Raw genomic sequence first — 115,343 nt, 5'->3', positions numbered from 1 at the left:
TCCTATTTCATCATGTTCTTTGACTCGTGTGGCTTGCAATCTTTGCTTTTCTGTGGTAATATTTGCTTGCTTTTGGGTAAATAAATCCCAACGGCGATCGTCAATTAAACCAATTTCCCGTCCCAAGGGTGTCAAGCGTTGGTCGGCATTGTCAGAACGCAATATCAATCGGTACTCAGACCTACTGGTGAGCATCCGGTAAGGTTCGCGCAGGTCTTTTGTACACAAGTCATCAACTAGCGTCCCAATGTAACTTTGCTCGCGGGCAAAGACAATCATTTCCTGAGAGCGAACAAATCGGGCGGCGTTAATTCCCGCCACTAGCCCTTGAGCTGCGGCTTCTTCATAACCTGTGGTGCCGTTAATCTGCCCAGCACAAAACAATCCAGCAATCTTCTTAGTCATCAGTGTGGGGTAACACTGAGTTGCTGGTAAATAGTCATATTCCACAGCATAGGCCGGACGCAGCATCACACATTTTTCCAAACCTGGGAGAGTCCGTAACATTTGCAGTTGCAAATTTTCTGGCAACCCTGTAGAAAACCCTTGGATATAAAGTTCAGGTATATCCCTTCCTTCTGGTTCAATAAATATTTGGTGGCTTTCCTTATCGGCAAAGCGGACAATTTTATCTTCAATACTGGGACAATAACGCGGCCCTTTTGCTTCCACCCAACCGCCATAAACTGGCGACAGGTGCAAATTTTCTTGAATTAGGCGATGGGTTTCGGCAGTTGTGCGGGTAATGTAGCAAGGCATTTGTTCCCGTTTTACCCATGCCTCTGGGTCAAAGCTAAACCAGCGTATATCTTCATCCCCTGGCTGGATGAGCATTTTACTATAATCTACCGATCGCTTGTCTACCCGGGCTGGAGTTCCTGTTTTAAGTCTTCCAGTTTCAAATCCCAGGCGATTTAGGGTTTGTGTCAATCCTTCAGCCGCAAATTCCCCAGCGCGTCCGGCTGGCATTGATTTGTTACCAACCCAAATTTTACCTCCCAAGAAAGTGCCAGTTGTCAAAATGACTGCTTTACACTGGAACCCGACACCAAAATAAGTTTCAACGCCAATAACTTCACCGTTAGCGCCCAGCACTAAGTCTGTTGTCATACTTTCGCGGATTGTCAAGTTTTCTTGGTTCTCGACAATATTCTTCATCACTGCTGCATATTCGCGCTTGTCTGTCTGAGCGCGTAATGCCCAAACAGCAGGCCCCCGTGAAGAGTTGAGGATACGTTTTTGTAGGTAGGTGCGGTCTGCTACTTTACCAATTTCTCCGCCGAGTGCATCTACCTCATGAGTCAACTGAGATTTCGCCGGGCCACCCACTGCTGGATTACAAGGTTGCCAAGCGATTCTATCCAAGTTGAGCGTCAATAGCAGGGTACGACAACCGAGGCGTGCAGAGGCGAGAGCTGCTTCGCAACCGGAGTGACCTGCACCGACGACTATGACATCAAAAGCGTCTTGGAATTCAACGGAATTGTGCATGGTCATACTTACAGGATCAGCAAGCTGAGAGTTCTTTTCAATTTTAACTGTTCCAGTGGTTTCAGGGATGTAACTTTCTGATAAAAAAGTTATCAAATTTACTAGTACTAAATTAAAGACAAGTTTCTTTTTTTTACTTGAGCAAGAAGTCAAAAATATAATGTTTTTAAAATTTGTGACAACTTTCCGGATTGTTTATCACAAGTATTGTTCACATATTTAACCATTAGCACTTATGTCATTTATTGCTGGTAAATATTAGATATGTGAACCTATAGTTTCATTTCAATAAAGAATTTTTGTTTTTATTTTATTAGTAATAAATGTTTTACAGAAGTTTATTAATTGTATTTTTAAATCAATTTAGCAACTAGTTACAAATGAAGCTCACCATTACGAAGAGAAAAAATATTACTAGAGATATCAAAAAGGCAACTTTCATCAGTATAGTTATTTTGATGATTTTTGTAATAGTAGCTAGTAATGAGATTACCCATCACAAAGTTGCTATAACCGCTCAACCATCAAACGGATGCTTGAGTACTGATTCGTTACCTTGTACAGATATCTTTAAAAAGACGACATCAGAACCGTTTGTTCCCGATCCAAAATTAAATGCTCAACAGCGTTTCTTATCTGCGATCGCTAGAAAATTACTCACAGTTCCCCAGCCTGGTACTTATGAATATATTTTGCTGCGAGCTTATGGCGCAGTCTTTGTAAATCAAAATGTCGAAATTAAACTACCGCAAAAAAATATTTTTGCTAATGAGCAAGAAACCCAAGAGTTTCAAGGTACTTTAATAATGGCTCATGTTAATGGCACTAGGGATTGCTATTTACAAAAATCGGCGGCTGATGCTTTAAATAAAGCGCGAATCCAGCAACAGATACCACTAAAATCTGGTTATGGTTCTGGTGATTGTACTCGCACTTTTAATACGAATTTAAGATTTTGGCACAAATATGCTAATAATCAAATTTTGGCAAAAGTTCAACAGGGCAAAGAAACAAAAGTTCTCGGTTTAGTTGCACCTCCTGGAACTTCACAGCATCTTTGGGGATTAGCAATTGATTTACGCGTAAGTAGTAAAGAACAAAGAAAAGCTCTTAATCAAAATGGTTGGTTTCAAACTGTACAAAATGATGTTCCACATTGGACTTATGTAGGTTTAACTGAAGATAATTTACCTCTGTTTGGTTTTAAGAAACAAGTTGTCCAGGGCATTACTTATTGGATTACGCCACTTTAATTGTTAGATAGCATGAAAACTTGGGAATACTAAACTTAAATGTATATTGTCAGGGATTTAGCTATGCCAAACGAAGCTGCTAACCAAGAGCAAGACTTCCTGATCGAATTATTAAAAGCAACTTATCAAAATCAGGAAGTATATCCAATTCTGCAACAGAACTTAAATAAACTCAATGGTGATTTAGCTTTAAAGTTGCGAAAAAGGGTGAGCGATCGCTTTGCTAAAGAACCTGCCATTGCTATTAATTTAGCTAGAGTCATTATCAAACTGAGTACCATTATTCAAGAGTTTGAACAAGGGAACCTTGCAAGTAATTTGGAAATTGCAATCGCAGGTTATGAAACAGTTTTGCAAGTGTGTACCCGTGAAGCTTCCCCAAAAGAATGGGATGTCGTCCAGCAAGCTTTGATAACAGCCTATCAGCAACGTCAGCTAATTGTCTCCAGAACCATTGGAGAACTTCGGGAGCAGACTATTCAAACCCAGACTCAAATCAATACATTAACTGAGCAATTACAAGAAGAATTGCAACAAGCAAAGCTGCAAGTTAATGACTTAAAAACAACAATTACACAGTTAAAACAGGAAGAAGGAAATTCTGAATCAAAAATAAATCTAACATCTTTAATAGCTGAGTTTAAAGAGTTAAAGCAACGTCAGAGTCGTGTAGAGCAGTTTACTACAATTAACATTTCGCCTAAAACTGAGCAGTTTAACACAGCTATTTTTTATGATATTGAAAACTTAACAATGGGTAGAAACAACCCTAACTTAAATTTTTCTCTAAAAGAAATTCAAACAAATTTGGAAAACACTACCCTAGTTAATAAAATAGCTATCCAATGCGCTTATGCTGACTGGAGTGATTCTCGATTAAAGCCACTCAAGAATGAGATTCAAGAACTTGGCATCGAAGCAATTCAAATTTTTGATTATAGTCACAAACGGAATGCAGCAGATATGCAACTAGCCATTGATATCATGGAATTAGCCCAAAGTCGTCCTACGCTGCAAGTTTTCGTTATTGTATCAGGTGATGGTGCATTTGCCGCTTTAGCTAAAAAGCTTCATGAATATGGAAAGACTGTAATTGGATGTGCTTATGAAGTACAAATTAATCGTATTTTCAAGTCTGTTTGTGATTGCTTTATAACTATACCTGCTCCCCAACCAAAAAGAAAGGAGATTCCAATTAATGAAGTAATTAGCGAGAGTCCATTAAATGATGATATTTTAGTAGTAACTAATAAAGTTTTGCAGGATTTAAAGAATAATTTTGAGCAATTAAGTCAGCTTAAAGAAGGTGGTATTATTCTGCCTAAAATTCACACAATCTTGAAAGATAATATCCCAAATTTTGAACAAGAAAGAGAAAAACATGGTTATAGGTTGTTGAAAAATTTGTTAAAGAAAGTCATTGAAGGAACAGATATTTGTCTATCGAGTGACAACAATAAATTAATTTTGAGAGAAACCTTAACTTTAGGCTCTAATGGCTCATCAAATAGAACTTTAAATGGTAGTAGCCCTTATTTAAGGTCTAGAGTGCTTACTACAAACTCCGTTAACCTATCATAATCGCGTTTAGCTCCGTTCTTCAACTCTTATAAAAGTAGGTTTACAAGAGTTGAAGAAAGATTATCCTAACGACTGTTATTCATTCACAATTGCAAAGCCTTCATACTGAACGGGTTGTGATGCCAAAGCATTTGGTAAAGTAACGTTACCAATTAAGGTGGCAGTTGCAAAGCCAGCGCCATTAGTACCTGTGGCACTACCTAAACCTAGACCTGATGCAGTAAGTTCATCTTGATAGCCTGTGATCTCATAGACAGCACCAGTTTCCAGCCAACCGATCAATCTTTGAGATCCACTGTTAGTAAATGACAAATCAGAATCTGCGTTGACATTCAAAGGTTGCCCTGAAGAATTTCTCAGAGCAATCGGCGCAGATAGCTCACCAGTGAGCAGATCGACTTTGTAAAGATTGTTTCCATTTCCATCACTGGTACGGAAATCACTAGCAAAAGCACGAGTATTACCAGGATTGAGATTGTCGATAGCTAATCCATCGGCAAATTTTCCAGGGTTGGTAGGTTGAGTTCCTTGTATTTGTGCAGCAGTAGTAGGTGCGCCAAAAGCGTCTACAAGGCTAATAGTTCCAGGATTAGCTGTAGTAATTTTATAAAGTGAGCTTCCTACTTGTTCTCCACCAAGATTAGCAGTTTTATTTCCTGAAATGTTGTACAGAGCATTTTGTTGACCACTAAAGCCAGCACCTGACTCAAATCCAAAACGCACTAGGTTAGATGGTGTACGAGTTGGTGAAACCTGGGCTGGAGCAAAAGGCTGATCTACATTATTAACGACAATAACAGGACCTGGATCATTTGGAAGATCAGTAGCCCGTGCTTCGTTAACCGCACTTACCCTATTGGTAGCGGGGTTAGTTGCCAAACCTTCTAGATCTGCGTTAGTAACAGTACCTGCAATATTGACTGTACCTACTAGTGTGGGAGTAATAGGTGAAGTTGTAGGTGCGGAAGGGATCAAAAAGCGGTAAACGTCAAGTTGCTTGCCATTATTAGGGTTTTGATCGCGATCTTCTCCAATGGTATAGCCGTAAAGAGCCATGAGAATTTTCTCCTTATTGAAACCTGTTAAATTTTTAGGAACATTCCAAATATGCAGCATTCCAAATGTGCAAATTGCTATCTGACTAAAAGTCTTTAACGACATCAGCAAAGCTAATCTTTGCAGACTAGAGTTTAAAGCTAATCCACGTTGTTTTACCTTGCTTATATAGCCTATAAGCTTGCAAAATTGAAATACTACTAAACCTTTGACTATAAACAGGCTAGGACAACTTAACTCAATACTGTTATAGTTAATATTTACTCAATCAATAAAGAGAAAAGAGCCTTTAATTTGCCGATTAAAAGTCAAAATTTAAGGTTAAAAACTGTATTTGGAATTATCTTAATAAGACTATATTTGAGGAATGTTAAGATTTCATAATATTTCGGTTAAATTTAATAGTTACTAATTTATTTTATTTACTGATGCAAGCATAACTAGACTGTTTTAATAGCTATTAAACGATTTAATTTTCGCAGGCGATCGCTATTGGTATTAAGACTTATACATTGGCAGTAACTACCAAAGATAGATGTTTTAAAAACACATCTGTCTTAGGGCTAACTTATTAATTATCCCTACAGCGTGGGTGTATTTATCATGAATAAATGACTAATAAAAGCCTGAAAAAACCTATTTTGATAAATGGTTACCATGATTAATTTCTACAGTGCGTAAGTCTTAGCCCTATTCACTTGAAAGTACGTTTAACAAAAAGAATAAAAAAGTTAAAAGGCAAAGATAAAAAGAAAATCTCATCTCTTTACCTTTGCCCTTTAACCAATTCTGCAAGAACTCTGGCGTAGTTATTGAGGAGCTAAGTAAGTTGGCATAATAAAACCAAACTGTGTAAAGAAAAGTAAACAAGGCTCAAACTCTCTTTCTCTCTGCCCCCTGCCCCTGCCTTATCCCAACGATAATTATTTACCCCGACCTACTTAACAGAAATTAATGCTTAACATTTTACTGGCGATGCCCACGGCGGCAAGCTACGCAATCTGATTTACTTTTATAATGTTTTATTTATAAAAAACCTTTGCGCCTTGATACTTCTGATCCTAATCTATGGGAGATAGTCGAACAAAGCTACCTTGAAGCAGCTCTGGATGAGTCTAACGGCAGTAGCTATTTTACCCTGAGCGTTAGCCCCTGGCTTATTTTCCAGACTGCACAGTTATTTTTGGCCTGCTGCATTAGTATGTCAAAATAAAAATACCCGATACATCAAGGTGAGCGATCGCTCCAAAAGCTAGATTAAAGGATTGACCTGAGCAATGGCAGACCCAACCAATCACAATCAAGCGGGAGAAGTAGCTCCCAGCACAGTTGACCAGCAAGCTCCCAGTGTGGCCCAAGAACACGCTCCTAGTACAGACTCACCCGAAGCAACAGACCTTCCTACTGCTAACACGCCAGATCCTAAAGCTGCAAACCCCGAAGATAACCCTAATGCTGCTAAACCAGCTGCTGCATCACCCAAGCGAGAAAAACCCGCCGCCGCCGCAGCAACCGGAGAGAAACCCGCAGCCGCAGCTAAAGCCGCCAAAAAGGAAAAAGCCCCATCTGTTGAAGATAAGCCATTTGTAGAGTTTATCGAGCAAGACTACTTGCCTGCTTTACAAAAAGCGATCGCTCAACAAGGCGTGAAAGATTTACAGGTGTCTTTTGCCAAGCAAAAAGTGCCAATCACTGGCTTTGAATCTGCCGAAGAATGCTGGCAAATTACCGGTAGTTGGAAAGAAACAGGTTTGCGTCAGTTTAATCTGTATTTCCCAGAAGAAGATATTCAAGGCAAAAAGGGATTTTCTTGTAATGAAGGCAAAAAACCTAGTACTCTTGAGTCATTCTTAATCGATGAGCGCAAAATTACCCTCGATTTGTTGGTATATGGCTTAGTTCAGCGCTTGGGTGGTCAAAAGTGGTTAGGTATAAATTAGTCATTGGTCATTAGTCATTAGTCATTGTTTTTTTTAACAAAGGACAAATGACAATTTAAAGTTCGTGGAAATGGTAGATAACGGCTCCAGTATTAGGGTCGTTATCTATTTTTACATAACCTGATTTGTACATCTCATTGAGAGTAGCTTCCACTTCAGCAAAGCTAGCTCCAGTGAACTTTACGCCTTGAGTGACAGTTAAAATACCATCTTTGCTCTCCGCTGCTTCGATCAGTTTAACCATCAGTTGGTTACCTGTTGGGTGGTGGACTTGAGAAGCAACCACTGCTTGATTCAACGGCACACCGAAGGGAGATACGCCTGCTTTTAGTCTTAACTTGTGTTCGTAGTTGTTAACCATATCGGTGATAAAGAACAAATCCACGATCTGCCCTATACCAAACACACCACCAGTCAACAGCCACAACAAACCAGTCCCGATCTTGCCATTGTAGAAACGGTGCAATCCTCCCACCCCGATAAATCCGACTGCACACAAGATGTAAGAGACAAGAAGTCGGTCTTTATGCTGATTGTTTTCAAGATTCATCTTGCTTTTCAACCCTTTGGATTTGCTCTTGTTGTCTAAGATGGGTTTTCCATATTGTAGTAAAAACTACAGAAAATTACTGAGATAGCAATGCTTTAAGATTACAATAGGTGCGTGCTATTCCACTTACTTGAAACAGTGCTAATCACTGAACTACGTTTATTTGACTACTAATCCGCGATTCTTGGTTCCGTAAACATTGAATGATTGTTGCAACTCTTAATCTTTTGCTTGCAAATTTCTAACCCGCACCTTGGTAGACTGAACTTTATACAATTGGATTATTCTGGGCTGTCAGGCCTTGCCAGAGCTTTAACCTTGGCTTTCTGGTCTACTTAAGATAATAAAGACGAAAGAGCAATCAAGACATGGTAGATTCCCTCAAAAAACCAGGCTTTGAAGAAATCCGGCCAGGGATTAAAGTCCCGGCAAAAGAAACCCTGTTAACACCTCGGTTTTATACTACCGATTTTGATGAAATGGCGCGGATGGATATTTCCGTCAATGAAGACGAGTTACAAGCCATTCTCGAAGAGTTCCGCACCGACTACAACCGCCATCACTTTGTTCGGGATGCCGAGTTTGACCAATCCTGGGATCATATTGACGGGGAAACTCGCCGATTGTTCGTTGAGTTTCTAGAACGTTCTTGTACGGCAGAGTTTTCCGGCTTTTTGCTGTATAAAGAACTGGGTCGTCGCTTGAAAGACAAAAGCCCCGTCTTGGCAGAATGTTTTAACCTGATGTCACGGGATGAAGCACGTCACGCTGGCTTTTTGAACAAAGCTTTGTCGGACTTTAATCTGTCCCTAGATTTAGGGTTTTTGACTAAGAGCCGCAGTTATACCTTCTTTAAACCGAAATTCATCTTCTACGCTACTTATCTTTCTGAAAAGATTGGTTATTGGCGCTATATCACCATTTATCGCCATTTAGAAGCACATCCCGAAGACCGGGTTTATCCAATCTTCCGGTTCTTTGAGAACTGGTGTCAGGATGAAAACCGTCACGGCGATTTCTTTGATGCGATTATGAAATCCCAACCGCAAATATTGAATGATTGGAAAGCCAGGCTGTGGAGTCGGTTCTTCCTGTTGTCGGTGTTTGCGACAATGTATCTCAATGACATCCAACGCAAGGACTTTTATGCCACCCTTGGATTGGATGCGCGAGAATACGACATCCATGTAATTAAGAAGACTAACGAAAACGCAGGTCGAGTGTTCCCCCTGATGCTAGATGTAGAAAATCCAGAGTTTTATCAACGGTTGGATACTTGTATAAGCAATAACGAGAAGTTGGGTGCGATCGCTAACTCCAGCACTCCTAAATTCTTGCAATTCTTCCAAAAACTGCCGCTTTACATCTCTAATGGCTGGCAGTTATTACGCTTGTACCTAATGAAACCGATTGATACTGTTTCTGCTCAAGGGGCAGTTCGTTAAGTTAGAACAGGTTTGCAAAAGCTTTAGTGGTTCTGCTGATTGCAGAGCCACTTTTTTTGTTCTAAATATTATAGGTAAACACTGATATCAATACTACTCGGTTAAGAAGATTTGTAGGTTGGGTTGAACTTTAGTGAAACCCAACAAAACCCTGGAAATGTTGGGTTACCCTGCGGGATCTTGCTACGTTCCTCAACCCAATCTACACATTTTTATTTTTTAGCCAAAACCTACGCAGTATTGACACTGATATTTATCTGTATTCATTTGTGATTGTCTAGTTTCAACGAAAAGGCAGGAGAAAGAGATCAGCCCCAACTCTTGGAGACACACTCGCGTTCGGGGAAGTTAATTCCCCCTGCCCCCTGCGCCATGCCCCCTGCCTCTTTTTCAACACCTGTAGGACTTACGCACACTCTACGAATTCTCGGCGCTCTTGGCGTCTTGGCGGTTCGAGAAATTAAGCTTTTTAGCAATTTTTGCGTAAGTCCTAACCTGGAAATTAAACGATTAAGCTTGTTGTATCTCTGGACGGCCATCTTCAACCACAAATGAAGCGCGTTTACTAATTGTGCCAAATGGGGTTGTGACATTTGACATAACTAAATAATCTGACTTCCAGGTTGTAGGAGTCAGCGCACAGCGAACATATCCCCGTTGACCGTTGAAAAACTTAATGTGTGGGTTATCTGGTAAGTAAGCTTCAACGGTGGGATTAGTATCTGCTCCATCGCCACCGGAGGTAATTGAAGAACAGACGAATTCACTACCAACGGTGGCGGATTCTGGCTTATCAAAGTTAGCCTTCAAGTTCATCGCCCAGTGGGAATGCACATCACCTGCCAAGGATACTGGATTAGAAGGGCGGCGCTGTCCAAGGAAAGCCATGAGGCGATCGCGCGAAGCCACATAACCATCCCATTTATCCATGCTGTAAGTTCCGCCTGCTCCTGGTGTCATGTCTCTTTGAGCGATCGGAACCTGCTGTGCCAAAATATTCCACTTGGACTGTGAATTATTTAAACCATCATATAGCCAATTCTCCTGCACCTTACCGGTAATCGTTGCATTCGGATCTAAGTTTTCTGGGCAACGTTCTTTAGTACCATCACCACAGGGCTGATCGGTGCGATATTGGCGGGTATCTAGGACATGGAAGGTAGCTAAGTTACCAAAGGAGAGCCGACGGAAAAGTTGCATATCGGGGCCAAAAGGACGCGAGAAGGGGCGCAGTGGCATGTGTTCGTAGTAAGCTTGATAAGCAACAGCCCGACGTTGGAGGAAAATTGCTCGATTCTGATCTGGTTCAGTATCAATTTCTGAGATGTCGTTGGCGTAATTGTTTTCTACTTCGTGATCATCCCAGGTAACAATCCAAGGAAACGCTGCATGAGCTGCTTGGAGATTGGTATCGGTTTTATAGAGGGCGTGACGGTTGCGGTAATCTTCTAAGGTGAAAATTTCTGAACTATTGTGTTGTCTGGGGCCATTGTTTGAGATTCCCCCTTCATAGATGTAATCACCAACATGCACTACTAAATCGAGGTCGTCCTGTGCTAGATATTTGTAGGCGGTATAAAATCCCTGCTGATAATTTTGGCAGGAGACTAGAGCAAAGTTAAATTTACTCAAATAGCTATTTGCTAGAGGCGCTGTCCGAGTACGACCAATAGGACTAGCGTCTTGTCCAACAAGAAAACGATACCAGTACCAAGTATCAGATTGGAGTCCTTCTACCACAACTCTAACTGAATGAGCTAGTTCTGGAGTTGCAAGTACCGTACCTCTGGAGACAATGCGCCTCATGTCGGGATCAGTTGCTACTTCCCAGCGAATTGGCACATTAACAAGTGGCATTCCACCTCCGTTTAAGGGTTCAGGAGCCAGACGAGTCCACAGCACTACACTGCTAGGATAGGGTTCACCCGACGCTACACCCAAAGTGAAAGGATAATTAGAAAATCTGCTTCTAGCGTAGACGCGTAGCGGCTTGTCGGCAGACATCGCTCTTTGAGAAGAAAATTGGTTAGCGATCGCTAAACCAGACAATGCTCCTGCTCCGATAATTAAGTTCCGTCGTTTCATTCGACTGTGCAGGAACTGCTCAAAATTCCGGTAATCTACCATTGTTTACTCCTGGCTAACAGGTAACTTAAAACACAGCAACAGCTAACACAAAGAAGACAGGGAATCGTAGACAAACTTCGTAAACAATTCTCTTACCATCAGGTTTTAATTCTCAATTTTTATCTTGCTATCATTGTGTTAGATGTTCTTTTGCCACATAAAAGCCTACTAATAAGAGATTAATCCTTGGCAAAGAAAGTGTTAATATCAACTTAATCAAGGTTAGACTTTAACCTTTTTCTTCATCATCCAGCCAAGGCTAAAAGCAAAAAGAGCGCCAATTAAAGGTGTAGATTCAGGCACTTGTGTATACGAAACTTTACCTGATATGAGTTCAGCATCTGGAGAAGTTCTAGAGAAAGCTGTAAAATCCTCACCGATGATTTCGTAACTAATAGAACTGGAAGGATTAGATTTATCATTGAATAAATAATCTAATCCGAAATACGTTTGTCCTGTTGAAGATGTGGTTGGAAATACAACAGGAAACTCTGGATATTTGGTATCATCTTGTTCAGTGTAAACAGTATCACCGTCAAATTGGAAAGAGAGTGATTTAATGGCTGCTACTGGATTAGCTTCATTACTAAAAGTTGAGTCATCAAAGCTAAAAAAGCCATTTCCCTTATTTACCGGACTATCAACTGTGAAAGCGTAATTAATAATTGCAGCAGATACAGATTTTCCATCTACAGTCCCAAGGGCTAAAGTAACACTAGTAGCAGCAAGCACTAATTGGGGAACCAATTTCATCTCAGTTTTCCTCACTATAAACTTCTGTAACCAATGCACACTGCAAAGTATAGAAATAGTTAGTTTCTAACTTCCTTCTTTCCCAAACTAGTATTTATCACAGATTAGAATAGCGATCTAAATCAATGATTTTTGCCTTTTCAAGAAAAAGAAATAAGTCTTCAATTGCTTGAAGACATCACATTTTAAAATCAGGAGTTTAAGCAAACTTTAATTAGAGGTAAAAATAAAATCAATTGTCGAGATTGTAGAGTATCAAAATTTGCGATCGCCTATGACAGGCGGGTAGGCGATCGCATTCTATTCTATGAATTTTTTCGCGTTAAACCAGAATCATGTCCCGCAAGGAACAAAGTTATTTCTTAATAAATAAATATAGCCAAAAATCTTTAGTCTACTTCAGTAGACTTTAACTATTAGCCAAAGAACTTTAGTTCCAGGCGGGTGAGGAAGCCAACGTAATGAAAAACAATCTTTTATTGATATACAAAATTTTGACCAATTATTCCTTGATGGTACAAGCCCCTAAATTTATTTATGGATAGATAAATTTTAAACTTTGCTTGGTTCAAGCCCCCGGATTTATCCGTGGGCTTTAATTGCGAATTGCGAATTGCGAATTGCGAATTGTGCTGACTGTTGACTTCCGCCTTTCGGCACTAATTTTTTATTGTTCTAACATTTGGAAGAATCGGGTAAAGTAATCTGGAAAAGTTTTCGCTGTACAGCCAGGATCTTTAATTACAATCCCTGGAACCTTCAAGCCAGTGACAGCAAAAGCCATCGCCATTCGATGATCGTGATAAGTTTCAATTGCCGCCGGGGTAACGGGGCCAGGCTCAATTTTCAGTTGATCTGGAAATTCTTCAACCTGGACTCCTAGCCGACGCAACTCTGTTACCACAGCTTTAATCCGATCGGTTTCCTTGTATCGAATATGTTCCACATTCCGAATGGTAATCGTTGAACTGGCAAAAGGCGCGATCGCTCCTAATGTTTGCACCAAATCTGATATATCATTCATATCAATATCGATGCCTTGCAATTGCTTCGGCCCCGTCACTTCGGTATAATCATCCGAATCTTTAATTTGACAACCCATCTGTTCTAAAACATTTAGCCAGAGAATATCACCCTGACAGGATTGTTTGGTCAAATGTTTAACGCGCACCCGTCCACCCGTGACGGCGGCGGCGGCAAAAAAGTAAGAAGCATTTGACGCATCGGGTTCTACTGTGTAATGTCGAGCTTGGTAACGTTGACCTGCTTTAATCTGAAATTGATTATCGCCGATTTGAATTACCTCCACGCCAAAATCTGCCATCAGACGACAGGTCATTTTGACGTAAGATTGAGAAACTAATGTCCCCTCAACCTCAATGTTCGTATCTTGTTGAGCATAAGGGGCAATCATCAGCAATGCCGAAAGTTGCTGACTTGTTTGGTTGGCTTTCAACCGAAAATTTCCGCCAGTGAATCCTTGGCTATAGACGGTGTAGGGCATAAACCCAGAGTTTCCCTCAAAGTTAACGGTTGCTCCACCCGTTTGCAGCACCGTCAACAAGTCGCCCATCGGTCGTTCTCGCATCCTGGGAACGCCATCTAGGCGATATTCGCCGTTCCCCAGAGCTACCAGCGCCGAGATAAATCGTGCTGCTGTACCTGCCAAACCCACAAATAAATCTGCCTGTTTCGCTGGAATGTCGCCTCCTCTCCCCGCCACTCGGATTTGTGCCAGATCAGGATTTAGCGTAATCGGAATGCCCAATTGTTCTACGCATTTGGCAAAATACTCGCTATCTTCACTAAATAAAGCATTTTCTAAAAGGGAGTCACCTTGTGCCAAAGCTGCGACAAGCAACGCCCGATTAGTAAGACTTTTAGAACCAGGAATTTCTACCGTGGCATCCACTGGCCGATTTAGAGCAGGAATTGCAATGGTATCCACGTTAAACCTCTACGTAGGCGGTTAGCTACAACTTTATATATTGATATATTGCCATATTCTGAGCAAAAGGGGCAGGGAAAGACATTCTATACTCCCAATTACCAGGTAATTTGTTATGAATTCAAGTCTGATTTTATTTTAGGTATCGATGATTTACAGACACAGGCATTGATAAATCGATACGTATTAAGTGTATATACAGAGAATTAAAAGTATAAACCTGTAGAACTATCAGACCTCTTCTGAAAAAATTTGGACGAGTATGTATTGTCTCTGATGCCAAATTGATTGCACATTAAATAACTTTAATAAAGTTAATTTTATACGCTACTTTTCGGTCTTCCTAGAAGTAAGCGTTTCTTCTTCCATCTTAATGCCAGGAGTTTATACACGTAAAATTACTGAACAACAAGTCAATTCAACACCAAATATATTTTAATGATAAAAATTGAACTATGTCTATTAAACGCATAATTGAAGGTCTAAATGAGTTTCATGACAACTACTTTGTTACACATCGAGAGTTGTTTGAACAACTCTCCCAAGCTCAAAACCCAGAAGTATTATTTATAACTTGCTCTGACTCGCGTATCGATCCGTGTTTAATTACTCAAAGTCAACCAGGAGAATTATTTGTTATCCGTAATATTGGTAATATAATTCCTGCTTATGGAATGCTGAATAACAGTGAAGGAGCAGGTATAGAATATGCTGTCCAAGCTTTAGATATTAAAGTTATTGTCATCTGTGGTCATTCCAATTGTGGAGCAATGAGAGGGCTATTACAAATAGGTAGTCTTGCTCAACAAATGCCTTTAGTTTATGACTGGTTAAAGCATTACGGTGAAGCTACTCGCCGCCTTGTCTTAGACAACTATAAGGATTGCCCCAGTGATAAACTGTTAAAAATTGCAATTGAGCAAAATGTATTAACTCAAATAGAAAACCTAGAAACATACCCAATAATTCGCTCTAAAATACATAGTAATCAGCTTACCCTTCATGCCTGGATTTATGAAATAGAAAGTGGTGAAGTCTTTGCTTATGATGCAAGCGTTAGTAAGTTTAAAATTTTACAAAATCGTCCCTTTCCTGTACCTAATCTCCTGACCCGATTACCATCAGAATGATGAATCTAGGCTGGGTGAGATTAAGACTCAATATTGAAATGGTAACAAAGAGAGGTGTATATAACTACAGTCAACCGAAAAAGTAGGTAGTCGAGATTTTTTAAAAAAGTAACAATTGTTGCTGATAGAAGCAGGCGATCGCGGTAATATTTTGAACTTAAGCCTGAACCAACTCCTATAACTCCTTAATAATTTGTAATTCGTAATTTATGGCATTAAGCAACTAAATTGAGTTATGAAGATAAAAATATGATTCTTTCTAAAACTGAAATTCAATTACATCCCAAGGACAAATGACGAACATAGATAGATTTCAAAGACTAGTAGAACTTGCAAACGATCATGGAATTATTTGTCAGCCAACACCAGAAGAATGCTTAATTGCATCCTTGCCTGGAGACGATGATTTCTTATTAGCTTTTACTTGGTCTGGTACAATTGAGGGAGAGCCACCAGAGCATGAATTAATTGCAATTAGTGTACAAGATATAGTCAAAGAAGTTACCGTTGCAGCTTGGCAGATTCCTTTTTATTTATTCGGAAACGTTTTAAGGCAAGCTCAGATGCTTGTCGCTGCCCACAAAGATTTTGTTAAGCTAAACCACATCTAGTTTGCATATCTAAAATTTATATAACTCTTGTGGGGTGGGCATCTTGCCCGCCGTAATTATGCAATTTAAATGTGGAACAGCTTAGTTAGCAGACAAGCCCCGGCTAAAAACTACTATCCCTGTCAACTTTGGCAGGGATTTTTATTTGAACTACTACTGTTTCTAAGATACAAGGTTGGGTTGAAGGTAGTGAAACCCAACAAAGAGAAAGAAAATGTTGGGTTACTCTGCGGGATTTTGCTAGGTTCCTCAAACGCCACTTGCTACCCTGCGGGAACGCCAAAGGCGTAGCTTGCTTCCCCGTAGGGGCAATACGGTTCGGTTAAAGGGCAAAGGGAAAAGGGGAAAGGTTTTCAATACATCCTTTACCCTTTACCCCTTACCCTTTCCCCAGACCACAAGGAAAGTGAAAAATGCTTATCCGAACCGTATTGCCCGTAGGGGTACAAGTCGGCAAGAGCCGCCCAACGCAGTGGCTCCCCAACCTACCCCGGAGTGCTTTTTTGGGCAAAACCTACGCAGTATTGAGATAAAACTAACTTGGGCATCGAAAATGATAAAAAATACTTTCAATAATTTACCTGAACTTCATATTTTGACTAAATTCAATAAGCAAAATCTGCAATTGCTTTCTCAAAAGCTGCTTTTTGTTTCTCAAAAGCTGCTTTTAATGTCACATTTCAGTATATTCTGCAAACAAAAGCTGCTTTTACTGTCTCAAAAGCAGCTTTTAATGTCACATTTCAGTATATTCTGCAAGCAAAAGCTGCTTTTAATGTCACATTTGGGCATATTCTGCAAGCAAAAGCTGCTTTTAATGTCTCATTTGGGTATATTTAGCAAATAAAAGCAGCTTTTACCGTCTCATTTGGCTATATTCAGCAAGCAAAAGCAACTTTTACTCTCTCATTTTGGCATATTCAGTAAGTAGAAGGATTTTTAACTGTCTGCTACTCATTTCATAATCAAAACGATAGCCTAAGAGAATCCAGCAACTTACACATTGCATCATGCTACCTAAACCCAAAAAGCACTGGACACCTTCAAATTGGGCAAGTTGGAAGCCATTTGGTATTGGCGAACAGTATCCTAATAATTACTGGGAGGTATTTCGGGCAATCTGGCTATCTCGTGACAAACTACCTTATACGTGGAATATCCTAAATAAAGGTGTCTGCGATGGTTGCGCTCTTGGAACAACCGGAATGAAGGATTGGACTTTAGATGGCATCCATCTTTGCAATGTCCGGTTGCGGTTGTTGCGGATGAATACTATGCCAGCTTTTGACCCTGTGCTATTGGAAGATGTTTCGCAGTTACAAAAGCAAAAAAGTGCCCAATTACGCGACTTGGGAAGACTCCCGTACCCGATGATTCGTCAACTAGGAGAAAAAGGCTTTCGCCGTGTGAGTTGGGATGAAGCTTTAGGAGTAATTAGCGATCGCATCCGTTCCACTACACCAGACCGTCTAAGTTTCTATGTTACCAGTCGCGGTACTGTCAACGAAACTTATTATGCTACCCAAAAAGCTGTGCGAGCAATGGGAAGCAATAATATTGATAATGCTGCCCGCATTTGCCATTCTCCCAGTACAGCAGGACTGAAAGCTGCTTTGGGTGCAGGGGCTACTACTTGTTCTTATAAAGACTGGATTGGTACTGATTTATTAGTCTTCATTGGCTCTAACGTTGCCAATAATCAGCCTGTTACCGTCAAGTATCTCCATTATGCTAAAAAAGCTGGCACAAAGATTGTAGTTATTAATACTTACCGCGAACCAGGAATGGAACGCTACTGGGTTCCCTCAATTGTAGAAAGTGCCGTTTTCGGTACAAAGTTTGCCGAAGATTTCTTCTTAATCAACATGGGCGGGGATATAGCATTTTTAAATGGCACTATTAAACATATAATTGCTAACAATTGGGTAGACCAGTCATTTATAAATTTATATACAGATGGCTTTGCCCAACTCAAAGCATCGTTAGAAAATCAATCTTGGGAAGAATTAGAGCGGCTTTCTGGAACATCCCGCGATGAAATGTACGCCTTTGCCAAAATGGTCAAAGAAGCGAATAAAGCCGTATTTGTTTGGAGTATGGGCATTACTCAACATGAATGCGGCGAAGATAATGTGCGAAGTATCATTAACTTAGCTCTCACTAAAGGTTTTGTCGGTCGGGAAGGCTGCGGTTTAATGCCAATTCGCGGTCACTCTGGGGTACAGGGTGGTGCAGAGATGGGATGTTACGCGACAGTATTTCCTGGTGGTAAACCTATCACCCCAGAAAATGCTGCCCAATTGAGTCAGCATTGGGGCTTTGATGTGCCAGTAAGTAAAGGTTTAATTGCTCCAGAAATGATTAATGCCGCACATCAGGGGCAATTAGATGTGTTGGTTTCTGTAGGCGGGAATTTTTTAGAAGTGCTACCAGAACCGGATTATGTGGAAGCGGCGCTGAAGAAAATATCGTTGCGGGTACATATAGATATTGTTCTCTCCAGCCAGATGTTGGTAGAACCTGCTGATACTGTGGTGCTTTTACCTGCGACAACTCGCTACGAAATACCAGGGGGAGTCACAGAAACTAACACCGAACGCCGGGTAATTTTCAGTCCAGAGATTCCGGGGCCGCGCATTGGAGAAGCGCGTCCTGAGTGGGAAGTGTTTTTAGAGTTGGCAAAGCGGGTAAAACCAGATTTGGCAGATAAGCTGGCTTTTGCTGACACAGCTGCTATCCGTCAAGAAATTGCTCAAGTTGTGCCCCAATATGCTGGTATTCAACACTTACAGCAAGCTGGCGATCAGTTTCAATATGGTGGCTCACATTTATGCTTTGGCTGGAATTTCCCTACAGCAGATGGTAAAGCACATTTTGGCGTATTATTGCCACGCCAAAGAGAATTACCAGAGGGTTATTTTTTAGTAGCAACGCGCCGAGGCAAACAATTTAATAGTATGGTGCAGGAACGCAAGGATGCAATTACTGGGGCAATGCGAGAGGCGGTGCTAATGAATGCTGCTGATGCGGCACTGTTGGGTTTAAAAGATAGCGATCGCGTCCTTCTTAAGAATGATTTAGGCGAGTTGTTCTGTCAAGTCTACATTGCGCCAATTCAGTCAGGAAACTTACAAGTACATTGGCCAGAAGGGAATGTGCTACTAGATAAAAGTAAGCGATCGCTTGAAGGTGTACCTGATTATAATGCGATCGTGCGGTTGGAAAAAATCTGAATCAAGTTTAATTTTCCCAACTTCGCAAAATTTACATCAAGACTACCGCAAAGATACTCATCTTTGCGGTAGTTCTAACTTAAAGACTATTAAAGTAGAGCAAAACAGCCAGATTTAGTTTAATTTGCTACTTTCAGTTATCCCCAATTCTAGAAAGTATTGAGAGTTGTTAGACTTAACTAACCGAATGCTTGCACCACACTCAACATAAAATTAACGCGTTGCTCAAACTCTAGCTTTTTGATCAATGCCACAAATTCATCCGTTTCATCAGGAAGTTGATAGTCGGATGGTACTTGGATGACGCTTCCATTGTCCATTCCTTGTGCCAGCAGCAACCAAACGTCTAATTTAGCATTAGGACTTAGACTATTATAGGTTTGGTTTGTACCATTGATAATGTCGCGTTGTGCTTGCAGTTGCTCTTCTTTAGACAACTCTTGGATTTGGTCGAACAGTGCTTTAGCTATAGCTTGAACGCTTTCAGGAGGTGCTGGATTTAGCTGCTCTTTAAGATCCAAGTAACCGAACCAAAGTAGGGCTAGCTGAGTATCTACATCAAATTGACACTCCCCATGCCTGAAGGCAGGGGATTCCAGCGTCACTGACGCTCCTTGCTTTTACTGGACTTGCGTCCAACAGAAGTAGAGGGAACATCTCGACTGGCGTTACTTCCCGGATGCCCTCCGGTAGCGTTTGCACGACCTAAAATTACTTTGGCAGCATTCACATCACGTTGTTCAACGTGACCACAATGCAAGCAAGAATGAGTTCTAGTACTAAGTGATTTCTGAACTCTAGCACCACAGTTACTACATTCTTGACTGGTGAAATGAGGGGGGACAGCAATTATTTCCCGACCTAATTTCTCTCCAAAGTATTCAAGCCACTGGCGGAAGTTGTACCAAGACGCATCAGAAATACTCTTGGCAAGTTTGTGGTTTCTCACCAACCCACTAACATTTAAATCTTCCAAGACAACCTTAGCGTTAGCTAGGCATAAGTTACGCGCCAATTTTTTGGCGTGTTCATTCCTTCGTCGAGTTACTTTCAAATGTTTACGAGCATAAACACCACGAGCTTTCCTTCTACCAGATGACCCCTTTTTCTTTTTATAAATTTTACGCTGAACCCGTTTGATATCTTTCTCAGCTTTACGCAAGTATCGCGGGTTTTCTTCATGCTTGCCGAAAGAATCAGAGTAGAAGTATTCCAATCCCACATCAATACCAATAACAGAATTAGTTAATGGTGCTTCCTGCTTGTTATCAACTTTTACGCAAAACTGCACATAATACCCATCTGCACGACGAACGATCCTAACTCTTTTGATTAGCTCAACAGGATAAGTATGGATATCCCACTTGCCCAATAATTTGAGTTCACCAATACCTTTCTTGTCAGTGAATGTTATTCGTCGTTTTGTTGGGTGTAATTTCCAAGACTGTTGTTTGTATTCAACAGAGCGACTATGTTTTTTAAATCTTGGATAGCCCTTCAATCCTTGCTTTTTAGTTTTGCAGTTGTCGTAGAAACGCTTGATAGCACGTTCTACATTCTCAACAGATGCTTGGCAAGCATGACTGCTCAAATCTCTCACGAATTCATATTCTGCTCTTAATTGAGTGTTGTATTGGTACAATTCTTTCTTGCCAATACCACGATTATCTATCCAATATCTAAGCACTTTATTTCTGACAAACTGACTTGTGCGAATAGCTTCATCTATAGCTTTTGCTTGTGGTTTTTTGACAACTGCTTTGTACTCCATTACTAACACTCTTAAATCACCTCCTTGATATACAGCATTACCTGAAATACTATATAGTTACAGGCTATATAATGTCAACAAGGTTCCATGCAAAAGTTTAAATCAAACAACAATGTTGTTTATTCGTGTAAATATCATGTTATTTTTTGCCCTAAATACAGAAGGCCAGTGCTTGTGAATGCAATCGCCTCTCGACTGAAAGAGTTGCTTGCTCAAATAGCAATTGACATTAAAGTTGAAATTATAGAGATGGAAATAATGCCAGATCATGTACATTTACTAGTAGAAGTTGACCCGCAATTTGGAATACACCGTGTTGTGAAGAGATTCAAAGGTGCGACTTCTAGGTATTTGCGATTAGAATTTCCAGAGTTGAAAAGTAGATTACCTACTTTGTGGACTAATTCTTATTTTGTTTCGACAGTGGGAGGCGCACCACTGGAAGCGGTGAAAATGTACATCCAAAACCAAAAAGAAACTTGACGGCGATAGCGTAGCGGTAGCGAGTCATCGAGCGTCTTGAAATCGCCAACGGCTAACCCCCATAAATGAATTTAGGGGCTAGCCCGCCGTTGCTACTTTGGTCTTGAAAAGTTTTTAAAGCTGGTTTTGTTGCTTCATCGGCTGTGTAAGTCATAAAAAACTCCAACTAAGTTAAGGTTATTTTGATTTCCTCAGTTATTTACTGAGAAACTTTGCTTTCAGTACTTCATATAACTTAACGAACAAATGTAGATAGATAACCCCACTTAGGGTAGGTATAACACTCATTACATAAGACAGATATAGATAACCCAAGTTGCTAGTTACAAAAATGTCTGCTTCGATGTATGGAAAGCAAAGATAAATGTTAAAACTTGAAGTAGCGTCTGTGACAGTAAGCGATCGCTTGAAGGGGTTCCTGATTATAATGCATATAGTACGCTTAGAAAAGCAAACCTAATATTAAGGCTTTCCGACTGCTACGCTCAACTTAACATCACTCCAAAACTTGCAGCCATGTCTGTCGCCAAAGATTTTGAAACCCCAGAAGATGTTATATTTCCACCAGGGGATTTAGAAAGTAACGAACCACCATTGGAAACATACCTACATTTGCAGCAAATGCTGCTATTAATAAAATGTATTGATTGGTGGTGGCGAGACCACAATGGCTTTAATGACTACTTTGCTGCGGGGAATATTAGCATTCATTACAGTCCACGCCAGCGTAAATCCGAAGACTTTCGGGGGCCAGATTTCTTTGTTGTTTTAAATACTGAACGCAAACCCCGTGATAGTTGGGTTGTTTGGGAAGAAGACGGCAAATATCCGAATTTGATTATAGAACTGCTTTCAAAATCAACCGCAGCGATTGACAAGGGCTTAAAAAAACAAATTTATCAAGATATCTTTCGCACTCCTGAATATTTCTGGTTTGACCCCAAGAATCTAGAATTTGCTGGGTTTATTTTGGTGGGAGGTACGTATCAACCTATAGAACCCAACCCACAAGGATTGTTGTGGAGTCAGCAGCTAAGTTTGTACTTGGGCGTTCATGAAAATCAATTACGCTATTTCAATGCGGAAGGACAGGTAATACCTACACCTGAAGAAATTGCCCAGTGGGAAGCGGAACACGCCCAACAAGAAAGACAACGTGCTGAACGTCTAGCAGCAAAACTGCGAGAATTGGGTGTTGACCCAGATACGATTTAAGTTTTGCTGGATTGCATTAGGGTTGCATTTTGCGGTAACAGTTAAATTAAGCTGAAACCTACAAGCATAATTACAAATAATTACTATCATTTATTTTCAACAACCTCTAGACCTGTTCTAGCGATTGATTTAATATCAACATTCTGATTATTTAACAGCACTACTATAGTGGTATTTTGATTTGGGAGATATGCAAGTAATGTTGCGAAGCCATAAGCTATACCAGTATGCCCAATTGCTTTTGCCAAAGGAGATGAAAACCTTTCTACACCCAACCCATAGCTATAGCCTTCGCCATTATCTTTAAATTTCAACATTTCTTTCATCATCTTCGGGGAGAGTAAGGTTTTTTTGACAAATAACGCTTTAGAGAACTTTGCTAAATCCTCTGCTGTTGAAACCAATCCACCATCTCCTAAACCATTGCCATCATTGACTTGGGCATAGCTATCTAGCTTACCATCCTTATTGCGATCGCCATAACCTGTAGCTACTTCTCCAATTGTCGGTTCGCGTAATTCCGTAAAGGTATGTTTTAATCCTAATGGTTTTAAAATCTGACTGCGAATTGCTTGTGCAAGAGTTCCTCTAGTGATATTTTCAACAATCAGTTCCAAAAGAATGTAGTTGCAATCAGTATAAATAAATTTTTCTCCAGGATTTGCCTTCGGTTGCTCTTGGTACATATACTTAATAGCTTCTCTAGCTGTCCAAGGCTGTGAGCGACTTCTTTTAGCTGTAGCTTGAATAAACTCTTTTGTATCTAAGTATTCAGCAACACCACTGGTATGGTTGAGTAGTTGACGAACTGTAATTTTGTCGCTGTTGACAATATGAGGACTGATATCTCTTGGTAAGTAGGTTGCGATCGCCTGGTCTAATTCTATCTTCCCTTGCTCCACTAACTTCAGCACAACCACCGCCATAAAAGTTTTGCTCATACTGGCAATAGAAAAGCCATCTGTGGGTTTCATCCGGGTTTTAGTTGACAAGCTATTCACACCAGATGCTCCCAACCAAGAGCCTTTAGGTGTATTAATATACATGACTGCACCAGGTATTTTCTGTTCTACAACTATCTCATTTAAAAGTTTCTGTAGTTGAGAACTTTTTCCTACGGTAGAGGTAGATATGACTTGTTTAGCAAGAGATTTTCCAATTATTCTCTGACTAATGTTATTAGCCACTAAGTATCCTGTAAAACCAAGGGAAATCACAAAGACTATTGCAAATAAAATTTTTCTGAAAGCCAAAAATCTTAGGTTCATTTTACTTAACTAAACAGAAACCGCACAAAGTGGTTGGTGAGCATCAACCTGACACCTGATATACAAATAGCATTACTTTGTTCCCAGATTAGTATCAAAATTTCAATTCACCAACTCTCGTAACTATGAAAATGCCAACGAAAAGCAAGACTAAAGCCACTGTTTGGGTAGTAGAAAATGGTAAAATGCGATCGCGTTTAGACCAACTCACCACCGAAGAACCTTTAGAAATTCGCCTTGCCCCTTTCCAGAAGACGGTAGCTGTAACCATGCGGACACCAGGAGCAGATTTTGAACTAGCTGCTGGTTTCCTCTACAGTGAAGGAGTCGTTAGCCACAGAGAAGATATTCGGCGTATCAGTTACTGTGTGGATGAATTGGTAGATGGTGAACAACACCATAACATTGTAAATGTAGAACTACGAGATGGTTTGATTCCAGACTTACAGCCTTTGGAGCGTCATTTCTACACTAGTAGCGCCTGTGGAGTGTGTGGTAAAGCTAGCCTTGAAGCTTTGCGTCTGCGGGGATGTCCAGTGATTCCTTCTGGCCCAACAGTAACACCTGAGATCATTTACAGTCTACCTGATAAGCTCCGGGCTGCTCAAGGTATCTTTACAGCTACAGGAGGTTTGCACGCTGCGGCTACCTTCAATGCTCAAGGACAACTGTTAAACCTGCGCGAAGATGTTGGACGACACAATGCTTTGGATAAATTGATTGGTACAGCTTTGCTCAGTGACGAGTTGCCTTTAAATAATTGTATTGTTTTAGTAAGCGGACGCTCTAGTTTTGAGATTTTGCAAAAATCTACAACTGCTGGAGTTCCCATTGTCTGTTCTGTTTCCGCTCCCAGTAGTTTGGCGGTGTCTGTCGCCAAAGAATTCGGAATTACCTTGATTGGATTCCTGCGCGGAGAAAGGTTTAATATTTACACTGGTTTGCAAAGAATAAAAGCTACTTAAGAAAACGGTTTTAACAAAGTTTAAGGATTTAATTCCCCTGCCTAACGACGGCTGCACATTTTGATGCCTAATTAAAATTATCGTTACAAAACGTAATTACGAATTGCGTTAGCAAGGAACGAGCGTCATTGCGAATTGCGAATTGTTTAATTACCTTCTAGCAAAGTCCAGAAGTAGCCATCTGGCGCAACAAATGAAAAACTCATCTCGCCAAACTCATTACTAATGATATCTGTAACTTTTTGTACAGTACTTGCTTTGATGCGATCGCAATACTCTTGTATTCCCTTTACCCGATAGGTATATAAAGACATACCCAAGCTACCTGGTTGGGCAGCCTCAAAGCGCGATTCTAGATTTATCTCTTCTGGGAATCGAATGATATAAAGTCTACCACTGCGTGCGGCCATCAGGTCAGACTTAGAAGAACGGGGATCATCAAAGGCCGTAACAATAAACTTTTCACCAGGATTAAGGTCAAAAATATCTTTACCTGCTGGTGAAGATTCATAGCTAGTTTCGACATCATCACGTACACGCAGCAAACCCAAAACTTCTTCATAAAACTTCAGCGTTTCTTTGCTGTCATCTTGAACTATGATTCCCAGGTGGGTAAACTGACTAGTCTTGAGAGCAGCATTAAGGTTAACTTGTCCGTAATGCGGTAGTGTATAGCCAAACCGTTGAAATAAAACCTGTCGAGCTAAGGGTTGGAGTAGCAGCATTTCTCGTACACCAACTGCTGGCTCAATAAAAGGACGGCTTTTCCTCTCTTTGTTGTAGATGACTTCCCAATAAGGGATAGAGTATCTAATAGGCAAACCTGCCGCTTTAGCATTTTCTATATGATTTAAAATATTTAAAACATCTGCCGTTAAGCTTGTCGCCCAGCGATTTCCCTTAATTTTCATCGACGCTGTTCCCAAGCCTTCATGGGTAGGATTTTGCCAAATCATCAGCCGAATCAAACCATGATCTGAATTTTGGTGGTAGAGGCGGATTGAGCGTAAAGATGAATTCACTCCATATAATTGATTGGCTACATCTGCGGTTAATTCACCGATTTCACCAATGCGATAGCCAAATTGCTCCCAATACTGAATTGCAGAAATTGCTTCTGGAACGCCAATACAGACTTCATAGATACCTGCAATTGCGGTTTGTTGTTCTTGAGTCATAGCAATTTTGTATTTTAGATTTTAGATTGGTTCAAAATAAATAAAGCTTGTCGCTGGCTTATAGCAGAAAGTCGATTCCTGTTAGAGAGGATTCGTCTTTGGAGGAAAACTTTTCGATTTACTAAAATTATGTAGAAATTGGAGTTCAGATGTGCTTAAATCGCGCCATTGACCCAATTGTAGGTCATCTAATTGTAGGTGGGCTATGCTAACCCTAACCAGTCGCAAAGTCGGAAACCCTACAGCCGCAGTCATACGCCGTACTTGGCGGTTTTTTCCCTCTGTCAAAGTCATTTCCAGCCAAGCTGTCGGTACATTTTTGCGAAATCTAATCGGCGGATTGCGTTCAGGTAGCTGTGGTTCTTGTGGTAACAGCCTAACTTCTGCTGGTTGAGTGCGGTAATCTTGAATTTCCACACCTGTTTGCAACCTTTTTATCGCATCTGCATCTGGAATTCGCTCTACCTGTACCCAGTAAGTACGTTTATGGCCAAAACGCGGATGGGCGAGACGATGTTGCAATTGTCCATCATTCGTTAATAGGAGCAACCCTTCACTATCCCAGTCTAAACGTCCCACAGGATACACATCAGGTACATCAATATAATCTTTCAGGGTGCTATGTGTGGGAGCATCTTTTGTAAACTGGCACAGAACGCCATAGGGTTTGTAAAAAATAATATATCGGTAATGATTTGTCATTTGTCATTTGTCATTTGTCATTGGGCATTAATCAATAATTCTTCTTCCCCTGCCCCCTGCCCCCTGCCCCCTCTCAATATTTCTGGGTTAAGCCCAAAATCAGGTAGATTAACAGTTATTCGATAATACCTTTTTAGGACTTACGCACACTCTACGAATTCTCGGCGCTCTTGGCGTCTTGGCGGTTCGAGAAATTAAGCTTTTTAGCAATTTTTGCGTAAGTCCTACTTTTATGCGGAACATTACGCGTAGCTTGCTTCCCTTGAACCAAGGATTAAATGTCTAATGAACTCTTAACTAATAAAATTCTGTTTTCTCCATATCTCATGCTCTATGACCAACTACTTTCGCTCTAATGTAGATGCAATGGCTAGCTACATTCCCGGTGAGCAGCCTCAACGCGGTACAAAGATAATTAAACTCAACAGTAACGAGAACCCCTATCCTCCTTCGCCTGCGGCGTTAGCTGTGCTGCAAAATATTGATGGCGAGTGGTTGCGGCGGTATCCAGAACCTTTCGGGGACGAGTTCCGGCAAGCTGCAAGTAAAGTTTTGGGTGTTCCTAGCGATTGGATAATTGTGGGAAATGGCAGTGATGAATTGTTGAGTGTGGTGATTCGAGCCTGTGCAGAACCTGGAAAGAAAGTAGTTTATCCGATGCCAACTTATGTGCTATATCGCACATTAACAGAAATGCAAGCTGCGGAAATTATTGAGATTCCTTACAGCCAGGATTACAGTTTACCTTTAGAAGAATTGGTTGCGGCCAATGGATCTGTAACATTCATTGCGTCGCCTAATAGTCCATCGGGGCATGTGGTAGCAACAAATGATCTGCGAAAATTAGCCAGCCAGTTATCGGGAGTTTTAGTGATTGACGAAGCATACATAGATTTTACCGAAGAGAATGCATTGGCTTTGGTAAAGGACTACGAAAACGTCATTGTAATTCGCACACTTTCTAAAGGCTACTCGTTGGCTGGATTACGGCTGGGATTTGGGGTGGCAAATCCCAAGCTGTTGCAGGGATTGTTTAAGGTGAAAGATAGCTATAACATAGATGCGATCGCTTGTGCAATTGGCACGGCTGCGATTACCGATCAAGCTTATAAAAATGCTTGTGTGGCAAAGATTAAAGCATCGCGGAATCAGTTAGCAACAGACTTAAAGCAATTAGGTTTTCACCTTTGGGATTCGCAAGCTAACTTTTTGCTGGTACAGCCCAGAGAAGGAAATGCAGAATATCTGTATCAAAAACTGAAGGAACGGGGAATTTTAATCCGCTACTTCAAGCAGCCTGGATTAGATGATAAATTACGCATTACTGTTGGCACAGATGAACAAAATCAGGCTTTAGTGGAAGCATTAATTTATTTGTTAGAGGCAGGGGGCAGGGGGCAGGAGGCAGGGGAGTAGGGGAAAAATTGTAGCGATTGTCAAGTGCGATCGCATTTGTTATATCGGCGATCGCATTTGTTATATCAGCGAACTCATTTGTTATATCAGCGAACTCATTTGTTATATCAGCGAACTCATTTGTTATATCAGCGAACTCATTTGTTATATCGGCGAACTCATTTGTTATATCAGCGAACTCATTTGTTATATCGGCGATCGCATTTGTTATATCGGCGATCGCATTTGTTATATCGGCGATCGCATTTGTTATATCAGCGAACTCATTTGTTATATCAGCGAACTCATTTGTTATATCGGCGAACTCATTTGTTATATCGGCGAACTCATTTGTTATTTCGGCGTACCCATTTGTTATATCGGCGAACCCATTTGTTATTTCGGCGAACCCATTTGTTATTTCGGCGAACCCATTTGTTATTTCGGCGAACCCATTTGTTATTTCGGCGTACCCATTTGTTATTTCGGTGTACCCATTTGTTATTTCGGCGTGTCCATAACGCACCCTACGAAACTACTAGAAGAGTTGAAACCTATTCTGTGGTCAAATACAGTTCAGTTAAGCTTTTTTCTCTCCCCCTGCTCCCCCTGCCTGCCTTAACAGATAAATAAAAATTAGAACCTACACAACTCCCCCTGCGTTGCCTTAAGGGGGATAGAGATCATAAATTCAGCCCCTCGTCCTGAAACGGATACACACTCCAACTGTCCTCGATGCTTATTAGTCACAATCTGGTAACTAATAGATAGCCCTAAACCAGTGCCTTTACCAACAGGTTTGGTGGTAAAAAAGGGTGTGAAGAGTTTTTGCCGTACATTTTCGCTGATACCAGAACCGTTATCAGCAATGCGAATGACGGCAAAATCGCCTTCAACAGTAGTACGAATTGTAATGATACTTGGCTGACGTGCAATATCGGCATAAGTCCGATGTTTGTTAAATTCTTCCAAAGAGTCAATTGAATTAGCGATCAGATTCATAAATACCTGATTCAGTTGGCCAGGGTAGCACTCTACGGGTGGCAGGTTGCCGTACTCCTGTATTACCTGAATTCCCAGAGAGTCTGGTTCGGGTTTCAGCCGATTTTGCAAAATCATTAAGGTGCTATCAATGCCCTCATGAATATCAACGGCTTTAACTTCAGCTTCGTCTAAACGGGAAAAGTTTCGTAAAGATAACACAATTTGGCGAATGCGATCGGTTCCCCCTTTCATGGAAGCCAACAGCTTAGGTAAGTCTTCCATCAAAAAATCTAAGTCAACCGCATCTATCTCGTTCTGAACTTTAGGCGGTAAATTCTGGTTTTGCTGCTGATAAAGTTCTACTACACTCATCAAGTCTTTGACATAATTATTAACGTAAGTAAGGTTGCCGTAGATAAAGCTGACTGGGTTATTGATTTCGTGAGCAACCCCTGCTACCAACTGCCCCAAGCTAGACATTTTTTCGCTTTGCACCATCTGAGACTGGGTGAGCTTCAATTCATCGAGGGTGTGTTCTAGCTGTTTTGCTTTCTCACGCGCTTGTGTTTCTGAAATCTCTAACTCCTGGGAGTATATGTGCAAATTTGTGTAGAGCCGAGCATTTTCTATGGAGATGGAAACTTGCGAGGTTAACAAGTTCAGTACCTCTAATCGCTCTGCGGTAAAGACTCCGGTGGTGAGGTTATTTTCCAGGTAAAGAACTCCAGTTAGCTTACCCTGATGAGAGAAAGGCAAACACATAATTGATTTGGGTTGATTGGCAACAATATAGTTGTCACTCACAAAACGCTCTGTATGGCTAGCATCGTCTAAAACCAAATTTTCTTTTGTTCTTTCAACATAGTTAATCAGCAAAACTGGTAGTTTATGCTTTACTTGAAACAGACTCGACGATCGCACTGTCAGTTGATCTCGATCAATGCTTCCTTCGGCTTCAATTATCCACTGGTTCTCTCGTTTTACAAGTAGATAACCCATTTGGGCCCCAGCATTCTCGATTGCGATCGTCATCATCTTCTCCAGCAGAGGATTTAACTCCATCTCGCTTGAGAGTGCTTGGGATGCTTTAATCGCTGTACTGATATCTAGAGTTTGGGTTTTAGCTTCAGAAATATCCTGAATCTGCTTTGTAGCCCTACGCCGCTCAACTGTATCTCTAAAAATTTGCGAATATTGTTCGTCCAGTTGCCGAACTTTACCCGTAGCTTGCCACTTTAAATAGCCATAGCGGGCTTCTTTTAAATAAATTTTGGCAAAGTTTTTCCTATCCTTGGCTAAGTAAAATCGAAATGCCAGTTCGTTTGCTAAGGCTTCATTTTGTAAATAACCGTTTTCGGCAGCAGAAGCGATCGCCTTATCATACAGTTCCATTGCCTGATAATCTTGTTGATGAATCCGAGCCACTTCTGCTTGAATCAGCAGGAACTTGTGTTGATAATTGGTTGGACAGTGCATTGCCCATTGCTGGAATTTTTCTAAGTTGACGTTTAGTTTATCAAGATAAATGGCTTGAGTTTCGGTATCTGCCTCTGCATAAGCTCCTGCTAAGGCAATACTTTGGTGAAAATAGAAAACAGGATTAATAAAAATTCCTCGCGCTCCCCCTACATATTTTTCTGCATTGTCTGCATACTCAACAGCTTTGATAAATTCTCCATACCAGTTACAGAGTGCAAGTTTATAGATATAAACTACAAATGCACTCAACATATCCGAAGATGCCTGTGCAAACTCTAGCACTTGCTCTTCATCTGCCCAAGTTCCAACAAGTTCATCAATCTTTTCTGCTGGCTTAATTAGGTTAGCGATCGCTTCCATAGCCAGCAGATGGTAGTTCAACATATTTTTGTCAATCTTGCGGAGGCTAGGAATAAAATCTTCGGCTATTTCTGCGGTTTTTTCTAAAGATTCATTTCCAAATAATGATTGCCATAAAAAATTAACTGAACAATAACCAGACCATTGATAAGAACCTGTTTCTAAACCACTATTAAATCCTTTCAATAAATAAGGTTTACTCTCGCTAATATGGTCTTTGTAGTGACAAACTAAACCGCCCCACATATTCAAAATATTTGCTTCTAATTCCTTAGTTCTTAAAACTTCATGCAATCGTAAAGATAGCTTACCAAACTCATAACCTGAATCAACTTCACCATATTGAAACACCAGATTAAAAGCATAAAGCATATAGCCAAATACCGAAATTGGTGAGTTGCCATACTGAACTGAAAGTTGAGTTATATTCATCGATGTGATATGCAACGCTTTAGATCCTAAAAAGTAGGCAATAGGCCAGACTTCTTTTAAAATGCGTTGAGCCATTAACTTCTCTTCATCTTGCATTGGCGGTAGTTCTGCGAGACTAAAAGTTGAGCGATCGCCAATAACTTTTTTGGTTTGATTAAGTTTTTCCAATAGATATGCATCATCAGGATAAGCTGTAAACTCTAAGTCTAAAAGCTCTAAAGTATTTAACCCAATTTTATATGCGGAGTTTAAATCATTCTCCATCCGATAACACATAATTCGATATTCATTCACCCGACACATATCAAGAGTAGTTTTAACCTGGCTGAAAGTCTGCTCAAAAATCAGCAAGGCTTCCTCATATTTTCCATTTAAAAATTCCGCTTCTCCAGATTGTAAATATAAATTTAGGGTAAGTAAATAATTATCTTGCCAGCTATTTTCAGGTAGATAACTCATCCCTGTTTCTAGCAACTTGAGTGCAGTTACAAACGCCGAAGATGATTTTGCCCGTTGACCTGCTTTCAGGTTTAATTCTGCTAGTTCATATCTTTCTGCTGGTTCCACAATCAATGAACCGCCAGCATTGAAATGGTTGACAATATCAAAAAGATGTTCTTCTAATTGGGATTTTTCAGTATTATGTAATAGTAATTTACCTACCTTTAGGTGTACTTGTTTTTGCTGATCGATTGGTATTAAAGAATAAGCAGCTTGCTGAACGCGATCGTGTAAAAACTTATAATCAACTTGTACAGCAGTATTGCAGTATGTTGCCAATTCTGATTGATTCAACAATTGAGGAATTTTGTAAGTATCACTCAAAGGAAGAATTAATCCTGCCCGCAAAGCTTCCCATAAATCAACTGCTGTTGCCGATGTAGATTTTTCGTTTACTACAGCTAGGGTTTCTAAATTAAAACGGTTCCCAACACAAGCAGCTAATTGTAAAACTTGCTGCGTTTGTTCTGAGAACCTTTGAATTTTATTCACCATTAAATCGACAACATTATCGGTAATGGCTTGTTCCTGAATTTTGTTGAGATCCCACTGCCATAAACCTGAACGATAATCAAATATCAAAAGATTATCTTGATGTAGTACTTTTAGTAACTGAGTCAAGAAAAAAGGATTACCTTGGGTTTTTTGAAACAGTAAATCGGCTAAAGGTTCTGCCTGAGATGATTCGCAATTGAACGTGTCAGTAACTAGTTGAGTAATATGAGGTGTTGCTAATGGCTTCAAAAACAACTCTTCAACAGTAGCCCCAGATGCTTGAATTGCCTCTAGCATTAACATCAGTGGATGGGTGGGATTAACTTCGTTATCTCGGTAAGCCCCAATCAGTAAGAAATACTGACTTTCTGGGTCAGTCATCAGATTCTCGACTAGGTTGACAGAGGCAGCATCTGCCCATTGGAGGTCATCTAAAAACAGTACTAAGGGATGTTCCGCAGCAGTAAAGGCATGGATAAATTGCTTAAACACCCGATTAAAACGGTTTTGAGATTCAGCAACGCCCAACTGCGGTACAGGCGCTTGCTGCCCAATAATCAGTTCTACTTCCGGGATGACATCAATAATAACTTGACCGTTAGCTCCCAATGCTTGTAGTAATTTATTTTTCCAAACCTCAACTCTGGCTTGGCTTTCAGCTAACAGTTGTCGCATCAATTCTCGAAATGCTTGAATCAAAGAAGCATAAGGAATATCTCGTTTGAGTTGATCAAATTTGCCACCAATAAAGTAACCTCTTTGCCGGACAATCGGTTTGTGAACTTCGTTAACTAATGAGGATTTGCCGATACCAGAATATCCTCCTACCAACACAACTTCGCTAGAACCAAGGCTAACTTTTTCAAAGGCAGCCATTAAAGCCGCCACTTCTACTTCCCGACCGTAAAGTTTTTGAGCTATTTGGAATTGATGCGAAAAATCTTGCTGACCTAAAGTAAAAAGGTCAATGCTGCCTTTTGTTTGCAGTTGTATTGCTGCTTGTTCTAGGTCAGCCTTTAACCCGTAAGCACTCTGGTAGCGGTCTTCAGCAGTTTTGCTCAGAAGTTTCATAGCGATCGCAGAGATTACCAGTGGTACATTAGGATTAATCTCATGCGGAGCTACTGGAATTTTCGCAATGTGACAATGCACCAATTCCATTGGGTCTTGAGCATTCTGAAAGGGGAGCCGACCCGTGAGCATTTCGTAGAAAATGACACCTAATGAGTAAAAATCTGTGCGATAATCTAAGGTTCGGTTGATGCGTCCGGTTTGCTCTGGCGACATATAAGCCAGCGTTCCTTCTAGGAGGTTGAGGCTACTGATTTCTGGGCTTTCTTTTGACAGCAGCGAAGCGATGCTGAAGTCAATCAATTTTATTTTTTCGGTATTGGGGTTATAAAGAATGTTTTCCGGCTGAAGATCCTTATGAATAATGTGGTGGGTATGTAACTCTCCTAAAGTTTCAGTAATTTGACCGGCAATGTTGAGAAATTTTCTAAGTTCAAAGCCTGTATTAGATATCTGAACTTTTAAAGATTCTCCACCAAAATCTTCTAAAACCATTGCTAGACCATTACTGTAACCGTTGTCGTAACTGATTAATTCATAAGCTCTAATTACACCTGTAATGTTCAAGTTTTGGATAATTTCGTATTCGTGCTTAATCTGAGCAATCTCTTTGACAGTAGGATATTCTGCCTTGAGCAGTTTGATCACAACTGAATGCCCCTTAGCCTTGGAGTATGCTCGATAAATTACTGTGGCAGTAGTTTCATAAATTAAACTTGCAATACTATAATCCGGGATACGAGCAATTAATTTAAGCATTATTACTTGACTGAATGTTGTTTTATAATAGATTTTGATTGTTACTATAATAATTCCCGAAATTCAGGTTAAATTAACTCTTCAAATACTATTTCGCTAATTCTGCTCTAAGCCAGCCCTAGCGATTGGAAATCGCGGCTACACAGACAAAACCTGCCTTCGCAGGTTTGAAATACCTAATTTTGTGTTAGTCCGCGCAGGCGGACTTAGCCTGTATAGTAGCGAATTATATTCGCCCAAAACTTTTTAAACATCCTCTAAGACTTGCGCCTGTTTATCGTTTTTCAATTGCCACCAGATTCTGATTAACCAAAACACTTCTGTGCTTTCTTTTGCCAGTCGTCACAGCAAAAGGTTGGGAACAGTCAGTGGGTCGCCAATGGGGTCATCTTCACTTTAATAATGATACAAATACGTTGGTGGGGGCATGGCAATGCCACTAGGAGAAATGTGTATCAGGATTTTTGTGAATTGGTATTAGTAATAACCACCACTACCAAAATCTAAAAAGTTCCCTTATCAACGGATATATGGACAAGGATACTTGAACCAGGTAAAATGTATGGAGATGTTTTCAGGCATCGACTTTGAAATAGAAATATCTTCGCCAATTTTAAGGGCTTTAGCTAGTATATCTGAAGCTTTCTGCTGTTGTCCCAGTTGTGCATAATGATTAGCAACTTCAGCCAATACTCCAACTCGTTCAGGTTGATCTAGGATAGTAAACTGAGCAACGCTTAAGGCTTTGTCTAACAATTGTGAGGCTTTATCTTTTGTTTCTGTTCTAGTAGCCTTGTTAACAAGTTTTATTAAGGGTTTAGCGATACAATCTCCGCAAAAATCATCATCTATAGACTCAATACTTTTAAATGCTTGTTCATATTGCCCTGCTGACGCAGCTTTCATGGCAATTTGAGATAGTCCATTCATTTTGTCGGGGCGAACTTCATGAGGGTAATCGTTTCCAATAGATTTGATGTTCTTAATAGCTAGGTCATATTGAGATTGCTCTGCATCTTCAACCGCTACTGCAACTAATGCCCGAACTCTTTCAGGCGCCCCCAGCATTTTAGCAGCTTCCAAAGCTTGTTGATGAAGTCCCATCTCCTCGTATTTAACAGCAATTTGAGTGAATTGATCAGTTTTCCAAAAATTTTTATTAATTTTATTCTGTTGAAAGGCTTTATTTAATATTTGTAAGGCTTTATCTTTTTGACCTATTTTTGCGTAACCAATGGCGAGTTCGGGCAATATTGGTTTTGGTATATTATTAATCTGAATAAGCTGAACAGCCCCAAAAGTTCTGTCTAATATCTGTACAGCTTTATCTTGTTGTCCTATGTTTGCATAGCTAACAGCAATCTTGACTATGTTTTCAATTTGGTTGGGGATATACTTATCAGATTGGGTAAGCTGAAGAGATTGGTTTAATATTTGTTCAGATTTAGCTTTCTGTCCTAATTCTGTGTACTGACTAGCTACCTTAGCTAAAGCACTAACATTCTTAATTCTATTGGCAAGTTCAAAGGTTTGATCTAATAACGGCAAGGCTTGACTTCTAAGTTTTGTAGAAGTCGCCAACTCAGCAATCTTAGTTAATGCCTCTCCTGTCTTATCGGTATTCTCCTCAATCGAGCTAAGAAGTTGAAAAGCTTGGTCGTATAGCCCAGCTTGGGCAGTTTCAACAGCGACTTCAGCTATAGCACTGTCTCTGTTTTCAAAATATCCAATTGCTTTATTATCGAGCAACTGGGTAAGCTGAAGGGCTTGGTTGAAGCGACCTGCTTCGGCAGCCTTGACTGCTGCCTCATTTAGCTCCTGAGCAGCCCCACTTCCATGTTCAACACCTTCTTTGGCTATCTTAATAACTTGAAGAGCTTGAGCGGGTTGCCCAACTTCTGCATACTTGGCAGCTACTTTAAGCAGTGCAGAACTTCTTCGAGAAGAATAGGTATTGATCTCCTTAATCTCCTGGGCGTTCTTTAATGCTTGAGCTAATATTTTTGAGGATTTATCCTTTTGTCCCATCTGGGCATACGGAACAGCAACTATAGCCAATGTTCTGGCTTTAATTGACTTACCTTCATTTGGGTTATATAGTACATCGGGATACAAACAGATTTCGCCTAAGATATGATATACCGCTGCATATATTAAACCGATGGTCAAGAGTGATGCAATAATCGGTAAAAACTTTCGTTTCATGGCCAGTTGTATTGAGTCCTGAGACAGAAAAGTTACAGACTAACCATATAATAACTGTATATAGTAGCTGTTCTCTGTTAGGTGCAATACAGGGCTATTTCATTCTAGCGCTCTCCTAAGAAACCGCTCCAGACGCACAGGCAGCAGAGGGAGAGGAAAGAAGGATAATTCCCAATACGGTTCGGATAAGATCCCCCGTCTGCGGCGACCCCCTTTTTAAGGGGGTAATTAGAAGAAAAAGCCCCCCAATTTATCGGGGGGTTGGGGGGATCTTTGAGAGACAAACATGTTAACCAAACCGTATTGTCACGATCGCTATATATCGCTATATATTATGTGAAACTCAAAACACGATAATCGCCCACATACTAACTCCCAAAGCGATCGCTGCTAGGTGTTGCGCCATGAGCGATCGCACTGGTTGCTTGGCAATCTTTTGCGTTAATAGTATAGTCATTAACACGGAAAAAATTATTGTTGCACCTTGCAAAAAGGCAATGACAGCCGGATGAGCAACCAATATTGGTAATTGTTCACCACTCAGTCCAAGGGTAGCAAAGGTTACGGGTAAAATCCGTCCGCCTTCGCCTAAGCCTAAACGCAGATAGTGAGCTAAGTTTCCCCCTAACACTAATGGTAGGTAACCATAGGCAAGTTCTACAAATGATCGAGGCTTGCGGTTAAAGTTGAACACTTGCAACAAGCTATAAGCCCCAAAGGTAAATATTGCTGGGATGATTAACACTAGCAGCGATAATCCCAAGTGCTGCCAAAACTGAGTTAAATCCAGTTGTAACCTCAACCAAGATTGCAACTCTGGCAAGCGATGCAGATATATTCCACCCAACAACAAAAACAATAATGCTACTTCATAGGTGCGGGGTACATGAGTTGTCCACAGTTCAATACCAGGGGGACGCAAGTTGAACTCAACAGAACGATGAGGACAGGCTTTCAGGCACGTCATGCACAGTACGCAATCTCTGTTATCTTCTAATTGCGCTGGGTGGGAATATAAGGGACATCCATTAGTTTCCATCCCTTCGCCTTTTTGCGGCCCACCTTTATAGCACTGGTACGTAGTGCAACTGGCAGAACAAATACCTTGCTGTGCGCGAAGTTCCGTCATTGAGAGTTTGGCAAATAAACCATTCATCCCGCCGATGGGACAGAGATAACGACACCAAAATCGCCGCTCAAAAATCGCAGAGAAAATCATTGCCCCAGCCGTAATTAACAGCAGCAAACAAGCGCTAAGGTAGGCAGTATTTTCTAAATGCCAGAGTTCTTCCCATAAGAAAATTAGGGTAAATAGCCCAAAGAGAAACCATCCGCCCCATTTCTCAGCTTCCTCTCTAGGCCAGCGCTTGAGTTTTCGAGGCCACAGCCAGAGAGATAACTTTTGGGTAATTTCTCCGTAAATCATGAAGGGACAAACAGAACACCAAATACGTCCCAAAAAGGGAAAGAGAAATAAGAAGAAAGGCCACCACCAAGCCCAAAATAGATTTAATACGAAATTGCGATCGCGGGTTTGTGGCCCAATAAATAAGACTGCAACGATAATCGCAAAAGCCGTTGCAGTAAAACCATAGTTAATGCGATCGGGCCACCAAGGACTACGCAAAAATCGCCGCAAACGAGGATAGACATTTAACAGATTCACTCGAAATCGTTTTTTCTTCGTTTCGGCTGGCCAGAAAATTTCTTCTGTTAATTCATTAGCACCCTCCGCTTGCACGATCGCTCTTTCTACCAGATTTTTTAATTCCTTGAGATTGCCAGGAAAATCATAAGACTGGAGGCGACGTAAAGCTTCTGGGGTAATGTGCGGTTTCGGAACGCCTCTAGCCCGAATGTAGAGACTAGTATAATATTCAACCTGTGCCTGAACATCAGCTTTCCGCACCCGTAGCGGTGGTACTTTAATAATCTGACCAATACAGCGTTCAATTATGGGCTGAGTTTTTTCGGAAACAATCAGAATTCTGGCTTTACTAGGACGAGGTTCAGGTGTTGCTTCTTCTGAACGACTGACGGGGGTATATGTGCCAGTTTTGAGCAACTGCGTCACCGCAGGTAATAATTCTTCGGGCAATTCTTGGATGTTGTTGAGAACTAAAGTACCTTCTCCCAACCATTCCAACAGTCCTGGTTTACCGCCAGCGCGACCGAATAAATCTGCACCGCTTGTTTGCAGAATACCGCAATTTACTTTAATAATTGGTTCTCGCCGTTTTGGAGAACCAAAGTGGATGAGGGCTGCTATATTGTCTTTTTCTAACCCTGGTTCTCCGAAAATAACCACAGATTTACGGTCAGCCGCCGATAAACGAATTTGCTCGCGCAGTTTTACTGCATAGCGACTTGTACCGACAATTCCGCGTTGGGCTTTGGTAACTAAATATGGTCGCAAAGCAACAGATCGTTCTTGTTCATACCCAAGTGCAGATGTAGCCTGAGCTAATTCTTGAGCCAATTGACGCGAAAAAGCCTGAGCAATTTCGGGGTATTGGGTGGCTAATTCACGAAATTTGTCACCAGGTACAACCCATAAATGACAATCTGTCACCGTAGTAATTGTGAATGGAGTTAATTCATCCAAGAGCAATTCTTTGAGTTCAATCACTGCTCCGGGGAGGAATCCACAAGCTAAGGCTGGGTTGGTTTGATTGGTGCTATTGCTTTCGAGTTGACCTTCTACAAGAATATAAAGGGCTTCTGGAGGAGTGCCTTCGCTAACTAAGTCAGTTTCGGCTGGTATAACTTGTTCTTCAATTACTTGTGCGATCGCATTTAACACCTCAGATGAGAGAATTCCTAAACTCGTCCGTTCTTGTAGCCATGTAACCGTTTCTGGAGATGTCATCTTAAGTTCTCCGTGTAGGCTGCTGTATAAGAAGATTATCACTTGAAAGCCACATCGAAATATCTCCGTGTGGCGATGCATGACATCCACTAATAGAACCAAAAGTATAGGCAGCAGTCAACAAACTTAAGCCAAAAGCGATCGCCACTCCAGTAACTCCAACCCAAGGTACTGCACCAGAGATAACCGCAGTACCCACGCCCTCGCTCCAAAATTTGTAGTGATAGTATGCTTGCCTTTATAATTATTCTCGTTCCTTTACAATGAATATTTCTTTTTCTGAAAGTCCTACAGGGCTTATACTCTGATGCATTCTACTTTTAACTAGACTCGTTAATATTTAGATGCGTTTGCCCTGCTACGGATAGAGATCCCTGCTGCTGTTTTTGATTCCTTCTGATAGCCGCAGCAACTGACCCCGTTCTTAATTGGAGTATGTGCTGAGTCAGCTCGGATTGAGTCAGCAAATGCAATATGGCTGGAGTACAACAAGGACAAAACAATTGTTCAAGAGGAAGCATAACTATTACTGTCTCAGATTTGTATAGGACTCATATTTGATTTTTGAACAAAACTCAGTACACCTTTATTCCTTCTTCCCAGTCCGCTCGCACTCGATAACCATCATCCTAATATTGTGCGACGTTTCAACATTATTTCTTGATACCTAATAGTTCACCAAGTTTATTGGGTAAAATAAGGCGAAAAGGTACAGGATATACTTAAACTTTTCGCTTTACCTAACCTAATAACTTTCAAATTTAACCAAGTACAAATTACTACATCTAGCAATTAACAATCAATTTTAATCTTATTTGCTGTTTAACACTAGAGTTTTAGATATTGAAAAAATTTATGGAAATAATAAAAATAGTATTAAATTTATAATGAAAAACTGTGTTGTAACTAATGGATAGCAAGCTTGGATTGACGAGCGCTCGTTGAAGAAGCTCCTCTTTAAATCAAGTCGTGGCTTGCCACCATCTCAAAGACGAACACAAGGAAGGCATAACCCCCAGCGATAATTCCTTCTTAAGATAAATACTGGTTTCTTGATTATTGAGTATAAAACGTAACAATATACTGTTGGTTGCCTGATTGAAAAACTTGATCATAAATTAAATTTATCCAATTAAAAACTGCTGTAACTTGTCACAACTCATGTGCGGCTATTGTACATTAATATCGGGGAATTGATCGGGAGAAATTATGGCAATTTATCTAGACTCAGCGATCGCATCGGAAGCTGAAGTTGTTAAGCTTTGGGGATGGGTGAAAGGCATTACAACAAATCCCACGCTGTTGTCTCAAAGCGATACGCCACCAGAAACCACGCTCAAAAAATTGGTTGCCTTGACGGATGGCCCTTTATACTATCAACTTGTGGCATCTGATAAAGCTCTTATGCTAGCTGAAGGTAGAAAAGCTTTCGAGATTATTGGTTCACAAACAATTTTGAAGATTCCTGCAACACCGTTAGGTTTTGAAGTGGTGGCAAGTTTATCACCAGAAATTACCTGTTCAGTGACAGCAATTTACAGTGCAGCACAGGCAGCAGTAGCACGGGAAGCAGGAGCTAAAATTGCCATAGCTTATGTAAATCGAGCTACGCGGTTGTTAGGTGACGGTATTGCTTTGGTGCAGGATATGGCTAGTGTACTCAAAGGCAGTGATACGGAAATTTTAGCAGCTAGTATCAAATCTCCAGAAGAAGCAGCCGCTTCATTGCAAGCCGGAGCGGATCATTTGACTTTACCATTGGCAATGTTGCAAGCGATCGCAACTCACGAATTCTCACAGAAAACTGTTGAAGAATTCGCTAAAGGCGGTATTGGCTTAAGATAATTCTTAATTGGTAATTAAATATGAGTTTGTCAGATATTCCCAATCTTTGGGTTCCCTTAGCACTTTTAGGTTTGATTATTGTCGCTGCTGTATTTTTTAGCCGCAGCAGTTGATATTTAACTATAGGAATCCGGTTTGATTTATGAAAATATCCGTAGGATGTGTTAGCACAGAGAGTACGGCATCAAACCCTTGATAATAGTGCGTTACGAACTCCGTTCTAACACACTCTACAACACTCTACAATACTTAATTTCGTTCAAAAATCAAATAGTAATCCTATAGAACATTATATTTAGCAATTCCTGTCGATACATTTATTTGAGTCGTTTTTTCAGGAGCGATTCACTCAGGAAGCTGTCAAGCTCTATCAAGTGAAGTTGGTGAGTTATGATCCACTTCAGGAGGTGATTGTCGAATGCAAAGAGTAGAACAGTATCGCCAAAGCATCCGCCAAATATTAACGTCTCACACTACTTTTGATAGTGGCAATTCAGACATTGAGTCTCAGCTTGTGTTTGATACAGAACATAACCACTACCAGCTTTTAGAAGTTGGCTGGGAAAGATTTAAGCGAGTTTACAACTGTATCATCCATTTGGATATTAAAGATGGAAAGATTTGGATTCAGCGCAATATGACTGATGTAGACATTGCGCGAGAATTAGTAGAAATTGGCGTGTCGAAGGAGGATATTGTTCTGGGTTTACATCCGCCGTATAAGCGTCCGTATACAGGGTATGGAGTAGGTTAAGGGAAAGCAACCACAGCATATCAAGGATCACCCGCAGACAATCTTCATCAACGGTGGCTACTTGGTACGATAAAGTGCAGAGTGTCACAGCTTACTTTCAAGTAAATAAAAAAGGAATGCGTAAATGGGAAAAGGCAGATTAGAAGCATTCAGCGATGGGGTGATTGCCATTATCATCACCATTATGGTGCTGGAAATCAAAGTGCCGCATGGGTTCGATTTAGCTGCGCTGCGTCCCCTGATTCCAATATTTCTCAGCTATGTGCTAAGTTTTATCTTTCTTGGCATCTACTGGAACAATCACCATCATCTCTTACAAGCAGTTCGACACGTTAATGGGCGTATCCTTTGGGCGAATCTGCATTTGCTGTTTTGGTTGTCGCTAATCCCCTTCGTCACTGGCTGGATGGGTGAGAATAACTTTGCTGCTATGCCAGTTGCCCTTTATGGTACGGTATTGTTGCTGTCTGCATTGGCTTACTTTATCCTTACCCGCACCCTAATTTCTCATCATGGCAGCGATTCGACATTAGCGATCGCAGTGGGTCGAGATTTCAAAGGAAAAATATCGGTGGTATTGTATGCAGTGGCAATTCCACTTGCCTTTATAAACTCATGGCTTGCCTGTATACTATATGTTGTGGTTGCAGTTATGTGGCTCATCCCCGACCGCCGCATTGAAAATACTCTCACTTCCTAAATGTATTTGTCCAATATGCCATTGCATCGACTGGTAATGCCATTGCATCGACTGGTAATGCCATTGCATCGACTGGTAATGCTATTGCATCGACTGGTAATGCCATTGCATCGACTGGTAATGCCATTGCATCGACTGGTAATGCCATTGCATCGACTGGTAATGCCATTGCATCGACTGGTAATGCCATTGCATCGGCTAGCAAAAACAAACCTACCCTTTCTTTTCCTTTACCTGATCTAAAAACCCCACCCAATCAAACAGAGATATTTAATAGGATGGGATAAAGTTTTTTGTATTTTATGCAAATGAGAATTACCATAATCCCATGAGCGAATTTTAGGAGGAAAGCGTTAGACTTCTTTCACACAAGTGCAATACCTAAATACAAAAAATATCAGAATTGCAAAACCAGTTGCAGCATAAAATACGCTATTAATTCCGCCGAAACCAAAGGCATAGCCCATTAACAACGGCCCTAATGTTTGTCCTAATCCATAGAATGTCCCGTTTACCGATATGATCGTCGCTAAATATTCTTTTGGTGCTAAATCTGCTAAAAGAAGCAGCACCAATTCCCAATACGGTTCGGATAAGCATTTTTCACTTTCCTTGTGGTCTGGGGAAAGGGTAAGGGGTAAAGGGTAAAGGATGTATTGAAAACCAATACCTTTTCCCTTTGCCCTTTAACCGAACCGTATTGACTGCCGATGGACAGATGTTTGAGGTGGGAGAATGTCAGCAATTATTTACAATTCAGTCCATTTCAAAGGCATTTGTGTTTGGCTTGGCATTAGAGGATCATGGACGCGAGTATGTAAATAGCAAAGTCAGTGTTGAACCTACAGGGGAAGCATTTAACTCGATTGTGTTAGACGAGGCTACTAACCGTCCCTATAACCCGATGGTGAATGCAGGGGCGATCGCCACTGCGGATCTGATCAAAGGCAAAAACAGCACGGAACGCTTGAAACGACTACTGGAAACGATTCCACCGTTTACACGAATATTTTGCCCAGTGATCCATCTAGCTTCGTCGCTAGCCAGAAATGCTACTACGTCGGCGATTTCTTGCACATCTCCCAGTTTGCCAAACGCAGCCATTTGGGCTAAACGATCTATCTGTTCTTGTGTTTTGCCTTCTCGAAACAATTCTGTATCGGTGGGGCCAGGAGAAATAACATTAACTGCGATCGCTTTTGCACCCGCGTAATCACTATTGACAAAACTAGTTATATCTTAAACTATCATAGACGCATAGCGGCTACTCTAAGAGTTCTCCAACAGAGTACCTACAGGGTAAGAGCGATCGCTATAGTTAACGCTTTTGGGTGGGCATTGCAAAAAGACAAAATTGAAGACTTCTCCCTCATTCCCACTCCCCTTAATTAAGTTTCTGGAACGATCGCAACACCATCCCTGAGATTGAGCAACCCTGAAATAATAACTTTATCTTCTGGCTGCAAACCTTCAATAACTTGGTAATTATTATCTTTGATTTCGCCTAGCTTCACTCGCTTTTGCCGAGCTACTTGTTGAGATACACCTTGGGGAGATGTTTCTGTTTCAACTACATAAACAAAAGTGTCACCACCTATACGAGTCATTGCTGTTGTGGGGATTAAAATTCCGGGGCGCTGATTCCAGAATACTCTAGCCCTTACCAATTGATCTGCATGTAACTGACCATTAGGGTTGTCAAAAAGTGCTTTGATCAATATTCCTTGGGTTTCATTGCTAGCAGTAGGTGCAATGAAAAATACCCTACTTCTACCAAGCTTTTGACCTTGTGTGTTCATAACCTCCACTGGCATTCCCTTACGCAATTGAGGCCCTTGCTGTAATGGCACAGAGATATTGACTTCTAAAGGTCGATTTTGCGCGATATTAACTAATTGTGTAGAAGTATTAACTTTTGCACCTACTTTCACAGCGATTTTGCCAACTGTGCCACTAAAGGGAGCGGTAATTTTATCGGACTGGAGATTCCCTTGTTGATTGGGAATATTTATATTAGCTTGCTGCAAAGTTTTTTCAGCCTGCAATATGTTGGCTCGTTGTGCTTGAATTCTAGAATCAATTACATCAAGATTAGCCTTAGCATTGGCGAGGCGATCGCCAAACTGATTGCGAGTCTGTCGAGATACGGCTCCTTCCTGGGCTAGGGTGACAAACTTCTCGTAATTCTGCTGGTAAAATTGTACATTCGCAACGTAGGATGGTCGTTGTGCCTCCAGAGATTTGAGTGTAGCGCGGGCATTTTCCAGTTGCACTAAAAATCCTTGAGGCACAGCATTGCTTCCATTGGCACTTGCTTGTGACGTAGGATCTACTTGGAGAATTGCCGCTCCTTGTACGACTGGATCTCCGGGTTTAACAAATATCTGAGTAACTTGGCCCTGAATCCTCGGCTGGAGCGTGACTGAGCGCTGGGATTTTAGGCTAGCAATAAAATCTGAGCTTTCCTCAATAATGCCACTTTGTACTGTCGATATTTTGACTCTTACCCCTTGAGGTTGAGCATTAGTAGTTGAAGGTGCAGTTGAAGGTGCTGAATTTTGCGGACGCCAAAGTAGAGCTGCTCCGCCCCCTAACAATAGTAGTGCAGCTAAAACCCAAAGCCACCGCCGTTTTCCAGAAGGTGGCTCAAATGAGGTTTGTGGAGCTTTTTCTTCAAAATCGGTTTGAGGCTCAGGGGATGTCATGGCTTATGAGGAACTTAAGGAACAAATTAACTAGAATTAAATCAATATTTCATCTGTTGATATGGAAATTACTGATTTGGCATGAGGTTTTGTGGCAAATTATGTGTTCCCCCATCCAAATATACAGTTTTAATCATTCCGTCTAAATCTACCCAAAGGTGAATCCCTAATTTTCAATCCAGTTCTCATGGACAACGTTTGGTGATGGTGGCATACCCATGATTGCAGTGTAAAAAGTCGGCGATCTACCTGAGTCAATATATAAATTAATCATACAGTTAGTTGACCGTTGCTACGACCTGGAAATAAAAGCAAGCCTGTGTCAAAATTCTGAATTTCAAGACAACGAATAGGATAAAAATGTCTAGTAATAGTTACTATCTATTACTATAATTCGATTATTGAGGGATACAGGGGCATAGAAGAATTATTCAAGTAATGAAGCCAGAGGCAGGAAGAGTTGCATTTTATCAAAAGCAAATGCGGCATCTTCTTCTATCAAATAAGTTTCGCTAAATTGATTTTTTGAGCGTTGCGCTCTTAAATTATACCGTTGCTGGAATTAATATTTGCAACACTCCCATAAAAGACAATTCCCCACAGCGATGGCTGTGGGGAATTTTCACAAAGGGATGTGCGATTTTTGGCGCACTGTGGGGATAATTGGCTACTCTTCATGCTCAGAAGTATTTATCAATTACCGTAAACGCCGTATGTTGTCGGCGCTTGAGCGTTAATAGCGTGGGTTCACTAGCACTGTTTTCTATAGCAATCCTAAATGATTTGTGAGAAATCAAAAAGCTGAAAAGCTTATAAATAGGTACTTTTCATCACCGTATTTTCTTACAGTTCAATTCGGAATGCTATATGTTATTTTAGTTTCGTCAAAAATTCCCACTGATAACAGCGCTGTTAATCGATGTATTTATATTGAAAGCAGCTTCAGTGCTTTGGAGAGTGAAATTGGCGAATATCTCGTCGTTTCCGTTATCTTCATCCAGCGTTCCACGGCTCACGAATGCTTCAAAGGTGTAAGTCCCTTCTTTGATATTAAATTTAGTTGGATAGAAGAACAAGTCATCATTTCCTCCGTTGAATAAAGTCCCATCTTCTCCAACTAGTTTAGCTGAGAGTTGTACATTAAGCCCAAAAAAATCAACAATCCTGCTTTCAAAATCAGTGTAGTCAACACCGACTGTTGCAGTGACCTTAGGATCTGAGCCAGTAAGAAGATCGATACTCAGTGTGGGATTGTTTAACAGTGAACAGTGAACAGTAAACAGTTATCAGTGATCTATTTATCCCTGGGTTTAAGTCCCCCACCTCCAGGTGGAATGCGTTGGTGGCGGGTCTAAATCCCCCACCATACGCCTGATAACTGATAACTGATAACTGATAACTGATTTAAGCTTGCCATGTTTATTTCTTGAGTATTTACCTTTCTTTATTTAAGCGCGTGGGTGAGAAAAATTTTACTATGTTGCGAAAACTTAATTAGCGCTCTTTTATTACTCTCGTTAGATAATATTCAAAGCTTTGTTTCAGTTGAAAAAACAACACTTTGAACAACAATTCAAGGCCAGCATTTGTTTTCTCTCCCCAGAGTCATAAAAGCTTTTTAGAACGATTAGAGTTAAATTTCCCTACAAGGGAAGGGGCTGGGGGTTAGGTCTGTATTGCACTCAACAGAGAAGCGCTATATTTACAAAAGCTCATGGCTTTAACCTCTCACCGATGGTTATTTCAACTCACTGTAATAACTGTTCCTAAACTCTCATTCGCCAATCTATCCACTGCACACACGGCATAAGTTCCCGCTAGTTGAACGGTAGCGAAGGTTGTGCCAGCAGACAAAATTCGTTGAATTGTCCAAGTATCACCAGTTTGTCGATAAAGTGTCCAAGAACGAACTGGCTGATTATCACCAGGTTCCCAACTCAGTTTGCGGTTATTGACTTGTAGTTGAATAGGCGGAGGCGGCGGTGTTGTATCCTGCCAAGACAAAGTTGGCGGTAGTGCAGGTTTGTTATAAAGCAAACTTTGGAATTTATCAGCAATGCCCTGACTATTTTCAGTCAAAACACCGACATTAAAGAAGATATTCCCCAGCGACAAATTTCCAGCTTGGCTACGACTAATTTTCACCTGCTTTTCAATCTCATCACTCTCCCGACTCTTGTTGCTTGGTTCTGTCAAATTGTTACCAGCGTAAACGTGTCTTTGTTTTGTGTTTACCTCTGTCCACCACTTTAGCAACGCCGAATAACTTTGTTGTGGTTGGTCTGTGCGCCAGTAAAGTTGAGGCGCAATATAATCAATCCAGCCTTCTGCTAGCCATTTCTTCGAGTCAGCATACAGCACGTTGTAAGCATCCAACCCAGTAATACCAGTGGGTTGTCCGGGACGATAAATGCCAAAGGGACTAATACCAAATTTAACGTCAGGTTTAGTTGCTTTAATTCCCTGGTAGAGACGCTGTACCATTCTGTTAACATTGTCTCGTCGCCAGTCGCCAAGGCTGAGTGTCCCACCAGCTACTTTATATGCAGCGTAGGTTTTATTATCGGGGAAAGGTTGCCCCTCGATGGGATATGGATAAAAATAATCATCTAAGTGAATGCCATCAACATCGTAGCGTTTTACTACGTCGAGAATTACGTTGTAAGCTCTATCCTGAACTATTTTCAGTCCTGGGTCCATCCAACGTTGAGTTTTCCACAAATAAACGCTTTCTGGATTGGTAGCTGCTATGTGGGGACGGACTGTTTTAGCTGGGTCGGTGGAAGTACTAGCGCGGTAGGGGTTGAACCAAGCATGGAGTTCAATATTGCGCTTATGACATTCTGCGATCGCAAACGCTAAAGGATCATAAAATGGTTCTGGTGCTTGACCCTGAGTTCCTGTAATCCAAGCACTCCAAGGCTCTAATTTAGATTCATATAAAGCGTCTCCCTCCGGCCGCACCTGAAAGATGAGGGCATTAAAGTTTAGCGCTTGTAATTTACTAATAATCTCGCTGAGTTCAGCTTTTTGTTGGGCAACAGAAAGCCCTGCCTTGGAAGGCCAATTACTATTCCACACTGATGCTACCCACGCTCCCCGGAATTCCCGGCTATGACTTACCCTAACGCTACCGATAGGTGCAGGTGTTGGTGTGGGTATTGGTGTAGGTATTGGTGTGGGTGTTGGTGTGGGTATTGGCGTTGGTGCTGGCGGCTGCACTAGGTAACTAGAGGCAATTTTTTCTGCTTGACCTAAATACACTAAAGCTTGATAAATAATCACTGCCACATCTGCACGGGTGGCTGCAAGATTGGGATTGAGTAATTTGATATTTGGGAAACTAACCACTAATCCTGCGCTGGTGGCAATAGCTACCTGATTTCTACCATACTCAGGAATCTGAACAGAATCTTGATAAATTTGTGGAAGTTGCGAAAGGAGGTCAGCTTTTACTTTGGTAGCAATTTCTAAACCTCCTACCAAAGCAACTAAAACTTCTACTCTAGTAATTCGGTTAGTCCAACGGAAAGTTTTATCAGGAAACCCGCTAAGAAATGCTTTTTCGTAAGCTGCTTGAATGGCTGCTGCTGCCCAATAATTAGTGGGTACATCAACAAAGGGGACATACTGCCGCTTCTTGGAAACTGTCCCAAATGCGTTAGCGATAATGGCAGCAAATTCAGCGCGGGTAACAGAGTTATCGGGGCGATAAGTACCGTTAGGCAACCCATTGACAATACGACGTTGGGCTAAGGCTGTAATAAATAAACGTGCCCAATGGTTTTGAATATCCGAGAAGGGAGTAGCAATAGATACCATTGTTGAAAAGCAGCTAGCTGGTTTGGATTTTGATTTCCTTAGCTAATTTAGCAATATCAGAGCGATCGCTGCTGCAATGTCTTAGTAAACTGTCACTACTCATGATTGGTTAAACAGTGCTGGGTGCTGAGTTAGGAGTTATTCTTTCCCTGCTCCTCATTCCCTACTCCCCATTCCCCATCTCCTAAGTAGGATTCAAGCTAGAACGCCCATTCAATGACAGCATTACGCGGGAAACGCCAGTGAAAATAATGCTAACACCAACTAGTGTGCCAAGAAGCCAGGTCGCATTAAAGGGCCACTGGAACCAAATCATTGCGCCTAAGACTAGCGTAATAATGCCATCACCTAGTATCCACGTCCAATTCTCTTGGGGACGTAACTTAAATGCCAGAATTAACTCGAATGTACCTTCAGCTAGTAAAAAGCTGCCAAGCAACAGAGTTAGTGTGAGAATGCCTGTAGAAGGATAAACAAACAGCATTATACCGGTTGCAATATAAAGTCCGCTCAATAGAAGTTTCCAAATAAAACCTCCTTCGTGGCGGGTTTGAGTGGCATAAACTAGTTTTGTAAATCCGGCGAAAATCAAAATCACCGCAATCCAAGTTTCAGCAAATAAGGTCGAGAGACTAGGCGCTGCGATCGCAATAACCCCTAAAATACTTAGGATAACACCACTTATGAGTGACCCATTAACATCCTTCTTAATATCTCTAGAAACATCGCTTGTCATACAAATCTTTTCCCTCTTCTTAGACTAAACTCTACATTTAGGTTAGGGAATTTTTAGGTAACAGGGTATGAACCCTAAGATAGACTCATCAGTATTAACTTGATTGCGATCGTGACTAAAATTTATCACTATTGAGACACTAAACCAATCATCTGATGACGTAATCCTTATAAAAGTTCTGCAAGATTACTTAAGCGTTCATAAACAGCAATCAGACGATCACCTTCAAGTTCAACAGAAGTATTTGGATAATTCTGAATAGCTCCAAGCAGTGTAACTTCACCTTTTTGTTGAATAGATGTACTTAAAGCACTTCGCAACGCCTCCTGATTTAGTTGTCCTCCGGGAGGGTGAACTACTTCACCAATTTGATTAACCAGAACAGGCCCTGCCCAGCTAGACAATAAGTTATTTAAAAATGCAGCATCGGCTTTGATTGGGGCTTTAAGTGCCTTACGAGCTACTGCGGGGTCTTGTTGAGCCGCTTGTAAATAAGCTCTTAATGTCGGGGTAGTCTTGCCAGTTTCTGTAAACTGAGTTAATTCTTGAACAGATATTTGCCCCTGAAAAGCACCATACTTTAAAACAACTTGCTCGGCAGCATTAGCGTTAGTACTTGAGAGGAGAACAATAGCACTTACGCCTAAAGCTACTGTTTGAGTAAGTAAATTACCAAATTTATTATTGTTTAATCGATTGAAAAGTTGATAAATCTGCATTTTGTCTAACTTTCTAATGGTGAGAAGTGTACATAGGCATAAAATGCCCAAGCGTTAGATTATTTCACAAAATTCCTGCTACAGATAGATGTTAGGGACGTATAGCTATACGTCCCTATGGGCAATTTCTTCGTTGCCAAGATTTTTGGAAATGGTGTTATTAAGCCTTTTCGTTATGCGAAGCTAATGAGGTAGTATTGGCTTATCTTCGTCTAGGGTTGGTGCTGGTATACCCAAATGTTTTCTTGCAGATTCTTCAGCTAGCTTTCGGTCTTGCTCGTTATCGAACTGACTCTCATCTAACAAATGAGGGTTTTTTGCCGCTTCATCTCGGCTTGGTCGATAGCCATTTTTCCACTTGTACTTCAAGTCCATAATTTGAAAAGCAGATATACTGCAATTTGATTACCTTGTTGTTCATAGTAGGGGCTTAATCGAAGATGATACTCCTGCTATAGGTTGAAGAGACTCATTCAGAGGGTACAAATTTAACAGAATTTTTGAGTAAAAATACTCCAATGGATAGGGCTTGATAGATTAGCACACTGAAACAAGACATAAGTGGTTTGCAAGTATGATAAGTTTTAATTGTCAGGTATATTTGCTGATTACTTTATCAAAAAGCCTAATTGCTTTATCAAAATGCCTGTTTACTTTCTCAAAACACTTAAATGCTTTCTCAAGAGAAGCTTTTGCTTTATCAAAATGCCATTTGACTTATTCATTTTGGTATTTTCCGCAAGTAAAAGAAGCTTTTGCTTTCTCCAAATGCCATTTGACTTACTCATTTTGGTGTTTTCCGCAAGTAAAAGAAGCTTTTGCTTTCTCAAAATGCCATTTGACTTACTCATTTTAGTGTTTTCCGCAAGTAAAAGAAGCTTTTGCTTTCTCAAACCCCAGTTTGCTTACTCATTTTAGTGTTTTCCGCAAGTAAAAGAAGCTTTTGACTTTCTCCAAATGCTTTTTCAATAAATAAGTCGGCGAAAATAAATCAAACTACAAGATTGAACAAGACAGACAGGAGGAATACTGCCCGACGCTCGCGGACTTGCTCTAAGAGAAGCCATGCCGTAAAGCCTGCGGCATAGCTATGCTTAAGGCGCAGCCTTTAAAAGTTGGCTTTACGCTGCGCTATCAGCTTCTTGGCGCGACTAATCAGTGTGCATGGTTTAAGTCCCCCACCAACATCTCCAATTTGATGGGCTGGAAAAATTTATAAAATTTATGTCTAAAGAAATAAGCACACAATTCACCTTACTATGCCTAAGAGTTGTGTATGTACAGAACAGTCACTCTTAACCAATATATCTATAGATATAACTAAAAAAGCTAATTTTAGGATAACTCCATCTGTAGGCTCACGCAATTTAAACAAAAAAGGTTAATACTGAAAAGTAACTTTACCAGCATGAAATCTGATTGTAATCAAAAATTACAGTCTAGGAAAAGCAAATAGAGAAAAGAGTACAAACAATGGCAACTTCTACAGACCGCGATCAACAGATTCAAAAGCTGCACGAACTAATCAAAAATATTGATTATGGTATGTTTACCACAGTCGATGATGATGGCAGTTTGCATAGTTACCCCATGTCAAAAAGTGGTGAGATTAACTCTGAAGCCACACTCTGGTTCTTTACTTATGCTGGTTCACATAAGGTGACTGAAATTGAACACTATAAGCAGGTAAATATTAGTTTTTCGTCACCCGAACAGCAGCGATACGTTTCTATCTCAGGTTCAGCAGAACTCGTAAAAGACCGCAACAAGATGCGAGAGCTATGGAAGCCGGAACTTCAAACCTGGTTTCCTAAAGGACTGGACGAACCTGATATTGCTTTGCTTAAGGTGAATATTAACCAGGTTAATTATTGGGATAGTACATCGAGTTTCAAACCACAAACAATTAGTTTTTTGACATCATCACGGCTTTAATTGAAGAAGAATTCAGAAGTCAGAATTCAGGAGTCAGAATCAAGACGCTCGTTCCGACGCTCGTTCCTCGCTAACGCTAGGCTATCGCTATCGCTGGGGGATTCAAACCTATCACGCTCATTGAAAATTTAGTGAGAGTATTAAACCCTTTGATTCAGACGATCCTACGCCGCTAATGCTACGCTATCCGCTTTTTTACACAGAATTTAATTCTGAATTATGGCTACTGGCTTCTGAATTGTTTTTTGATAATTACTAATTCATAATTCGTAGTTTAAGTAAAAATTTAATTACTAATTATGAATTTTTTTCAAATATGTAATTGTTGGGTAAAATTGACAAAATAAGTATTTTTAATTACGATAAATCAATGGTAGAAAGAAATAATGATGAAGCTGCCCAAAAACATCTACCTTTAGAGGTAAAGCGGCGACATTTTTTAAAAGAAATAGGCTTTATTGGTGCAGGTACAGGGGCAATTTTTGCTGATCACATTCTCAATGCCAATCCCGAAGTAGAAGCGGCAGAGGTTCCAGCATCATCTACAACTCCAACCAACAGCACAAACACTGGTGAAATTCCTCTCCGTCCACTGGGAAAAACAGGGGTGAAAGTGTCAGCCATCGCACTTGGAGGTGCAACTTTAGGGCAAGCAAAAAGCAAGGAAGAGGCGATTCGCATCACCCACGAAGCTATTGACAATGGCATCACCTTCATGGATAACGCTTGGGAGTATAACAAGCATCGGAGTGAAGAGTGGATGGGAGAGGCGTTGCAAGGGCGACGAGACAAGGTTTTTTTGATGACTAAAGTTTGCACCCACGGACGCGATCGCAAAGTGGCCATGCAGCAACTTGAAGAATCTCTGCGTCGTGTAGTGACTCCCCAAGAAGCCATCGCGCTATGCCATGAGTTTACCGATCGCTACACTCGTCAGTGGTATTGATTCGCTGGAAGTACTGCGACAAAATTTAGCGATCGCCCGTGGTTTTCAACCGATGCAGGCAAAAGAAATGCAACCAAGCAGTTTGATGCCGATGAAGGCAGAATCCAACATGGCTTTCCACCTCAAAGCCAAGTGCCAACATGAGATGAGGGAAATGAGCGGACAAAGGGACAAGGGGACAAGTAAACCCAATGCCCCATGCCCCATATCCAAAATATAAGGAGAAACTTATTTATGGCGACAACTGCGGCTGAAGTTCTCATTGATACTATTTCCGACTGGGGTGTTGACACCATCTTTGGATTGCCTGGGGATGGCATAAACGGCATAATGGAAGCTTTGCGCCTGCGTCAAGATAAAATCCGTTTTATCCAAGTGCGGCATGAAGAAGCAGCAGCATTTATGGCTTGTGCCTATGCTAAATATACAGGTAAGTTGGGGGTTTGTCTTGCCACATCTGGGCCTGGTGGGCTGCATTTACTCAATGGTTTATATGATGCTAAACTTGATGGTCAACCAGTTTTAGCAATAACCGGACACCATTACCACGACCTGATCAACACCCACTCTCAGCAGGATGTTGATTTGGATAAGGTTTTTATGGATGTGACGGTTTACAATGCCCGTGTCATGGGGCCTACCCACGTCGAAAGTCTCGCAGACTTAGCTTGCCGTGCGGCGTTGAGCTACCGGGGTGTAGCACACATCAACTTCCCTATAGATTTTCAATCCCAAAATGCCCAGAAAAAGGGTTCGATGCGGAACGTCCCCCATCACACTTCTCATGTCTTTGCCCGTGGTGCGCGTCTACCAGTTGAGGATGATTTGCAACGTGCAGCAGAGATTCTCAATGCTGGTAAAAAAGTGGCAATCTTAGCAGGACGGGGAGCGTTAAAAGCGACTGATGAACTAGAACAACTTGCCGAAAAACTGGGCGCACCAATCGTTAAAGCATTACTAGGTAAAACATCCGTTCCCGATGACAGCCACTATACCACAGGCACAATTGGTTTAATTGGCACCAAGCCATCCCAAGATGTGATTGAAAATTGTGACACTCTGCTGATGGTTGGGACTTCTTTTCCATACATGGAGTATTTACCGAAACCCGGTCAAGCAAGAGGTGTGCAAATTGACATTGACCCATTTCGGATTGGTTTGCGCTACCCTGTTGAAGTTGGGCTGGTGGGGGATAGTCGCCGCACTTTGCAAGAACTGCTACCACTATTAAAACCTAATGCTGATCGCAGTTTTCTTGAACAAGCGCAGTCTAGCACGAAACAGTGGTGGCAATTAATGGAACAGCGCGGTACTAGGAACAATCAGCCGATGAAGCCGCAGGTGGTGGCTTGGGAGTTAGGCAAACGGCTATCTGATACAGCGATCCTCTCTGTTGATTCGGGTACGGTGACAGGTTGGTGGGCGCAGCAAATTCCAGCCAAACGCGGACAAATGCACTCAGTATCGGGAACATTAGCATCAATGGCCTGTGCATTACCTTATGCGATCGCAGCTCAAATAGCCTACCCCGATCGCCAATGTGTTGCTTTTGTTGGTGATGGCGGTTTCTCAATGCTGATGGCAGAGTTTGTTACCTGTGTGAAATATCGCTTACCCATCAAGATAGTGATTATCAAAAATGGCACATTGGGGCAGATTAAGTGGGAACAAATGGTATTTCTAGGCAATCCAGAGTATGGCTGTGAATTAGAATCAATCAACTTTGCAGCCTTTGCCCAAGCTTGTGGTGGTGTGGGGATGACAATTGAAGATCCAGCTGAATGCGGTGAAATTTTGGATCGGGCGCTTGCTACACCAGGGCCAGTAATTGTAGAAGCGATCGTTGACCCCTTGGAACCACCTTTACCTCCAAAAATCACCCTAGAACAAGCGACCAAGTTTGCCGAATCACTCGCTAAAGGCGAACCTAACCGCGAGAAAATTGCTCTGACAATCCTCTCAGATCAGGTACGACAGTTGATTTAAGCAGAAATTTGAAATTTAATCAATTAGGACTTACGCATCAAGTATGAAATGTACGGGCAATACCCTGCGGGAAGCCGCTTTGCGTCTACATCAATTGCCCCTACGAAAAATTAAATCTTTCACTGCCTTTTTGCGTAAGTCATATCAATATTACTCCATCAAGTAAGTAAACGAAATTTATGCCTTACCAAGAAATTGCAGACTTACCTGATTCAGTCAAAGAGCACTTACCCAAGCACGCCCAAGAAATTTTTCGGGCGGCATTTAACAATGCTCAAGAAGAATATGGTGAAGAAGAACGTGCTTTTCGTGTTGCTTGGAGCGCTGTGAAACGCGATTACGAAAAAGGCAACGATGGACAATGGCACAAAAAGCCAGAATAGCTCATACCATTCTGCATTTTAGATTGGCAAAGAGTTACATCGTATCCGATTAAAGACTTATCATTAAGACCGCAAGAGCAGGGAGAAAGAAGGTTTTCCGATTTTTGCACAGATGTGGTAACTTTCAATACTGCTTGGGTAAAGGATTTTTAACTCGGAATTGGCTTTCGGGAAAAGGTTACTAGGTTTAGGTTAAAGGTTTTTTCTTTCCCCTTTCCCCTTCCCTTTTCCCCAAAACCCAACAAGTATTGTGGTAACTTTAAGTAATTAGCAGGATATGATATTACTGGTAATTGTTTTTAGACCTTCATCTGTCGCAATCATTTTTCAAATTGATATCAGATTGTATTGAGCAGTTTTATTACTGCAAAAAAACTTTATTAAGTGAGGTCTTATGAATTACCTTGTTGCAGTTTTACCAGATCGAATACAAGCAGAAGCCGCCTACTCTGCTCTGGAAAAAGCAGGCTTGCCAACTTCACAAGTTAATATTTTGGGTGATGGTTATCTAAGTGCTGATGACTTTGGACTAATTGATCCAGACAAGCAAGCCCGCAAACAATCAAATCGGCTCTTGTGGTCGCTTGTAACCTTTGGATTTGTTGTAGGTTATGCCTTCAACCATTTCACAGAAGTTGAAATATTTCCCCAGTTTGCTCGATTTGGCAATGAATTTCTTGCTGGGATCTTAGGAGGTATAGGCGGTGTTTTGGGTGCTGGTTTAATCGGTCGAGGAGTCGGGTTAACAGCTAGTAGTGGCGATGCTTTACCTTATCGTAACCGTCTGAATGCTGGCAAATACTTAATTGCAGTTACCGGAAATGAGGATTTAATACGCGAAGCTACGCGCATACTGGGTCAATTTGAACCAGAAAATATTCAAGGCTATACAGATTATTCACAAAAGCGCAAACTTATGAGTAATTAAAAGGTGGAAGCGTCAAGTTTCTAAAAAAACTAATCTACATCGGGTTCAACCCCAAGCGATGTTTAACGATAAGCCGCTTCTCCACCAGAAATGGAGAGAGCCAAAGGTGAACCGATGAGTTGAGCAACTCGAAAGGCAGACGCGATCGCTCCTTCATGCAAGCCATCTCCAAGATAAGCTCCCGCATAGTAAGTATTGTTGTCTCCATTGGTAGCAACTACTTCATCTCGGTATTTAAAAGACTCAGTGGTGTACAACGGAGTGTAATGTTCTTGAGTGTGAATAATGCGAGCAGGATCAATTATCCTTTCTAGTTGAAACGATAAAAAATAATGCTGTGGCGATGAGATGCCGCAAAGCTGATTTAAGTAACTGTTATATCCCCATCGGCTATCTGTCTGAAAGAAATCAAATTCTGAGGGGTGGTGAATGTGATGATTATCATACATGGAAGTATCCGTATGAATTGTGGTGGTTGCATAATTGGCTTTCCAACCTGAGAAGCGTTTAAGTTCAGCATCGGTTGGGTCAGCTAACAGTGCTATCACTTGATCGGGTGGCGTGGCAAACACGACTTTATCAAACTCCTGGATTTCACCTGGCGATCGCTCGATTTTCACACAATCAGGGCTTCTGGAAATATTTGCAATCTTCACATTCAACAAAACTTCACCTTTAAATCGCTCCAAAATTTTTTCAATATAGCAATATACACCGCCTTTAATTCTGAGCCATTTGACTGAGAGGTAGTCGCGTAACATCGGAATTGCCATCTCTGCGGGAAAGTTATCAATGAGTTCAAACGGCATTGAGTAGCTATACATCGTCAGCAACTTTAGCCAGGTATTGCTTATACTTTGGTTATTCACATATCGAGACAGTGGCTGATCGTAATAATCTTCCATCTGGGCAGATCGCGTTTTTAGCCATAATCCAAGGGAACGGGCATGGAGGCTATCGAACCGCAGATGTTCAATGAAGCGTTGAATGCCTGTATAGTTGTTCTCAATCGTGACCTTCGAGAAAAAGGGATTGCCATCCTTGAGGAATAAAGCTGAACCGACACGGATGGGTTCTAGTTCCACCCCTAGCTCTTGCATAAGAGCCACAAAGTTGTGAAATACGGTAGGAAATTCTAACACTCCACTTTCCAACATTTCATTGCAATCAGATTGGGTAGGCTGAACATTCTTGTTGAGTGTCCGAATATGTCCCCCCAACATCGGCTGTCGTTCAAACACAGTGACATGATGCCCTTGTTTATCAAGCAGGTAAGCTGTAGCCATACCACTGCCTCCACCACCGATAACTGCTATTCTCATAACTGACCTCTCAGTTGTTGAATATGATTAATATGTGTGGTTGTCTGTTTAGCTATTGCCTAAAAGTACGTCACCAGATAATCTTTGATACAGCAATGCCCCAGTCCAGAATGTAGGAGCAAAGCCCGGATAGCCTGATGAAGCATTGCAGAAATAGAAATGGTTGAGTGAGGTTTCGTGATTTAAACGTCCCAGACCCATATTGCGCGGTGTGAGACTAGAACCGTAAGAATTCCCGTTAGGACACCAACAAAAACGTTCATTGGTGGTGGGGCTGCCCGTGATATGAAAAACTAAATGCTTTCTAAAGTTCGGCACATATTCTTTTTCTACAACATCTAAGATAGAGTCAAAGATTTCTTGCTTTTTCTGGTTGTAGGCTTTGCGATCGGCTTTGCCGTCCCGACGGGAATCGCTCTGCCGCAATTGTTTAAAGTAGTTGTAATTAGCAACGGTAAGGAATTCGACAATCTGGCAATCTTCTGGACAATCCCGACTTGCTTGTGTCAATAAACTGGGCGTTGTGATGGCAAAGCTGGGGTTGGAAAAATCATTGTGTTCATACATCTGAGCAAAGGCTTCATTCAAATCCTGATGACCAGTGTGGAAAAGATTCCACTCGCCAAATCCATAGTTTCGGAGGTCAAGGTCTTTGACGACGCAATAAGCCATGTAGTTAGATGCAGAATACTCATAGTTGAGTTTTCGGCGCACGGTTTTAGAGAAGTTTGACTCACCAATCATTTTGGCGGCTTTTTTGGGGTCAATGTTGCAAATCACAGTGTCGCCTGTAAATTCATGAGTTTGATGGGTAGTTAGATCCATCGCCTCAACTCCGGTGATTGTGCGATCTGTTAGTCTAAAATTTGTGACTTCATGGTTGAGCAATACCTCCCCTCCATTTGATTCAATCACTTTGACTAAGGAATTGATTACATGCTCAAAATGCTGGGTTGGGTAAAATGCACCGGCTTGATAACCCTTGAACAAAGCGACCCAGGCATAAAACGAGAGTTGATTCGGAGGTAGCAGAAAATCAGGCCATTGCAGAGCCAATAGGGTTTGGGCGGCTTGGGGTAGCTGAAACTTGTCGAATACATCCTGAAGTGTGCTGTTGAGATATTGCACCGTACAAACCACTTCACTCGTATGTTTGAGCAGTTCAATTGGCTTAACTGGAGGAGCGAGTCTTTTCAAACCTGCGCTCGTTTTTTCAACATCGTTAACAAATTGGCGAATGCGATCGCTATATGCAGGAAACAACCTTGATAATCGCTGGATTAGTTCTTCCGGTTCCGAAGGAATATCTAATGCATATCCTGGCATTCGCATGTGGTCAAAGCCATCCGGGTCGTACCGTTCAAAAGTCACTTCCCGATCCAAGCCCAGTTTCTTGAGTACCCGATTGACCGTTTGTCCTTCACCGCAATCCCAAACATAATGGAATTGGGCATTAAATGTATATTTTCTAGCCATCGTAAATGTGTGACCAAAGCCACCTGGATGCTCATGGGCTTCCAGGATTTGCACGGTCTTGCCAGAGTTTGCCATTAAAGCGCCAAAGACTAATGCTGATAAACCGCTACCGACAATGAGATAATCCGGTTTCATAGTATGATCCCTCGCTCGACGAGATATTCACAATTCGTCCGCTCTTTATGCTAATAGCCGTATTTCAAACAGGATGCGATTAAATTATGGCGATCGCATGTAGTTAATTCTTTAATACCACTTTAGAAGACGTTGATGCTTAAGTTCTCTTTCATCAGGAATAAACACTAGTTCATCAATAGGTGAACTTATAATAAAAAACATTGTGATGCCGCGATCTTCGGCATGAATTCCTCTTGATGCTGCCCGGAATTAGAGTAACTTCAGTAGAGACAAACGTACCGGAAATTTGGGGTTGCATTCCTAGAGCAACTAATTCTTCACAAGTGCAGCACAAGTTAACTGGGGTTGTATATTTGCGGGAGATTGTGTTGCAATTAATTCAACTTTGCCATTAGCGTTACGATGCCAGGAAGTAGCTTGGATAAGTATCTCTGGAGAGGGAGGAATTTGGGCTGTCACCTCACGAGTTTTGCGGTATGCTGAGATATCGCGGGTGTCAGACCAAGTGCGATCGCTCATTACTTGTTGATTTGGATTTTGCGGCACACCACCCCGACCCGTTGCGACAAAGCGGTTGCCTTGATTGCCCGCGCAACCTGTGACAATTTGCTGAGATGGATCGGTGACATTTGCTGGTAATTCGACTAAACCCGAATTTGGATCAACGCCAATGGTATTGACTTGAACCGTGCCGCTAACCCCAAATTGGGAACTGGCAGTGATGTCATTCTCTGGTGTCAGTTGGGGACGAAACTTTAGTCCGAAAAGCCCTTGTGTAGTGATTTGGATATTGCCCCCCCGACCTTTGACGGCATTAGCAATAATGTCACTATTTTCTAAACCTACAATGTTTGGAGCGTTGAGCGTGATATTACCACCATCACCTGCTTCCTTAGCTTCAACAGAAATTTTGCTGTTACCCCGCATTAATAACAGTTGTTGAGCATTGAGAACCAAGCTTCCTCCGTTTCCAGATTGTGTAGTTGCCGAAATTGTCCCGCGATTAGTCAGGAGAATCGAGTCAGCATAAACCTCGAAATTACCTGCATTGCCCGTACCCTCATTTTTCACCCCGATGTCACCTCGATCCATAACGCGCAATTGAGGCGTTATCAGGATTACCCCTCCCGCATTACCAGTGGGAAATTCCGGTAGCCCATAAGTTGCGCGGGTGACAGGATCAAGGCGTAGTGCATTAGAGCCAATTCTACTACTTAACATAGTATTTGGTGATGTACCGCTCACCTCGATAAAGTCTGAAGCCAAAATCTTTACATTGCCAGCATTTCCGATTGCGCCAGTCGAGGAGGTAACTAAACTTCCAGCTTGCACTTTTAATCGTGCAGTTGTGATGGTTAGATTTCCAGCATTTCCACTTCCTACTGTTGATGACGCCACAACGGTAGGGAGAAATGTGATGTTATTAATTCCAGAAACATTTATCGAGTCTGAGGCATCAATTTGGACATTACCACCATTACCAGTTCTAAGAGTAGTTGACCCAATGGTAGCGCCGTTAGCAACTGTAAGTTTTTGAGTTGAAAGGGTAACGTTTCCTCCCTTTCCAGAACCAGTCGAGCTTGTCAGAATCGATGTCATTACTGAAGGATTGACAGGATTAAATCCATTGGCTGAGATCGACTCGGCAGCGTTTACTATGATATTCCCACCCTGCCCCGAACTCAAGTTTTGAGATTTGATTTGCGCTCCATCCCGCAGCAATAGTTGTCCAGTTGAGATGGTAATGTCTCCAGCCTGCCCTATTCCGGTTGTGTAGCTTCCTAATTGGCTGCTTCTAGTTCCTGTTGGGTTTGTTCCTGCGAGGGTGAACGACCCAGTGGTATTAATTGTAATCCGATTCGATGAAAAGACACCTTGATTTTGACTGATAACAGCCGAACCTTCTAAAAAGCTGATATCTCTACCCTGCATTTGAATAATACTATTGCCAAACCCAAAGCCAGATACTTGTGCCTGTTGAGTCAACTGGATATCGCCCAGTCCCTCAGTATTAGAATAATCAAATGTCCACCCTTGGCTTGTGGGAGTTAGGCCAACTTGTCCTGACTGGACACTACCAAGTTGGATCGAGCCATTTACGGTTTTGAGAACGCCACCTGCTAAATCAATTCCATTTCCCAGCAAAGCAAGGGTCTTACCTGAACTTAGCTGCAAACCTAGCGGAGTTTGGGGGATGCTATTAATCGAGTTTTGTACTGCGATAGCGCCTGAGTTTTGCCCAAACTGTAAGCCAACTGGTACATTGATTGTCAACAGGGGTGCTACTGTAGTATTGGTAGCATTAAACTCCACCCCATCAGCAAATTTAATGCTATTTGCAGTTGTACCAACAAACGAGCCACCAATATTCAGTTGGGCATTGGGGCCAAAGACAATACCACTAGGATTAAGCAAAAATAAGCTAACCGGGTTGTTGTTGTTAATGGTTTGAATCACGCCATCAATGTGAGAAATACTACCTCCTGTAACCCGACTGAATATTGAGGATATATTAGGCGTGTTGATTAAATCAAAGATGGCTGAAGTACCGGTGGGAACAGTAAACTGCTGGAAACTGTGAAAGAGGTTACTGTTTGCAGCACTACCGTTAGTGATAGTGAAATTATTACCAGATTGGGAAACAGTGGTGTTGACAGTGCCATCTGCGCTGACTTGAGCGTTGGCAAAGCCGCACCAAAAGAGCATCCCACCTGTCAAAATTACATTAGCCAAATTCCAGCAAACAGAGACAGCTTTCATCGCTCAGTTCCCATCAATATATATATCAATAGGTTTCCCTAAATAGGATTGTGTATTAACAGTTTTAGTATCTTAGTGTAATTCTGTAAAAACAGAACTTGCCGCAGATATTGCGTTTACCTTACCTTGATCGGTTTGTGCTTGCGATCGCATTGTGGGAGAATGGGCCGCTAGATACCGCCGAGTAAAAAAATGCAGTCCCAATCCCGTCGGGAAAATCCTACTAAGAAAAAATAAGAGAAGTAATGAAGCTATATTACATCCCCACAACAAGAGCGGTACGCCCAAGGTGGCTTTTAGAAGAAATGGAAATTGCTTATGACTTAGTTCGAGTCAATATGAGCATGACCAAACAACCAGAATATAAAGAACTACATCCACACAGCAAAGTACCAGTTTTAGTAGATGGATCAGTGACAATTTTTGAGTCTGCTGCAATTTGTGCTTATCTTGCAGACAAATATATCGGTCTGGGATTTGCTCCACTGCCAGATAGCCCTGAGCGTGCTTATTATCATCAGTGGCTATTTTATGCGGCAGTTACCTTAGAACCACCTGTTGAGCATTATATGTTTAATGTTTTGCCAAATCTGCCAGAAAAACTGCTGCCGGGCTTTGTGAGGTTGGAAACTTCAAAACAAGAATCCCGACAATGGTTTGACAGAGTTGCTGAACCTCTTAGAGAAGTATTGGTTGGCAGAAATTATTTAGTAGCTAATAGGCTAACGGCTGCTGATATTATCACCGGAGGAGTTTTGCTTTGGGCTAAAAAGTTAGGAATGCTCTTAGATGATGATCCCCTCAGTGAATATATCAATGGCTTGATGCAGCGGCCTGCTTTTATACGTGCTGATGAAGATTTTTATGCCAAGATAGCTACAATGTAAAACTGTTCTGGCTTGCTTTAGAGAGCAAAAGAGAATCCTCGGAGGTTGGTTAGGAAATTAATAGTTAGTGTTGTTATTTATAAATTAGAATTTCTAGCAGGGGTCAAGGAATTTAGTAATTTTGTCTAGCTTTGCTCAACGTTCAGTATTCATCCGCCACTTTCTAAAACTTGCCTCTGTAAATGTTCTTTCAAATCTAATGGTTCCCTTGGCAGGACTAATAGATGTAATATTTTTAGGGCATTTAACGGAGATTCGTCATTTAGCAGGTGTGGCACTAGCAACAATTTTATTCAATTATATTTATTGGACATTCGGTTTCTTACGCATGGGTACAACTGGAATGGTTGCCCAGGCGATCGGGCGTAAAGATAACCAATCGGCAGTAATAATTGGTTTACAGCATGGAATTTTAGCACTGATATTAGGACTCACCATCCTGATATTTCAACAACCTTTACAAATATTTGGGTTTGCGATTCTCAGTGCTACACCAGAAGTTAAAAGTTCTGGTGTTGATTTCTATAATGCCTTAGTATGGGGTGCCCCAGCAACACTGATTAACTTTGTCTTAATTGGTTGGTTTCTTGGACAAGCACAAAGTAGTAAAGTGTTGTTGCTTTCAGCTATTAGTAATTGTGCAAATGTACTACTTGATTATCTATTTATTGTTCAGTGGGGATGGGCAAGTAGAGGAGCTGGGTTAGCGACAGCCACTAGTCAATATCTCATGCTAATGGTAGGGATTTTGCTATATTGTCAAACAATTTCATTTAAACAAATACAAGCTTTAATTGGGGAACTATTTGACCTATCTGCTTTAAAATCAGCTTTCATGCTGAATGGAGAAATTATTATTCGGACTTTCGCTTTAATTTCGACAATGGCAATGTTTAGCAACCTCAGTTCTATGTTAGGAACTGAAATTCTGGCGGCCAATACCCTGCTGATGCAAGTGGTGAGCTTGGCAGCATATTTCATTGATGGCTTGGCATTCGCTACTGAGAGCTTGGCTGGAATTTTTCAAGGTAGTGGAAATATTACTTCTTTAAAACAACTGTTGCAAACTTCTGTAATCAGTAGCTTGGTTATAGGATTAATGTTTGCTACTGCATTTATTTTTGCCCCAGAATCATTGTTAAGATTGCTGACCAATCATACTGAAATTATTAATAATTTACGCTCTTATATTCCTTGGTTGTTACCAGTTTTAGGTTTTGGCTCAGTCGCTTATGCGCTAGACGGTTATTTTCTAGGGTTGACTCAAGGTTATATACTTCGCCAAGCTATGCTTACAGCTACTGTAATCGGTTTTATTCCATCAGCAATTACAGCTTGGTATTTTCATAATAGTCATTTACTATGGCTATCAATGTCTTTATTTATGGCAGCAAGAACAATAACTTTGGCATTGTACGTACCAAAATCATTTTGTAAAAGACAGTAAGTTGATTGACAAGGATTGAGGTGTAGAGGTAGCCCTTCCTAGACATTAGATGCGTTGGGTAAGGAAATCTGGGGATAGAGCAGCGATCGCTTCGCTCTAAAAGCGGAGCATAGAATCCTAAGATTGCCAACAGCCCTCTGATGTGAGCTATTGGAGTCAGAAGTGGCATACTTGGTGTTAAAGTGCCAAGATTTCATTATCTAAGCAAATTGTTAAAAAACCCAGTATTGAGGGAAAACTTAAAATAAGGAACTATGAACTAAGCTAATCGTCATTCATTTTTCCAGGCTGATTCGCTTGTAGTAAGCGGCTCTAGCCCTGGTGTTATGCAACTTAAATGCTCATTAGCTTATCAAGGCTGGAATATGGGTGCAGGAATATCAACGTTAGGAGGAGTAAAGGTGTGAAATGGTTTTGGGATATAAGTTTTTATGGAATTTTTTGGCTTTGGAACCTAACATTTTTAATGTTAGTTTACGTGGGGATATTGCCATACGTAGGTGTGCCATTATTTCAGGCAACCTTAACAGGTGATATTCCAACTGAATTTTCCTTGACTCTAGTTACTTTAATTGCCATTCCCACAATTTGCAGTATTATTGGTGGCTGGAGGTTTATTAAACAACCTTTACAGCTAATTCGCCTATTTTATGGTGTAGAAGCACCACTATTTGTGTTGTGTTTGTTGCGGTTATTTGTGATTCGAGAACTGACATCAGCTAGTAGCCAAATTCTGATAACAACGGGCGTATGTATCGCTGCTTTTACTGGAGAATTATTTTGGGGTTATGCTTCCCGGCGCAAAAGTAGTTTGCAATGGATACAAATGTTAGCCCATACATTAATGCTGATATTTGGTATTTATGCAGGTGCAGTGTTGTTATTTTATGCCTTGCCTTTAGCGGTATTTCTGTTGCAAGCATTCATCAAGTTTGCATGGGTACAGCCATTATGGGATGTACTATATCACTCAGCTTTTGTGGGGGGTTTATTACTACTTCTAACTTGGCTAGCTATTCTTGGTTTTAGTGCCACATTGTTTATTGCAATGCCATCGGTGTTAACAGCAATGTATGTACATTCAGGAGCAAAAATTTTAAGAGTTTTTGCTTCAGAACATGGTAAAAATAAAACATTTGCTGGCGTTGGTGCAGTTTTTGTGGCGTTTGCAGTTACTTTTGTATCTTTACAACAACAACCCCAAGTATTAGCTTTTTCACTCTTAGCTAATACACCTAAAAATGATAGCGATCGCCAAACACTCGTAGCCAAGTCAGAACAAATCCGTACAGGATTAGTTAACGCTTATTTATCTTCTTACCGCTACCTTAGCAGCAAGCAAGAAAATAACCACATCAGGGCTATGTATGAGCATGTATTAGGCTTAGATAAATCGGCTGCTGATGGATTGCAAGCAACTTATAACTTTCTGATGTCGCCATTTTTATATAATGGTTCTGACAAAGATCCTGCTAAGGCAGAGAAACTTTACGCCGATTTTTTTGATACACCTCTACAAAAAGCAGAAAAAACAGCAGTTAGTCACGCAGTACAATCTACTTTTAACGAACAAGAAGTTAAAGCAGGTTTATTAAATATTAACGAAAAAAAGGTTTTATTGGTATCACAACAAGTCACAGTTAAAGAACATGGTGATTGGGCTGATGTGGAATTATACGAAGTTTATAAAAACCAAACACCAGAAGTTCAGGAAGTTTTTTATTCCTTTTCTTTACCAGAAAGCGCTGTAATTACTGGCTTATACTTAGGAGATACTAATAAATTAGACCAACGTTTCCGTTTTGTTGTCTCTCCTCGTGGTGCTGCCCAGAAAGTTTATAATTCTCAAGTTAGACGTTCACGACCTATAGATCCCGCTTTGTTGGAACAAGTAGGGCCGAGACATTATCGCTTACGGGCTTTTCCTATTCCTCCTAAGAATGTACAACAAATAGTAGGGCAACCACCACTTCCCACAGAAATGCACCTATGGTTAACTTACAAAGTTCTAGGGCAAGACTTGGGTTGGGAAATGCCCGATTTAGGGGAAAGACGTAATATATTCTGGACTAATCAAACCAAGCGTATCCGTAACGGTAAAGAAATCGGTTTGAAAGACGATGCTTGGTTAGAAAAATTCATCCCCGCGAGTGGAAAAATTCAGCCTGTATCACATGAAGTAAATTTAGAAGAAGGCTACAAAATATTAGCTAAACCCCTATCTCGTCAAGATTACACCTTACCCAAACACCAACGAATTGCTGTAGTTCTCGATACTTCTCGCAGCATGGGGGAACATCTTAAAGAATTGGCGCAAACATTATCATGGTTGAAAAAACACGGCTTTTCAGATAATGATTTGACAAACAACGATGCAGATTTATATCTTAGTGTTTCTCCAGGCGCTGTACCCAAACGGTTAGATGATCTCCAGCAATTTCAACCGGAAAAAGTCACTTTTTACGGCACAATTCAACCCCAAGAAATGCTGACACAGTTTAATAATTTGCGTGGAGATACAGCTTATGATGTCGTTTTGCTATTGAGTGATGAAGGTAGTTATGAATTGTCGAAGAACGATAAAACCGTTCCCGATACGCCTGCACCTTTGTGGATGATACATCTAGGTGGATTACCTGGGGCTTATAACGATGGCATCATTAAATCATTACAAGATAGTGGTGGTGGAGTTGGTGTTGATATTTCTGAAGTGCTGCAACGAATTGCTACCAAATCAGCTTTAAGTAATGTTGTAAGTGTTGTTAATGGTTATGCTTGGTATCTGCAAACATTAGACACAGCAATTGCAACCAGCAATCAACAAGATGATTTATTGCCCTTAGCAGCCAGACAATTAATTTTAGGGTTGAGTAAAAAAATTAAGTTAGACAATCTCAAAACTTTAGATGCGATTCATGCCGTAGCTAAAAAATACAAGATTGTCAGCCCTTATTCTTCGATGTTGGTATTAGTCAACGATGAACAAAGACAGTTACTCAAAGCAGCAGAAGCCCAAAGCGATCGCTTTGACCGGAAAGTTGAGAATGGTAAGGAAAATCTCTCTAAACCCATTAATCCCCTGAAAGTTAGCGTCCCTGAAGCGTCAGGAGGATGGCTTTTAGGTGTGAGTGCGATCGCTCTATTCATCCTTGTCAAACGTCGGCGTTAATTAATTACTCACCGTTCTCGATTAGATAACGAAATCATCTCACTGGATAAATATAAGGCAGGAATACGCCGTAGAACTGCGTGAAATTCACCATTAGACCTCTTGCAAACGTGCTTTTTGCACTCTTGGGGAAAAGGGTAATGGTTTTAGGGGAAGGAGACAATGCAGAACTTTTTCCCCTTCCCTCTTCCTCTTTTCGCGACTTATGCAAAAAGTCTATTGTACAAAATAACTATCTTGTGCATCAACCTAAATACGTTGTTTCGGGCTTTTATCAATCACCTTTGATTGAGTGCGTAGGCGTAGCCCGCCGCAGGCATCGCTAAAATCTCATTGAAAATAGGACTTACGCAAACTCTACGATTCTTGGCGTTCTTGGCGTCTTGGCGGTTCGAGAAATTAAGCTTTTTAGCGCTTTTTGCGTAAGTCCTAGAAAAATCTAGCTATCAGCCTTGAAAAATCTACCTGTTATTTTGGCTTTTCTGTCAATGCGTAAGTTCTAAGTTAAATAAAAATAAAAGTAAATCTCGGCGTATTTTAGTCATTCCATCTAAATTGTTAGATGAAAATAAATACCCCAAAAGTGTGAAATTGCAAATATTTAGTAGTAAATAATTCGCGTACTTTTATAGTTGTAACCTAGTACTAACACCATAATTGCTTTTGTGAAAGTATAAAAACTTTTCTCAGGTAGATTGTAAATTCATCCTTGTGGAAGAGAACTATTTGTTTTAATAGTGCTTTTGCTTTCTATTTGGTTAGATCCAAACGGGAGGATTAGGCAACTTAGCAATTAGGCTACTTAAGTTTTTCACATCGTGTTGAAACCAGTTATGAATCCATAAACAGTAATGGTCAATAGCTTGTTGTTCTGGAAGATTACCTAAAAGTTCTGATACGATCGCATGGCTAACCCAAATACCAGACATAATTGCTTTGAGAACGCCATGACTAGATGTCGGGTCAAGTACCATTGCTGCATCCCCAACCAGAAAGTAACCATATCCAGCTGGTTGTGAAACGATTCGCCAGGTGACATTAGCGGCCCGCATTGCTTGATAAATCTTTAACCCAAGGAATTCATTGGGTAGCCAGTCTTTGGCAATTTTCTGCTCCACAAATGATAAGCGCGTCCATTGATAAAGTTGCGTTCGCACTTTTGCAGTCCACGTCCAACCAGAAGAATCAGCAGCGATCGCTGGGGCATGATCTCGCGTTGGGCATTCTCCTGTTACATAACCATAATAGGCAATCAAACGCGGGGAGTGATAAGAGATTTCTAAGCCTAATTGTTGAGCCAGCCAATGATGACCTCCGCCAGCATCAATGATTTTAGCTGTCCGAAAAGTTCCAAGGGATGTCTCAACACCAATTACTCTGCACCCATCCATCACTAAACGGGAAGCGTGGCAAGGTTGTATAACTTTAACACCGAGCGCTCTTGCCCGATTGAGCAAAATTGTATCAAAATCGGCTCTCCAGGCTTGAAATCCGAACCATGCTCCCGAATCATCTTCGCCAAAGGGGACAAACTCGTTCTCGGCTGACCACTGCACCCAGTTTCCCTTGTGGCGAAGAAAGCCAGCTGCTAATACTGGCTCAAGTACTCCTAACTGCTTAAGTAGTGGTTCAACACCAGGGTGTAATGTTTCACCAGGGTGTGTACGAGGAAATGGCTTCGACTCAATTAGGACAACTTTTAGCCCTAGTTGGGCGCAGCTAATAGCAGTAGCACAACCTGCCGGGCCACCCCCAACTACAAGCACATCACAATTAGACACGTCTTCTAGACCAGGTTCCATTAGAGCGTTTTAACAAAATATTGACTGGTGTAACAAACAACGTCACAGTTTCTTCGATTTCAACCAAGCGTTTTCGAGAATCTTCTGGGTCTAAAAATGAATCTCCATAACGATAAATCTCAAACCGATGAATATTTCCACCAAGCCTAGTTTGTGTTTGAGTTTGTGCCTGTTGTAATTCGGAATTGTTAGGTTCTACTGGTTGGAATGAAAACACGCTCCATTTTCCCCTATCTTCAGGTCTAATCCTTAAGACTTGGTAAACATTCGCCATTGCCAACACTCTGGCTTCGTATTCACGCACATCAACCTTAGCCGTCAACGAGAGCGAAAACTTATTCTGCAAAGAACTCTCTACATAATCTGCATGAGCAAAATCTGAATATTCTATCAACTCTTGGCCATTCCTGGTGACGCGTCGAGGCCCAGAGATTCCATCCCACGGTAAATTGCCAACCTGGCCAATTTCTGCGTCTGTCAGTGGGCTGACGGTAGGCCATCTGAAATTTGGCTGAAACGTCCGGGCTGCATCAGGAGCTACTGCGGGCCAAAATGTACTAAGTGCAGCACAAAGTTTGGAGTCCTCTGGAAAAGGACTGCCTAAGCCGTAGCTTGCTAGGTGTTCCACTTCGTTCGTGCGATCAAAACTCACATCCCAACCAGGAGCAAACACTCCAGCCGCCACATCTGGAAGATATCCTTGTCGGATTGTTGGGGAACCATTCAATGGCATTTGTCGCACTGAACCTTGACGGGGTAAAGAGACAATTGCAGTTACAGTTTTATCTTCTGGTCGAAAATCAACATCTTCTAATTGCAAATTGGGAGCAAAGCGATTGTCAGATAATGTTTCCGGGGAAATTCGCCAGAGATTCTGTCTGAGTCTGCTAGGTACTGATTGCTCTGTCCATTCTAATAGCTCTCGCTGGTCGCAACTGGGGAAAAAATCTGGTGCTGTTACCAGAGAATAAGCTGGTACGTTGCGAGGAATTGCCACCGCTAGCTCTGGACATATTGCTTCAATCGACCCATCGCCTGTAAAGTCAAGGTAGTGTTGAGCATCATAGCCGCCTGCTTGCACAAGCGCTTCCACATCTTTTTGGTCGTTGAGATTTTCTTGTTGACCATTGGGCAATATTTTATGGCGGACATGAACATACTCTGGAGCGTGTCTTGCTCGTGTCGTTTTATCCGCAGGAATTTCTAGGCTAGAAGATAAGGTTGGACTATTCGGTGGAACTTTAAAGGTGAGCAGCTTTCCTTGATAAGTAGCTGCTTCAATGAGATTTGGGTGAACAACTGGAACTAAAAGCCCTGTGCCAAACTCAGACGCTGTTGTAAATTCAGCAATGCCTTCTGTAAAAATAAATGGCGGGTTACTAATGTCTGGTTCATCCCAGCCTGTGTTTTTTAATGCTAAATGAATCCGCCGCAGTTTTTGATTGACATGATGAGCTTTCATTGCCACTTGTAAGTCAAAACCACGAATGCATTCTGTACCGTTGAATAACTTGTGGAGCGGAACCCAGAATAGTCTGGTATCATCCCTATCCTGAAAACGCAACGGGCCGAAGGCATCTTGATTACCAGTGCGTTGAACTGCAATATATGCAGAATAACGGGCTGGCAAGACGCGAAAAGTTTCTTTTAAATCACCTTCTACGGCTGGGAGAAATCCGCGCAGTTTATCATTATATAACGCTTTTGCGGTTCCGACTCGTGCCACACCTGTGCGCGAAAAACAGAGTGAAGCGTGCTGACGGTGGACAGTTTCCGAAGCCGGGCGATATTCACAAGCAAACACAGCGATCGCTAACGGTTGTCTTGGAGCCAGAACTTGCAAATCTTGCAAAGAAGGAGGCTGCACTCCATAAACAAAATTTTCAATAATTTCGAGTTCCGCTAGGGTAGGATAGGCGCTAAGATTGGCACTTACAACATTGGGTGAAGCCAAGGCATGAAACAGCAAACTCCGAGATGGATTTCCTGCTTCTATTCCTCGTTTCCCTTCAAAGGCAAAATCTTCAAACCCTACTATCTCACGATTGATCGCTGGTAGTTCTTTAGTTAATTCCTGCTGGAGGTTTGTTGCTGTGATATCTAGCCCTTGCTGGAGTAGCAAGTCTCGCCAGCCAACAGAGGCTAGGCGATCGCAAACCTGTTTAACTTCATCAATCAGAGCCATAACTTATATCCTCAATTCTATAGAATGCTTTTACAATTACTAGTTGAAGTTTGCATAACGGCACTCCCCCGATTACAATTGCGTTTGACAATTGGGGCAGGCAAGCTTTATCAAATAGGAGTGATTATATCTACCTCCACTAAGGATGGTGGCGATTCCAAATAACTAGTGCTATAGGACTTACGCACACTCTACGAATTCTTGGCGCTCTTGGCGTCTTGGCGGTTCGAGAAATTAAGCTTTTTAGCAATTTTTGCGTAAGTCCTATGCTACTTTCTGGTGTTGAAAGCTCACCACCTACAACTTTCTCCCATAAATAGTTACAGAATAACAAAGAGATGATAAGTAAAGTTAATAATAAAATTTACTTGATGAATTTTATATCCATTATTTACTCAAAATCCCTTTTTGCACAGATCCGCCAATCATAACTAATCAGGCGGACATCATACTAATTCCTCAAAAATGAGCCAACGGTAAGTAAGTTGTTAAGATGATGTTGATTCATTTTGACTCAAACCAAACCATCGCTAACGAGCATTAGAACCATGAAGCATCTGTCAGATTACAACTTCTTTGACCCAGAAGTGCTTGTATGCCCTTATGAATTCTACAAGCTAGCACAAGAGCAAGCACCAATTATGGAGCTACCAAGTCCCAGAACGGAAGCAAAACTGTTTCTTGTTACTCGCTATGACTTAGTGATCGAAATTCTTAAGGATACCAGAGTATTCTCTAGCAATTTTTCTACTTTACTGGCTGGCAAAGAAGAACAGGATGATGAGTTGCAGAAAATTTTGGATCAAGGCTGGCCTCAGATGAACACCCTACTCACGGCAGATCCACCAGAACACGAGCGATTTCGCTCGTTGGTAAACAAGGCATTCACTTCGGCGCGTATCAATAAAATGCGTGACTTGATTGAGCAGATTGTTGATGAACTCATTGACAGTTTTATTGCTCAGAGGAAGTGTGAATTCGTCAGTGAGTTTGCCGTACCTTTACCGCTCAAAGTTATTGCTCAACAGTTAGGTGTGCCGCAAACACATCTGCCGAAGTTGAAGCAATGGTCTGATGCTTTTATTGCGCGTTTAGGTAACACACTTTCTAGAGAGCAGCAGATCGAGTGTGCTGAAGATGTTGTCGCTTTTCAGCATTATTTTCGTGATGTCATAGAGTCACGCCAAAAACAGCCTCAAGATGATTTGATTACTGACTTAGTACAGGCAAAAGTGGATGGAGAGCGATCGCTCGATACTGCTGAACTGCTGAGTATAATTCAGCAAATATTAGTAGCAGGCAATGAGACTGTCACTAATGCGCTTGCAGGTGGGATGTTGTTGCTGACAAACAATAAAGAGCAGATGAAGTTGGTACAAACAGATATTTCCCTGTTAGAAAACTTTGTTGAAGAAGTTTTACGAATGGAAAGTCCGACAGCAGGAATGTGGCGAGTTGTGACGCAAGATACAAAACTAAGAGACGTTGAGCTCAAAGCTGGGTCTTTAGTTATGATCCGCTTCGATGCTGCTAACCGCGACTCTATAAAATTTATTGAGGGTCAACATTTCAATGTGCGTCGCCATAATGCCAGCAACCACCTAGCTTTTGGTCATGGCATTCATTTTTGTTTGGGCGCTATGCTTGCTCGTAAGGAAATGCAGATCGCATATCAGCGTTTGCTATTACGGCTGAAAGACATTCGCTTGGCACAAGAAGGATACCAATACTTACCCAACGTACTCATGCGGACACTGAAGCACCTCTATATTGAGTTCGATAAGGTAGCATGAAATCTGCCTGACCACAACCAAACAGGAGCAGTATCAAGCAGTATTACTTACAAGGGTAAACAACAACGGAGAAGCTAACAATGGCTGGTAAGTTAACTGACAAAGTGGCAATTGTAACAGGGGCATCGTCTGGTATTGGCGAGGCGACAGCACTAGCGCTGGCATCAGTTGGGGCTACGGTAGTGATTGCTGCCCGTCGAAGCGATCGCCTACTTGCCCTAGAAGCCCGTATTACTAGCACTGGTGGAAAAGTCTTATCCATTACTGCTGATGTTTCAGATGAGGCGCAGGTAGAAGCATTGGTAAACAAAACTCAGGCAAAATTTGGCAGAGTTGATATTCTGATCAATAATGCAGGGGTAATGCTGTTAGGTCTGATTGACGGTGCAAATACAGAAGACTGGCGACGCATGATCAATCTCAACGTATTGGGATTGATGTATGCCACTCACAAAGTTTTACCCTTGATGAAGGCACAAGGTACTGGGCACATCGTCAACATTTCCTCGGTAGCAGGTCGAGTTGCAAACGCCGGAAGCGGTGTCTACAACGCCAGCAAATGGGCGGTTGGTGCGTTTAGTGAAGCACTTCGCAAAGAGGTCTATCAAAACAACATCCGTGTCACGATTATCGAGCCAGGGTTGGTAGCAACAGAGCTAGCACAGCACATTACAGATTCCACTGCAAAAGAGCAGGCGAAAAACTTTTACGGTTCGGTCAAAAATCTGGAGAGTGAAGACATTGCCAATGCGATCGTCTATGCCGTCACACAACCAGAACACGTTAACGTCAACGAAATCTTGATCCGCCCGACTGAACAAGAACGGTAATTGATATTCTCTTAAATTAACCTGCAATGCCATTGCATCGACTCGTTATGCCATTGCATTGACCCGTTATGCCATTGCATTGACCTTGCGTTAGCGTAGCGGGGCGTAGCCCAATACTTGTCGGGTTTTGGGGAAAAGGGGAAAGGGAAAGGGGAAAGAAAAAACCTTTAACCTTTACCCTATTTTTACGGCTAATCGGGATGCGAACAGATATCAAAATCCAGATGATTTTGACCTAACACGGAATTTTTCAGATATCTTATCTTGGAACGGCGAAGGGCATGAGCGAGCTTGTCCTGGTAAATCCTTAATTCTGTAAATGGAGATATCTGGCATAGAAAGAACGTTTGGTTTGGCGGACTTTCCAGAGTTGGTGAGTATACTCTGCGTAAGGTTGTGGATAAAGATGGTCGTTATACTCCTGCTTTTAACGATATGCTTACCAGGGTGCAAAATGAGTGTTTAGTGATTGTAGCCCACTCAAATTGACAGTTTCCCGGCCAATGCTCTCTTAGAAAAGCAACTCAAGTGATTCTTGTGCCGCAAATTTATCAACAAAAGACTAAAATTTAGACAAAAGATAGCGAATATTTACTCTAAACTAATTTTCCACAACCCATCTAGCGGATTGGACTGTTGCAATTGATTATCACTGCTGCCGAGCCAATTATTGTCAAACACCAACCCAACGCTGAATATTCGATTTAGAGGATATTGCCCTAGCCTTCCAAAACCTTCAATATTATTTGAGTCAGTGATCACTTGCTGGTTCAACTGTATGGTTGTTTGGTTGCCGTCATCAAAGTAAATTGTGGCTCGTTTATTGTGAAACCTTACCTTAACTTTGTAGACACCACCAGTTGCATAATAGTAAGCTCTAGCAGGTAGCTTTTGACCATCAATATTTTGCCCTTTGAACTCAACTGCGATCGCAGGTGTGTTTAGCATCAACAGGACTGGCAAGACTAACCTTAAAACTTTCATTGGTAGTAACAAACACTTTCAATCAAACTACTTTAGGACTTACGCAAAAATTGCTAAAAAGCTTAATTTCTCGAACCGCCAAGACGCCAAGAGCGCCGAGAATTCGTAGAGTGTGCGTAAGTCCTATACTTTCTACTTTAAAACATAAAACTAATTTATGGGTTAACTAGCGATGGAAAGTAACAAGCCGCTTTAAGGGTTTACGCACACCTGGCCACGCCTAGCCTACTACAGGATTACTATTTGATTTTTGAACGGAATTAGGTATTGTAGAGTGTGTTAGAACGAAGTTCGTAACGCACTATTATCAAGGGTTTGATGCCGTACTCTCTGTGCTAACACATCCTACAGATATTTTCTCCAAATCAAACCGGATTCCTATATATAGATAATAAATTTTGTAATATTTTGTATTATAAAAACTTACCTATTGAAGGATGTTCCAGTTTCTAATATCTAACAGAATACAGATAGAATCTAGCACTGATTGAAAAAACGCTTGAGTATCTAAATTCATGTTTTGTCCAGCAGGAGAACGCGAAAAGTATTTTGAAGGGTTAGCCGAACTGCTCAAGGACGGGCAGACTCCAGACCGAGATGCTCTTGTAGAATTGATGCGGCAATTCGATCAGGAGCCAGTAGAGATTTAATTAATAGAGGGCAAGAGAAATTTGTGGTCAATTCATATAAAGTGCCAAAATTACCACTACCTCCGTCACTTTTAGGTTCAGAAATCGGTTCTTTTACTGAGTTTACAGTCACTCAAAGAATGCCTGCGATCGCTCGTCGAGTTATCGTGGAAAATAATTTTTCACCCGACATTAATACAAGATTAGAAAGGCTTGCTACAGAACTGCCCACAGGATATTTACAACCTCTATTGAATGATACAGGTGCAGATTTTCCAGCTTGGGATACATATCTAGAACCTTACAAAGGTCAGCGTTGGATAGATGTTCCTTGGTTTTTTGTAGAAACTTATTTTTATCGGTTAATTCTAAAAATTACTCATTACTTTCGCCCTGGTATATGGCAAGCTATTGATCCATTCCAATTGCAAAAATCTCAGGGGTTAGAAGCGTCTCTTGACTCGACTATTCTTCTATGTACTCAGGTTAATAAATGGCTGGAAGATTCTGAAATTGATGCCCCAGCAAATCAAACAGCTTTAATTGCACTCTTATATTTCGCTTTATGGGGAAATCGAGTTGACTTAAGTTTATGGTCAGCATTTGAGGACGACCGGAGCCGTTTTGATATTCAAAATCAACTAGCTCACATTTTAGTGAATGATGCCTCCCAAGTTAGTGAATTATTAACTCTTTGTCAAAAAGGTCGTATTGATTTTGTCTTAGACAATGCTGGTTTTGAACTTGTCTGTGACTTATGCTTAGTAGATTTTTTATTAAGTAGCAATTTAGCTAATGAAGTTCACCTGCATCTGAAACCCCATCCTACTTTCGTTTCTGATGCCATGATTAAGGATGTACATGACACAATAAGTTTTTTAGCCGCTACTGGCGATCAACAAGTGACATCTTTCGCTCAAAGATTGGAGAGGCATATTACATCAAGGCGTTTAGTGTTGTCTGAAGATTACTTTTGGACATCACCTTTAGCATTTTGGGAAATGCCCAACTCTCTCAAGAATGAGTTAACTAATGCCAGTTTAATTATAGTCAAAGGAGATGCGAATTATCGCCGATTATTAGGCGATCGCCATTGGGATATTACTACCAGCTTTGCAGATATAGTCTGCTATTTACCTGTACCAACAGTAGCATTACGCACCCTGAAGTCGGAAGTAGCAGTAGGTTTAGAATCTGAGGTTGTTGAGAAAGTAGCAAAATCTGACCATTCTTGGTTGACCAATGGACAATGGGGTGTGATTCAGTTCGTGGCTTAATAGGCTCTTGCTCTTGCTACGCCTTTTGACAATTGGACAGAGTGAACATTTATTTCTTGACCAAGCCATCGAGTATATGAAATTGAAGTGTGCAAATCTAAAGAGATTATTAAGGCAATACCCAGGTAAGATGGGTAAAAATTGGGTAGTTCTGCGGTATTTTTTAGCAAATGATTGAGCGATGATTATGTGTATAGAAAGCGCTGGCAAAGATTTTTAGCTGGCATTTAATAAAGCGGATATAACAAAGCCCTGGATTTTTACCAGGGCTTTTTAAATTGAAAACTCAATTTTCAAAATCGGCGCTCATGACTAGAAACCGAGAGCTTGTCAAGATTCCTCGAATAGCCGATCGCCTTTATGTAACCGAGAAGCGATTTGATAGGTTTGTGCTTGCGATCGCATTGTGGGAGAATGGGCTGCTAAATACCGAGCAGCAGCAACTAATACATGAATCCCAGCAGGAGTGTCAGTTAATAAAGAATACTGACGAAAAGCGGCTTCTATTTCTTGAATTACATGAAAATCACGGTTTTCTCTAAGCATCATTTTCCCTAGCATCGCCATGAGTCTTTCAGGCTTGCCACCACTATATAAATAATTAGCCACTAATTGACCTGTCTGGTTAACTTGCTGCTGACGATTTAATAAATCTGGTAGCTGCTGGAGTAATTCTTCAGGATTTGAAACAGAGTCTTTAGCCTCTGGAAGTCTTGCTGGTGGTACATTCAAAAAACGATTTAAATAGACACTCATCGCCGCATCAAAGACTCCTCTGAGTAGTTCAACTGTTGGTACTCGTCGTAACCCTTGATGCACAGCGTTAGCAAAAGTAAATGGATGATGTGCTGAGTTCCAATCTCCAAAGTCATTGTTAGTATTAAAACGAGCTACACGCAGTGCTGCTGTATAAGTAACTACACTTGCTAATTGTTCTTCTGTACAACCAGCTTGTAGGGCATTCAGGAGCGAGTCGGCGATCGCTTGTGGGTCTTCACCTAATAAAATTGGTATTAATTGCTCCGAGTTTGACCAAGTTCCTCGTTGAGATTTAGTAAACTCAACGAGGTTGTCACCAACCCCGTTGGTCTTCAAAACCGGACGTGAGACTTTCACCTCATCCGGCTCCTCAATGAATCGGCGCTTATCATGCGTACTTCACAACTGAACCATCTACAGTTGTCTTTTCATCGTGGCAGTGTCTGTGTAATATCTGGAGATTTTTATAATCGTCTTTACCTCCCAAACTTTTGGGGATTTTGTGGTCAATCTCCAGTACATCTTCCTCTCGAAAGTACATTCGGCAGTGGGTACACTTCCCTTTTTGTTTCTTTAAGAGTGTTGCTACTCTCGTAGTCGTTTCTGGGTGTTCTCCCATTCTTGAACTCCAGTAAATTAGGTTGCCATCATAAGGACTAGCTTCGCCTTTAACTTTCACATGCCGAATAATTTTTGTTTCCGCGTGTGACCGTAACCGCAACGGGTTTTTACCCTCTTGCCTGGTTGCGAATACCCAATTATCACCACCTATGGTTTGCCAATATTTCTTTGTTACCCATCCCCTGGATTTCTTGGGGTGGCGGTGTTGCGCCCAAGCCTTTAGCTTTGGATACATGAGATTATCTAGGTCAGCAAAGATAACCTTGCTTACTGATGTTGAATAGTAGTTAGACCATCCTGTTATTACCGGATTTAGTCGGCTGATTAACGCCATTTGTGGCGCTGCTTTATGGTCATCGATGATACTTGCTATTCGGTCGTAATGTATCTTTTGCTTTTCCTTGCTTGGGGTGATGATTGTCTTGAAGCCTTGTTTTGAGTGGTATTTACCCACTTTCCACTGTCTTATGTTAAAACCAAGGAAGTTAAAACCTGGTTTTTCTGACCCATACTTATTTAAAGTGTGGGTTAGACGTGTTTTAGAAAGCTTCAATTCCAGACCCATGTCTATTAACCATTCAGAGATTATCTCCCTGCATCTTTGGACAACGGTTATGTCTTTGTGGAGAATCACAAAGTCATCGGCATATCGGATAACTTGAGGGCTTCTGAACTTTGTACCTTTTTTGTGATACCAAGTTTCCCTCATGGTTTGAGACATTTCTGGGAATGCCTTATTTATCCGTTCTTCCATCCCGTGAAGGGCGATGTTAGCTAGTAGCGGAGAGATTACCCCACCCTGTGGCGTACCCTCAGATGTTGGAAACAACTGCTTACCATCCATTACCCCCGCTTTTAACCATGCTCGAATTTGTCGGCGGATGGTGGGAGATGTATTTAATTTTCTTAGCAGTGCTTCATGGTCGATGCGGTCGAAGCATTTTGCAATGTCGGCATCAAGCACAAATTTACTTTTCTGCACAATTGCTTGGAATATTGCCTCTCTTGCATCATGACATGAGCGCCCAGGTCTGAACCCGTATGAGTTAGGCTCAAATCGTGCTTCCCATTCCGGCTCTAATGCCAGTTTGAACAGCGCTTGCAAGGCTCGGTCGTTCATTACGGGAATACCCAAAGGTCGTTTCTCATCCGTTCCTGGTTTGGGAATCCAAACCCGTCGTGTCGGTTTCACCTTTGACTTAGGTTTTATTTTTGTAACCAGTATCAAACGAGCTTCTGGGGATAGTGATTTAACACCGTCCACCCCTGCTGTCTTTTTGCCCTGGTTATCTTGTGTAACCCGACGAACCGATAGACACTTTGCTGCCCAGGAATTCATCAACGTCCTCTGGAGTCTGCGAAATGCTTTGACATCACCACGACGAGATGCTTTGTAAATTCGTTTTTGCAACTTAAAAACACGTCTTTCCAACTTACGCCAGTTGATGTGTTTCCATTCCACCATCGATTCATTACTCAAAACCGTTCTAATTGGGTTAGTCTTCAGGGGAAGAAAACCGTTTTTGTTAGGTTTAGGAGCAATTTGTCGTGTATTAGACTTTTGCATTGCTACTCATAACTTTACACTCCAAATCACCGTAAGTCCGTCAGCATATCTCTGTCATTACAACAGAGCGTTCGCTTCTGACTAAATCTTTACTCTCGTTGCATACGGTTAGCACCTACTCGGTTATCGACCTTACTGAGAGCAAACGAAAGGTTACTTCGTTCCGAATAACCATTGTTAGAACCTTTAGAATGATGCTATCCACCGGGTTTATTAGGAGTGCAACTGGTCAGGCGAGGAACTGCCAGCCCTTTATCCCTTACCTTTTGGCTCCAACGCATTAAGCCTTATTTCGCTGGTTCTTTATTACGATGGTTCGGCGCATCTTTGCTTTTGCTATTCATGGGTTCATGCTCGAAAGGGAACCAGCTTAGGCTGCCAGTTGTTCCTCCTTTTCATCCCGCTTTACGGATTGATGGCTAGTCGCTACCGTAGGGATGATGCTGTTACCGTTGCACCTACGGAGAGGGACTTCTCCTTAATTTCTTTTGGAGTCACCCTCATGGTTATTCAGTTATCATCTGAGAGAGATTAAAGTGCGAACTCAACCCAATGGGGTTATCTCTCAAATGTCACTCATCCCTGAATATTTCTATTCATTTCGAGTGAACGAATCGCACCCCCGCACTTAAGACAGTGGGTAATTGCTCAAAAGCCGACTCTAATATTGCTACCAAATCTACAGGGTAGCGCCAAGAATTAGATTCTTCCATTCGGGATGCATTAGCTAAACCCGAAACTAAGCTAGGTAGAACAGATTCCGCAGCTTCCCAACCAACAACATCAAGTGCTTCCAGTGCTTTGTTAATAAAATCAAGGGTATGCCCAATATCGAGATAACGATGATCTGTAGCGGATGAAAACAGCATATCTGCAACTTGCTCTAAATTAGCCCCTGAGCGAATCGCAGATACCAGACATCTTTGTGCAGCTTCACTATCCCGTACCTCAATAAACTGGCAAAACCAGCTTTTAAGAGTCGGAAAATCAACGGTAGAGTTAGGCAATGGCTGAACAACAAACAGAGGCGGCGCATCTGCACTATCATTAGCGACTGCCGAAAGTCCGTGGAATAAAGCACGAGGTTTGTCTTCTTCATCCAGATAAGGTAGTAGATTGATCATGCAGGTATGGATAGTTAAACCTATACTCCAACCTGTTTTGTTGTAACTAGTGCCAAATTTTAGACCGATTTGAAATGGTTCAGCCGGATTTACTCCTATATCTAACAGTGCGATCGTTGATTTGGCAATCACTAAGGAAATACTCTGCTTTAAACCATCTTCAAGACGTTGGCGTTGGTGGACATGAGGATTAACTGGCGGCGCTAAATTCACCCAAACTTCACCATCACGGATTTCTACAGGAAATGCCGGAACATCATCTGCCCAAGAGTCGAAGGTTCCACCACTAGCTATATCAAAGCGGGCATAATGCCAAGGGCAAGTAACAATACCATCTTTGCAAGGGCTACCTTGTAGGGGAAAACCCATGTGGGGACACCGATTATCAATTGCATAAACTTTATTATCTGAGTAAAACAAAACAATAGTATGTTTTTCCTTGTGGACTAACAAACTACCTGCTGCCTGAACATCTTTAAGTTGAGCAACACGGGTATAATTGTCTTTGTTGGTTGTTTCTTTAAATATTAGAGTCATTTAATTTACACACGAGTGAATGTCGAAAGCTTTACTTCTACTCTGACAAAATTTTTCTTTCTTCGAGCATTTGCACAATACTAATTTTTGTTAACAATATTTAAGCTATAGGATTACTATTTGATTTTTGAACGAAATTAAGTATTGTAGAGTGTGTTAGAACGGAGTTCGTAACGCACTATGAACACGAGTTTGATGCCGTACTCTCCGTGCTAACACATCCTACGTATATTTTCAGAAATCAAACCGGATTCCTATACTAAGTACTACTGCAATTACAAAGTACATAGACTCATGCTGGCTGGTGATAACGGAGGTTGCCGGGTATAGTACTGGTATCGTCCCAAGGAAGGGTAGCAGAAAGACTAGGGTTATTGTGGGTATCCCATGAATCTGATACGTTCTCCAATTCCATGAAGGTAAATAAGTATGAATTAGAAGAATCAAATAATTAAAAAGGGTTGGCTTGAGTTATTTCATGACCACCCTTTAATTCCCAACGCCAAAATTTCTGGCGGGTCTAATTACGAATTACTTTTAATTAATATCTGATAAGTCTGATGCTGTTGGCTGTTCTTCGGAGTTAATGAATTCAGTTCTAGGTGGTTTTCCTATTTTTTTAGGAGGTTGTGGCCTATTTTTTGTAGGTTTTGTATTGGATTGTAGGTTATGATTCTCGCTCATGTTGATTTATCTCCTTTGTAGCTTTAATGATTTGGAAAGTAAAAAGTTCAGTCAGAAAATAGGAAATTTCTGTGCTGACGATTATGACTTCAAGGGATGTGATATCAATTCCGTAATCCTGTTTCAAATTTTGTTAAAGTTACCAATCAATACATTGACTTTTAGTTTGGGGCTGGAAATTTTATCTAATCTACCTCTCATCCATGAGAAAATTTGACTAGCGAAAGCACTGGATCGCTATCATAAAATTACTTTATCTAAATATCAGCAATATCCTTTTCACAAATAGCGATCGCTCTACCTGTGTTAGTAAACATTATCACTGGACAGTTTGGATACTGTTGCTTAATTGTATACAAAACTTCTAGTCCAGTACTCCAGCCCAATTGATAGTCGGTAATAACCAAATCGAATTCGCCTGCTGCTACTGCACTAGCAAAGCCAGAGGCTTCGCGAACTTCTTGAGGTTGAAATTGCGGAAATTCTCTCTTGAGTTCTCGGATTACTAAAGCGCGATCGCCTGGATTGTCATCAATTATCAGAATGCGGAGTACTTGCGTCATTCGTATCGTTGCTGTGAGGAACGGCTTTTGGCAGAAAGCCGAACATTTTTAGTTTGTACTTGGGCAGTTTTGAGAGCATTCTCATAATTGTCAGACACATGTGCAATTTGCCGTCGAATATAAAAGGCAAGGACGCCACCAGCAGCAAGCGACAGGATTATGCTAATAAAGATGACTCGCCCAGTATTCTGTTGGACTGTTTGGTTACGCTGATACCGTAGCTGTTCTTCAGTAGCAATAAAATCAGTAATTTGATTTCGCATCAGATCCATGCTCTGTTTGCGAACCTCAATTGCTGATAGGGGTTCAGTTTCACCTCTTTGTTTACGGGCGATCGCTTGAGAAATAGAGTTCTTCGAGCCTGTTTCCTCTGCCTTGATTTGCCTTAAGCGTTGACTTTGTTGGGGATTATCTGAAACTAAATCAGCCAACTGATCAAAAGTGGTATTAATGGTAGAGTTAGCTTGTTGATAAGGTTCAAGAAATTCAGGCTTACTTGTGAGCTGATATCCACGGACTCCTGTCTCCAGATCCAGTAATAGTTTTTGTAAGCCATTTGCTTCGGCAATTACTTGGTCAGTGTGCTCAACCCATTGCATAGCCCTGAGCAGGCGGTTAATTTGCCAGATTGAAACTCCTGACAACGACAATAACAGGATAATTGGCAGAGCGATCGCGCCGATTAGCCTACGCCTGAATGCAACTTGAGTAATTTGCAGCATTTACTTATGGTATAGCAGCATTTATAGGAATCGTATTTGATTTTTGAAATTATCTATGTGGGCAGTGAGTGGGGAGTAGGGAATAAGGAATTAGGCTTTTCGATCTGTACCGAGCTTTTTCAGAAATCAAATATTAGTCCTATATTATAGATACGATTTTGAAAATAACTTTGTTCGCATAACCGAATTGGATAATTGCCATAGCGATGCTTATACCAAATCAAGACTTGCCCATTGACAAATAAGACAACAAGTGTGGTAGAGAAAATAAGAAAAAATATACGATGCCTACGGCGGCAAGCTACGCACCCCCAGCAATCCCAATTCTGACCCAATACTTGTCGGGTTTTGGGGAATGGGGTTGCGGGAAAGGGGAAAGAAAAAACCTTTAACCTAAACCCAATGCCGAGTTAAGAATGCACAAAGCGAGCAGTATTGAATTCTGACCAATCCCCTAAATCATCCCCGTGTAGAGATACCCTACGGATTACAGTACATACATTGGGCTGGATTTGCAAATTCCATACCATTAGGAAATAGTTTCTCTTGATTAAAACCACATTTTTTACATTGATAAATTGCGGTCAGTGGTAAGGTGGTTGGGATCTGACAAAATTCACAGGGTAATCCCTGAATTATTTCAGTTATTTCAAAACCAGGGATATTACACTTTGGGCAACAACTGCTAATTTTATTGAGTAAATTATGGGTAGCTTTTGCAATATTTTTCATTCGAGTGGGATTATACATTGCCCGCATATCTGTCTCAATATTTACCTGACTATTTGGTGAATTATGCAATGCAAAATTAACTGATGTTATCAAATCTATTTCTTTTGTAATACCTTTAATTATCTCATTACATCTATTCTCTAAGTTTTCAAACCAGACAACTAATCCATGTTCCGGAAAACCAACTTTCTTAGCAAAAATATATGCCTCATCTAAATTTGTTATAATTTGATGATTAAAGTTAGTATCTGTAGAAATTTCCTCACCAATAATTTCTAGATTATTGATTTTATCTAACAAAACAACTATTTCTCTGTTACAGTAAATGTAAGGAACTAATGGATGGGGTGTAAAACTACCTTCGCTGGCGATCGCTAAATTTTCTCGTGTTAATTCTAAGGCTTTCTCTGCTTTGAATTTAGCGGCGGCAATTTGTGTTCCCGGACGTTTTACTTCTCTAGTAAATGTGCCAAAAATATCAGTATTAAAATCCTGTGGTACTATAACTTTGATGCCTAACTCTTGCTCTAATAGTGGAGCAATTACCTTTTCTTTTTGGTGCATTGTCGCCAACACAGCCAGACGATCATTAAATAATTGCTGGTCATTCATTCTGCGCTAATCCCTAGAAGTTAAGTTTGTAGCTTTTCGTAATTCTAAAACGGCTGATTCTTCTGATTTTATCGCCGCAAACCAGTTTGAGCTTCTTGAGAGCAAGCGCACTGGTAGCGATGCCTGCGGCGGGCTACGCCTACGCATGACCCTTAAGTTCATCAAACCCAAAGCCCCCTAATTAAGGCTTGCTGTTAGAGTGTTGCTCCCTAGCTTAACTGACTGCGAAACTTACTAATACTAATAGTTAATAACACAACAGCAAAGGCGACTAAAGCCAAAACATTCATCCAAAGTACATCTAAGCCAACACCTTTGAGCAAAATACCTCGAACGATCGCAATGTAATGACGGAGGGGATTGAGTAAAGATAGGGCTTGAAACAAAGGTGGCATAGCTTCAATAGGTGCGATCGCTCCAGAAGTTTGTACCATTGGTAAATTAATAAAGAAAGATGTCAAAACTACCTGTTGTTGGGAACTACTTACAGTCGCCAACATAATACCCAGGCTAATCCCGACAAATACATACATACTTGAGAGGGCGAAAAATAGCAGAAAATTACCTCGAAATGGTACATGAAATATTACTGTTGCTAAAGTGGTAGCTAATAAAACATCTCCCATTAATAAAAATGCTAAAGGGACAATTTTCGATAGTAATATTTGCCAGTTAGCAGCCGGAGTCATTAGTAATTGTTCTAAAGTACCTGTATCTTTTTCTCGGACAACAGTAATTGCTGATACTAATGTCCCAATTAATGTTAAAACTAAACCCATAACTCCTGGTACAAAAAACCAACTACTCGTCAGTCCAGGATTATAAAGAAATACAACTTCAGGTGAAACTGGGGGATTTACTTTACCTTGGGTTAATTGTAAATTATATTGCTGGATAATTTGATTCATATAATTTCCGGCAATCCCGGCTGTATTAGCATTTACAGCATCAATAAATACTTGAATTTCTGCTGATTTTTGTGCTAGTTGACGCGGAAAATCGGGAGGAATTATTACCCCAACATCTAGCTTTCCTTCTTCTACCTGACGACTCAATGCTTTTTCACTGCTTGGTACAGATTCTAAAGTGAAAATTCGATTTGATGTCATGGCTGAAACTAACTCCCGACTAGCACTGACGTTGGCATAGTCAATGACACCTAATCGCAAGTTATGAACGTCGGGATTAAGGATAAATCCATAGAGTAATAATTGAACTGTTGGCGGGACAACTAACAGAATAATTAATTGCTTGTTGCGGAGAATTTGATTAATTTCTTTCCGCATTAATGACCAAAATGGGCTATCAAATAATCGCTGAATAAATTTCATAAAATCACTTTTGATTTAACCATAGATACGCAGAAAAGCCAGTGCGTTACAGGGGTTCCGCTCGTTGTAGCAACTGGCGCGACACAGAGAAATTAATTTGGTAATTGCATTCGACTTAAAACTCGGCGTGATACGTTGAAAAATACTAATCCCAAAGCTGCAAGCATGAGTAAATCAAACCAAACTCCGGCAAATCCTGTACCACGCACGAAGGCATCACGAGTGATATCGATGTAATAACGCGCCGGAATTATGTTAGGTAGTAGTGATAAGGGAAAAGGAATATTGTTGAGGGGATAAATAAAACCTGAGAGTAATAATGATGTGATAAATCCTACGAGAGAAACACCTTGTACAGCAGCATTTTGGTTACTACTGCGGACTCCTAAAAGCAATCCGAAAAAAACGCTATCTGTCAGAAATAGTAAAGTACCAAGTAGTAATGTTATGGGATTGCCAACTATGCCAACTTGGAAAATAATTGAGCCTAATACCATAACAACTAATGCCTCCGCGATGGCAATTAATAGGTATGCTAATCCTTTACCAAGTAATAGTTCAGTGGCACTAATACTAGAAGCGTATACTTGTAAAATTGTTCCTTTTTCTTTTTCCCGTACCATTGCGATCGCTGAAAGCAATGAAGGAAAAATCCATAGTACAACTCCGTAAGTTCCTGGCACAATATACAGCGATTCTAATCTGCCAGGATTAAACCATAGACGCATTCTTGCTGTAATACTACTAGTCGCAGGTATCAGTCCATGCTCTTGCATGAAAAAGTTTGTCACTCTTTGAATACTATTTCTAATTACACGGGCATTGTTAACATCAGTGGCATCGATTAACACTTGTACATTTGTAATTCTACCTGCTTGAATATCACGGCTAAACTCTGGCGGAATAATCACTGCGGCTTTAGCAATTCCTTTATCTATAGCATCGCGTGTAGGATTGCCACCAGACCATTGTTTAGGCACAAATTGATTGGTAGCATAAAGTCTTTCAATATAGCTGTTACTTAAGTTTGTGCGGTTAAAATCTTGCACAATTAAGGGAATATCTTTACTCTCTAACCTAATAGCAAAACCAAAAATTATTAAAGTAATGAATGGTAATAAAAATGCTAGTGCCAAGGTCAGGCGATCGCGGCGGAATTGGGCTATTTCTTTTACACATTGGGCAATAATTCGTTTCATATATATTGGGTACGGCTTTGGCTAAAATCAGAGTGTTTTTAAACGCAGAGGAACGCGGAGGTTAGCGCATAGGCGCTTCGCCTTCCCGCAGGGTAGGAACGCAGAGGTTTTTGGAGGATAATTTGCTGCATACTCGTTTTCTATTTTTGCGATCGCTGTACTATACCGATAAAAGCATCTTCTAAAGAAAAAGGAATGGCGCGTAAAGAATTGATGGTAATTTGATTAGCCTCTAAAAGTTGAGTTAGTTGATTTATTTCCTGTTCAGGCTGATCGAGAACAACGTGTAAACTATCAGCGAAAATCGAGATGCGCCAAGGCTCAAAGTGTTGTTTGAGTATGTTGGAAGCTGTTTGGTTTTGATTGACAATAATTTCTATTAGTTGTCCCGGTTGCGAGGCTTTGATAGAACTTGGTGAACCTTCGGCGACGGTTTCTCCTGCAACCATAAAACTCATGCGGTTGCACTGTTCAGCTTCTTCTAGATAGTGCGTTGTCACTAAAATGGCTGTACCGTTACGGGCAAAGTCATTAATCAGCTTCCAAAACTGGCGACGCGCCAAGGGATCTACCCCCGATGTGGGTTCGTCTAAAAATAAAATATCTGGTTCGTGCATCACACAAGCACCGAAAGCGACTCGCTGTTTCCAACCACCCGGTAGCTGTCCAGTAATCATATTTGCTTGTCCTTCTAAACCACAGGTAGCAATTACCCAATCAATTTTTTCCCGTCGGAGTTTGCGAGGTACGCCGTAGACTCCGCTATAAAATTCGAGATTTTGCAGAATAGTTAAATCGTCGTAAAGGGTGAATTTTTGACTCATGTAACCAATACGCCGCCGTAAGTCTGCACTCCGCAGATTTCCAGTTTCACCGCCCAAGGAAATTTCACCGCCCAAGGAAATTTCACCGCCACTTGCTGCTAGTAATCCACACAGCATCTTAATTGTGGTGGTTTTTCCAGCACCGTTAGCACCTAACAACCCAAAGATTTCCCCGTAGCGCACTTCGACGTTGACATCTTTAACGGCTTGGAAATTGCCAAAAACACGGTTAAGGTTGTTAGCATGTATGGCTAGTGCTGAGTGCTGAGTGCTGAGTTCTGAGTTTTGAGTATTAAATACTTTTTCTGCTCCTCTTTTGCGAAAACGAGGAAATGGAAAAAATTGCGGCGCAGAACCTTGTTGTCGCAGGCGGGTGACAAAGACGTTTTCTAATGTGGGTTCGCCATGCTCGATACTGGGAGAAGGTAACTGATGTTGTTGCAGCAGTTCGCGGACTTGGATTTCGCCGGAATTTATATCTTGAACTAAAACATCCAAGCGATCGCCAAAAGTTTGCACATCTACTATATTTGTCTGGTCAGTCTGAGATAATATCTCTTCTGTTGCTTGTAGATTTGCTGTTCGCAATTCCAAGCGATGCAAGCCTAAGTTAGCCCGTAATTCTTTGGGTGTGCCAATTTCATGAATTTGCCCACTGTACATCAAAGCCACGCGGTGACAACGTTCAGCTTCGTCTAAGTATGGTGTCGCAACTACAATTGTCATCCCCTCGGCTGATAATTCTCCTAGCACATCCCAAAATTCCCGCCGGGAAACTGGATCAACACCCGTGGTAGGTTCATCTAATAACAATATTTCTGGTTGAGAAACCAAAGCACAACACAGCGCCAGCTTTTGTTTCATCCCACCAGAAAGTTGTCCTACTAAGCGATCGCCAAATCGCTCTAAATTCATTAATTTTAAATATTTATTGCGGCGTTCTCTTAATAAATCATCTGCTACTTGCCGTAAACCTGCTGCATAACGTAAGTTTTCATCAATACTCAAATCCAAATACAGCGAAAACTGTTGAGTAAGATAACCTGTAATTAATCGGGCATCTCGTGCAGGTTGATTAAATATTTGTACCTCCCCCGCCGTTGCTTCCATCACACCGCCCAAAATGTGAAAAGTGCTAGTTTTCCCCGCACCATCAGGGCCGATTAATCCAAACATTTCACCTTTGTTGACACTCAAATCAATTCCTCGCACAGCAGCTAAGTTTCCATAGTGCTTATGCAAACCGCGAACTTTAATTGCTGTGGTGCTAGATGATTGCGGTGAGTTTGGAGTAACAACTGTTTTTTGCTGTTGCATCATTTAGCCTCTTAGCTTGAGAAAGTGGTGGAGAATTGAAGGTGGAAATTTAAACGCAGAGGTACGCAGAGAATTTGCGAGGAATTAATGAAATGTTGCTCTGTTATCTGCTTTCTGACTTCAAACTAATTTCGGCATCTGCTGGCATCCCCATTTTGGCGCAGGGTAAATCTGATTCAGTGTAAGGATTTTCGGGGTTAAAGCAGCTATCAGGGTTTTGAACTTTGATCCGAATTCCTACTACTTGTCTGACTCGATCTTTTTGAAAGTAAATATTTTCTGGTGTAAATGAAGCTTGCGGATCGATCGCAATTACTTTACCTTCTAATGGTTTGTCCGGCGCAGAATCAATGAAGATTTTCGTTGTTTGTCCTAGACGCACTTTGCCAATATCACCTTCGGGAATAAAACCTCTAAAATACACTGTTTTAGGATCAACAATTGTCAAAATATTAGTCTGACTGCTAACTATTGCGCCTGGTTCGACACTCCGAGCTGTAACTACTCCATCTAAGGGACTGACTACATTTACATCTTTTTTGGAGTCTGCAATCTGCGTGAGAATTTGCTGATTTGATGCTTGAGCATCTTTAACTTTGGCACGGGCAGAGTTGACTTTCGCTTGTGCAGATTTAAGTTGAGCATAGCTTTGCTGCTGCTTTCTGACTAATGCTGTTAACTGGGCATTGCGAATGTCAGGATTTAAACCTGTAGTTTTAACTTGAGTTAACGCCCCTGATGTAGCCTGTAATTGTTGGCGTTCGGCATTAACTGCTGCCTGTCGTGCTTCTAGGGTTGCTATTGCTGTATCTAGGGTAGTTTGGGCTTGATCGAATTGTTGTTGATTGATCGCTCCTTCTTTTACCAATTGGGCATAGCGATCGCGGTTGATTTTTGCTAAATTAACTTCTGCTGCTGCCTGTTTAACTTGCGCTTGTGCTTGCACCAATGTAGCTCTGGCTGCTGCGACATTTGCTTGTGCCTGCTCAATTCTTCCTTGGGTATCTCCTTGAGATTGCCGCAAATTAAGTTTGGCTTCGTTAATTTGGCTGTTAATTTCTTGAATTTCTCTGCTGACTCGCTCTACATCTGAAATTGCCTGCTGTTCATCATACTTAGCAGATGTCACTCTCGCTTGTGTACCAAGTAGTTGTTGTTGCAGCAATTGATCGTCTGTGTCGTCTAACTTAATTAACTCTTGCCCTTTTTTAACTGCTGCGCCTTCCCGCACGGCAATTGTCTCAATTCTTCCAGAACGCTTGATCCCAATCTCGGTTTCATAACCCTCAATCCGCCCGCTAACTTGCAGTATATTTGCTGGTACTTGCGGTTGAGAGCGCCACACAGCGTAGCCAATACCACCTACCACCACTAGCCCTATCAGTAAAAAAATGGGTTTTTTGCGGCGTTGCGGCTTCGATACTGGGGCATCTTTAAGATTTTCCGGGGATGTCGGGATAGTCTGAGTCATAGTAGCAGCCTGGATTGTGAAAAATATTCTGTATAAGAGGATTGAAAATTTTGAATTCTTTGTCATCATACTAGACTGTCTAGTATGATATAGCAAGATATACGCAAAAAAATTTACCATTCATGCCTATAAACCCTGTCCAACTAGAAAATCCTTTACCTGCGATCGCTCCAAAGCAGGAGCAAATCTTACAAGGAGCTATACGGATATTTTTGAAGGAGGGTTACGCTAGAACAAGTATGGATCGTGTCAGTGCCTCAGCTGGAGTATCGAAGCAAACGATATACAGTCACTTTCAAGATAAAGAAGGACTGTTTAAAGCGTTGATAGAACGGTTGACGATTGCTTGTTTTCAAAGCATTTTTAGTATAGAAAAATTGCAGGGGGAACCAGCAATTTTGTTGCGTCAAGTTGCCGAAATTTATTTAACCAAAGTTGCTGATAATCCCGATTATTTGGCATTGTTGCGTTTGATAATCACTGAGTCACAAAACTTTCCCGAACTAGCAAAACTTTATAACCAAACCGTTGTGCAACGAGGTCGGCAAATACTAAGTTACTATTTTGCATCTCATCCAGAACTAGCAATCAGCGATCCAGAGGCAATGGCTCATATTTTTTTTGGTTCACTAGTATCCTACGTAATTGTAGAGGAAATTTTACATGGCAAAGAACTTACTTTTTTATCACGCGATCGCTTGCTAGACAGCTTAATAAACATGGTCATGAGCCAGTCCCTAAATACGGTTGGATAAACAACAGTACTACAGCCGAAAACTTCGACATCGCCAGCTAAACATTAATCATATACTTTTATGATTATCCTTTAATTGCTCTTGTGCAGAGAGATTAATGTGGTATTGAGCCGAGATACAAGTAAAAAGCAGCAAGATGGTCTGAAAAGCCTTGCTGTATATAAGTTTGAGCGTTCTTGAAGCGAAAGTAGGATTTTGCCTGAAGATACTTGCAGTCTGAGGGTCAATAATTGCTTTTCGCCTACCACAGGGAATTATAAATACTCTGTGGTAGAAGGCTAATATTTTGGGCTATAATCCTTTACCTGTAGGAGTTACAGACAATTTATTGCGACAGATACTCAAAGTCCTTGCTGTAAAACCTGTAAATAAAATTAATAAATACTCCAGTTTTTGTAGCGATACATACCCAAGATTTGCGTTATCCTGCCAATTTTACTTAAAAATGGCTGAACCCTATATATAGTAGGAGTTTCCAGACCATCTTGCAGGTTTTTACTCATATCTCGGCTCAATACCAACTTGTCCGGCTCCCCAAGTTTCCGACAGTTATTAGGTCGAGTCCGGGAAGTAGCTTTATCGGGTTATACTCACCAAGACTTACTCGGTACGGGAGGAATTGTCGCCAAGTCGTCTTGGTCATTAGTCATTGGTCAATAGTCATTAGTATTATTAAACACAAAAAATTCCGTATAACTACTAATAACTAATAACTAATGACTTGAAATCCCCCGGCTTCAAGCCCTACAGTGTATACACAAGTCTGAAATAGTTTACTCACCTGGTTTTTCGCGTCAGTTTTACCCCACCCTAACCCTCCCCGATGGATTGGGGAAGGAACTAGATCCCTGTTTCCGCCCTTGGAAAAAGGAGGGAACTAGATTCCTATTTCCCCCCTTTCCAAGGGGGGATTAAGGGGGGTAATTTGACTTGTGTATACACCGTAGGGCTTCAAGCTAGGGGATGAGTTAACACCTTTAAGTCATCTCTATCAGCAGGTTGGAACTATCAGAGGAATTACTAAGCCATTTTAGATTATTTTTGTTAAAGTTTCAGGGGAAGGCTAATTTGAAATGTGGAGCCTTGACCTAGAATACTATTTACAGTAATTTGCCCTCCGTATCGTTGCACAATTTGTTGAGCGATCGCAAGTCCAAGTCCAAAGCCGCCTGTTTGCCGAGATCGGACAGTATCTACACGATAAAAACGATCAAATATGTGTGGCAAATCAGTGGACGGAATGCCAATCCCATTGTCTTTGACCTGAATGACCGCATAGTGAGACTGGGTAAAAAGATGTAATTCTACCTTACCGTCTGCTGGTGTGTACTTGAAGGCATTAGTCAGAAGATTAATCACAGCTTGTTTGAGCAAATTAGCATCGGCTTTTAACATGATGGGATGCTCTGGAAGGTGAGCATTAAAATTAAGACTTTGGGCAGGAGCAAGGGCTGCAAAATCTTGGAGAAGCGATCGCAATATCTCACACAAATCAACGGATTTTAATCCGGTTTCCGCAAGGGAACCATCATGACGCGACAAAAAAAGCAAATCATTGATCAGCGTACTCATAGACTTAGCAGTTTGGGCGATATTTTGCAACCGCAATCTTTGCTCCAACGGGTCTTCGGGGGGCATTAGGGCAACTTGGGCATTGCTCAATATCGTAGCAACAGGTGTACGTAGTTCATGAGAAGCATCGGCTGTAAATCGCTGCAATTGCTGATAAGCACGAAGGCTTGGTCGCATTGCCAACCCGCCCAAAAACCAACCTGTAATGCCAATTACACCAAAGGTCACAGGAACTCCAAAAGTTAAAAACAAGCGGGCTTGGTTGAGGTTAACGCGTAGAGAGTTCATTGGCAATGCTGCTTGGAAGTAGCCAATGAGCCGCTTATCTTCAAAAATAGGAATTGTGACTTGGCGAACCCAGGTTCTTATCAAATATTCATTACCTAGTGGTAGTTGTAGCGTTTGAAATCCTGGTTCTGCTGTCAACTGGTTGTTACTCAATGAACCGATATATTGCAAAAGTTGTTTATCAGAGTTGTACCATCGTGCATATATTAGGCCGCCATTTAAAGATGCTCCGTTTTCTATGGGAGTTTTGCTGCCCTGATTTCTCCATTGACTTTGATAAAGCGAGTATTGAGTCTTAGCAGCAAAAACTTTACTTTGTGAAAAAAGTTCGTCGTCAAAAACTCGCAACTGTTCTTCTACATTCAGACAATAGCCTACCCCTGCAAAAGCGAACAAAATTCCACCCATTGACAGGGCGAACCAGTGAGCGAGATTACGACGGCTACGATCAAACATTAGTCATTAGTCATTAGTCATTAGTCATTAGTCATTACTTTTTCATCCCCTGCTCCCTGCTCCCTGCCTCCGTCTGACGGTTTACAAATTTGGCGGATTTATTCGATAGCCCATCCGATGCACTGTTTCTATCCAATCTTTCACACCAATGGTTTGTAGGCGCTGGCGCAAGCGGCGAACTAAGGTAGTAACTGCGTTACTTTCTGGTTCCTCTCCGCAACTCCAAAGGGCTTGCTCAATCTGGCTATGAGATAATACTTGCCGGGGATGACGCATTAAATACTCCATCAATTGAAACTCGCGGCTAGAAAGTTGAGTTGTCAACGAACCAAGTTCGAGCGTCAAACTGGATAAATGAAGTTGCAAATCGCCCAAGCTAAGTATATCTCCTTGCCATATAGGTGTGCGCCGTCCTAACGCCCGGACTCGTGCCAATAACTCCAGGACATCCACAGGCTTTACCAAGTAATCATCGGCTCCAGCATCTAAACCTGTTACCTTATCTAAAACCGTGTCTTTCGCCGTTAACATCAATACAGGAGTCAACTTACCTGCCCGTCGATATACTTGACACAATTCTACGCCACTGACTTTAGGCAACATCCAATCTAAAATCAGCAAGTCATAGTCTTTGCCAAAGGCAAACCATTGTGCTGTTTCTCCATCAGCGATCGCATCGACTGTATGCCCCACCTTTAACAAGGCTGCCCGCAGTGGCTCTAACTGCGATGGGTCATCTTCTACTAGTAAGATCAACATCCCATTTGCTTTAGCTTGCCGTAATTTTGCTTTCTAGTTTTAAGATTAAGCTAAAAAGTGACACTAAGCACTCAACCCGATATCTTCTATGCAGCAACTCCAACTTTTTCAAGCGTTGCGATCATTAGGCTTTGGGTTTTGGTTGTCCTTGCCGTTGATTGGGTTAGTTTTTTGGCTGGGGAGCAATTTTGTTGGAGATCAGATTTTAAGTCGTTCCAACCTCACTAAGAAATATCTGCTAGCAGATACCCAATCGGCACGACAGATTATGAAAAGAATAGTAGCGATTAAAGTGGAAATTCTTCCCCAAAAAGGAATTTCACGGGTGAACGTTAAAACAAATAACTCAGTTCTCACAAGGATAGTATTTGAATTTCCAATCACAGATATAAGCAAACTTGAAGCCGCTCTTAGTCAGGAGTTAGGCTTACCGCGCGATCACGTTAAAGAACTAATAGTTGAGTCGAATGACAAATGACACTCACTAACCCTGACATTTCTTTGTCATATTTATCTAATAAACTACAAGAAAGGTAACGTAATTTTACTTTTATCTAAATAATTGACTGTTGATAGCGAACATTTGACTATTCATTGTTCACTTTCAAAGGTTAATCTTTAGCCCTTAACCCTCAGTAGCCCACCGTTAATTGCTATGGATACTTCTGAAAATCAAGTTTCAACGGTTGAAACCCAATCAGATAGTTCTGTGCCTTCTGAGTTAGCACCTACTCGTTCGCGTAAACCTTGGTTCTGGAGATTGCTGATTTTATTTCTGGCAACCGGTGGCATTATTCTATGGCGGATGTTAACTCCTGGTGGCGCACCACGCTCCTCTGTTGCACAACAAGGTCCACCCCCAAAACCAATTGAAACAATCTCCCTCGCAACTGGAAGTGCTACAAGAAGTGTCCAGTTGTTGGGACAAGTAGAAGCTACTCAGCAGTCAACAATCCGCGCTCAAACTAGTGGAATTGTCAAGAAAATTTCAGTGCAACCAGGCGATCGCGTGACAATAGGGATGGCGATCGCTTTACTCGACGATACCGATCAGCAATTGGCAATTAGCCAAGCACGAGCGCAACTGGCACAACAACGGAGCAATTTGGCACGTTTGGAAGTCGGTACTCGTCCTGAAATCATTGCTCAACGTCAAGCGGCTGTCACATCTGCTAAGGCGCGAGAACTGGAAGCACGGGATAACCTAAAACGCACGAGTGATCTTGTCAAAGAAGGTGCTTTATCTCAAAGATTGTTAGTGGAAGCTCAAGCACAATTGAATAGCATCCAAGGAGAACGATTAGAAGCCGAGGCAGAACTGGCCGAAGCAAAAGCTGGGCCGATTCAAGAAGAAATCGCCGCTCAACGAGCAAATGTAGAAGCAGCTAAAGCCACCTTAGCTCAAGCAGAATTAGCAAAACAGCGAACTCGGATTTTGGCATCGGAATCAGGAATAGTCCAGACTCGTCATATTAGCAATGGTGATTTAGTCCAAACTTCTGGTCAAATTGTCACCTTAGTAGCAGGCGATCGCTTCGATATTTTCCTAGAGTTACCCGAAGAACTCAGTGGTAAAGTTACCCCAGGTATGACAATCGATCTCACAACTCGCGCCCTACCGCAATGGAAACAACGCGCCACCATCACTGCTGTAGTCCCTTCTGCCGAAACTGCTTCTCGTCGCCAACGTGTGCGTGTCCAAATTAACAAACCCCCGTCAGGATTAATACCAGGAATGGCGATCGCAGGCAACCTAAATATGCCCTCGAATCGCTCTAGCTTTGTGGTGTCACGAGATGCATTAACCAGAAGGCAAAACGAGTGGCTAGTTTTTGCAGTTGCTGACGGCAAAGCTAAACAAATTCCAGTCGAGATGGTTTCTGACATGGGTAAAAATGTCGCAATTTATCATCCCACTTTACGCACTGGTCAACGTATTGTGCTACGTGGCGGTGATGGATTGCAAGATGGTGCGCCTGTAAAAATAGTTGATCCAACTTAAAACAATTCGCAATTCGCAATTACGTTTTGTGACGGCGATTTAAACCCCCAAAGTTGGTTAAAACATAGGTTGTACCACACTTCCATAGACTTCTTGCAGAAGTCGGTTAAAGAGGAAGAATCGTCTCTTTCTCCTTTAACCTTTCCTTCTTCAAAATACTGCAAACCCAGTTTAAATATGACTTTCTAAATTACGAATTAATATGAATTTTATTGAAACCGCCGTTCGTTGGCGACATGGAACTTTTGTTTTGTTTTGCTTGCTAGCAATGTTCGGGGTGTTCTCCCTACTAAAGTTACCCCTAGAATTGCAACCAGGAGGCGATCGCCCGGAAATTACGATCACAACTACCTATCCGGGCGCAGGGCCAACAGAGGTAGAAGACCTGATTACCCGCCCCATCGAAGAACAGATGCAAGAGGTGCTAGGTGTCCAAGAAATTAGCAGTACTTCTCGTGCTGGACGTAGCAGCATTACCTTAGAATTTGCTCAGGATGCCAACGCTAGAGAACGGATGGTAGATGTTCTCAACCGCTTACAGCAGGTGGAAAGCTTGCCCCCAGAAGCTCAAGAATCGAGTGTAGAACTGGTAGGTGGTAACAGTTCACCGATGATGTGGATTCCGTTTGATACCAAAGAAGGATTTCAACCGGATGCAGACCGTTATCGGGACTTAGCAGAAGAAGTGGTAATTCCCCGTTTGCGGCGAGTCGAGGGAACTGGACAATTTTTGTTAGTAGGTGGACAAGAACGAGAAGTCGAGGTGAAGGTTGATCCGAAAGCATTAAGCGATCGCAATCTCGCAATTGGTGATGTAGTCCGAGTTCTTCAAGAAAATAACCGTGATATCCGGGGTGGGCCATTAATTCTCGGACGACGGGAATATCGAGTCCGCACAATTAGCAGATCGCAAGATTTATCGCAAATTGAAGGCTTTGTGCTGCGACGCGACCAATCAGGCACAGTTTACTTGCGAGATGTAGCAAAAGTCCAGATGGGACGCAAACCCCAAGATAGCGCGTTGGTGTTCAACGGCAAACCTGGGGTAGCAGTCGGTGTAATTCGGCAGATTGGGGCGAATGTGCCGGAGGTTGCTAAAGGCATCCGGGCGGAAATTGCTGCACTACAAACTGAATTTGACCAACAAAATCAAGGCATTCGCTTTGTTTATAACTACGATGAAAGCCAGTACATCAATCAATCCATTGCATTTGTTCAAGGCAACTTAGTTAGTGGGGCACTATTAGCAACCATCGTCTTGATTCTGTTCCTTGGCTCCATGCGTACCGTTGCAGTGGTGGCAATTACAATTCCCACTACACTGATTATGGTGTTCATTGTCATGTCTGCATTTGGACGCACATTAAACATTATCAGTTTGGCGGGATTAGCGTTTGCAGTGGGTATGGTCGTGGATAATGCGATCGTCGTAATTGAGAATGTTTTCACCCATATCCAGCAAGGCAAAAGTGCCATGCGGGCAGCCATTGAAGGTACTCAGGAAGTTTGGGGCGCAATGCTTGGTTCTACTTTAACCAACGTAGTCGTATTTGTACCACTGTTAATGGTGACGGGTGAAGCAGGGCAACTCTACACCGATATGGCGATCGCTCTTTCTGCCTCTTCTCTATTCTCGCTGTTTGCGGCATTAACTTTAGTCCCAATGCTATCAGGATTGTTCCTGAAACAATCGGAAGCCATGCAAATGATGCAGGGTGGTGAATATCGGGGCGGTAATTGGTTTGAGCGTATGGTAGCTAAAACCTCTGCGGTGTTTCGTCATTTTCAAAGCAAACTGGAAAACTTTCTCGCCACTACCGTCAGTTGGTCACTGGGACGTAAGCGTATTGGTCGCAGGTTAATTGTGCTGTCGATTCCGATTGTTTTATTAGTGACTAGTATTTTTCTTTTACCACCTGCCGATTATTTACCCGAAGGAAATCGTAACTTAGTTGTATTGCGGGCAGAACCGTTACCGGGAACCAGTATCCCAGAAGCGATTCGGCAATCTGAACCTGTGCAAAAATTTCTGCGATCGCAACCAGAAGTTGAGCGCATCATGTATGTTGACCGTCCAGGGGCGCTGCGAGGTATTGCAACTATCTTAAAACCAGAATTTGCCACGACTACGGGACTCGCTGATATGGTGGATCGGTTACGCGCCCAAAGCAGTAACTTTGCTGGATACCGTTTTGTAATCCCAACACGGATTTCTATATTCCGCGATCCGGGTAAAGAATTTGAAGTGGATATTGTTGGGGCTGATTTAAATCAGATTGGTGATTTAGAAAAGCAAATTACCGGGAAATTGCGATCGCTTCCAGGGGTTCAGAATGTGCGCTCAAACTTTGTATTGGGTGCAGGAGAATTACAAGTGATTCCCAACCGCGAACGCATCGCCGAAGTGGGACTTTCGGAAGCGGAAATTGGTTCGATGGTAGAAGCAGCATTGGGTGGTAAAGTTGCCTCCGATTACATTGATGGCAAAGAAGAATTAGATGTCTCAGTGGAGTTGCAAAATACTGCTGTGGAAACCCCAGAGCAACTGCGCCAATTACCTCTATATACACGAGGACGACAAGTGCAACTAGGGGATATTGCCGAAGTCGTGGAAACAACGGGAGCTGATGCCATTAACCACGTTGATTTAGAGCGCTCAATTAGTCTTACTGTTTCCCTTGCACCCGATGCTCCTCTTGCTAGGCTTGTAGAACGTACCGAAGAAGAAATTCTAAATCCTTTGCGTGCTAGTTTACCAACAGGCTATCGGCTAGAACTGGCAGGTTCAGCAGATCAGTTAGCAATAACTGTTGGTCAATTAGCTGCTGCTTTTGCATTTTCGATTTTGATTACTTACTTGTTACTGGTGGCGTTGTATCGCTCATTCCTTTACCCAGTAGTAATTATGGCAACAGTGCCGATGGGTATGAGTGGCGCACTATTGAGCCTAGTAATTGCTAATCTAATTCCGGGAATGAATGTAGCATTGGATATGATTACAGCCTTGGGATTTGTGATTCTTACAGGTGTGGTTGTTAACAACGCCATTCTACTAGTTGATCGCGCCTTGCAACTCCAGCAAGCAGGTGACGATTTTGATGCATCCTTATATAATGCGACAAACGATCGCTTACGGGCGATTTTCATGTCTGCTGGAACTAGTGTTTTAGGGATGTTACCGCTAGCAGTTTTACCAGGTCAGGGTTCAGAATTATATCAGGGGTTAGGCATTGTCTTAACAGGTGGTCTGGCTTTTTCTACGATTTTGACTCCTACTGTCGTACCCGCACTTATGGGTTTACTGTACGATCTTTCTGGACGTAAATCGCTGCGATCGCCAACTGCAAAAAAGCCGGACAAACTAGCTACTAACTGATAATCATCTTTTAGATTCATTTAGAATTATCACAAAAGAGTTGTCAAAGATATGCAAAACGCTAATCTACAAAAAGCGACATTTGGAGCAGGCTGTTTCTGGGGAGTTGAAGCAGCATTTCGTCAAGTGAAAGGAGTAACTTCTACAGCAGTTGGTTACAGTGGGGGACACTTTGAGAATCCAACCTACGAAGATGTCTGTAGAGGCAAAACTGGACACGCTGAGGCAGTGGAAGTGGAATATGATCCGGCAATAGTATCTTATGAAGAACTGCTAAATGTGTTTTGGAATAAGCACAATCCGACAATATCAAACCACCAGGAATCGGATGTTGGTGATCAATATCGGTCAGTGATATTTTTCCACACTCCAGAGCAGGAATTATTAGCAAGAGCCTCTAAGGAGCAGCTTGAAAATAGTTCTCGTTATCACAAAAATCCAATTGTGACGGAGATTGTAGCTGCATCACAATTCTATAGAGCAGAAGAGTATCATCAGCAATATCTGGAGAAGCATGGACGAGTGTCTTACAAAATAGGCTAATCTTTCACCGAATTGAGGGGATCTGGGATCTTAAAAGCCGAATACTGCAAATCCCCTTATTTGCTATAAGCTTTAGTTGTGATGGTTCAACCCTTTTGCGCTTATACCCCCTAAAGCGATTGCGAATATTATTTATCAAAACTCCTCCAAATCAAATGATTTTAGATTCTGGATTTTAAACAAAAGCTTTAGCATAGAATATCCATCTAAAGATAAATAATGCACTAGATTGCAACATTTATTTCCAGAAATCACGATGAAATAAAGAGAATACTTGTTTTTCCCCGTTACTATACTGATGAGTAAGTTCATGAGTGCTGTAATTGAGGGTTAGGCAACCTACTTGTAAGCGTCGGGGTTGGACTTGAGATATGCAAACTAGATGTGGTTTAGCTTATCAGGTGGTATTATCTGCGGCGTAACGGAAATTGGTTCAAACAGCCTCTGTACTTATAATTAACTTTCTGTTAAAGCAGATTAGGTCAAGGGTAAAAGCTTTTTCTTACTCCCCACTCCTTATTTACTTTTCTCCTCGTCTCCCAACATTTTTAATAATTTTCTGGCAATTAAAACACCTACAACTCCTGCACCAACGACTTCCACTGCTTGCACGATTTTTTTCCCTACATCTTGAGAGTCAAGGTGGTGATGAAAAATCTCTTCATCCACCCATTCAGTTGTTGCTTTAAAGTCATGAATTGGTGTTGGCAATAGCGTTAAATAAGTGCCTTGGCGAATTAAATGCCCAGATTCTCCTGCAACTTCAAAAACATTGAAAAGGTTAGCGGCAGCATCATTTAACCCCAATTTTAAGAGAGTTCCGCGTATATTTACCTTTGCTGGCTTAAGGTCTTCTCCTAGAGCGATCGCTTTCAAATTGTGAGCAATATTAGCTCCTTGTTGATAAGCAACTTGAGCTGTAGGTGGTAGTGAACTACCTTGAACTGCTGCACAATCACCGCCTGCAAAAACTTCTGGAAAGTCGAGCAATTGCATCGTGGGAGTGACTAGGAGACGGTTATGATGATCCCGATGTTCTTTAGGAATTGGTAAGTCTTGAATTAGTGGATGAGTGGAAGTACCAGCAGTCCAAATTGTGGTGTATGTTGGCAGTGTTTCAAGTTGATTATTTCTCTTATATTCAATTGTATTTGGGTGAACAGCAGTAGCTTCTGCTCCCGTAAGGATTTCAATTGGTATAGTGCGTTTTTGTAATTCTTTCTCAGCAATTGGGCGTAGTGGATCGTTAATATCGCCATCAAGGATTTTTTGACCATGATTGACCAATACCACACGAATCTCACTCGAATTGCCTCCTAAAGCGCTATACCAATGTGGTAGAAAATCCGCTAGAGTTGCTGCCATTTCTACACCACTTGCACCACCACCAACTATAGCTACTGTTAATAGTTTTCGGCGTTGTTCTACATCTTCAGTTTGGACGGCTTTTTGCAAACAGTCACGTAAATGACGGTCAAGAGCGATCGCATCTGCTTGCGTCCAGAAAGGAAAAGCATTAACATTCGCACCCTCAACACGATGATAGCCAGTAACGCTGCCCAAAGCTAATACTAAATTGCTGTAATTATAGGAGTTTCCCGAAGCTAATTTAACTTCCCGTTGATGCAAGTCTATCGATTGCACTGTATCTTGAACAAAGATGACACCACTACCTTTGAGTAATTCTGAAAAACGTGGGACTACCTGAAAGCTATCCATTTCACTATCGAAATACTCATAAAGTAATGGCTTAAAGCAAAAGCGCTCATCTTTATCAATCAAGATGACAGAGCGAGGATAATGTTCGTGAGCTAAATGTAAGGCTGTAAATAGCCCCGTAAAACCGCCGCCGACAATCACAGTTTGATAAATTGGGTTGTTCATAAAATACTCTTCAACCTTTTGCTATACGAATAAAAACAATGCAATGAAAATGACGCTGATAAAAAGAGCCAATGCAATAGCATATTCAACTCTGCGACTAAAAAATCCGACAGCAGCAATCAGAGCGATCGCTAGCCCAATAATGCCAGCATATTGCTCTTTTTGTAATCCGCGTGCAATTAGTGGATCTTGACCTGGTGCTGGAGTTTCTTGAATTGTTTTTGGTGCTAGTTCTGAAGCTGGTATTTCTTGCACGAATAGATTCATCACATTACTCCTTAAGATATTTGGATTTCTGGACATTTTTATGTTCGCCAAAGGTAGAGAAGTGAGAAAAGAAAGACCCAAACAACATCAACAAAGTGCCAAAAAAGAGTAGTTGCACTTGTACCGAAGTGAGTCTTATTATAATTGCCTGGAATAAATGAGCGAATCAGCATAATTATCTGAAGCACAACACCAGCCAGAACATGTAGACCGTGGAAGCCTGTTAGTAAGTAAAATGTCGAACCAACTAACCCTGTAGTAATCTTGAAATCGAGGCTTTTCCACTCAATTAGCAGACCAACTAAGAAGTAACTCCCCATTGCGATCGTTATTAACCATAGCCAACGAAATTTATTGAGTTGATTACGCTTGAGGGCATTTTCTGCTGGTTGAATGACAAAGCTGCTAGAAAGTAATACTACCGTATTAATAACCACAATTGTAGACAATTCTGGCCCAGAAATACCAGGTGGTAGCCAATTTTTAGTAGTCAGTCGTAGAGCAATATAAGTAAAGATGAAACTCAAAAAGATGATGCTTTCCGACAGCAGGAACACGGTAAATCCGAACATTCCTTTACCATGATGATCTTCATGACTACCGCCACCACTTGGTAGGAATCGCTGTAACCAATTTGGCAAGCGTCGCCGCCACAAATCAAAACGGATTGGACTTTCATCTATATGAGTGCGACGTTGCATAATTCAATTGGGGAATTGGGCATTGGGCATTGGGCATTGGGATTAGAAATTGAAGAACTTATAACTATTATTTCCTTCCTAGTCCCCAGTCCCTACTGAAACTCACCATTATTAGAATTTTCGATTACTGAGTATTTTGGATTGCCGTAGTCATAAGGAGGTCTTGTGACAATTGGAATCTCCTCAAAGTTATCTCGTGGAGGTGGTGAAGAAATTGTCCATTCTAATCCAGTAGCGTGCCAAGGATTGTCAACAGCCCTCGGCCCGTAAAGCCAAGAGCCTACTATGTTAGCAATAAAAGGCAATGTAGATGCTCCTAGTAAGAATGATGCCAGGCTAGCGATGACGTTCCATCCTTGATACTGTGGATCGTAGGAAGAAACTCGGCGTAGCATCCCTTGTAAACCTAATGGGTGCATGGAGAAGAAGGTAATATTGGCAGGTATAAAGGTCAGCCAAAAATGTAACTTGCCCCAACCCTCAGCATACATTCTTCCAGTTATTTTAGGAAACCAGTAGTAAATTGCCGCGAAAATTGCCATTGTGATCGTGTTAAAAACGATGTAATGGAAGTGTCCCACTACAAAGTAAGTATTATTAACGTGAATATCAAAGGGCGTGGCAGCAAGCATTACACCAGTAACACCGCCAAAAATAAACATGGCTGCACCTCCCATTGCAAACAGCATTGGTGTCTCTAGATGTAGTTTGCTCCTCCAAATGGTGGCAGTCCAAGCGAAGGCTTTAATACCAGTGGGTATAGCAACTAACATTGAAGTAGCCATAAAGGTCATCCGCATCCAACCAGGGGTGGCACTGGTGAACATGTGATGTACCCAAACGAAGATGCTGATTAAAGCAATACCCAAGGTTGCGATCGCAACTGACCGATAACCAAATAGAGGATTGCGAGAAAATGCAGGCAAAACCTCAGCAAAAATACCGAAGGCTGGTAGTGCCATGATATAAACTGCTGGATGAGAGTAGAACCAAAATAAATGCTGGTAAATAATGGGATCGCCATTCCCATCCGGTTTAAAGAATTGTGTACCAACCGATAGGTCAAGCAACAGCAAGATCAATGCACCCGTCAATGCAGGTAAATTAATCAGTTGCAATAACTGGGCACTGAGAACCGACCAAACAAACACAGGCATCCGAAAAAATGTCATTCCTGGGGCCCGCATCCAAAAGATAGTTGTCACAAAGTTGACAGCCCCCATGATTGAAGAGATGCCAATTAAAACTAAACTGACTATCCAAATAAATTCACCGTTAATCAGTTCACCGCCTGGAATTTGCAGACTAATTGGCGGATAAGACCACCAGCCAGATTGTGCAGTGCCGTTTGGGAGGAAGAAGCTAGATAGTAGTAAAAGACCTGCGGGTGGCAAAATCCAAAAAGAGATGGCGTTGAGCAGGGGAAAAGCCATGTCCCGCGCTCCAATCATTAACGGTACTAAGTAGTTAGAAAGACCTGCATTGAAGGGAATAATCCACAGGAAAATCATGATTGTCCCGTGCATGGTGAACAAACCGTTGTAAAGCGGGCGATCAACCAAATTTGATTCTGGGGTGAGCAATTCAGCCCTGATCAGCATCGCCAACAGCCCGCCAATCAAGAAGAAAATGAAGGTCATGACCATGTACTGAATTCCAATCACCTTATGATCGGTGTTGAAGCTGAAATATTGCCGCCAAGTATTACCCTGCTGGTTCTGGTAATTTTTCGATTCTTGATCCCCGGTAATCTCTTGACTAAAATCATGTGTCATTATTTTGCTTCCTTTTATTGGCAATGCCAGGTTGAGCAGGTGTGACGGTGTACCAGCCGCTATTAAACAATGTTTTTGGTGGTTGGATATTTTCGGCAACTGCCTGATTTACCTTACTGAGTCTTGAGTACTGAGTACTTTCGCATTTAGTAAACGCCCCGCCCTTTATCGCTGGAATATTCTTATCCTGAGTTGGTTGATACTCCGCACTTTGTGGGCAGTCTTTTAACTCAGCACTCAGCACTCGGAACTCAGCACTCTTCATTGGAGTTTGTTCGCTATTAGCAGTTTGCGTGAGCCACTGATTATATTGATCGAGGGATTCAACGTATACATCCGTTTCCATTAAGGCAAAGTAAGTGCCGCTAAATTGAGAATCTTTCAGCCGATATTTGCCTGCACGAATGGGTGTTAGCACAATATCAATGTCGCGCCCTGGAATAATATCCTGCTTTAAGCGAAACTCAGGGACGTAGAAACCGTGGATTACATCCTGCGCTTGCAGATTTAAGCGAGTGCTGCGATTTATCGGCAGATGTAATTGATTGCTAGTAACATTATTTGGATAACGAAAAGACCAATCCCACTGCTTAACGAAAACATCAATAGTTTCAGATGCAGGTTTGGGGGCATCGCTGACGGTTTCGGCATAAGCGGGTGCAGATTCTAGGGGTGTGTGCAAATGCACAATTTGCTTTAAACCTAAAATATTTAATTGCTGATAAATATTGAAGCTTTGGAAAGCAATCCACACTACTAACAAAGTCGGGGTTGCTGTCCACAATATTTCTAGCCTTGCATCGCCTCTAGAAGGGTGTCCCTCGGTGTAGTCTTCTGGAGGGGCGCGATGGAATGCGATCGCATAAATCATAACGCCAATTAGCCCAAGTAAGATAAATGCTCCAATTGAGACTAAGAAACTAAATAAATCATCTACCCGTTGTGCTTCTGCTGTAGCTTGGGGAGGCATCCAAGAAAACGCCTGCTTCCCAATCCACCGACTGATGACGAGCAACACTGCTACATAAACCGCTATCAATACATATTCAAAAACACTAAACATAAAATTTGATAAATTCTCGTTTAATTATTTGTTGTCAACATTCTTAGAAATGGTATTAGCAGCAGTAACATGAATCCCAAATTCCTCTCCCAAATGCGCTCCCAATGTTCCGTGAACGAATAATATGCCTAATATCGCAATCCCTGCTAACAAGTAACTCCACTGCACCTGTCTGGAATCATCCTTTCGCCAGCGATAGCGTTGTAAACCTCTCCATACAGACATGGCTACAATGATCCCCAACAGCAAAACGCCACCCAAACCGTGTAAAAGCATCGTCCAACCAGGATTTAACCCCCAAGCACTCTTTTGATCGACTGGTGGATTTGCCAAAAGTAGCTCAAAAAAACCAGCCGCAACCGTGAAAAATGTGATAGCTGCTGCTGCTATCAGGTTGTACCAGCCGACATCAAAAAAGCTAGAACGGGTAGCAGCCAATCCCAAAAATTTGAAAATTGGTTTTTCTAAAGAAAACAGCACTCCTCCTATGTCAAAAATGATGGCAATGATGAACAAACCCAGCGTTAGATGCACCAACTGCGGATGTATAGGAATCTCGTAAGGTAATCCGTTAGCGCCCAGCCGTAATCTCAACTGCTCAATCAGTTGTGGGTTCATGGTGAAACTCCCTGTTTCAAGGCTTGAACTACAGGTTCAACGTGCAATCCATACACCCAAAACAGTTTACTCCCTAAATACACTTGCAAGAATACTAGGCAGACTAAAAATGTTGCAGCCCCCAAATAAGCTGGCGGTACTTTTCGGGTGCTGCGGTTGCGAATCACAAAACGCCAAGCTGCGATCGCTGCAACAATCGCCCCTAGTGACCAACCCAGGACGGTATGATAATTCAGTGTTGACTGAGCTGCTTTCTGAGCTTGTGCTAGTCCTGCTTCAAACTGACCAAAGATAATTGCTAAGAAAATAGCGATCGCAGCAACAAACATATTCCAGAAACTCACCTCAAATAAACGCACGTTACGGGTAAAATACCCCACCACGTCACAGAAAAAAGAAAAAAACACCATTGCAATCACAAAGTGAACGATAATTGGGTGCAAAGGATCAGGGTAAGGTAGATTCTGGCTATTGAGAGGTAAGGCAGACATCGCTTTTTCCTTGGAGTATTAGTTTGTTATTAATAATAAGCACCTGAAAAGATACATTTCTATAAGATTAATAAATAACTTTAGTACATGGCTACTTGCCGTTAATTAAACTCTTGTATAAATAAATCCATATCAAAAAATTCAATTTATTATAAAATCTATCTCCTGCTTAAGAAACACACGCAACTGACCGAAACAGAAAAGGATAAGTAGGTGGGTGGGAAAATTTATTGTTGAGATAAGGCAGGAGGCAGGGGGCAGGAGGGAAGGGAGTTTTAGCCCAATACGGTTCAGTTAAGGGCTAATTGTACAAAATTGGGTTTTCGAGACGCGATAAATCGCCGTCTCTACAAGTGTTTTGGTCTTATCTGAACTGTATTGTAGCTCTTCCTAGTGAAGATGATACGGTACAACTCAAACGGCGAGATGGTACGTTAATCGCTAGTTACAACCCACATTCCGCACTTCAAAATGTCATACCTTAATACTTCAATAAATGCTACAAAAAATCATTATTCTGATTAAGTATTAACACTGCTATCTACTAGACTTTTAGCGATCGCTATTCAAGGACTATTAGCCCAAAAACTGTAGTACTGGTGTACTACAAAGCGAAGTGCGGAATATGGGTTACAAAAACCCTCATGGCAAAATTACCGGAGCGTTATTAAGTCCCAATGGTCGAGCGATCGCTCACTCTGCAATTCCTCTCAGAACTATTAGAAATATTTCTTAATTAAGATGTTATGCCGCGCTTATTCATGCACTGGTACTACTTCGCGTGACGCTAGGAAACCAAGGACAATTGCTACCAAGATCAATGCTGGAACATCGCCGAAGAGGTGTCCACGTTCCGCAGAGTCAATCACTGCGTGTACCGCCATGATCACCCCATGAACAAAACTCGACCAGACAGTGAACCAGATTAAACTAAGATGCGCTTCTGGTTTTCGAGAAGCCCATAGTAAAAATACACCGAGCGTCGCATAAATGCCGATGATCATCTGTTCATATTCGTATTGACCTGGTTGCCATGACCAGCCCGATGACCATATCTTCATCAACGGATAGACCATGAGAAAAGCAATTCCAACAATAACAAGGGCAATTCGCAAATACCGATGCTGCTCCATCCTACGTATATTTTCAGAAATCAAACCGGATTCCTATAGTACAGCGCGGCGGAAATAAACAACCCATTTCAAATCAACGAAACATTTACGCTGTGTTTCTTTTTATTTTTGGCTTTTGACTTTTGACTTCCGCCTTGCGGTACTAGTAACTAATCCCTTTTATTTACTGAACTTTATTGTCTAATCAAACATCAACATTTATCTGTTCTATCTGTCTAGCGGCTTTATCCCAAAGCTTTGCTGAAGTTTCATCTTGCCAATGAGTTCTTAGATTTTCCGCTTTTTTGTGACATATTCGCTCTAACATTTCTAATATTGCAGATAATGTCAATTTATTAATTAATGTTTCTAAAATCTCCATATATTCTTTTTGCATGATATTTGCCTCCTTAATATCATCTGATAGCTTCTGATAAAACTCATCTACATTTGCTTTGTGTTCTCAAAAAATAGATTAAGATTGATTGCAGATTACTAATATTCTGCCAGCTTTTACACCCAGTTTAGCCTACTTTAAATACTCAATGTTGATAATTTATTTTTAACAGATTAAAAAACTGTTTAATTCAAATATTTCCTCACAGCTACCTCAAGTTTTTTACCTAGCTTCAAAATAGGTAGGATAACTAGAAAGTATGAATTGTAATGCGATAGGCTATACCCCGTCGGAGGCGATGGCTTCTCTTTGAGACGCTACGCAAACGCCCGCCGTAGGCATCGCCATTGCTTACAGTCATCCTAGACAAAATAGGGTTAACCCGGATTTATTACAAACTAAGCATCATCTCTACAGTAGAACTAACAAAAATTACTACTCCTTGAAATGTATATTCACTTTTTCATAAGTATCTTATAGCCTCTAAATCAGGTACTTATAAATATTTTAGTGAATGACATTGATGCATTTCTTTACTATTAAACATGTTGACGAAGAAACGGGTTAGGATTGGCGATCGCTCGTCAAATGGTCGTTGGCAAACATGGCGGGGCGATCGCTGTAGAGTCAACTTGAGGAGAAGACATAGCGTTGACCCTTTGCTAGTGTGACTAGCGCAGGTGAAATTTTAGCAGTTAATCAGCCTGCTGCCAGACTCTTTAACAAGACCAGTAAAGCGCTGAACAAATGCGATGCTCTCCGACCGACCGTAGGTCATCACAAGAAGTAATGCAAAATGATCCTAGTCGGATTTGGATTCGCACGCAGAAACTAAACGATCGCTACATTGCAATTTTCATCAAGGATAACGGTAACGGAATCCCTACCCAGATTCATAATCAGATATTTAACGAACTTTGGGGGTTTAAGTCCCCAGCAAGATAGGCAGCACGTTTTGTGTCGGGGTCTAAATCCCCGTCACAAAACGTAATTGCGTTAGCGCAGCGTTAGCGAGGAACGAGCGTCATTGCGTTAGCGGAGCGGGGCGTTAGCCCATTGCGAATTGCGAATTGGTTTAATCCCTTCTTCACCACTAAGCCAGTCGGTAAAGGGACAGGATTAGGATTATCGATTTGTTACCAAATTATAGACAGCCATGATGGTCGAATTAATGTGATATCTGATCCAGCTTGGGGAACTGAATTTAGTATTGAATTGCCCATTATTTGCGGATAAACTAATAGCATTGCTGTATTCATCTTGGAATGTTCAGCTTATTTCCAACATCCTCAATAAAAATTTTTCCGTGAGTTTTTACAGCTCACAGATGGTAGAGTACAGAATTGCCCTACGCATTTCACCCTATGACTACCGCACCCTTAAGCTGGCAAGAACTAGAAACTCTCACGGATTATCAAATAGATACCGTTAATGGTCTCACAAACGCTAGAGCCAGGTTGCGCTTGTTTGGTCAGCCAGAATCTGATGTGCGGGTAACGTTATACCGCGATAACCACGCCTGGTGTCCTTACTGTCAAAAAGTTTGGTTATGGCTAGAGGAAAAACAGATCCCCTATCGCATTGAAAAAGTGACAATGTTCTGCTATGGGGAGAAAGAAAGTTGGTACAAACGTAAGGTACCATCAGGAATGCTCCCTGCGATCGAGCTAGATGGACAAATTATTAAGGAAAGCGATGATATTTTGATCGCTTTGGAAAAGGTATTTGGCCCATTGAACCAAGGCATGGAAGACCTGACGGTACTTCCTCTACGTCAATTAGAACGACTTTTATTTAGAGCCTGGTGCGCTTGGCTGTGCTCTAGAACCGATTCCTCTCAACAAGAACAACGCAACCGAGAACAATTTATCAAAGTGGTGGCTAGGGTCGAGGAGGCTCTGGGTCGCACCTCAAGCCCTTACTTTCTATCGGGCTTCGGCATCGTCGATGTCATTTTTACGCCATATCTCGAACGGATGAATGCGAGCCTTTACTACTATAAAGGCTATTCCCTGCGTTCGGAAAACCCTCGCTTGAGCGCATGGTTTGCGGCAATGGAAAGCCGACCGACCTACTGCGGTACCCAGAGCGACTTTCACACCCACGCACATGATTTACCGCCCCAGATGGGGGGCTGTTGGGAAAACGGCGAAACCCAAATGCTTCTCAATAAAGCGCGGGTGGATAATGGCCCCTGGTTTGGGCTACCAGATGTTAGTTATCCAGAACCCGAAAACTCCCGTATGGAAGCTCTTCAACGAACTATCGAACACCGCACCAATATTATCCGAGTCAACCCTTTAAATGATAAATTGTTTGATCAAGCGCTACGTTGTGCTTTAACACACATGATGACAGGTGAAGACTGTGTACCTCCATCGGGATCTGATGTTGCTCTACGATATTTGCGCGATCGCATTAATGTACCGCGAGACATGTCCATCTACGCAGCCAAGCGATTGAGGGAATCCCTGGAGAAAACCGCAGCCCTTGCGGGTGATGGGCAGCCAGCCCCCATTCCTACTAAGCATCGACGAGATCAAGACCCGTCTAACTTTGCAATCAAGTGAGATTCAGGTATCCATCCTGGTAGATTGCGCTCCTCTAACAGTTAACAGTGAACAGTTATCTTGGTTTGAACGCACCCCAACTAATTGCTTGCAATATAGTTGGGGATTCTTTCGCTAGGAAACTCTAAGATTTCTCAGCGTATCCAGAGTTACTGGCGTTCTCAGTGTGTCGTTGGAACTTTTGCCTACGAACACTCTAGAAAAGTGCTTATCTCCTACAATTAACGAGTACCAGTATCTAGCACCAATATTGTAAGAAGCAGAGAGATCAGCGTTGTACTGCTTATCATTTTTAAATACAGCCAAAGAGTAATTAATCTTACTCCTTCTAACCTTACCACTTCCATCAAAAGCGTAAGCACTGGTGTATTTAGGGTTAATAAAAATTATTTTACCTCCCAATTCATTCCATCTTTGTTGTGTCAACTCAACTATTTTATACCAATTTAATGTGAAGCTGCATAGAAAAGAGCTTCTAGAATAAAGTTATAAGAAGAGACAGAAATTACTTGCTCAAATGTAAGTTGGTCGAATATCTCTTGGATGCGTTCGCGTAAAGCTTGTAAAGAAGAGAAAAGTTGATTTTTGAGAGGTTTCTTGAGGAGTTGCCAAAGCCTTTCAATGGGATTGAGTTCAGGGGCTGATGGTGGTTGAAACAGAGGAATGATATTTTCTGGCCAACAAATTGCTGAACTGGTATGAGCCGGTGCTTGGTCAACCTGTAAAATAGCGTAATCCGAACCTAATTGTTGAGATAGCCAGTCCAAGAACTGTTGAAAACACTCGCCATCCAGTTTTGGGTACTCATAATGTTGTGGTCTCCAGTTAATGGTTCAATTGCACCATAAATCCAAAAGTTGTCCCGTGGCCATATCACCTTAACGGTGGGCTTGACTCCGGAAGCTGTAATCACTTTGCCTGTAAGAGTTTTGAGTCCAACCCTTGTTTCATCCTGACACAAGTAGCGAACACACTTGCCAGGTGCGAGATGTTCTTCTAGACAGTTGAGAATGGTGCCGAGTTTTTTTTAAACTCAGATACCAATTTCTCGTCTTGTTTATGGCTTTGAGGGCGTGGGACTTTCAGCTTTGCTCCTAATCGATATCTCACCCACGCATAAACAGTTGCATATTCAACATCTTGCCCATGTTCTTGTTTCAACCATTCAACTATTGCACCATAGCTGGCAAACCCTTTCCCTGTTTTTAACTCCTCCTCAAGTGCTGCGATCGCAGCATCATCGATTTTCCGTTTGTTTAAATTGTAAAAACAGATGTACGATATGATCTCGTCCATGCCCATTTAAAATGTTTCCCTGTAAATCTTTTAGCAAAGTCTGGTATTTACCAGGATTTTCTGGATCGATGCCATCTTCTAGTATGGTTTTTAAATCTTCTTCTGTTAGTGCCATTGCTTAACTCTTGTTGTAAAGTTACAATTGAACCGTTGCAGATTAAAATCAAGAATTTTAGATAGTCTTAGTAAGACATTTGGTTTAACACTACGCAACTTCTGAAGTAAAAGGTTTCAACCGAAAAATATAATAGGGTGGCATAGAAGTATTTTCTCCTGCATTGAGAGGAGCAGAACGATGTAATTGATTGCAATCTAAATATATATATCCATTTGAACCCAAGGTCAGCGAATCTATCCAAGACAACTTCTCATCAGTAACTAGAATTTGGTAGCATCGATCTGGTGTAATCACTCCAATCCCATTATTTGCTAAGTCTCCCAAGTAGATATTGTTTTTTTGGTCAATGGTAATGCCATCACAAATTGGGAGCAACGCGAAAAAGTGAGATCGGGGTTTAGTTCTCAATTACACCCCTATATTCTCAACAAAATCTGGTTTTTTAGTTGCGATCGCATCCTGAAACAAGCTATATACGTCCCAGATTTTAGCACCTCACAAAATCGCGTTGCTCCCTCACAAATTGGTTTTTGGCTGTATCTTTCAATTTTGCTGCCCAATTCAGCTTCACTCAAATCAGGATTGCTCAAGTCTGCACTTTGCACGCGGTACATACTAGTACCATGCATCGGACAAAAATATAGCCATTCATTGCATGTATCTAGGACAATCCCATTCACACCCAAGTGAGGACGAATTAAAGTCCCATTAAGCTGCTTAATCTGCACTGGTATACCGTCAACCACCAAATCAATGTCGTCTGGCACTACGCTTTGGTGTCCTTGTAAAATGCGACAAGCTAACCCTGTTTTCAAATCAACCCTAATCAAAGCCGCCTTATTTCCATCTGCTGGGTCGGAAATATAGACAACATTACGGGTCAAATCCACTGCTAAATCATTAACAAAGGAACTATCTAATGTTATGGGCGGTGGTAGATAAATCACTCTTGCCAGTTCATTTTTATGAGTGTCCCATGCCACCAGTTTAGGAACTGACTTACTTTGATTGCCGTTGTCTAACATCCAAATAGTTCCATTAGCATCAGACTTAATTCCTAGCACGGTATCAAAAATAAAAAATCTTACTTTTGACGGCTTAGGAAATGGTACTATATCGTCTTTGGTAAGCTCCGCTACTTTGATTTCAGGGTTATAAAACTGGTGAAGGCTAAGAATAATTCGACCTTCAGGTGTGACAGTGATGTTACCGGGGGCAATCGGTAATTCTGCTACGACTTCTAGGCGATCGCGTAAATTTTCCATAGTAAAATTTTATTGATTTCGCCAATGGTTGAGAGAATGTAATTTGCTGGAAGTAGTTACAAAATGGATTTTTTCATAGTGAAAAAACCTTCTTTTTGATATTTGATTGAGTCTGCTTAAACTTCCAGCTTTACCATCTTGGCGTGGGAAGGCTTTCCTAACTCATTGAGGTAGAACATCATGTAGTAACCTGGTGGGTAAAGATTAGCATTTTTCGGCGCTCTAAATTTGATAGCAGACTCACTTCCTAAAGCAACATTTTCGACTGACAAATCTGCTAATCGTTGCCCATAATCGAAAGAATGAGTAACTGAACCCAACTTAACCAGAACTACAGAACCTGTTTTTGTGGCATCCTTAACTGAGATGCTACTAGATTTACCATAGTTGAGGCTTTCAGGAGCTTTAACTATTTCAGGACGAGTACCCGGCTTAAACAAATAGGGTGGACTGAATATCTCTGCCTGCCAAATTTCAGAAGGGACGAAGGGTTGTTTGTCTCCTTTATCAAGGTCTTCCTTAATAAAATAACTTTGAGGAGATTGGTAATATTCTTCAAGATTG

At 41.5% G+C, this 115,343-nt stretch carries 96 protein-coding genes and 2 pseudogenes (2 of these 98 only partly in view); 40 read left to right on the top strand and 58 right to left on the bottom strand.

What is annotated here, in order from left to right:
* Positions 1-1,497, bottom strand: the 5' portion of a protein-coding gene (gene mnmG / locus CDC33_RS18835) for a tRNA uridine-5-carboxymethylaminomethyl(34) synthesis enzyme MnmG (protein ID WP_109012628.1). 426 nt of this gene lie to the left of the window's left edge; 1,497 of the gene's 1,923 nt are visible here — the first part of the coding sequence; the start codon lies at positions 1,495-1,497; the stop codon falls past the left edge of the window.
* A 374-nt stretch (positions 1,498-1,871) separates the two neighbouring features.
* Here mnmG and CDC33_RS18830 point away from each other — a divergent pair, with 374 nt between their 5' ends.
* Together CDC33_RS18830 and CDC33_RS18825 are read left to right on the top strand one after the other, a co-directional pair.
* Entirely contained in the window at positions 1,872-2,744 is an 873-nt protein-coding gene (locus tag CDC33_RS18830) for a D-alanyl-D-alanine carboxypeptidase family protein (RefSeq protein ID WP_109009773.1), read from the top strand.
* A gap of 207 nt (positions 2,745-2,951) precedes the next feature.
* Entirely contained in the window at positions 2,952-4,325 is a 1,374-nt protein-coding gene (locus CDC33_RS18825; RefSeq protein WP_181374071.1) for an NYN domain-containing protein, read from the top strand.
* 75 nt (positions 4,326-4,400) lie between these two features.
* On the opposite strand, the gene CDC33_RS18820 is transcribed toward CDC33_RS18825, so the two are convergent.
* Entirely contained in the window at positions 4,401-5,381 is a 981-nt protein-coding gene (locus CDC33_RS18820) for a water stress protein WSP1 (protein ID WP_181374225.1), read from the bottom strand.
* Positions 5,382-6,658: 1,277 nt separating this feature from the next.
* Between CDC33_RS18820 and CDC33_RS18810 the strand changes: the two genes are divergently transcribed.
* On the top strand, positions 6,659-7,321 hold the full coding sequence (locus tag CDC33_RS18810) for a DUF2996 domain-containing protein (protein WP_109009770.1): 663 nt from the start codon (positions 6,659-6,661) through the stop codon (positions 7,319-7,321).
* A gap of 55 nt (positions 7,322-7,376) precedes the next feature.
* Here CDC33_RS18810 and CDC33_RS18805 read toward each other — a convergent pair whose 3' ends face one another.
* The gene (locus CDC33_RS18805; protein ID WP_109009769.1) at positions 7,377-7,871 is read right to left on the bottom strand and encodes a TM2 domain-containing protein; all 495 of its coding nucleotides are present in this window, start codon (positions 7,869-7,871) and stop codon (positions 7,377-7,379) included.
* Positions 7,872-8,239: 368 nt separating this feature from the next.
* On the opposite strand from CDC33_RS18805, the gene acsF reads away from it, so the two are divergent.
* Positions 8,240-9,316 carry a magnesium-protoporphyrin IX monomethyl ester (oxidative) cyclase gene (acsF, locus tag CDC33_RS18800; RefSeq protein ID WP_109009768.1) on the top strand — a complete coding sequence of 359 codons (1,077 nt, stop codon included), beginning with the start codon at positions 8,240-8,242 and terminating at the stop codon, positions 9,314-9,316.
* A gap of 510 nt (positions 9,317-9,826) precedes the next feature.
* On the opposite strand, the gene CDC33_RS18795 is transcribed toward acsF, so the two are convergent.
* The 3 genes from CDC33_RS18795 to aroA form a co-directional block, all read right to left on the bottom strand.
* Positions 9,827-11,443 (bottom strand): alkaline phosphatase D family protein, encoded by a 1,617-nt coding sequence (locus tag CDC33_RS18795; protein WP_109009767.1) that lies wholly within the window; start codon positions 11,441-11,443, stop codon positions 9,827-9,829.
* A gap of 222 nt (positions 11,444-11,665) precedes the next feature.
* Complete coding sequence (locus CDC33_RS18790; RefSeq protein ID WP_109009766.1) at positions 11,666-12,196, bottom strand: PEP-CTERM sorting domain-containing protein; 531 nt, start codon at positions 12,194-12,196, stop codon at positions 11,666-11,668.
* Between the two features lie 667 nt (positions 12,197-12,863).
* Positions 12,864-14,144: a 3-phosphoshikimate 1-carboxyvinyltransferase gene (aroA, locus tag CDC33_RS18785; RefSeq protein ID WP_109009765.1), complete on the bottom strand. Its 1,281-nt coding sequence runs from the start codon at positions 14,142-14,144 to the stop codon at positions 12,864-12,866.
* A gap of 455 nt (positions 14,145-14,599) precedes the next feature.
* On the opposite strand from aroA, the gene CDC33_RS18780 reads away from it, so the two are divergent.
* The 3 genes from CDC33_RS18780 to CDC33_RS18760 all read left to right on the top strand — a co-directional run bounded on the left by CDC33_RS18780 (position 14,600) and on the right by CDC33_RS18760 (position 19,118).
* Positions 14,600-15,274, top strand: a complete 675-nt coding sequence (locus CDC33_RS18780; RefSeq protein ID WP_109009764.1) for a carbonic anhydrase — start codon at positions 14,600-14,602, stop codon at positions 15,272-15,274.
* Positions 15,275-15,567: 293 nt separating this feature from the next.
* Entirely contained in the window at positions 15,568-15,885 is a 318-nt protein-coding gene (locus CDC33_RS18775) for a hypothetical protein (RefSeq protein WP_109009763.1), read from the top strand.
* Positions 15,886-16,895: 1,010 nt separating this feature from the next.
* Positions 16,896-19,118 carry an FdhF/YdeP family oxidoreductase gene (locus tag CDC33_RS18760; RefSeq protein ID WP_109009760.1) on the top strand — a complete coding sequence of 741 codons (2,223 nt, stop codon included), beginning with the start codon at positions 16,896-16,898 and terminating at the stop codon, positions 19,116-19,118.
* Between the two features lie 179 nt (positions 19,119-19,297).
* Here CDC33_RS18760 and CDC33_RS18755 read toward each other — a convergent pair whose 3' ends face one another.
* Both CDC33_RS18755 and CDC33_RS18750 read right to left on the bottom strand, forming a co-directional pair.
* Entirely contained in the window at positions 19,298-19,723 is a 426-nt protein-coding gene (locus tag CDC33_RS18755) for an orange carotenoid protein N-terminal domain-containing protein (RefSeq protein ID WP_109009759.1), read from the bottom strand.
* Positions 19,720-20,889, bottom strand: a complete 1,170-nt coding sequence (locus tag CDC33_RS18750; protein WP_244919277.1) for an RNA-guided endonuclease InsQ/TnpB family protein — start codon at positions 20,887-20,889, stop codon at positions 19,720-19,722. Before CDC33_RS18750 ends, CDC33_RS18755 begins: the two co-directional genes overlap by 4 nt.
* 87 nt (positions 20,890-20,976) lie before the next feature.
* Here CDC33_RS18750 and tnpA point away from each other — a divergent pair, with 87 nt between their 5' ends.
* Together tnpA and CDC33_RS18740 are read left to right on the top strand one after the other, a co-directional pair.
* Positions 20,977-21,372 (top strand): IS200/IS605 family transposase, encoded by a 396-nt coding sequence (tnpA, locus tag CDC33_RS18745; protein WP_109007719.1) that lies wholly within the window; start codon positions 20,977-20,979, stop codon positions 21,370-21,372.
* Positions 21,373-21,888: 516 nt separating this feature from the next.
* Positions 21,889-22,587 carry a Uma2 family endonuclease gene (locus CDC33_RS18740; protein ID WP_109009758.1) on the top strand — a complete coding sequence of 233 codons (699 nt, stop codon included), beginning with the start codon at positions 21,889-21,891 and terminating at the stop codon, positions 22,585-22,587.
* Between the two features lie 86 nt (positions 22,588-22,673).
* On the opposite strand, the gene CDC33_RS18735 is transcribed toward CDC33_RS18740, so the two are convergent.
* Positions 22,674-23,774 carry a serine hydrolase domain-containing protein gene (locus CDC33_RS18735; RefSeq protein WP_181374070.1) on the bottom strand — a complete coding sequence of 367 codons (1,101 nt, stop codon included), beginning with the start codon at positions 23,772-23,774 and terminating at the stop codon, positions 22,674-22,676.
* Positions 23,775-23,980: 206 nt separating this feature from the next.
* Between CDC33_RS18735 and fdhD the strand changes: the two genes are divergently transcribed.
* Positions 23,981-24,820, top strand: a complete 840-nt coding sequence (fdhD, locus tag CDC33_RS18730) for a formate dehydrogenase accessory sulfurtransferase FdhD (RefSeq protein ID WP_109009756.1) — start codon at positions 23,981-23,983, stop codon at positions 24,818-24,820.
* 146 nt (positions 24,821-24,966) lie between these two features.
* Here the strand turns inward: fdhD and CDC33_RS18725 are convergent, their stop codons facing one another.
* Together CDC33_RS18725 and CDC33_RS18720 are read right to left on the bottom strand one after the other, a co-directional pair.
* Positions 24,967-25,998 (bottom strand): VOC family protein, encoded by a 1,032-nt coding sequence (locus CDC33_RS18725; protein WP_109009755.1) that lies wholly within the window; start codon positions 25,996-25,998, stop codon positions 24,967-24,969.
* An 81-nt stretch (positions 25,999-26,079) separates the two neighbouring features.
* On the bottom strand, positions 26,080-26,700 hold the full coding sequence (locus tag CDC33_RS18720; protein WP_109009754.1) for an rRNA large subunit pseudouridine synthase E: 621 nt from the start codon (positions 26,698-26,700) through the stop codon (positions 26,080-26,082).
* 333 nt (positions 26,701-27,033) lie between these two features.
* On the opposite strand from CDC33_RS18720, the gene hisC reads away from it, so the two are divergent.
* Together hisC and CDC33_RS38890 are read left to right on the top strand one after the other, a co-directional pair.
* Positions 27,034-28,116, top strand: coding sequence for a histidinol-phosphate transaminase (hisC, locus tag CDC33_RS18715; RefSeq protein WP_109009753.1), 1,083 nt, complete (start codon positions 27,034-27,036; stop codon positions 28,114-28,116).
* Between the two features lie 24 nt (positions 28,117-28,140).
* On the top strand, positions 28,141-28,728 hold the full coding sequence (locus tag CDC33_RS38890; protein ID WP_181374069.1) for a hypothetical protein: 588 nt from the start codon (positions 28,141-28,143) through the stop codon (positions 28,726-28,728).
* 3 nt (positions 28,729-28,731) lie between these two features.
* On the opposite strand, the gene CDC33_RS18705 is transcribed toward CDC33_RS38890, so the two are convergent.
* The 4 genes from CDC33_RS18705 to CDC33_RS18690 form a co-directional block, all read right to left on the bottom strand.
* Positions 28,732-34,176 carry a trifunctional serine/threonine-protein kinase/ATP-binding protein/sensor histidine kinase gene (locus CDC33_RS18705; protein WP_109009752.1) on the bottom strand — a complete coding sequence of 1,815 codons (5,445 nt, stop codon included), beginning with the start codon at positions 34,174-34,176 and terminating at the stop codon, positions 28,732-28,734.
* A gap of 519 nt (positions 34,177-34,695) precedes the next feature.
* Positions 34,696-36,381, bottom strand: a complete 1,686-nt coding sequence (locus tag CDC33_RS18700; protein WP_109009751.1) for a tetratricopeptide repeat protein — start codon at positions 36,379-36,381, stop codon at positions 34,696-34,698.
* 343 nt (positions 36,382-36,724) lie between these two features.
* A complete protein-coding gene (locus tag CDC33_RS18695) occupies positions 36,725-39,250 on the bottom strand; it encodes an AAA-type ATPase lid domain-containing protein (RefSeq protein ID WP_109009750.1) in 2,526 nt (841 codons plus the stop codon).
* Between the two features lies 1 nt (position 39,251).
* The gene (locus CDC33_RS18690; RefSeq protein ID WP_109009749.1) at positions 39,252-39,449 is read right to left on the bottom strand and encodes an MIP/aquaporin family protein; all 198 of its coding nucleotides are present in this window, start codon (positions 39,447-39,449) and stop codon (positions 39,252-39,254) included.
* A gap of 1,010 nt (positions 39,450-40,459) precedes the next feature.
* Here CDC33_RS18690 and CDC33_RS18680 point away from each other — a divergent pair.
* The 3 genes from CDC33_RS18680 (at position 40,460) to CDC33_RS18665 (ending at position 42,549) form a co-directional block, all read left to right on the top strand.
* Positions 40,460-41,095 (top strand): transaldolase family protein, encoded by a 636-nt coding sequence (locus CDC33_RS18680; protein WP_109009747.1) that lies wholly within the window; start codon positions 40,460-40,462, stop codon positions 41,093-41,095.
* Between the two features lie 418 nt (positions 41,096-41,513).
* Positions 41,514-41,849 (top strand): XisI protein, encoded by a 336-nt coding sequence (locus tag CDC33_RS18670; protein WP_109009746.1) that lies wholly within the window; start codon positions 41,514-41,516, stop codon positions 41,847-41,849.
* A 124-nt stretch (positions 41,850-41,973) separates the two neighbouring features.
* Positions 41,974-42,549, top strand: coding sequence for a TMEM175 family protein (locus CDC33_RS18665; protein ID WP_109009745.1), 576 nt, complete (start codon positions 41,974-41,976; stop codon positions 42,547-42,549).
* Here CDC33_RS18665 and CDC33_RS18660 read toward each other — a convergent pair.
* Entirely contained in the window at positions 42,539-42,754 is a 216-nt protein-coding gene (locus tag CDC33_RS18660) for a hypothetical protein (RefSeq protein WP_146195839.1), read from the bottom strand. The genes CDC33_RS18665 and CDC33_RS18660 overlap by 11 nt on opposite strands.
* A gap of 148 nt (positions 42,755-42,902) precedes the next feature.
* The gene (locus CDC33_RS18655) at positions 42,903-43,121 is read right to left on the bottom strand and encodes an MFS transporter (RefSeq protein WP_244919276.1); all 219 of its coding nucleotides are present in this window, start codon (positions 43,119-43,121) and stop codon (positions 42,903-42,905) included.
* Between the two features lie 131 nt (positions 43,122-43,252).
* Between CDC33_RS18655 and CDC33_RS18650 the strand changes: the two are divergent.
* Positions 43,253-43,534 (top strand): annotated as a pseudogene (locus CDC33_RS18650) (glutaminase); the annotation flags it as partial.
* Here CDC33_RS18650 and CDC33_RS18645 read toward each other — a convergent pair.
* Together CDC33_RS18645 and CDC33_RS18640 are read right to left on the bottom strand one after the other, a co-directional pair.
* Positions 43,444-43,701 carry an SDR family oxidoreductase gene (locus CDC33_RS18645; protein WP_244919417.1) on the bottom strand — a complete coding sequence of 86 codons (258 nt, stop codon included), beginning with the start codon at positions 43,699-43,701 and terminating at the stop codon, positions 43,444-43,446. The pseudogene CDC33_RS18650 and the gene CDC33_RS18645 sit on opposite strands and share 91 nt — an antisense overlap.
* A gap of 236 nt (positions 43,702-43,937) precedes the next feature.
* Complete coding sequence (locus CDC33_RS18640) at positions 43,938-45,254, bottom strand: efflux RND transporter periplasmic adaptor subunit (RefSeq protein WP_109009743.1); 1,317 nt, start codon at positions 45,252-45,254, stop codon at positions 43,938-43,940.
* A gap of 860 nt (positions 45,255-46,114) precedes the next feature.
* On the opposite strand from CDC33_RS18640, the gene CDC33_RS37865 reads away from it, so the two are divergent.
* On the top strand, positions 46,115-46,354 hold the full coding sequence (locus CDC33_RS37865) for a hypothetical protein (protein ID WP_146195838.1): 240 nt from the start codon (positions 46,115-46,117) through the stop codon (positions 46,352-46,354).
* 643 nt (positions 46,355-46,997) lie between these two features.
* On the opposite strand, the gene CDC33_RS18630 is transcribed toward CDC33_RS37865, so the two are convergent.
* The 5 genes from CDC33_RS18630 to CDC33_RS18610 all read right to left on the bottom strand — a co-directional run bounded on the left by CDC33_RS18630 (position 46,998) and on the right by CDC33_RS18610 (position 51,424).
* The gene (locus CDC33_RS18630; RefSeq protein WP_109009741.1) at positions 46,998-49,076 is read right to left on the bottom strand and encodes a glycoside hydrolase family 10-like protein; all 2,079 of its coding nucleotides are present in this window, start codon (positions 49,074-49,076) and stop codon (positions 46,998-47,000) included.
* Between the two features lie 184 nt (positions 49,077-49,260).
* Positions 49,261-49,812 carry an HdeD family acid-resistance protein gene (locus CDC33_RS18625; protein ID WP_109009740.1) on the bottom strand — a complete coding sequence of 184 codons (552 nt, stop codon included), beginning with the start codon at positions 49,810-49,812 and terminating at the stop codon, positions 49,261-49,263.
* A 167-nt stretch (positions 49,813-49,979) separates the two neighbouring features.
* A complete protein-coding gene (locus CDC33_RS18620; protein WP_109009739.1) occupies positions 49,980-50,531 on the bottom strand; it encodes an alpha/beta hydrolase in 552 nt (183 codons plus the stop codon).
* A 183-nt stretch (positions 50,532-50,714) separates the two neighbouring features.
* Complete coding sequence (locus CDC33_RS18615) at positions 50,715-50,906, bottom strand: bromodomain-containing protein (protein WP_109009738.1); 192 nt, start codon at positions 50,904-50,906, stop codon at positions 50,715-50,717.
* Between the two features lie 275 nt (positions 50,907-51,181).
* Positions 51,182-51,424, bottom strand: a complete 243-nt coding sequence (locus CDC33_RS18610; RefSeq protein ID WP_109009737.1) for a hypothetical protein — start codon at positions 51,422-51,424, stop codon at positions 51,182-51,184.
* 580 nt (positions 51,425-52,004) lie between these two features.
* Here CDC33_RS18610 and CDC33_RS18605 point away from each other — a divergent pair.
* The 6 genes from CDC33_RS18605 to CDC33_RS18585 all read left to right on the top strand — a co-directional run bounded on the left by CDC33_RS18605 (position 52,005) and on the right by CDC33_RS18585 (position 56,709).
* Complete coding sequence (locus CDC33_RS18605; protein WP_109009736.1) at positions 52,005-52,466, top strand: pyridoxamine 5'-phosphate oxidase family protein; 462 nt, start codon at positions 52,005-52,007, stop codon at positions 52,464-52,466.
* A 370-nt stretch (positions 52,467-52,836) separates the two neighbouring features.
* On the top strand, positions 52,837-53,412 hold the full coding sequence (locus CDC33_RS18600) for an aldo/keto reductase (protein ID WP_219930050.1): 576 nt from the start codon (positions 52,837-52,839) through the stop codon (positions 53,410-53,412).
* Positions 53,375-53,632: a hypothetical protein gene (locus CDC33_RS39875; protein WP_219930049.1), complete on the top strand. Its 258-nt coding sequence runs from the start codon at positions 53,375-53,377 to the stop codon at positions 53,630-53,632. The genes CDC33_RS18600 and CDC33_RS39875 overlap by 38 nt, the downstream gene beginning before the upstream one ends.
* Positions 53,633-53,646: 14 nt before the next feature.
* Positions 53,647-55,398 carry a thiamine pyrophosphate-dependent enzyme gene (locus CDC33_RS18595; protein ID WP_109009735.1) on the top strand — a complete coding sequence of 584 codons (1,752 nt, stop codon included), beginning with the start codon at positions 53,647-53,649 and terminating at the stop codon, positions 55,396-55,398.
* A gap of 179 nt (positions 55,399-55,577) precedes the next feature.
* Positions 55,578-55,781 carry a ChaB family protein gene (locus CDC33_RS18590; protein WP_109009734.1) on the top strand — a complete coding sequence of 68 codons (204 nt, stop codon included), beginning with the start codon at positions 55,578-55,580 and terminating at the stop codon, positions 55,779-55,781.
* Between the two features lie 394 nt (positions 55,782-56,175).
* On the top strand, positions 56,176-56,709 hold the full coding sequence (locus CDC33_RS18585; protein WP_109009733.1) for a hypothetical protein: 534 nt from the start codon (positions 56,176-56,178) through the stop codon (positions 56,707-56,709).
* Between the two features lie 62 nt (positions 56,710-56,771).
* Here the strand turns inward: CDC33_RS18585 and CDC33_RS18580 are convergent, their stop codons facing one another.
* The 3 genes from CDC33_RS18580 to CDC33_RS18570 form a co-directional block, all read right to left on the bottom strand.
* Positions 56,772-58,031 carry an FAD-dependent oxidoreductase gene (locus CDC33_RS18580; RefSeq protein WP_109009732.1) on the bottom strand — a complete coding sequence of 420 codons (1,260 nt, stop codon included), beginning with the start codon at positions 58,029-58,031 and terminating at the stop codon, positions 56,772-56,774.
* Between the two features lie 48 nt (positions 58,032-58,079).
* A complete protein-coding gene (locus tag CDC33_RS18575; protein ID WP_109009731.1) occupies positions 58,080-59,642 on the bottom strand; it encodes a phytoene desaturase family protein in 1,563 nt (520 codons plus the stop codon).
* 312 nt (positions 59,643-59,954) lie between these two features.
* Positions 59,955-62,405 (bottom strand): two-partner secretion domain-containing protein, encoded by a 2,451-nt coding sequence (locus CDC33_RS18570; protein WP_109009730.1) that lies wholly within the window; start codon positions 62,403-62,405, stop codon positions 59,955-59,957.
* Positions 62,406-62,650: 245 nt separating this feature from the next.
* Between CDC33_RS18570 and CDC33_RS18565 the strand changes: the two genes are divergently transcribed.
* The 3 genes from CDC33_RS18565 (at position 62,651) to CDC33_RS18555 (ending at position 67,908) form a co-directional block, all read left to right on the top strand.
* On the top strand, positions 62,651-63,292 hold the full coding sequence (locus CDC33_RS18565; protein WP_109009729.1) for a glutathione S-transferase family protein: 642 nt from the start codon (positions 62,651-62,653) through the stop codon (positions 63,290-63,292).
* Positions 63,293-63,413: 121 nt separating this feature from the next.
* Complete coding sequence (gene gntT / locus CDC33_RS18560) at positions 63,414-64,739, top strand: guanitoxin biosynthesis MATE family efflux transporter GntT (RefSeq protein ID WP_244919275.1); 1,326 nt, start codon at positions 63,414-63,416, stop codon at positions 64,737-64,739.
* A gap of 403 nt (positions 64,740-65,142) precedes the next feature.
* On the top strand, positions 65,143-67,908 hold the full coding sequence (locus tag CDC33_RS18555; RefSeq protein WP_109009727.1) for a TIGR02921 family PEP-CTERM protein: 2,766 nt from the start codon (positions 65,143-65,145) through the stop codon (positions 67,906-67,908).
* A 758-nt stretch (positions 67,909-68,666) separates the two neighbouring features.
* On the opposite strand, the gene CDC33_RS18545 is transcribed toward CDC33_RS18555, so the two are convergent.
* A complete protein-coding gene (locus CDC33_RS18545; RefSeq protein WP_109009725.1) occupies positions 68,667-69,710 on the bottom strand; it encodes an NAD(P)/FAD-dependent oxidoreductase in 1,044 nt (347 codons plus the stop codon).
* Positions 69,682-71,895, bottom strand: coding sequence for a hypothetical protein (locus CDC33_RS18540; protein WP_109009724.1), 2,214 nt, complete (start codon positions 71,893-71,895; stop codon positions 69,682-69,684). Before CDC33_RS18540 ends, CDC33_RS18545 begins: the two co-directional genes overlap by 29 nt.
* 548 nt (positions 71,896-72,443) lie before the next feature.
* On the opposite strand from CDC33_RS18540, the gene CDC33_RS18535 reads away from it, so the two are divergent.
* Together CDC33_RS18535 and CDC33_RS18530 are read left to right on the top strand one after the other, a co-directional pair.
* Complete coding sequence (locus CDC33_RS18535) at positions 72,444-73,688, top strand: cytochrome P450 (protein WP_109009723.1); 1,245 nt, start codon at positions 72,444-72,446, stop codon at positions 73,686-73,688.
* Between the two features lie 80 nt (positions 73,689-73,768).
* A complete protein-coding gene (locus CDC33_RS18530) occupies positions 73,769-74,518 on the top strand; it encodes an SDR family NAD(P)-dependent oxidoreductase (RefSeq protein WP_109009722.1) in 750 nt (249 codons plus the stop codon).
* A 591-nt stretch (positions 74,519-75,109) separates the two neighbouring features.
* Here CDC33_RS18530 and CDC33_RS18515 read toward each other — a convergent pair.
* Complete coding sequence (locus tag CDC33_RS18515; protein ID WP_244919274.1) at positions 75,110-75,466, bottom strand: hypothetical protein; 357 nt, start codon at positions 75,464-75,466, stop codon at positions 75,110-75,112.
* 551 nt (positions 75,467-76,017) lie between these two features.
* Here CDC33_RS18515 and CDC33_RS41305 point away from each other — a divergent pair.
* Both CDC33_RS41305 and CDC33_RS18510 read left to right on the top strand, forming a co-directional pair.
* Complete coding sequence (locus CDC33_RS41305) at positions 76,018-76,152, top strand: hypothetical protein (RefSeq protein WP_280524420.1); 135 nt, start codon at positions 76,018-76,020, stop codon at positions 76,150-76,152.
* Between the two features lie 23 nt (positions 76,153-76,175).
* Positions 76,176-77,408 (top strand): damage-control phosphatase ARMT1 family protein, encoded by a 1,233-nt coding sequence (locus tag CDC33_RS18510; RefSeq protein WP_109009719.1) that lies wholly within the window; start codon positions 76,176-76,178, stop codon positions 77,406-77,408.
* Positions 77,409-77,738: 330 nt separating this feature from the next.
* On the opposite strand, the gene CDC33_RS18505 is transcribed toward CDC33_RS18510, so the two are convergent.
* The 10 genes from CDC33_RS18505 to CDC33_RS18455 all read right to left on the bottom strand — a co-directional run bounded on the left by CDC33_RS18505 (position 77,739) and on the right by CDC33_RS18455 (position 91,471).
* On the bottom strand, positions 77,739-78,524 hold the full coding sequence (locus CDC33_RS18505; RefSeq protein WP_244919273.1) for a hypothetical protein: 786 nt from the start codon (positions 78,522-78,524) through the stop codon (positions 77,739-77,741).
* A 31-nt stretch (positions 78,525-78,555) separates the two neighbouring features.
* Complete coding sequence (gene ltrA, locus CDC33_RS18500) at positions 78,556-80,355, bottom strand: group II intron reverse transcriptase/maturase (RefSeq protein ID WP_219930000.1); 1,800 nt, start codon at positions 80,353-80,355, stop codon at positions 78,556-78,558.
* A 596-nt stretch (positions 80,356-80,951) separates the two neighbouring features.
* Positions 80,952-82,016, bottom strand: a complete 1,065-nt coding sequence (locus tag CDC33_RS18495) for a Rieske (2Fe-2S) protein (RefSeq protein ID WP_244919272.1) — start codon at positions 82,014-82,016, stop codon at positions 80,952-80,954.
* Between the two features lie 941 nt (positions 82,017-82,957).
* Complete coding sequence (locus tag CDC33_RS18485; protein WP_244919271.1) at positions 82,958-83,263, bottom strand: response regulator; 306 nt, start codon at positions 83,261-83,263, stop codon at positions 82,958-82,960.
* A complete protein-coding gene (locus tag CDC33_RS18480) occupies positions 83,260-83,985 on the bottom strand; it encodes a CHASE3 domain-containing protein (RefSeq protein WP_109009717.1) in 726 nt (241 codons plus the stop codon). The genes CDC33_RS18485 and CDC33_RS18480 overlap by 4 nt, the downstream gene beginning before the upstream one ends.
* Before the next feature lie 480 nt (positions 83,986-84,465).
* The gene (locus CDC33_RS18475; protein WP_109009716.1) at positions 84,466-85,329 is read right to left on the bottom strand and encodes a DUF6671 family protein; all 864 of its coding nucleotides are present in this window, start codon (positions 85,327-85,329) and stop codon (positions 84,466-84,468) included.
* A 209-nt stretch (positions 85,330-85,538) separates the two neighbouring features.
* Positions 85,539-86,660 carry an ABC transporter permease gene (locus tag CDC33_RS18470; protein ID WP_109009715.1) on the bottom strand — a complete coding sequence of 374 codons (1,122 nt, stop codon included), beginning with the start codon at positions 86,658-86,660 and terminating at the stop codon, positions 85,539-85,541.
* Between the two features lie 92 nt (positions 86,661-86,752).
* The gene (locus CDC33_RS18465; protein ID WP_109009714.1) at positions 86,753-87,859 is read right to left on the bottom strand and encodes an ABC transporter permease; all 1,107 of its coding nucleotides are present in this window, start codon (positions 87,857-87,859) and stop codon (positions 86,753-86,755) included.
* Positions 87,860-87,999: 140 nt separating this feature from the next.
* On the bottom strand, positions 88,000-90,000 hold the full coding sequence (locus CDC33_RS18460) for an ATP-binding cassette domain-containing protein (RefSeq protein WP_109009713.1): 2,001 nt from the start codon (positions 89,998-90,000) through the stop codon (positions 88,000-88,002).
* A 103-nt stretch (positions 90,001-90,103) separates the two neighbouring features.
* Positions 90,104-91,471, bottom strand: a complete 1,368-nt coding sequence (locus tag CDC33_RS18455; RefSeq protein ID WP_109009712.1) for an HlyD family secretion protein — start codon at positions 91,469-91,471, stop codon at positions 90,104-90,106.
* Positions 91,472-91,593: 122 nt separating this feature from the next.
* Between CDC33_RS18455 and CDC33_RS18450 the strand changes: the two genes are divergently transcribed.
* Both CDC33_RS18450 and CDC33_RS38885 read left to right on the top strand, forming a co-directional pair.
* Positions 91,594-92,226 (top strand): TetR/AcrR family transcriptional regulator, encoded by a 633-nt coding sequence (locus tag CDC33_RS18450; protein WP_109009711.1) that lies wholly within the window; start codon positions 91,594-91,596, stop codon positions 92,224-92,226.
* Between the two features lie 522 nt (positions 92,227-92,748).
* On the top strand, positions 92,749-92,886 hold the full coding sequence (locus tag CDC33_RS38885; RefSeq protein ID WP_181374067.1) for a hypothetical protein: 138 nt from the start codon (positions 92,749-92,751) through the stop codon (positions 92,884-92,886).
* A gap of 384 nt (positions 92,887-93,270) precedes the next feature.
* Here CDC33_RS38885 and CDC33_RS18445 read toward each other — a convergent pair whose 3' ends face one another.
* Both CDC33_RS18445 and CDC33_RS18440 read right to left on the bottom strand, forming a co-directional pair.
* A complete protein-coding gene (locus tag CDC33_RS18445) occupies positions 93,271-94,542 on the bottom strand; it encodes a sensor histidine kinase (RefSeq protein WP_109009710.1) in 1,272 nt (423 codons plus the stop codon).
* Between the two features lie 81 nt (positions 94,543-94,623).
* Positions 94,624-95,301 (bottom strand): response regulator transcription factor, encoded by a 678-nt coding sequence (locus CDC33_RS18440; RefSeq protein WP_109009709.1) that lies wholly within the window; start codon positions 95,299-95,301, stop codon positions 94,624-94,626.
* Positions 95,302-95,389: 88 nt separating this feature from the next.
* Here CDC33_RS18440 and CDC33_RS18435 point away from each other — a divergent pair, with 88 nt between their 5' ends.
* The 4 genes from CDC33_RS18435 (at position 95,390) to msrA (ending at position 101,222) form a co-directional block, all read left to right on the top strand.
* The gene (locus CDC33_RS18435) at positions 95,390-95,779 is read left to right on the top strand and encodes a hypothetical protein (protein ID WP_109009708.1); all 390 of its coding nucleotides are present in this window, start codon (positions 95,390-95,392) and stop codon (positions 95,777-95,779) included.
* A 177-nt stretch (positions 95,780-95,956) separates the two neighbouring features.
* Complete coding sequence (locus CDC33_RS18430; RefSeq protein WP_109009707.1) at positions 95,957-97,303, top strand: efflux RND transporter periplasmic adaptor subunit; 1,347 nt, start codon at positions 95,957-95,959, stop codon at positions 97,301-97,303.
* 202 nt (positions 97,304-97,505) lie between these two features.
* The gene (locus CDC33_RS18425; RefSeq protein ID WP_109009706.1) at positions 97,506-100,679 is read left to right on the top strand and encodes an efflux RND transporter permease subunit; all 3,174 of its coding nucleotides are present in this window, start codon (positions 97,506-97,508) and stop codon (positions 100,677-100,679) included.
* Between the two features lie 51 nt (positions 100,680-100,730).
* A complete protein-coding gene (msrA, locus tag CDC33_RS18420; protein WP_109009705.1) occupies positions 100,731-101,222 on the top strand; it encodes a peptide-methionine (S)-S-oxide reductase MsrA in 492 nt (163 codons plus the stop codon).
* A gap of 516 nt (positions 101,223-101,738) precedes the next feature.
* Here msrA and CDC33_RS18410 read toward each other — a convergent pair.
* The 9 genes from CDC33_RS18410 to CDC33_RS18370 form a co-directional block, all read right to left on the bottom strand.
* Positions 101,739-103,106, bottom strand: a complete 1,368-nt coding sequence (locus CDC33_RS18410; protein ID WP_109009704.1) for an NAD(P)/FAD-dependent oxidoreductase — start codon at positions 103,104-103,106, stop codon at positions 101,739-101,741.
* Positions 103,107-103,127: 21 nt separating this feature from the next.
* On the bottom strand, positions 103,128-103,373 hold the full coding sequence (locus CDC33_RS18405; protein ID WP_109009703.1) for a hypothetical protein: 246 nt from the start codon (positions 103,371-103,373) through the stop codon (positions 103,128-103,130).
* A 38-nt stretch (positions 103,374-103,411) separates the two neighbouring features.
* Positions 103,412-104,074 carry a cytochrome c oxidase subunit 3 gene (locus CDC33_RS18400; RefSeq protein WP_109009702.1) on the bottom strand — a complete coding sequence of 221 codons (663 nt, stop codon included), beginning with the start codon at positions 104,072-104,074 and terminating at the stop codon, positions 103,412-103,414.
* 92 nt (positions 104,075-104,166) lie between these two features.
* Positions 104,167-105,849, bottom strand: a complete 1,683-nt coding sequence (locus tag CDC33_RS18395) for a cytochrome c oxidase subunit I (protein WP_109009701.1) — start codon at positions 105,847-105,849, stop codon at positions 104,167-104,169.
* Positions 105,839-106,912, bottom strand: coding sequence for a cytochrome c oxidase subunit II (locus CDC33_RS18390; protein ID WP_244919270.1), 1,074 nt, complete (start codon positions 106,910-106,912; stop codon positions 105,839-105,841). The genes CDC33_RS18395 and CDC33_RS18390 overlap by 11 nt, the downstream gene beginning before the upstream one ends.
* Before the next feature lie 24 nt (positions 106,913-106,936).
* Positions 106,937-107,530, bottom strand: a complete 594-nt coding sequence (locus CDC33_RS18385) for a DUF2231 domain-containing protein (RefSeq protein ID WP_109009700.1) — start codon at positions 107,528-107,530, stop codon at positions 106,937-106,939.
* Positions 107,527-108,021: a DUF2231 domain-containing protein gene (locus CDC33_RS18380; RefSeq protein WP_109009699.1), complete on the bottom strand. Its 495-nt coding sequence runs from the start codon at positions 108,019-108,021 to the stop codon at positions 107,527-107,529. Before CDC33_RS18380 ends, CDC33_RS18385 begins: the two co-directional genes overlap by 4 nt.
* 755 nt (positions 108,022-108,776) lie before the next feature.
* A complete protein-coding gene (locus CDC33_RS18375) occupies positions 108,777-109,154 on the bottom strand; it encodes a DUF6632 domain-containing protein (protein WP_109009698.1) in 378 nt (125 codons plus the stop codon).
* A 184-nt stretch (positions 109,155-109,338) separates the two neighbouring features.
* Entirely contained in the window at positions 109,339-109,530 is a 192-nt protein-coding gene (locus CDC33_RS18370; protein ID WP_109009697.1) for a hypothetical protein, read from the bottom strand.
* A gap of 545 nt (positions 109,531-110,075) precedes the next feature.
* Between CDC33_RS18370 and CDC33_RS41300 the strand changes: the two genes are divergently transcribed.
* The 4 genes and pseudogenes from CDC33_RS41300 (at position 110,076) to CDC33_RS18350 (ending at position 112,100) form a co-directional block, all read left to right on the top strand.
* On the top strand, positions 110,076-110,201 hold the full coding sequence (locus CDC33_RS41300) for a hypothetical protein (protein ID WP_280524419.1): 126 nt from the start codon (positions 110,076-110,078) through the stop codon (positions 110,199-110,201).
* 76 nt (positions 110,202-110,277) lie between these two features.
* Positions 110,278-110,475: an ATP-binding protein gene (locus tag CDC33_RS18360; protein WP_219930048.1), complete on the top strand. Its 198-nt coding sequence runs from the start codon at positions 110,278-110,280 to the stop codon at positions 110,473-110,475.
* Positions 110,476-110,583: 108 nt separating this feature from the next.
* Positions 110,584-110,766 (top strand): annotated as a pseudogene (locus tag CDC33_RS18355) (ATP-binding protein); the annotation flags it as partial.
* 128 nt (positions 110,767-110,894) lie between these two features.
* Complete coding sequence (locus tag CDC33_RS18350; protein ID WP_109009696.1) at positions 110,895-112,100, top strand: glutathione S-transferase family protein; 1,206 nt, start codon at positions 110,895-110,897, stop codon at positions 112,098-112,100.
* Positions 112,101-112,214: 114 nt separating this feature from the next.
* On the opposite strand, the gene CDC33_RS18345 is transcribed toward CDC33_RS18350, so the two are convergent.
* The 7 genes from CDC33_RS18345 to CDC33_RS18315 form a co-directional block, all read right to left on the bottom strand.
* Positions 112,215-112,526, bottom strand: a complete 312-nt coding sequence (locus CDC33_RS18345; protein ID WP_219930047.1) for a hypothetical protein — start codon at positions 112,524-112,526, stop codon at positions 112,215-112,217.
* A gap of 20 nt (positions 112,527-112,546) precedes the next feature.
* Complete coding sequence (locus tag CDC33_RS18340) at positions 112,547-112,930, bottom strand: transposase (RefSeq protein WP_109009695.1); 384 nt, start codon at positions 112,928-112,930, stop codon at positions 112,547-112,549.
* A 166-nt stretch (positions 112,931-113,096) separates the two neighbouring features.
* On the bottom strand, positions 113,097-113,396 hold the full coding sequence (locus CDC33_RS18335; protein WP_219930046.1) for a winged helix-turn-helix domain-containing protein: 300 nt from the start codon (positions 113,394-113,396) through the stop codon (positions 113,097-113,099).
* The gene (locus CDC33_RS18330) at positions 113,338-113,511 is read right to left on the bottom strand and encodes a hypothetical protein (protein WP_244919267.1); all 174 of its coding nucleotides are present in this window, start codon (positions 113,509-113,511) and stop codon (positions 113,338-113,340) included. The genes CDC33_RS18335 and CDC33_RS18330 overlap by 59 nt, the downstream gene beginning before the upstream one ends.
* A gap of 90 nt (positions 113,512-113,601) precedes the next feature.
* Complete coding sequence (locus tag CDC33_RS18325) at positions 113,602-113,922, bottom strand: hypothetical protein (protein WP_219930045.1); 321 nt, start codon at positions 113,920-113,922, stop codon at positions 113,602-113,604.
* Positions 113,923-113,930: 8 nt separating this feature from the next.
* Positions 113,931-114,779 carry an L-dopachrome tautomerase-related protein gene (locus CDC33_RS18320; RefSeq protein WP_109009693.1) on the bottom strand — a complete coding sequence of 283 codons (849 nt, stop codon included), beginning with the start codon at positions 114,777-114,779 and terminating at the stop codon, positions 113,931-113,933.
* Between the two features lie 116 nt (positions 114,780-114,895).
* Positions 114,896-115,343: the final stretch of a galactose oxidase early set domain-containing protein gene (locus CDC33_RS18315; protein WP_109009692.1), read on the bottom strand. 812 nt of this gene lie beyond the right edge of the window; 448 of the gene's 1,260 nt are visible here — the last part of the coding sequence; its start codon lies off the right edge, out of view; its stop codon occupies positions 114,896-114,898.

Source organism: Nostoc commune NIES-4072 (assembly GCF_003113895.1).
GTDB lineage: Bacteria > Cyanobacteriota > Cyanobacteriia > Cyanobacteriales > Nostocaceae > Nostoc > Nostoc commune.
Note: the sequence above shows the minus strand (reverse complement) of the source record. Positions and strands in the feature narration are given on the sequence as shown.

Coding starts and splice junctions, on each gene's coding strand:
- CDC33_RS18830 (WP_109009773.1), top strand. CDS start 1,872: ATGAAGCTCACCATTACGAAGAGAAAAAATATTACTAGAGATATCAAA.
- CDC33_RS18820 (WP_181374225.1), bottom strand. CDS start 5,381: ATGGCTCTTTACGGCTATACCATTGGAGAAGATCGCGATCAAAACCCT.
- CDC33_RS18810 (WP_109009770.1), top strand. CDS start 6,659: ATGGCAGACCCAACCAATCACAATCAAGCGGGAGAAGTAGCTCCCAGC.
- CDC33_RS18805 (WP_109009769.1), bottom strand. CDS start 7,871: ATGAATCTTGAAAACAATCAGCATAAAGACCGACTTCTTGTCTCTTAC.
- acsF (WP_109009768.1), top strand. CDS start 8,240: ATGGTAGATTCCCTCAAAAAACCAGGCTTTGAAGAAATCCGGCCAGGG.
- CDC33_RS18795 (WP_109009767.1), bottom strand. CDS start 11,443: ATGGTAGATTACCGGAATTTTGAGCAGTTCCTGCACAGTCGAATGAAA.
- CDC33_RS18790 (WP_109009766.1), bottom strand. CDS start 12,196: ATGAAATTGGTTCCCCAATTAGTGCTTGCTGCTACTAGTGTTACTTTA.
- CDC33_RS18780 (WP_109009764.1), top strand. CDS start 14,600: ATGTCTATTAAACGCATAATTGAAGGTCTAAATGAGTTTCATGACAAC.
- CDC33_RS18775 (WP_109009763.1), top strand. CDS start 15,568: ATGACGAACATAGATAGATTTCAAAGACTAGTAGAACTTGCAAACGAT.
- CDC33_RS18760 (WP_109009760.1), top strand. CDS start 16,896: ATGCTACCTAAACCCAAAAAGCACTGGACACCTTCAAATTGGGCAAGT.
- CDC33_RS18750 (WP_244919277.1), bottom strand. CDS start 20,889: ATGGAGTACAAAGCAGTTGTCAAAAAACCACAAGCAAAAGCTATAGAT.
- tnpA (WP_109007719.1), top strand. CDS start 20,977: ATGCAAAAGTTTAAATCAAACAACAATGTTGTTTATTCGTGTAAATAT.
- CDC33_RS18740 (WP_109009758.1), top strand. CDS start 21,889: ATGTCTGTCGCCAAAGATTTTGAAACCCCAGAAGATGTTATATTTCCA.
- fdhD (WP_109009756.1), top strand. CDS start 23,981: ATGAAAATGCCAACGAAAAGCAAGACTAAAGCCACTGTTTGGGTAGTA.
- CDC33_RS18725 (WP_109009755.1), bottom strand. CDS start 25,998: ATGACTCAAGAACAACAAACCGCAATTGCAGGTATCTATGAAGTCTGT.
- CDC33_RS18720 (WP_109009754.1), bottom strand. CDS start 26,700: ATGACAAATCATTACCGATATATTATTTTTTACAAACCCTATGGCGTT.
- hisC (WP_109009753.1), top strand. CDS start 27,034: ATGACCAACTACTTTCGCTCTAATGTAGATGCAATGGCTAGCTACATT.
- CDC33_RS18705 (WP_109009752.1), bottom strand. CDS start 34,176: ATGCTTAAATTAATTGCTCGTATCCCGGATTATAGTATTGCAAGTTTA.
- CDC33_RS18700 (WP_109009751.1), bottom strand. CDS start 36,381: ATGAAACGAAAGTTTTTACCGATTATTGCATCACTCTTGACCATCGGT.
- CDC33_RS18695 (WP_109009750.1), bottom strand. CDS start 39,250: ATGACATCTCCAGAAACGGTTACATGGCTACAAGAACGGACGAGTTTA.
- CDC33_RS18680 (WP_109009747.1), top strand. CDS start 40,460: ATGGCAATTTATCTAGACTCAGCGATCGCATCGGAAGCTGAAGTTGTT.
- CDC33_RS18670 (WP_109009746.1), top strand. CDS start 41,514: ATGCAAAGAGTAGAACAGTATCGCCAAAGCATCCGCCAAATATTAACG.
- CDC33_RS18665 (WP_109009745.1), top strand. CDS start 41,974: ATGGGAAAAGGCAGATTAGAAGCATTCAGCGATGGGGTGATTGCCATT.
- CDC33_RS18640 (WP_109009743.1), bottom strand. CDS start 45,254: ATGACATCCCCTGAGCCTCAAACCGATTTTGAAGAAAAAGCTCCACAA.
- CDC33_RS37865 (WP_146195838.1), top strand. CDS start 46,115: ATGCTATATGTTATTTTAGTTTCGTCAAAAATTCCCACTGATAACAGC.
- CDC33_RS18630 (WP_109009741.1), bottom strand. CDS start 49,076: ATGGTATCTATTGCTACTCCCTTCTCGGATATTCAAAACCATTGGGCA.
- CDC33_RS18625 (WP_109009740.1), bottom strand. CDS start 49,812: ATGACAAGCGATGTTTCTAGAGATATTAAGAAGGATGTTAATGGGTCA.
- CDC33_RS18620 (WP_109009739.1), bottom strand. CDS start 50,531: ATGCAGATTTATCAACTTTTCAATCGATTAAACAATAATAAATTTGGT.
- CDC33_RS18615 (WP_109009738.1), bottom strand. CDS start 50,906: ATGGACTTGAAGTACAAGTGGAAAAATGGCTATCGACCAAGCCGAGAT.
- CDC33_RS18605 (WP_109009736.1), top strand. CDS start 52,005: ATGGCAACTTCTACAGACCGCGATCAACAGATTCAAAAGCTGCACGAA.
- CDC33_RS18600 (WP_219930050.1), top strand. CDS start 52,837: ATGGTAGAAAGAAATAATGATGAAGCTGCCCAAAAACATCTACCTTTA.
- CDC33_RS39875 (WP_219930049.1), top strand. CDS start 53,375: ATGAGTTTACCGATCGCTACACTCGTCAGTGGTATTGATTCGCTGGAA.
- CDC33_RS18595 (WP_109009735.1), top strand. CDS start 53,647: ATGGCGACAACTGCGGCTGAAGTTCTCATTGATACTATTTCCGACTGG.
- CDC33_RS18590 (WP_109009734.1), top strand. CDS start 55,578: ATGCCTTACCAAGAAATTGCAGACTTACCTGATTCAGTCAAAGAGCAC.
- CDC33_RS18585 (WP_109009733.1), top strand. CDS start 56,176: ATGAATTACCTTGTTGCAGTTTTACCAGATCGAATACAAGCAGAAGCC.
- CDC33_RS18580 (WP_109009732.1), bottom strand. CDS start 58,031: ATGAGAATAGCAGTTATCGGTGGTGGAGGCAGTGGTATGGCTACAGCT.
- CDC33_RS18575 (WP_109009731.1), bottom strand. CDS start 59,642: ATGAAACCGGATTATCTCATTGTCGGTAGCGGTTTATCAGCATTAGTC.
- CDC33_RS18570 (WP_109009730.1), bottom strand. CDS start 62,405: ATGAAAGCTGTCTCTGTTTGCTGGAATTTGGCTAATGTAATTTTGACA.
- CDC33_RS18565 (WP_109009729.1), top strand. CDS start 62,651: ATGAAGCTATATTACATCCCCACAACAAGAGCGGTACGCCCAAGGTGG.
- CDC33_RS18545 (WP_109009725.1), bottom strand. CDS start 69,710: ATGGAACCTGGTCTAGAAGACGTGTCTAATTGTGATGTGCTTGTAGTT.
- CDC33_RS18540 (WP_109009724.1), bottom strand. CDS start 71,895: ATGGCTCTGATTGATGAAGTTAAACAGGTTTGCGATCGCCTAGCCTCT.
- CDC33_RS18535 (WP_109009723.1), top strand. CDS start 72,444: ATGAAGCATCTGTCAGATTACAACTTCTTTGACCCAGAAGTGCTTGTA.
- CDC33_RS18530 (WP_109009722.1), top strand. CDS start 73,769: ATGGCTGGTAAGTTAACTGACAAAGTGGCAATTGTAACAGGGGCATCG.
- CDC33_RS18515 (WP_244919274.1), bottom strand. CDS start 75,466: ATGCTAAACACACCTGCGATCGCAGTTGAGTTCAAAGGGCAAAATATT.
- CDC33_RS41305 (WP_280524420.1), top strand. CDS start 76,018: ATGTTTTGTCCAGCAGGAGAACGCGAAAAGTATTTTGAAGGGTTAGCC.
- ltrA (WP_219930000.1), bottom strand. CDS start 80,355: ATGCAAAAGTCTAATACACGACAAATTGCTCCTAAACCTAACAAAAAC.
- CDC33_RS18495 (WP_244919272.1), bottom strand. CDS start 82,016: ATGACTCTAATATTTAAAGAAACAACCAACAAAGACAATTATACCCGT.
- CDC33_RS18485 (WP_244919271.1), bottom strand. CDS start 83,263: ATGACGCAAGTACTCCGCATTCTGATAATTGATGACAATCCAGGCGAT.
- CDC33_RS18480 (WP_109009717.1), bottom strand. CDS start 83,985: ATGCTGCAAATTACTCAAGTTGCATTCAGGCGTAGGCTAATCGGCGCG.
- CDC33_RS18475 (WP_109009716.1), bottom strand. CDS start 85,329: ATGAATGACCAGCAATTATTTAATGATCGTCTGGCTGTGTTGGCGACA.
- CDC33_RS18470 (WP_109009715.1), bottom strand. CDS start 86,660: ATGAAATTTATTCAGCGATTATTTGATAGCCCATTTTGGTCATTAATG.
- CDC33_RS18465 (WP_109009714.1), bottom strand. CDS start 87,859: ATGAAACGAATTATTGCCCAATGTGTAAAAGAAATAGCCCAATTCCGC.
- CDC33_RS18460 (WP_109009713.1), bottom strand. CDS start 90,000: ATGCAACAGCAAAAAACAGTTGTTACTCCAAACTCACCGCAATCATCT.
- CDC33_RS18455 (WP_109009712.1), bottom strand. CDS start 91,471: ATGACTCAGACTATCCCGACATCCCCGGAAAATCTTAAAGATGCCCCA.
- CDC33_RS18450 (WP_109009711.1), top strand. CDS start 91,594: ATGCCTATAAACCCTGTCCAACTAGAAAATCCTTTACCTGCGATCGCT.
- CDC33_RS18445 (WP_109009710.1), bottom strand. CDS start 94,542: ATGTTTGATCGTAGCCGTCGTAATCTCGCTCACTGGTTCGCCCTGTCA.
- CDC33_RS18440 (WP_109009709.1), bottom strand. CDS start 95,301: ATGTTGATCTTACTAGTAGAAGATGACCCATCGCAGTTAGAGCCACTG.
- CDC33_RS18435 (WP_109009708.1), top strand. CDS start 95,390: ATGCAGCAACTCCAACTTTTTCAAGCGTTGCGATCATTAGGCTTTGGG.
- CDC33_RS18430 (WP_109009707.1), top strand. CDS start 95,957: ATGGATACTTCTGAAAATCAAGTTTCAACGGTTGAAACCCAATCAGAT.
- CDC33_RS18425 (WP_109009706.1), top strand. CDS start 97,506: ATGAATTTTATTGAAACCGCCGTTCGTTGGCGACATGGAACTTTTGTT.
- msrA (WP_109009705.1), top strand. CDS start 100,731: ATGCAAAACGCTAATCTACAAAAAGCGACATTTGGAGCAGGCTGTTTC.
- CDC33_RS18410 (WP_109009704.1), bottom strand. CDS start 103,106: ATGAACAACCCAATTTATCAAACTGTGATTGTCGGCGGCGGTTTTACG.
- CDC33_RS18405 (WP_109009703.1), bottom strand. CDS start 103,373: ATGAATCTATTCGTGCAAGAAATACCAGCTTCAGAACTAGCACCAAAA.
- CDC33_RS18400 (WP_109009702.1), bottom strand. CDS start 104,074: ATGCAACGTCGCACTCATATAGATGAAAGTCCAATCCGTTTTGATTTG.
- CDC33_RS18395 (WP_109009701.1), bottom strand. CDS start 105,849: ATGACACATGATTTTAGTCAAGAGATTACCGGGGATCAAGAATCGAAA.
- CDC33_RS18390 (WP_244919270.1), bottom strand. CDS start 106,912: ATGTTTAGTGTTTTTGAATATGTATTGATAGCGGTTTATGTAGCAGTG.
- CDC33_RS18385 (WP_109009700.1), bottom strand. CDS start 107,530: ATGAACCCACAACTGATTGAGCAGTTGAGATTACGGCTGGGCGCTAAC.
- CDC33_RS18380 (WP_109009699.1), bottom strand. CDS start 108,021: ATGTCTGCCTTACCTCTCAATAGCCAGAATCTACCTTACCCTGATCCT.
- CDC33_RS18375 (WP_109009698.1), bottom strand. CDS start 109,154: ATGGAGCAGCATCGGTATTTGCGAATTGCCCTTGTTATTGTTGGAATT.
- CDC33_RS18370 (WP_109009697.1), bottom strand. CDS start 109,530: ATGCAAAAAGAATATATGGAGATTTTAGAAACATTAATTAATAAATTG.
- CDC33_RS41300 (WP_280524419.1), top strand. CDS start 110,076: ATGTTGACGAAGAAACGGGTTAGGATTGGCGATCGCTCGTCAAATGGT.
- CDC33_RS18360 (WP_219930048.1), top strand. CDS start 110,278: ATGCGATGCTCTCCGACCGACCGTAGGTCATCACAAGAAGTAATGCAA.
- CDC33_RS18350 (WP_109009696.1), top strand. CDS start 110,895: ATGACTACCGCACCCTTAAGCTGGCAAGAACTAGAAACTCTCACGGAT.
- CDC33_RS18335 (WP_219930046.1), bottom strand. CDS start 113,396: ATGGACGAGATCATATCGTACATCTGTTTTTACAATTTAAACAAACGG.
- CDC33_RS18330 (WP_244919267.1), bottom strand. CDS start 113,511: ATGGCACTAACAGAAGAAGATTTAAAAACCATACTAGAAGATGGCATC.
- CDC33_RS18320 (WP_109009693.1), bottom strand. CDS start 114,779: ATGGAAAATTTACGCGATCGCCTAGAAGTCGTAGCAGAATTACCGATT.